This is a genomic window from Roseivirga sp. E12 (genome assembly GCF_017592825.1).
Taxonomy (GTDB): Bacteria; Bacteroidota; Bacteroidia; order Cytophagales; family Cyclobacteriaceae; genus Roseivirga.
Window position 1 is genome coordinate 114527 of record NZ_JAGFMD010000008.1, and the last position, 115343, is coordinate 229869.

The following is a 115343-nucleotide window of genomic DNA, read 5'->3' on the forward strand; positions in this document are numbered from 1 at the left end:
ATTCTGTTAGGGGATATTTTGTGAGTGCCGAGTTTCTAGAGGTATTCACTTTTCCACTCCTTTACGGAAACCCCGAGACGGCATTGGACGAGCCCCACTCTATAGTGATTACTGAGACAACGGCTATGCGCATCTTCAATCGAAAAGACGTAGTGGGCGAAATATTGGAGCGCAATCATGAGTCTTTTCAGATAACAGGGGTACTCAAAGACATTCCTAACAATTCCCATCTCAAATTTCAGGCATTGGGCTCTTTAGCTACCTACCAAACTTCTGAGCGCGGTAGGCGATCGATTTCTGACTGGACAAACATGTGGAGCAGCTATGTGTACCTACTTCTGCCAGAAGGCACTACTTCTGAAACAGCTCAAGTATGGCTAGATCAGCTTTCTGTTGACGAGAACAATAAGGGTCCACGATTCAATATCGAAATGAAAATGGAATCTCTAGCATCCATTTTTCCGGGAGACGGTAAATACAACCAAATCAACACCGTGATGCCTAAGGAAAACGTAAGATCAATGATCATTTTAACGCTGATTGTTGTTTTCTCTGCTTGCTTCAATTATGCTAACCTGTCTATGGCCCGGTCGTTAAAACGCGCCAAAGAGGTAGGGGTAAGAAAAGTTGTGGGCGCACGAAAAGGACAGATTTTCACTCAGTTTATAGCAGAAGCCATCTTAATTTCAATCTTATCACTGGGCATTGCTTACCTCCTTTTCAGGTTGATAAGACCGGAGTTTTTAGAATTGAACTTTTATATCTCACGTACTGTGGCGCTAGACCTCACTACCAACATTTATCTGCAATTCTTCACCTTTGCTGTAGCCATAGGTATTTTATCAGGAATGGTTCCTGCCTTTTTGATGACTCAGTTCAAACCAGTTAGTATTTTAAAAGGCGCAGTAAATCTGGGAGGCAATCGTAAATTTGGCATCAGAAAGATCCTTATAGGCATTCAGTTCACCCTCTCAATGGGCTTTGCCATTTTGGTTACCCTAGCCTATAAGCAATATAATTTTGCCCTGAATTTTGACTTGGGCTACACCACCGAAAACATATTGAATGTTGCATTGCAGGACAACGACCCTAAATTGATGAAGAACGCTCTTGAGAGTGTGCCAGAGGTCTTAGGAGCCTCGCTTTCATCCATGATCCCAAGTACGGGATCACTCAATTCAGACATAGCAAGCCGACTTAATCATGGCGATTCAATTAATACCTACAGTATCATGGTTGATGAAAACTATCTTGATAACATGAGCCATAAACTACTGGCAGGAGAAAACTTCAATACCGACCTGGTGAATGATCAAATGATTGTCAACGAGCAGTTTGTTGAAAAAATGGGTTACTCATCCAATGATGAAGTCTTAGGGGAACGCATTTTCTATTATAATGATACTTTCAGGATTGTTGGCGTAGTAAAAGACTTCCACTATGGCACCGTGTACAACGAAATTGAGCCTTTCTCATTTGTACAAAGGACCAACAACTTTAATAATGTGAATTTAAGAGTGGCTAGTAACGATATGGTGGCCACTATGAGCAAACTGAGTGAAGCTTGGGAGCGCATAGACACTGACCATGAATTCAATGCCACATTCTTTTCAGAATCCATAGAACGCACCTACAATACCTTGTCTTCTTCGATGAAAACTTACGGCATGCTGGCTATTGTAGCCATTTCTATTTCCATGCTAGGTCTTCTGGGTATGGCCGCCTACGCGGCAGAGGCTCGCACCAAAGAGCTCACTATAAGAAAAGTACTGGGCGCAACAGTTTACAACCTGCTAATCCTTCTGTCAAAAAACTTTTTTGTCATCATTGTCATAGCAGCAGGCGTTGCCATACCACTCAGTATGCAGTTGTTCAAGACCAAGGTGGTACAAGACGTGGAATACGGGATAGAAGTCGGGTTCTGGGAATTGGCGAGTGGGGCCTTGTTGGTATCCTTCATTGCCCTTATTACCATAGGCACTCAAGCAAGAAAAGCAGCAAAAGCCAACCCAGCAAACAGTTTGAGAAACGACTAAAAACCGAATCATGGTCCGAAAATTCATTACCAAGCTAGACTCCTACGCGCTAATGATAATCGCTTTGCTAGCAGTCGTTGTTTCAATATGGCAAGTCAATCATCAACGCCACCATGACAGAATATCAATGATGCCTTATGTGAGTTGGGAAGTTGAACCTATAGGAGATACTATAAGCGTAAAGATTTGGAACAAGGGTGCCGGACCAGCACTAATTACAAACTATAGCTTCAGTGTCAACGACAGCACCTTTGGTGCATGGCAAAAAGCCTTTGCATTTGCCGATCCCACTATTAAAAGTCTTGGAGGCACCACTTTTGGTTCCTACACTTTAGCCGCCAATGAAAAGCTGACTTTAGTCTCCTATGTACAAGGTTTAAGAAGGGATGGCAACTTAAGAATAGACATTCAGTTTGAATCCGTTTATGGTGATAAGAAGGAAGACTACCTCATATCCAGCCTTTAACAGAAACGCAGTCTTATAATCTAATTTTTACCTCGTCTCCATTTAAGAACAAATATTTCTATATTTGTCTCCATATAAGAACTAGGTTAGATGAAAGGAACTCATTTAGGAGAATTTCAGGAGGTTGTACTACTAGTAATACTTTCTCTCGATAGTAACGCCTATGGTGTCACAATTAAGCAAGAGATCATGAATAAGGTGAATCGAGATATAAGCAGAGGGGCTTTACACACAGCCCTTAGCCGCTTAGAGGAAAAGGGATTTATTACATCAGAACAAGGCGAAGCACATGAAGACCGAGGTGGAAGACGCAAAAGATACTATACAGTAACCAATACTGGTTTGACTGCACTTCATGAGGCAAGATCGCTCAGAGACGAACTTTGGTCACAAATCCCAAAAATAAAACTCTATCCAGGTTATGGGAAGTAACAAAAACTCTCCCAACAACTTCTTCTCTAAGGTTCTAGAGTTTATCTGTAAGGAAGAACTCTATGAAGAATTGCAAGGCGACCTAGATGAAGAATTCAAGATCAACGTTGAAAAATTCGGTATCCAACATGCCAAAAGAATTTACCGAAAGGAGGTCTTCAAAATGATGAGACCTTCTGTTTTAAAAAGGCTCTCAATCAATCATACCATGCGCACTCCCCTACTATTCCATTTCTTCAAAATCAGTTTTCGAAACCTGAAAAGAAACTTTTCATATGCATTACTTAACGTCATAGGGTTTGCCGCGGCTCTTGCCGTTTGTCTATTTTGTATCAATGCCATTTACTCCAATCAGCAACTGGACAAGAAGTTTTCAGATGGTGACAGAATCTACAGAGTAAACCTAGAATCTAAGACTTTGGAAGGTACTAGTCTGAGCGCAACAAGCCAGATAGCACTTTATCAAAAAATTCAAGAAGCACTTCCTGAGGCTGAGAACATTGCTCTGATTCAAAATCAGGTCATGTACACTGCCGCTTATTTAAAAGGAGCACGAAGGAATCTCCTCGGTCAAGGTATCAATAGAGACTTTTTTAAAATATTCGACTATGAAATGGTTTTGGGTAGCGCTGAAAGTCTTTTCGACAATCCGAAGCATATCATTATCACGAAGAAAGTGATGGACAAATACTATCAGGAAGAAACCGTCATAGGTTCTAGTCTTGGCAATTATATCATTAGTGGCGTAATAGAAGACCCTGCTAAAGTCTCCCATCTAGATTTTGAATTTCTGCACAGCAAATATGAAGACCACACTGGCTCGCCATTTTATACAAGCTGGAAAGTCCACACTATGCAAATCTTATATATCAAAGTCCTACCAAACATAGAAGCGACCTATGTTCAAGAAAAACTATCGCAGCTTTCAAAAGAGATCAACGAAGAATTAAACAATGAAGATGAGGGAATTGAATACAACTACCTACTCGAACCTTTAGACAAAGTAGCACAGTCCAATGCAAGTCTAAATAAAGGTGCACTTCTAAGCAGTGATGCTCAAAATATGCTTATCGCTCTAATGATTGTGATTCTTATCATAGCCAATTTTAACTATACCAACCTCGCAATGGCCAGTGCGATATCCAGAGCCAAGGAAGTAGGCATTCGCAAAGTCTTAGGCACTGGGAAATACTCTTTGGTATACCAACTGCTGATAGAAACTACTATACTCTCGTTACTGGGCTTTGGTCTTGCTTTACTGATTTTCAAGTTACTCGTTCCGAGCGTGGCTTCTTTTACAGATTTTAACTTCCAAGAACATCTAGCATTCGATCAAGTCTTGCTCTTCTTTTCATTTTCACTCTTGACTGGAATTATTTCTGGGGTTGTACCAGGGCTATTTTTCTCCAGAATCTCAATCATGAGCCTTTTCAGAAAATCGACTGGGAGAAACAAATTATCCATTGACTTTCTAAAGAAAGGCTTAATGACAACACAAGTTACAGTTAGTCTCTTGGTTTTTACGCTAGGCATACTGGTACTATCTCAATCCAGCCTGATCTTGAACCAAACAACTCCATTTAGTGGTGAGCAATTGGTAGCCTTGGACTTACCTCCCTCCGATAGCTTGAGTATTGTATTTCGAACTGAAGTTGAGAGATTAACCGGGATTGAGTCAGTAGCAGGGACTAGAGCCATACCCTTCATTGGCTCTTTCGGATACTATGGTGTAAGGAAACAACACATAGACGATCCGACTCATCGGCATTCAGCAGTAATTCTTCAAGCAGACAGTGGATTCCTTTCTACATTCAGCCAGTCCATAGAATGGTTGGCAGATAAGAAAATGATAAAAGACCGCCCATACTTTTTGGTAAATAGAGCTTTTGCAACAAGTATGAGCGACTCTATCAGGAGATTTAATGAAACTACATTTTCCCTAGGTCTTGATTATTATCCAGTGATGGGTATGATCAGTGATTTGAATCTCACCGACCCGGTTGAGGCAGCCAAACCTGCTGCTATCATGATCACCCATGAATATCCATTAGGCACATTAATCTTGCGACTTAACAAAGCATCATTTGCCAGAACTCTGGGAGAAATAGGTGAATTATATAAAACACGCTATCCCAATATTGACTTTCAACCAGTATTTGTAGACGATGTATTGGCCAATCGAATGAGGCAGTTTAAAGGTATTGTTCGCGCTTTGATATTTGTCTTTGCCGCTATAGTGGCCATTACACTTATGGGACAAATCGGCATGGCCATGTACCAAGCCAAGACCCGAGAGAAGGAAATTGGGGTCAGAAAAGTGCTTGGAGCAAGTTTACGGCAGGTTGTACAACTAATTCTAAAATCTACACTGCTACAACTTATCATTGCTGCATTGATTGCATGTCCTGTGGCATATTTGTTATTCTCAGAACTACCTCTGGACTTTGCAGTTCCACTGTCTGTTAGCACATACCATTTCGCTGGGGCATTTTTACTGTTTTCTCTCATCATATTTACACTGGTTTCTAGTCAAACGTGGAAAACAGCCAGCCAAAACCCTGTAGATTCCTTGCAAAACGAGTAAAAAACTTGATACAATCAAGAACTTGGATAATTTCAACCATCAAGTCTTCAAACTAGAACAAGTTTTTCTATATTAGTCTTCAAAATAGAACTAGCACACTATGAAAGGGACTCATTTAGGTGAATTTCAGGAACTCGCCCTCCTAACCATTCTTGTTTTGGGTGACGATGCTTACGGTGTCAGCATCAAGAGAGAAATCAACAAAAACATTAAGCGGAGTATTAGTCGCGGTGCCTTACATACGGCACTTACAAGGTTAGAAGAGAAGGGTTTCTTGAAATCTAGACAGGGAGAAGCCAACGAAGAACGCGGTGGCAGACCCAAACGCTATTATGAAGTAACCAATAAAGGGAAACAGACGCTCCATGAAACGCGCGAAATGAGAGATAATCTCTGGAACAAAATCCCAAGCATAAGGCTAGAACTCAATTATGCCTCATAAGAATGACGCACCTCCGAAGTTTTTTAGCAGACTCTTCAAATGGTTCTGCAAGGAGGAATATTTTTTAGAACTACAGGGAGATCTTCAAGAGGAGTTCTCTGAAAACCTGAGCGAACATGGATACCCCATTGCCGCTCGATTATATAAAAAAGAAGTCTTGAAAATGATCAGGCCTTCAGTACTCAAAAAAGTCAAACTCAGCAACAACCAAAATTTTTCAGCTATGTTCAGAATTAACGCTAAACTCGCTCTCCGAAACCTATTCAAGCACAAACTTTACACTTTTATTAATGTGGGAGGGCTTGCCATAAGTCTTGCTGTCTGCATGCTTATTTTACTCTACGTTCAAAGCGAAACAAGTTATGATAATTACCATCCCAATAAAGACAGGCTTTATCGTGTAGCACTGGATAGGTTCTATCCAGATCACACTTCTCACTACGCTGTTACTCCATATTCCATGGCCGAACAGGCAGCCATCGACTTTCCAGAAGTGGAGGCATTCTGTCGAATCTTTCCTGGCTTTGGCATCAATGTGACTTACGAGAATGAAACTTTCTTAGAGAACGACCTGAGGGCAGCTGACAAGAATTTTTTCGACCTTTTTGGCATCAAATTATTAAGCGGAAGCAAATCAGAACTGTTTAATGTCCAAAACGCAGTTATACTTTCCGAAAGCACTGCCTTAAAATATTTTGGTCAGGATGAAGCAGTTGGAAAAATTCTAAAATCAGACTTAGGAGATTTAATTGTAACGGGTATTGCCGAAGACACTCCCGAGAACACTCACTTCGAGTTCGACCTCTTAATCAACCTAGAATTACTCACCTTTCTTCAGGCCAACTTTGTAAACTTCTCGGTGCATAATTATCTCTTGCTCAAAGAAGGTGTGGACCCAGAATTAATCAATAAGAAATATGTAGATCTAGTAGAGCAATATGCTGCTGGGCAAATCGAAAGAAATCAAAAAATCTCATTCGAAGAGTTTAAAGCCAGTGGTAATGGGTACAATTACTTCCTACAACCTGTAACAGACATTCACTTGAAATCTCAGTTAGAAGCAGAGTTTGAAGCCAATGGCAATATCACTTATATCTATATCTTCTTATCGATAGCGGTGTTCATTGTTGCCTTAGCCGCTGTCAACTTTATCAATTTGGCCACAGCTAGGTCTACAGAAAGGGCGAAAGAAGTTGGTATTCGAAAGGTTTTAGGGTCAGAGAAAAAGCAACTTATTAGCCAGTTCTTGATAGAATCAATCTTCGTGAGTCTTGCCGGAATGTTAATCGCAGTCGGCTTAGTCTTCCTGATTACTCCAGCTTTTAATGGCTTTACAGATAAGTCGATTCTGCTCAGTAATTTTACTACTGCCACCAACATTGGCATCCTGACCATCTTCAGTCTTGTACTGGGAGGCATAGCTGGCATTTACCCTGCTTTTGTATTGTCATCCTTCCAACCAGTTGTTGTACTCAAGGGTAAAATGATCCACAGCAAAAACGGTGCGTGGATTCGAAATGGACTCGTGGTTTTTCAATTTTTCATTTCCATAGTGCTGATATGCAGCACGCTGATTGTAGGTCAACAAATGCGCTATATGCAAGATAGAAACCTTGGTTTTGAAAAGGACAATGTCTTAGTCATCGAAAGAGCCTTTAGCGTACCAGATATGGAGACCTTTAAAACAGAAGTTGGTAAAATCCCTGGTGTCAATGGCATGGGAGCAGCCAGTGCCATGCCCGGGACCGGAAATTATTTTGGTGCTTCTTTCAGGCTTCAGGGTGTAAATGAATCAATAGCCCTGAACTGTGTCGTTTTCGCTGATGACTTCCAGGAGACAATGCAAATGGATGTATTAGCCGGTCGCTCCTTTTCAAAAGAATTTCAAGACACACTTTCTCTAATGTTAAACGAGTCAGCCGTCCGTGCCCTTGGAATTCAAGGCGACCCTGTTGGACAAAGTGTTGTAAATGTACAAGGTGGCAACAACCCTGGTGGTGATGTGGTCTATCAGGTAGCCGGTGTCGTTAAAGACTATAACTATAAATCACTTCATACTGAAATCACACCGATGGCTATTTTTAGTGCCGAAAGTGCCTTTGGAGGAAATGTGGGCAACCTTGCACTCAAGATCGATCCAAATCAAGCTGCAAGCATAGTAGAGTCTATACGCGAAATCTGGAGGGAGCAAGCACCGAATCAAACTTATGTCTATAGCTTTCTCGATGATTCACTCCTTGAACTTTATGAAGCTGAAAAGAAGTCCGGAGATCTTTTCTTAGTGTTTACAGGTATAGCTATTTGGATTGCTTGCATAGGCCTTTTTGGATTAGCAACCTTCATTATCGGCAGCAGGATCAAAGAAATTGGGGTTAGAAAAGTGTTGGGTGCCACTTCAGCAAGAGTGGTCTTTCTCCTCATGAGCGACTTTAACAAGCTAATCTTTATTGCTGTGTTACTGGCCATCCCAGCTGCCATTTGGGTAATGGGTCAATGGCTCGAAGGCTTTGCCTATCGTATCAACATGATCGACACTTGGATCTCCTTTGTCATTGGGGGAGTTGTGTCTCTTGCCGTAGCTTGGCTGACGGTAAGCTATCACTCGATTAAAGCAGCGATGTCTAACCCAGTAAAGAATCTGAGAACGGAGTAGGTGTTGGTCAACAGTTGAATTACCACGAAAATTCCGTCAGGCGCTAGTCCTACAAAATTGTCTTCTGATGTCTAAAAACAACGATGAGCTGATCGCTTATTTCGATCAGCTCATCGTTCTAATTCTGATTGAGGGTTTCACAATCCGGAAACGACCTAATTAACTGTTTATTGATTCCTATTTCCTGGACCCAGGTCTATATGTCTCTTGCGCCCGAGCTTCCACGTCCTCTTTGTAGTATGCTACATCTTTGAACTGCTTATCCGCATATCGCTGCGCCTGATCTACGAAGTGAGGTGAGTTAGGATCATTGCTTTGACCACCGGCCAACATACTCTTTGCTTTTACTTTATCACCGAACTCAACCATGGCCACAAAGCTATTACCTCTATAACCATAGATCTTTTTGCTACCATTAAAGCTTCTAGCACCATAAGCCGCCAAAGCTCCCCAACGGCTAGTGGTCATTCCTACAGGAATGCTTGGCGCATTATCGTCATATTGTAAGTCCATATCGCCTGAAAGTCTCTGGAAGCGATTATAGTCTCCCCAAGGAGTCTCCCATGTACCAAAGTCTTCGGTAATTGCAGCCACAGCCTCTTCAAAAATAGAGATGCGCTCAGCATAAGGCGATCCTGTTCCAAAATAGTCGAATCGTTCGTTCCCTCTTAAGCCTTCTGGATTCTTCCCTTTTCGGTTGTAAATAGTACCATAGAAATGTGCCAAACTCATGGCCACCGACTCTTTCGAAGTCTTCAAATCCCAATTCTTCAATGCCTGATAAGGACCTCTCAAGGATCTCATTTTAGCTGGACTACTTTCGATAGCCTTTAATAATCCAGGGATCACCTTTTCGAAGGCTGGCAGGTAAGGATCATGAGCCAATTCAATTAAGCCATCAATGGTCAGGTCTTTGGCTTTGCTCAACATTTGTACAGCATGTACTCCTCTAAAGTTCTCTGCGTCTGGTGCCATATAGAAAGGATAATCTTCCCTCTTTGGACTGAATTCTGCAGCAGCTGTGAATGGCGTTGAGTTACAGTTCTGAATCCAACCATTACCCGGATTCACAATGGTAATGATTTCGTCAAGTTCATGCATCCCTTGCCAATCCGTTGCAGGATTACTCCCATCGACTGGTCTTTGATAGTCAAACTGTGGGTCACGTTTTGGCACAAAGTCTCCGTGGTAATAGGCAATGGTACCATCTGCATCTGCATAGACTGTATTGTTAGATGAGTTTCTTCTGATTTTCATCATCTCCCAAAACTCCTCATGATTCGAGGTCTTCGATCGGGTGAACGATTGAATAAGGGCATCAACAGGTTCCCAATTTAACTTAGTGGCTACCCATTTATCATCAATCTTACCAGTGATTGGTCCGTGATGTGTTCTGTAAGTTGGAAAGGTTCTTTCTTTGATTTCTGTACCATCTTTATACTTCAAGGTCACCTCGTCTACTTCTACATCTCTCCATTCTTCACCATACTTATACTGAAGTTTCCCATCACGTTCTTCCACAGTCTCTAAGAAATCGTCCATGAAGTCAACTCGTGTGGAAGTATGCATCCAACCATTCTTCTCATTAAAACCTTGGTATATGAAAAACTGCCCCCATGTTGCGGCACCATAAGCATTCAATCCCTCTTCACTCACAACTTGAGACTCACCCCTGAAATAGAATGAGGTGTGCGGGTTGATAAGTAACATAGCATTACCAGATGCGGTATGCTCACCCGAAATAGCAAAACCATTCGATCCGCTAGGCTCCTCCTCAAAAGACTCTTGCGGGGTGATGTCTGCAAATGCCATTGACTTGCCCTCACCGTAAAAGGAACGGATTCTTCGTGTTGATACACTCTCAATATCACCGCCTATCGATCCTTCGAAAAAGAACATAGGGAACCAAGGTTCGAAACGTGTTAAAACCTTCGGTTGAACTTCAGGGTGAGTATGCAAGTAGTAATTGATGCCATCGGCATAAGCCTGACATAGTTCTTTGAGCCAATCAGGAGCCGAAGCATAAGCTTCTTTCGCCTCATCTATGGTCATATATAGCCGAGCTCTTAAGTCGCTGTACAAAGCGGCCTCTCCTTCGGCTTCAGCCAATCGACCGATCGCCCAATAATAGTTTCTTTCTACTCGTGGAAAATCATCTTCGCACTGGGCATAGAGCATCCCAAAAACTGCATCTGCATCCGTTTTTCCATAGATATGAGGAACACCATAGTCATCTCGGATAATAGTTACTTGCTCAGCTTGTGCGGCCCAACGGTCGGCCTCACTGGTAGTACTTGGTTGACAAGCATATAGAAATAGTAATAGAAAGGAGAGGTAAAGATTCTTCATCAGTTTTAAGGTTTGCATCTAAATTGACACAAGAAAACTGAAGGATCAAAGGCTTTTTTTTAAATGGAAGTTTGGCTACTTGGCCAAAAGATAATTGGTCAGGTCAATGAGTTCTTGTAAACTTCGCACACTGCCCATCTCAATTTTATACATACCATTGACTACTAAAGTAGGCACATTGGTGACTTTCTTCTCTTCCCAGAGTTTTGCCATTTCTTTGGCGCGGTATTCCACTTCCTCCCCATTGAAAAGCCGGTCAAACTCAACCTCATTCACATCGTTTGCCAAAAAGATCTTTTTAATCTCTTCAGGAGTGTCCATTTTCATCCCTTTGGCATGAATAGCAGCAAAAAACTGCCTAGTGAGTTCCTTCTCCATATCCAATTCACCCATAGTGACAAAAGCCTTCACAATATCAAATTGAGCCTTTTCATTGTCTCTAGGAAGGTAATCGACATGAGATTTTCTGAATATAGCTTCAGAGCCTAAAGACGCTTCAAGGGTATCCACTAAGGCTTCAAATTGGAAACAATGTCCACAAAACAGAGAAAAGAACTCCGTCACCTGAATTCTCATTGACTTTTCCTGAGAAACCACCTCATAGTGCTTCCCTTCCTGGAATGTCTTCTGGGCTTGAAGTGACACGGCTGTTAATGTCAAGACTAAACAGATGGTAAGAATTCTCATGGCTTCTTTTTTCGCTAAAGTAATAGAAAAGGGTTTCTTCCGAAACCCTTATCAATTCAAATGCCAAAACGAAAATAAAAATCTTCTTAACTGCCTCCAACGGCAGTTGGCTCAGCTAGGGATATGCCTTTATTGATACCCAATTTCCCTTTTTCATAAAGGAGCCTCTGTCTTGGGTCATTCCTATTAAGCTTTCGATACTCCTCAGCGGTCAGACCTACGCGTTCACCATAGATTCTGTAGTAGGCAGCATTGATTTCATCCATTACTTTGATGAACATATCGTAACCACTACCTCTATCCGTCTTCACTGATACCACAGCTTTGCTTGGACCTTCTGATGAATCATCACGGCTCAAGTTTCTGGTAATGTAATTCTTCATAGTAGCAGGCAGTGTCTGAAAGGTTTCACGATCACTCATGTTAGACTTCCCTCGCTTCTTGTCATCAGGCTCTCCAAAATTCAAAACAAAATCATAGACGATTTTATCAATGTCATCAAGGTTAGGCACTGGTTCTTCTTCAATTTGAACCTTATCGGCAGAGTTGACCTGAATTTTCAATACGTTTCTTTCATTCAAAGGCACATCTATGTTATCCTCCTTTGGCGGAGGAAGTATCATTGTCAGCCCCTTATTGGTGGCAATTTGCGTGGTAACCAGAAAGAAAATCAGTAATAAAAAGGCGATATCAGCCATTGAACCGGCATTTACCTCCTGGCTTTGTCGTTTTTTGTTATAGCCCATAGTTAACTAAGTTTAAAATCTTAGTTAAATAACTATTTTATTAGTTTATAAGCAACTATGTGATTAGTTATTCTTTTATGAGCCCCTAAAAATTCGCTTAATTACTATCTCCGATAATGGCCGCCACTCCTATTCTAACACCAAAGTCTTTAGCTTTCCACCCTTGAAAGGACTGGATAAACTCAAGCCTGAATATCCTGAGGATATTGTCGATGGTGTATCCGACTTCAGCATAGTCTTCGGACTGAGACGTTCTCAAATAATTCAGGAATAGGTTTTCTTTAATTCCGCTAAAGCGAAGCATCGGCAAATGAGTAAATGCCAGCTTCCTAAATCTAAAGTGGTTGAATGCTGAGAAGTATTCATCCTTAGTACTGAAGCCATAGTAGTCTAACATTCTGAAACCACCCGTCACCTTTAGGGGAACAAACAAGAGCCTATTGCCACTAAAGTGCTTGTAGTCTGCGAATGCTACCGCATCGTTCGTCAAGAACTTTCCCGCCTCAATCTCAATATCTACCAAAGCTCGCACGCCCAAACTGATCTGACTAGTCAAACCTAGCTCTATATGATCATAGTCGACATTACTACCCAAAAGACCATTGATACCCTTTCTATAAGTCAGCTTAAATTCAGGTGAAGTATCACTAATAGGAATCAAACGACCATTATACCTTCTAAATTTTAGCCAAGGCCTGACGGCATAATACAGATATGCCTTTGAAGCTACTGACTGAGAGAAAACCGGCTCAGCGCCTAATTCTGAGTTCACCGGTCTATTAGGTCTAAAAAGGGTTTCTGATCTATCGCCAAAACTATAGTTGGTATTGTTGAAGAGTTCATTTCTATCCGCCCATTCAAACCCTGCGCCTAAGGTATGTTTGTATCTAATCCTTCTAGCCCAAGTGGCTTTCACAAAAGTCTTTTCATAGAGTTTCATGAAATTTCTTCTCCCCACCAATGTCACATAGCTGTTAATGAGCGGATTTACTATGTCTGGGTTAAATTGACTGATATAGTGACCACCTGAAACTCTGAATGTATTGCGCTGCTCACGCTGACCAACACCAAAAACAGTCTCAACTTTTCCATAAACCTGCTCACTTGCAAAGCCGTAACGAAGAAACGGTGTGATTCTTAATCGCGTGGTGGTGTCCTGTCTCCAGAAAAACTGTCCTTTTGCCTCTACCTGCCAACCTTCGACAGTATTAAATCCTGTACCCACTAATAATCCGTCATGTTGAAACCTAAGGCGTTCCCCAAGCTTATAATAACCTCCACCGAGGAGGTCGGTCAGCTTAAACCGCTCACCATTTTGTAATCTTAGTGTGTCAGACTCAGCCTTCGCTTTATCAGCAAAGTAGGTACTGTCTTCTCTTACGTAGCTCTCTATTTCTTTCGTTGTCAAAGGGACTGGCCTTAGTTTGGCCCAGTACAGAGAATCCTTTTTTGCGGCAGTAGTGTCAACTTTAAAACTGTAGTCAGAAATAACATCCGGCTCTTCTTCTTCCTCCTTTTCTTGCTTCTCATATTCCCGCATCAGTTTTCTGAACTGCTTACGCGAGACTTCCTTGTCTTCTTGGAAAACCTCTTTTACACCTATATCCAGATCTCCTGATTTAATAGCAGCAATCTCTTCTGGAGCTGGCGCAATCTTTTCGTCTATCAAAACCACGGACTGGTCCAGGTCATCATTTGGAGTGACCTTATAATTGCTCACAGAAGCCAGGTAAGAGTAAGTCCCAGCCAGGCCGAAAATAGAACCTCCAAACTCGAATTTCTGTGTTACCGGCATCCATGTCTCCCCTACTATTGGAGCAAAGATCTGCTCAATACCAACTTTAAAACCCATCAGGCTAGTTGTTAGATCAAGAGAGTGGATATTCCAAAAGTCTTCTCTAATATATATCTCACCTTCAAAGACGTCATCTCCTTTTGACCTTGGTGTTACCTTGATCTTATTGATCTCATAGCCTCGTTCTATAAAGCTTCCCTGATACTCAAACTTATAATATGAGAATGCTCTTGGGCTAAGCGGTGATATGGCATTCACCACTTCGGGCAAATAGAAACTACTATTGATATATGAATTAGGATTGGCATTGTCCATATCCTGCCCAGAAGCTCTAACGGAAATCACCTTTTCTGAAAAGGTATTCGGCCGCTCAAAATAAATCTCACTCACCGACTCAGAAGTGAATACTTGACTAGTGTCTATGCCTTCTTTTTCAAGGGTTCGTCTTAATATCCATGGTACCTTGGTAATCTGCCCGGTTCCTTTCATATACACTTCGGCAGAATAGCTGTCATTCTGAAGCAGGTGATACTTCGCTTTGGCAATAGCCTTTCGCATAATGGTGTAAGAAGGGTCTTCGGCCTTCCCAATTACCTCCACAGACTGAAGTTCAATCACTTGTGGCACCATCACAATATTTAAGGTTGTGAAGCCATTGGACACCTCTATTTGCTTGATTTGGGTGGTATAACCCATGAACTGAAAGGCTACGTTATATCTTCCCGATTTCAGTGGCAACTCGTAGTTACCCTCTAGGTTAGATGACGTTCCCGTCCCCATTTCCTTCACATATATGGAAGCAAAGGGCATTGGGTTGCCTTCATTGTCTTTAATAGTTCCTTTAATTCCTTGTGCCAAGAGACCAAGTGGCATCAAAAAGGTGAGCGTAAATAAAGTTATACGTTGCATTGGTTGAGGTTTTCGACTTCAGAACAATTTACGCGCCAAAAGACACTATGCTCCAAAACATATTTGACAGTTGATAGACGACCTAAAGGCTTAAAATGTCCGCTACTGTCTTAAATTTTTTCAAAGTTCATTGTTTTAGTCCCTTAACAAAGGAAAAATAGTTAAGGATTCTTAAATACAGAGAACGCTCAGCTACTGGTAAAATTTCTTGATTTTGATGTAATCCACCACAGGCTGGGGCAATAGATATTGAACAGAGTGCTCATTGCGAATGGAGTTCCTAATAAATGTTGCGGATATATCTAGCATTGGGGATTCTACATATCGAATATTCTCATGCTCAATTTTGATCTTTGATCTATCCACTTGCGGACGTGGGTAAACATAAAGTCCAAAGCTCTGTAGAATTGCCTTATGATTCTTCCATTTATGAAAATGTAGAAGATTATCCTCTCCAATGATCAACTTGAACTCATGCTGAGGATTCTTATCAGCCAAATAACCTAAAGTATCAGCAGTATAACTTGGTCTGGGCATATTGAATTCAACATCGTTCGCCCTGAATTTATAATTATCGGCAATAGCCAACTCAACCATTTTCAGCCTATCAAACTCATGGAGTAAGGTACTGCTACTTTTGAATGGATTCAGTGGGCTGACCACAAACCATATCTCATCAAGGTCGGTTTGATCAGCCATAACATCTGCTATTACCAGATGGCCAATGTGGATAGGATTAAACGAACCAAAAAATAGTCCTACTCGCAATGCTTAAGAGTTTATAAAATCGTTAACGAGCTTCTCAGCTTTAGCAAAAGAAACTTCCATTTCCTGATTAAGCAAAGTCACATCGAATTTGTTTTCAAAGGTCATTTCGAATTTCGCTCTATATAAGCGTTGAGAAAGACTTTCTCGAGATTCGGTTCCTCGGCCTGTCAATCGATTTTCCAGTTCTTCCATACTCGGAACTTTAACAAAAATCGCCAGGGCATCATCTCCGAAATACTCCTTGAGTTTAAGTGCGCCTTTCACCTCCACATCGAAAACAACATGACGACCTTCATCCCAAATTCTTTGGACTTCTGACTTCAGTGTACCATAGTAATTTCCTGTATACACTTCTTCCCATTCTATAAAGGCATCTTCTTCAATCTTCTGCCTAAACTCATCTCGAAGCAAAAAATAATAGTCCTTACCATTCTCTTCCGTACGCCCCCTTTTATCTCGAGTGGAAGCAGAAATCGAAAACCCCAGCTTAGGGTTGTTAGCCAATAAATGTTTTACAATAGTTGTTTTTCCCGAACCAGAGGGTGCGGTAAAGATGAATGCCTTGCCTTGACCCATTATCTAAAGGTTGACACTTTTCCTGATCATTTGCGCCAGGTCATTGGGGATTTCTTTGTCATACGTAGCCAGCTTCTTTTGAATTTCTTCTCGCATGCACTTCTCTTTTTCGTAAGTAAAATTAGACTTTACACAAGTGCTAATCTTCTGCTGAAAAATAGCCAGAGACTCTTCGTCTGCTTCATTGTCAAGTACCAATTGCACAATTTCAGAGAATTGCTCTTCATTGACCAAATTTCCTTTATCGCAATAGCAATTTTTAAACGTGTCCTTAAACCAATCTGAAAACTCCGACATCTTAATCTTCTTTATTATATCCCATTTCCTTAGCGTATCCTGCCAGTTTTTCTTTTAGCATATTACGCGCTCTGTGTAATCTAGATCGAACTGTACCGATAGGAATATCCAAAATCTTAGACATCTCCTCATAAGTAAAGCCTTCTAGATCACTTAATATAATCACTGTTCTGAAATCAACTGGTATGCCATTCAACGCACCAGAAATCTCGTCACCAATCATATGTTGAACAGTCTCAACTCGCAGATCAGTAGTGATATTTTCACCAGCATCATCCGAATTGTAGAATTGCTCAACCTCGTTGTAGTCAACTTTGGCTGGTTGCTTACTCTTCTTTCTAAACTCGTTGATGAAACTGTTTTTCAGGATTCGGAACAACCACGCTTTTGCATTAGTTCCGCGCTGAAAAGAATTGATAAATCTAAATGCCTTTAAATAAGTGTCTTGCACTAGGTCTTTGGCATCGTCTTCGTCAAAAGTAAGCCTGTAACCAAAATTGTACATTGAATCCACGTGTGGCATGAATTCACTGTCAAAAATCTCAGTCTTCTCCTTCTCAGAATAATTCTGTCTTTGAACTTCCTGTTCGTCTTGTAATACATCTTCCGACATGGGCTAAAATTAATAAATTAAAAGAGCTAGTTCCTACTTTTCAATGTGATGTTTACCCAGATCAGCACCATTAAAAACTCTTTTCTCATATAATCCTAAAATGAGAACTTGTTTATAAAGATGTGTTTGGTGTTTTTTGTGAAATCAAGGACTTGGAAAAACTCAGTATTCTCTTTCTTACTTATCAGGGCGATGTCGCTGGATCAACCAATTCTATTGCCTATTTGGCTAAAGGTCTTGCCGATCGTGGCCACAGTATTCATGTAGGTATTAGAAAAGAAAGTTTGCTTTGGCAACTGCTCGAAGGGTCTAAAGTCAACCGTATCCCTATGACTTTCAAAGGAAAGTTTGATCTCACCAACTGGGGGCAAATTAGAGATGCTGTAAAGACACATAAGATTCAACTCATTAACTCACAGTCAAGCCACGATCGCTATACAAGCATTTTTGCTAATATTCGATATGGTCTTGGTGTCAAAATTGTTCATACCAGAAGGCAAATGCCTTTGAGTGTAGGAGGCCCGCTGCAGCGCTTTTTATATAATAAGAAGACTAATGGAATAGTAGCGGTCAGCCAACAAGTGAAAGAAGGCTTGGCAGGTTTGGGCTTTCATGCTGACCATATTAAGGTAATTCACAATGGCACGCCTACTTCAAAGTACGGTCACATCAATACTGAGAATGTTGAGAAGTTGAGGCAGAAGTTCTCTATTAAGCCCGATGAATTCGTTCTTGGGTGTGTTTCACGTATGAAAAACCAAGTGCAAATTTTTCAGGCACTGGCCAAAATAAACGAACCCATAAAGGCCATCTTTTGTGGTATCACTCCGACTGAAGAAATCAAAGAACTGATCGAACGCTTCTCGACAAACCATGAAATCTATTTTGAGGGGCAGGTAGAGGCCCCCGCCATCCTTGACTATTACAAGCTTTTTGATGCCAAGATATTGGCATCTACAATGGAAGGACTATCGCAATCTTTGCTAGAAGCAATGGCCCTTGGCGTTCCCGTAATAGCAACAGCCTATGCTGGTAATTTAGACCTTATTGAGAATGGAGAAAACGGCCTTCTTTTCCCTGACAATGACATCGATCAAATTGCTCAGAACATACTCAAAATGAAGGAAAGCAAAGGTTTGAGAGAAAAGCTAATCACCAATGGAAAGAAGACTGCTCTCGAAACTTTCAATATTGAAAACACCATTTCAAATTATGAGCAATACTTCTCTGATTTGATAAAAGAAATTTAGATTCATCTCTTAACTTGCACATTCAAGTCGAGCCGAATTTTGTGCTGAATGGAATACCTCTCTTCCCTTAATGAACCGCAGTATGAAGGTGTTGTAAACACTGAAGGCCCCTCTATGATTATTGCGGGTGCTGGCTCTGGAAAAACAAGGGTCCTGACCTACCGCATTGCCTACTTGATCAAAGAAAAAGGAGTTGATCCTTTCAATATTCTGTCGCTTACTTTTACCAATAAGGCAGCCAAAGAAATGCGGCATAGAATTGAGCAAGTAGTAGGCAATGATGCCCGCAACTTGTGGATGGGAACCTTCCACTCTGTGTTTGCAAGAATCCTAAGGTCTGAGGCCGATAGGCTTGGCTACCCGAGCAACTTCACTATTTATGATGCTGATGATTCTAAGTCACTGATCAAAACCATCGTAAAGGAGTTTGGATTGGACGACAAGGTTTACAAGCCGAATGTCGTTTTCAATAGAATATCGGGTGCTAAGAACCGATTGGTCTCCTGGCAGGATTATCTGGCTAATCCACTCTATGAAGCGGACGATACTGCAGCCCAGAAGCCAGAAATGGGTCGTATTTACAAGACTTACTGTCTGAGATGTTTCAAAGCCAATGCAATGGACTTTGACGATCTTCTCTTCAATACCAATGTACTATTTAGAGATCACCTTGATGTTTTGAACAAGTACCAGCACAGATTCAAATATGTGCTAGTAGATGAGTTTCAAGATACCAATGTCTCACAATATCTGATTACAAAGAAGCTATCATCGGTTAGCCAGAATATAGCGGTTGTTGGAGATGACGCACAATCGATCTATGCATTCCGTGGTGCCAATATTGAGAACATTCTCAACTTTGAAAAAGACTTCCCAGACCTCAAGGTCATAAAGCTTGAACAAAACTATCGTTCGACACAGAATATTGTAAATGCTGCCAACTCAGTAATCGCCCGAAACAAAGGTCAGCTTAAGAAAACGGTTTGGACTTCTAATGATCAGGGCAATAGAATTGAATTGATCAAATCTGTTTCAGACAACGAAGAAGGCCGATTTGTTTCCTCAGCAATATTTGAGCAAAAAAGTCAGAACAGCTATAAAAATAAAGACTTTGCCATCCTCTACAGAACAAACAGCCAGTCTAGAGCTATTGAAGAGGCACTGAGAAAAGCAGGAATTCACTACAAGATTTTTGGTGGCTTGTCTTTCTATCAACGAAAGGAAATCAAAGACTTAATGGGCTACCTCCGCTATGCCATGAACACTGAGGATGAGCAATCATTCAGAAGGATCATCAACCTGCCAAAACGCGGAATTGGTACCACATCAGTAGAAAAAATTGTTGTGGCTGCTTTCGAACATGATATCCCTCTTTGGGAAGTCTTGACCAATATTGACTCTTTCCTTCCGGGTAGGGCCGCCAACGCGGTGAGGGATTTTGTAACCCTTATTAAGAGTTTTAAAATATATGTGGAGAGCAAAGATGCTTATGAAGCAGCAAACCATATAGCCAAAAATTCGGGCCTGCTTAAAGAGCTCTATGAAGACAAGACAGTAGAGGGTCTCAATCGCTATGAAAATGTTCAGGAGCTCTTGAACGCGATCAAAGAGTTTGTAGACACACCTGAAGTAGAAGACAAGAGTTTAAGTGCCTTCCTTCAAGACATTGCACTCCTAACTGATCAGGACAAAGATGATGCTGGCAATGACGATTACGTCTCACTGATGACCATTCACTCATCCAAGGGTCTTGAGTTTAAAAATGTGTTTGTTGTTGGGCTGGAAGAGGACCTTTTTCCTTCTCAAATGATGCTAAGCAGTCGTGACGATCTGGAAGAAGAAAGACGTCTTTTCTATGTAGCTATTACAAGGGCGAAAGAAAACTTATACTTCTCTTATGCATTATCACGTTATCGTTACGGAAGACTGATCAATTCAGAGGCAAGTCGCTTTATCGAAGAGGTAGACCCAAGTTTTATTTTTGTGAACACCCGATATGGAAGTCGCGAACCCAAACTAGGAAGAAGTGATGGACCACCGAGTTTCAATTCGAACTTTGCCAGAAATTTGATGGCGAGTAAGAAGGCGGCTCCAAAAAAGCCTATGAAATATCACCAACCCTCGGCCAATTTTCAGCCGAGTGATACTTCTGGATTACAAGAAGGCATGAAGGTTGAGCATCCAAAATTCGGCTTTGGTAAAGTTTCAAAAATGGATGTAGAGGGAGCTAACAAGAAAGCCAAAGTGATCTTCGAAGATTTTGGTGAAAAAACACTGCTCCTGACCTTTGCTAAGCTGCGAATAGTCGAATAGAAGGGCTCGAATAGCCCTCTTTTGATATAATTATTGTTAATTTGACCTATACTTAAGAATTAATGGGATTAGAATATAATACAGAAAGAACTGATGTAAGGCTAAAAGAATATGGCCGCAACATTCAGAAACTGGTAGATCATATCAGAACTATCGAGGATGAAGAAAAAAGGAGTGCCTATGCACAGACTTTGACTGATCTTATGAGACAAATCAACCCTAACCTAAAAGTTGGTCAAGACAATGATCAGAAGGTATGGGATGACCTATATATCGTTTCAAATTTCGACCTTGAAATTGAAGCCCCTTTTCCAATGCCTGAAAAATCGGCAATTGGTAAAAAGCCTCAGCGCATGGAGTATAAGAACTCCAAAATCAAATACATGCATTACGGCCGTAGTGTCGAGCATATGATTGAGCAGACCATTAAAATGGAAGACCCTGAGACAAAGAAATCAGCAGTTATCCATATAGGTCGACTTATGAAAGGCTTTTATAACACTTGGAATAAGGACAATATCGATGATGAGATTATTCTCAAGCAAATCAAACAACTCTCTAATAACGAGCTTGATATTGATATAGCAGAGGTAAAAGAATTCGGTCTGTTTGATAACAATATTCGCGAAAAGAGACCTCAAAACAGGAACAACAGAGACCGCGATAAGAGAAATAATAATAACAACAGAAGAAGAAACAATAACAATAGACGCAGAAACTAAATGTCCTCATTCGTCATTGAAGGTGGCACCAGGCTTTCGGGAGAAATTACTCCCCAAGGTGCCAAAAATGAAGCGCTCCAAATTCTTTGCGCTGTCTTACTGACTTCTGAACCCATTACTATCAACAAAGTCCCAGACATTCGGGATGTCAATAAACTCATTGAGCTATTGGCAGATATGGGGGTGGAAGTTACACACCTAGGTGGCGAGAGCTATAAGTTTTGCGCAAAGGATGTCAATATTGACTACCTCGAAACTCAAGAATTTAGGACTAAAGCTTCTTCCTTAAGAGGATCCATTATGATTCTTGGACCTTTATTGGCCAGGTTTGGCAAAGGAAAAATCTCAAAACCGGGAGGAGATAAAATAGGCCGTAGAAGGCTTGACACCCACTTTTTGGGCTTTCAAAAATTAGGTGCTCGCTTTCTTTATGAAGCAGAGACTGGTATGTATCATATCGATGCATCAGACCTTAAGGGCACCTATATGCTTCTTGATGAGGCTTCAGTGACCGGAACTGCCAATATTTTGATGGCGGCCGTACTTGCCAAAGGCAAGACGACCATTTACAATGCAGCATGTGAGCCATACCTTCAACAACTTTCAAAGATGTTGAACAGAATGGGTGCTAAAATTACGGGTGTAGGATCTAATTTGCTTCATATTGAAGGAGTTGAGGGACTTGCAGGTACTGAGCACACGATGCTTCCGGATATGATTGAAATTGGCTCATTCATTGGAATGGCGGCAATGACTCAATCTGAAATCACCATTAAGGATTGTCAAATTAAGGAATTGGGCCTTATCCCTGAAACCTTTAGGAGACTCGGTGTACAAATGGAGTTCAGAGGGGATGACATTTACATTCCAGCACAAGAGCACTATGAGATAGAGACGTTCATTGACGGATCTATTATGACTATTGCTGATTCAATTTGGCCAGGCTTAACACCTGACCTTTTGAGTATAGTACTCGTCATGGCAACTCAAGCCAAAGGAACTGTCCTTGTTCACCAGAAGATGTTCGAAAGCAGGCTTTTCTTCGTGGATAAGCTAATTGATATGGGAGCTCAAATTATTCTTTGTGATCCGCACAGGGCTACCGTAATTGGACTTGACAGAGTTCAAAAACTGAAGGGCATCCGCATGACATCCCCAGATATCAGAGCTGGGCAAGCCTTGCTAATCGCAGCATTGTCTGCAGAAGGAACAAGTGTTATTGACAACGTTGAGCAGATAGACAGAGGGTATCAAAACATTGACGGTAGACTGAATGCTCTAGGTGCTAAAATCGAGCGAATAGAATAAACAAACCTCCAACATGCGACTGAATAGGCTATTGAAAAGTCGGAATCTCAAAGTATACACCATGGAACTGGTGATCGTCATACTTGGGATATCAATCGCCTACCAACTCAACATTATCAATGAAAATCGCATTAATAATAAGCTCGAACTCAACATTCTTAAAAACCTCGACAAAGAAATTCAAATCAATATTGCCGAGTTCAAGAGCCTAGAAGCCTACAGAAAAAGGATCACAAAGGATTCAGATCATTTTCTTTACCTGATAAAAAACAACTCGGTTTCTCTAGATACTGCTAACAAATATGTATTTCGTCTGGTACAAACCTCTACTCCAGATTTACAACAACAGGCTACTACCTCATATTTAAGCAGCAATTATGGAAGCTCAAATATTGAACTGAAAAACGAACTCCTAGCCCTGCAAACCTATTTTCAAGAGCTCCTGGACTTATCAGAAGGATACAAGGATAGGAAGCAACAAGACTATATGGGGCACCTCAGAACCAGTGTTGATTTTCTGGAAAGAAAAGTAATTGACTTAGGCAGCATACGTTCAATTGAATTCAAAAACATAGTCTGGAATATGGCAACCGATGAGTACGAGTTAAACCGTTTGTATGATCAGGCTTCGGCACAACTTGTAAAAGTGGATAGCCTTATCACAAACATCATCTCCGAACACAATTGAAGCACTGGGGTTCTTCATATTTTGTAAAAACCGAAAGCTTAAGCATCTTTGAGAATAGCTCAGGTGTCTTTATGTTAACTGAGCAGACCCAATGGTGAAATTCGGCACTTCCAGAAGACTTAAACGCAATGATATCTACACCTATCTCATGGAGATATTCATTGTGATTTTTGGTATTACTGCTGCCTATCAACTCAATGTTTACTACGAAGATCAAAAAGACCTAAAGCTCGAGGAAGCAGCCATTGAAAGACTAGCTGACGAAAACTCCAACAACAAAGATGTTTTCGAGAGTTTGATTGGAAGTAGAAAAAAGCTTGAGGAGGATACCAGACAATTGGCTCGGTTTCTTTTTGCAGGTGAGAACTTAGAGGTAGACAGTATCTCGCATTATCTGTTTGACATAAATCGAACCCATAAACCCATCACCCAAATGGAAGCCCTAAACTTCTATTTGAACTCCAATTACACAAACAAAAACTCCGACCTTAAGAGTGAGCTAATCAAAATCAAAGCCTACTATTTAGAGCTTAGGGATGTAGTAGACTACTATGTCCGTATGAAGGAAAAGTACTACAGTGACTTCCTCGTTTCTGATGTTGACTTCGGAGAAGAAAAAATCATCTCACTCGATAAGATTCAGAGTGTTGAATTCAAGAACTTGGTTGTTAATCTACTATCCAACGAACTTGAACTCAACTCCCTGTTTGACCGAGTATATGGCCAATCCCTAATATTGGAAGAGATTATAGAAGAGAAACTCGACTAACTCGCAAAACCTACCCCAACCGTACTATTAGTAAACTCATCAATCAAAATGAATGCGCCATTGGCCCTATTTTCTTCATATCTATCAATCAATACAGCTTTTGAAGATTTCAGAGTAACCTGACCTACGTCATTCAGGCCTAGCTCCGTGGCCGTCTCATCCTTGATTAAATTAGAAGTCTCCACTCTAAAGTTGATTCCCGCCACTTTCACCCTGGTCTCATTAACTCCGTGTTGAAGCTTATATGTCTTTCCATTGACCAGAGGCGCATTATCCATCCAGCAGATATTAGAAACCAAGTCCTTCGACCCTCTGAGTTCTTCGTCTTTCACAAGCATATCACCTCGACTAATATCAATATCATGATCTAATCTAATGGTCACAGACTCTGTAGCCTCGGCATGTTCAAGCGAATCTTCAAACTGATCGATCGACTGAATTCTGGCAGTCATACCAGATGGTAAGGCTCGAATGGTATCACCTTTGGAGAAGGTTCCACTAGCCACCTTGCCTGCATAGCCTCTGTAATCGTGAAAGTCATCAGACTTCGGACGAATAACCAGTTGCACTGGAAATCGCGCGGGCTTATTCTTTGTATCTGGATGAACCTCAATATTTTCCAATACCTCCAAGAGATTATCTCCTTTATACCAACCCATTTGCCTGGCATCATTTGCAATGTTCTCGCCATGCAAAGAACTGACAGGGATAAAATCAATCGAAAGATTTTTAAAAGTGTCGTTGCCTAGTAAGTTCTTGAAATCCTGAACCACCTCATTGAACCTATCTTCATCATAATCGACCAAGTCCATTTTGTTAACACACACAATTACTTTTGGAACCTTCAAAAGATGAGAGATATAAAGGTGTCTATGTGTTTGTTCTGCAAGGCCATTTCGTGCATCGACAAGAACTATTGATACGTCCGCATTTGAAGCACCAGTCACCATATTGCGGGTGTACTCTACATGACCTGGAGTATCTGCAATGATAAACTTACGCTTTGGAGTAGAGAAATATATGTGGGCGACATCTATCGTAATCCCCTGTTCTCTCTCCGCTACCAAGCCATCGGTTAGTAATGACAGATCAGTATAGCCAAGTCCCTTTCTCCGGCTACTTTCCTCAATTGCCAAGAGCTTATCCGTAGTAATAGAATTAGTCTCATAGAGGAGTCTCCCTATCAAAGTACTTTTCCCATCATCAACGCTTCCAGCTGTAGCGATCCTTAAAACTTCTTTATTCTTAGAAATAGCCATTATTCTTTCTTTTTTCCATTGCAGCTTCTGAGCGTTTATCATCAATTCTTGCGCCACGCTCAGAAATTGTCGCGCTCAAAATCTCTTCAATTACCCTGTCAATATGATCAGCTTCAGATTCGACTGCCGCAGTACAAGTCATGTCGCCAACGGTTCTAAACCGCACGATCTTTTTACTAACAGCCTCGTCTTCAGCTTTATTGATAAAGGGAGAATCCGGCCAAATCATACCATCACGTTCAAAAATCTCACGCTCATGGGCATAGTAGATTGAAGGAATCTCGAGCCCCTCCTCTCTGATATAATTCCAAACATCAATTTCCGTCCAGTTAGAGATAGGAAAGACTCTTACATTCTCCCCAACATTGATTCTTCCGTTGAGCATATCAAAAAGCTCTGGTCGTTGTTTCTTAGAATCCCACTGTCCGAAGTCGTCCCTGACCGAGAAAATTCTCTCCTTGGCTCTAGCTTTTTCCTCATCCCTTCTTGCCCCGCCAAGACACGCATCAAATTTTAACTCTTCGATAGCATCAAGTAAAGTCACGGTTTGTAGGGCATTCCTGCTAGCGTACTTTCCAGACTCCTCCTGAACTTTCTTCTGATCAATTGCATCTTGTACGTAGCGTACAATCAGTTCCAGCCCCAACTCATTGGCTAAATGATCTCTAAAGGCAATGGTCTCAGGAAAATTATGCCCTGTATCTACATGTAGTAATGGAAATGGAATCTTGCCCGGATAAAAAGCCTTCTGTGCCAGCCTCACCAAGGTTATGGAGTCTTTACCTCCCGAAAATAGGATAGCGGGGCGCTCAAACTGAGCGGCCACCTCTCTCATTATATAAATTGCCTCGTCTTCCAATTCTCTTGGAAACTGACCATCGAATATCTTCATGCTGTTGCTTTTATTTTGATTTGATGTAAACCACATTCTTTTTTGGAGGTCTCCCACCACCATCTGCCTGCTCTGGCATCTTCATTAGATTCAATTGCCCTTGTGCATGGAGCACACCCAATACTCACGAAACCTTGATCATGCAGCTTGTTATAAGGCACATTATTCGTCTTTAGGTAATCGATCATTTCGTCAAAAGACCAATTCAGTATAGGGTTGAATTTTATCACTTGATTGCCCTCATCCCATTCTAGATTATCGAATGACTGTCTGTTGTCAGATTGCCCAGCACGGAGACCCGTTACCCAAACTTTAGCACCCTGCAAGGCACGCTGGAGGGGTACTACCTTGCGGAGGTAACAGCACTCTTTCCTATTCTCAATTGATTCGTAAAAGCTGTGCATACCTTTCTTAGTAGTCAGTTCCTCTACCTGCTCGGAGTTCGGATAGTAGACTTTGATTTCTTTCTTATACCTAGATCTTGTTTGATCGATCAAATCGCAGGTCTCTTTAAATAACCTACCAGTGTCCAGCGTAAAAATCTCGATGTCCAAATTATTCTTGAAAATGGCATCAGTAATCACCTGATCTTCCTGACCAAAGGCAGAAGAGAATACTACTTGGCCGGGAAAGGTCTCGGCTAAAAAACTTAAAGCCTCATGCAGAGGCTTATCATCAATCCGATCATTTAATACATCTAAATCCATTGCTACTTCCTCAGTTTTACATTCGCCCAAGCCCGCTCATGCAGGTAATACAAGATCATTTTGGAAACCACTTCTACTGACCCGATAGACAAAGCCATGGCCACTTCACCCGTAACAAAGTAAGCGATGAGTATGGTATCAATCGTACCTACAATGCGCCAACTAATCGTTTTGGCTATACTTTTGAGATTGCTGTCACTCTTGTTAGTGGTGTTATCAATCCTTCTGTTAATGGTCGTATCTAATAGCATATTACTTTAGGTCAGTAGACTTACATTTGCAAATCTATGTATTCCCTACCTATTTTGTAGACTAATAACGCAAAAAAAATCTAACGGTTCCTCAAAATGTCTTTTAGGGTCTTATTTTCTAAAACCTTCAGGGTATTATCTCGGACGTCAGCCATCACTCGGTTCAAACCGCAAATCTCTTCCTGACAGTTTTCACACTTCTCGTAATAGTTAAGACTAACACAAGGCAATAGGGCAATCGGGCCGTCCAGAACACGAATCACTTTTGCCAGAGGTATCTCATCGGCAGATTTAATCAAGTAGTAGCCACCACCCTTTCCTTTCTTGCTACCAAGCACTCCCGACTTCTTAAGCTCTAACAGAATATTCTCCAAAAATTTAAGAGAAATCTGCCTCTCTTGGGATATTTCAGAAATCAAAATAGGGCCCTTGCTATGATTTTCCGCAAGGTAGGTCAAGGCATGAAAAGCGTATTGGGTCTTTTTAGATAACATGTTTAATGGACTGCTGGTGAAGTTAGAAAAATTTTGTCAAGCAGTTCTTATTTCTCCGCATTTCATACGTCTTCAGCATAGGCCATCCTGGCCTCATTAACCTCTTTCGCGTATGATCGAGATACTGGAATTGGATCTTCCATATGAAAAAGCTTCACCTTGTACCCTTGGGTATTTCCATCCAAGTGTATCACCTTATCTACGTTAATAATATACTTTCTGTGGCACCTTATTATCTCAGGAAATTCACTCAAGGCGGCTTCTAAATTGGATATTCTATTTCTCAAAAGAACCTTCTCCAGTCGTCCATTTCGTTCATAGAATATTTCTGAGTAGTTGCCTGCCGAAGAAATAAGCAATATGCTACTCCGCGGTATTGTGAGCTTATCCTTTTTATTCTCCGAAATGAAATTAGCCGCCCCTTCTCTAGACTGGCCTACTTTGACGGATACTTCCAGCATCTGAGATTTTAAGGATTGACTCTGCTTGTATAGAATCACTCCTATGGCCGGCATTAAGCCAATGGCAATAGTGTATGCCGCTACGACTAAATATGAAATCAAGTCCATCTGTGGTGCTTCGTAGAACATCAAAGCATATACCCAGTTAACAAAAGCAATGCATAGGAGCATCCAGATAACCCAAACCAGCTCCTTGCCCACTGTCCATCCATCATTTTGTAAGAGCTTAGGGAAGACTTTAGGTAACAGGACCATATTAAATAGAGAAGTCATGAGGGTGATTGCACCGAAACCAATAGAGATCAGTCCTGGTTGATCAATCGAAGAGTTGTCAATACCGAAGGGTTGGAAAACATAGCAGAAGACACCGATGAAGAGGGAGATCACAAATACAAGCCAAAGCGCCTGTCTAGTGGAAGAATAAAACGGATATGGTTTCCTTAAAAAATTAAGCACTCGTCCCGAAAGCTTGGATGGTAATTCTAGTCTAAAATTTACGAAAACATATTTGGATTTAAACCGGGGTAAAGCACCTCAGCCTTTAGTAACACTGAAGTCAAGGGTGGCAACGCAATGAAACCAAAGCATCACCCAACCCTTGAGGATTACCTTTCTGATTTTCACCTATTGCCTTCTTTCGTTAAAGAATGAGCAAATAGGTCAATACCCCGACTGACTACAAGAGGTACAACTGACACAAACTGACTGAATTCAGAAGGTTCCTTGTTACTGACCTAAGTCGACCCTAAGAAAATGGAATTGGTAGCCATAGCTACTCAAAAATCATATAGAGTGACGAATGACTATCTATTTGGTACGAATGAGGGCATAAAAAAGGAGCCGAAGCTCCTTTTAATTTTATCAATATTGATGCTATGCTTAGTAGTTGTTCAACATTACTGGCATCACCAACATAAGGATATCTTCGCTCTCGTCTTTCTCACCTGGTACGATAAGTCCTGCTCTGTTCGGAGCAGACATCTGAAGCGTGATAGACTTCGAATGCAAGTTGCCTAACATTTCGACCAAGAACTTAGCATTGAATCCAATTTCTAGATCTTCTCCCTCGTGCTCGCAAGCCAAAGTCTCCTTCGCCTCATTCGAGAAGTCTAAGTCTTCTGCAGAAATAGTCAGCTCGCTTCCAGTAATTTTTAATCGAATCTGGTGAGTCGTCTTGTTAGCATAAATAGAAATCCTTTTCAGTGACCCTAAAAATTCGTTTCTATCGATCGTCATTTCGATCGGGTTCTCGCTAGGAATCACGTTTTCATAATCTGGGAATCGCTCATCGATCAAGCGGCAGATCATTTTAATATTATTGAAATTGAAATACGCGTTTGACGCATTGTATTCCAAAATCACATTTGAGTTCTCTGAAGGCAAAGTTGACTTCAAGAGGTTTAATGCTTTACGAGGTATGATGATCGACATGCCTGAATCAGTCGCTACATCAACTCTTCTATATCTCACCAACCTGTGACCATCCGTGGCTACAAAAGTGGTATTCGTATCGTCAAGCTTCACGAAAACTCCTGTCATCGCAGGTCTCAACTCATCATTACTCGTAGCAAAAATCGAATTGTTGATTGCGCTGCTCAAAACGTCCGTAGACATATCCACAGAATAAGCATCAGTCACATCTGGCACTTTAGGGAAATCGGTAGCGTTTTCTCCAGCCAATTTATAACGACCGTTGTCCGAATTAATCTCAACACTATAGGTATCACCATCTATGCTGAAAGTCACTGGCTGCTCTGGCAAATTCTTCAAAGTATCCATCAAGATTCTCGCAGGAACTGCAATGCTACCATTCTCCTTTGCCTCCACATCAATTTCCGTGATCATTGATGTCTGTAGATCAGAAGCAGTAATGGTCAAAAGACCATCGTTAATTTCGAATAAAAAGTTTTCTAAAATTGGTACCACAGGGTTTGTGGTAATTACTCCATTAATGTTAGAAAGTCGCTTGAGAAGCTCGGCTGAAGAAACAATAAACTTCATAAATGGTCGATTTTTGAGATGGTTTTATTAAGCGGATAAAATTAACAATAAAATCTATACATAGAACTTTATCGTCCCTTTTTGACGCGGTATTATAGCGTTTCGGCAATGGCGACTGTCCTACCCTTCCACCATTCTCAAACCACTTTTCAGATAAACATTGAACCATTTGAATATTATTACCCTACTAATTTGGTAGATTTTATATCCTTTTCATTTACTTTGCGTTCAATCCATCGCATTGAGCGGGCTAAAAGAACATAAAAATGTCAATAAACGTATCGAACAAGGTCAGTGAGGCTGCCAAAAAAGACATCCTAGAACTCCAGCACAGAATTGACAAATTCAATAATGGAGAAATTGAAGAAGACAAGTTCAAACTATTCCGCCTGACCCGTGGAGTCTATGGGCAGCGTCAACCTGGAGTTCAAATGATTAGGATCAAGTTGCCTTATGGCAAGGTTACTTCTCAACAGTTGATCAAGATTGCAGACAGTTCCGACAAGTACGCCACAGGAAACCTCCACCTTACGACTAGGCAAGACATTCAATTGCATTATGTGAAGTTGGCAGACTCCCCTGCATTGTGGTCCGAACTTGAGGAAGAGGGTGTTACCCTCAGAGAGGCTTGTGGCAATACTGTTCGGAACGTCACTGCTTCACCAGACGCGGGAATCAACCCTAATGAACCTTTTGATATTAGTCCTTATGCGCATGCCTTAACACATTACTTCCTGAGAAACCCAATTTGTCAGGACATGGGTCGGAAGGTTAAAATCGCATTCGCTTCCGATGAGAGAGATACGGCCATGACCTATTTTCATGATGCCGGTTTCATACCAAAACTGAAACACCAGGGTAATGAAGTGATCAGGGGCTTTAAAGTAGTAATTGGTGGTGGCCTTGGTGCACAAGCTATCCCTGCTCAAACCGCTTACGAATTTCTCGAAGCTGATCAAATTATTCCTTTTACAGAGGCACTTATTCGAGTATTTGATCGCTATGGCGAGCGTGCTAATAGAAGTAAAGCCAGAATGAAGTTCTTGCTCAAGAAAATGGGCTTTGAGGAATTCATCGCCTTAGTAGAAGCAGAGCGAGCATCTCTGACCAATCAGCTTTTCAAAGTAGAAGATGATCTGGTTTCATCTACTGCTCCTGAAGAAAGGTCTCTGCCAAAATTCGAAATTGAAGACTGGACCTCTTTTGAGGACTGGAAACGTACCAACGTATTTGAACAGAAGCAAGAAGGATTCTTTGGTATTTGGATAAGGGTTCCTTTGGGCGACATACATTCAAGTACTGCCAGAGCATTAGCTGAATTGGTTGAAGACTATGCGGCTGATGACATCAGAGTCACAGCTAATCAGGGACTTCTACTTAGACATGTTCGGCCGGAATACCTGCCTTACATTTACACAGCACTATCCGACTTAGAACTTAATAAACCTGGCTTCGATTCGACCCATGATATTACTGCCTGCCCAGGTAGCGATACCTGTAACCTAGCGGTCACCAATAGCACGGCCTTAACAACCAAGCTTGAAGAGATGCTGAAAACTGACTTCAAGCATCTGATTGATGAATCACATATTAAGGTCAAAATTAGTGGCTGCATGAACGCCTGCGGGCAGCACATGGCGGCAAACATTGGTTTCCATGGTAGTTCAATAAAAAATGGCGCACTTGTTATTCCTGCCATGCAGGTGGTGATTGGAGGTGGTTTATCTCCCAAAGGACAGGGCTTTATTGCTGAAAAAGTAATCAAGGTTCCTACCAAGAGAATTCCGACTGCTCTGGCCACAATCCTGAGAGAATATGAAAGCAAATCTGAAGAAGGAGAATACTTCAATGACTTCTATCAACGGTTAGGAAAAATGCACTTTTACCACTTATTGAAGCCCCTTGCCGATATTCCTTCGTTGGCAAACGAAGACTACATGGACTGGGGCAAAACGGAAGACTTTGTGCCAGAAATCGGGGTCGGTGAATGTGCTAGCGTAATGCTCGATGTAATTGGAACTATTATCGAAGAATCTCAGGAACGACTCGACTGGGCAAATGAAGGCCTTTCACAAGATGCCTATGCAGATGCCATTTACAACAGCTATAGCAGTATGGTTATTGGTGCCAAAGCACTACTACTCAGCGAAGATGTTAAGTGCAATACACAAATAGGGATTCTCGAAAGCTTTGAGGAAAAATTCGGAGATCATCAGTTCTTCAGTTTAGATGATGGTTTCAAAGCATTTGTGCTGAGAATGAAACTGCAACAACCGAGTATCGAATTCGCACAAAGCTATTTTAAGGATGCCTCGGCTTTCTTAGAGCGTGTAAGAGTCTTCAGAGGCATTCAGCTCAAGGCAGCTGGAAATAATGAAAAACTGATCATCACTGACTTTTATAAAGCTTAAGATGAAAACCCTACCAAAACTAACCCTTGTCGGTGCAGGACCGGGCGACCCGGATTTAATCAGTGTGAAAGGTATCAAAGCCATAGCAGACGCAGATGTGATCCTCTATGACGACTTGGCTACGAAGGAACTATTGACCTACGCTAAGGCGAAAACTGAAAAGATTTATGTCGGAAAACGTGTCGGAAAGCATAGCCATACGCAGGAGACTATCAATCAACTCATCGTACACTTTGCCCAAGAAAAAGGTCATGTTGTTCGCTTAAAAGGCGGTGACCCATTTATTTTCGGTAGAGGTTATGAGGAAATTGAGTACGTAAACAGCCATAATATTGAGACTGCCATTGTCCCGGGTATTAGTAGTGCCCATGCTGTACCTGCCTTGCAAGGGATACCTCTGACAAGCCGAGGAGTAAGCCAAAGCTATTGGGTAGTCACCGCTACTTCAAAAGATGGCTCTTTGACAAATGACATCAGTCTTGCAGCACAATCGACAGCCACGGTCGTCATTTTAATGGGCACACGAAAACTCAGGGAAATCTGTGATACCTTCTCTGCCCATGGGCAACAAGAGTCACCTGTTGCTATTATTCAAAACGGCACCATGCCTGATGAGAAAATCATTATAGGAACAGTAAGTTCAATTTATGGTCAGGCTCAAGCAGAAAAAATTTCTTCTCCTGCTGTGATCATCATTGGTGAAACAGTAAGTCTATCACATGCCAACTGGAGAAAGGAATTAAACCTCAACCAATACTGCTGATAACATGGCAAACGAGCTATACCCAATCTTTTTAAAGGTGCATCAATTCGATATGCTCATTGTGGGAGGTGGTGAAGTGGGGTTTGAAAAGTTGACATTCCTCTTGAGGAGTAGTCCAAATGCTCGCGTTACTCTCATCGGGAAAGAAATCAAGGACGAGATAAAGTCACTCGCCAAAGATTATAATTATGTCAGCCTTTTTGAACGAGCATTTTTCAATGAGGACCTCACTGGTATGCAAATGGTAATACTAGCTACTGAAGACCATGAAACGAATCTAGAAATCAGAAATGAAGCCAAGGCAAGGGATATTCTGGTGAATGTAGCCGATACACCAGCACTCTGTGATTTCTATCTCGGAAGCATTGTCACCAAAGGTGATCTCAAGATTGCCATATCAACCAATGGCAAATCTCCGACCATTGCCAAACGGTTGAAAGAAACCTTGAGCGATGTCCTACCCAACGAGATTGATAGTCTATTGCAGAACATGAAGGATATTCGCGATCGGCTTAAAGGGAACTTTGGCTTTAAGGTGAAAAAACTGAACCACATCACCCAATCCTTAGTTTCTCAAAGACAAAATGATAACCCTTGTCCTGAAGGTTGCCCTTTAGCACAAAAGGACTAATATTGACAACATGAAAGAAGTTACCGTTAAAGAACTTGAAGCTTTAAAATCATCTGGCACCGATTTTCAATTGATTGATGTGAGAGAGCCCAACGAATTCGAGATTGCCGAAATCGGTGGTGAATTAATTCCTATGAATTCAGTCCCTCAAAATGTGGACAAGTTCTCCAAAGATGAGCAGGTGGTGGTTCACTGTAGAAGTGGCAAACGTAGTGGCGATGTGATCAGCTGGCTAGAAGCAAATCACGGCTTCGAAAATCTCTATAACTTAAAAGGTGGCATTCTTGCTTGGGCAGATGAAATTGATCCAAGCGTACAGAAATACTAGTTGCCAAAATTGCTGTATTTCCTCTTTCTCAGTAAGCCTCTCATGAGACCAAACAGAACGATTACCAAAATCGGTCCAACGAGGTTCAACACTTGCCAATAAGTCTTTTCAGCTCGGACTTTTACTTTGTTCAATGGGCGAATTAGCACCTCTTTGGCACGGGCAGTAATCAAACCATTTTCATTGGTGAGGTAAGTCAAAGCATTAAAAAGAAATTCCTTATTGGCATAACGGACCTTCTCCCCTTCTTCTCGAAAAGGATTAAAACCCAACTCCATTGGTGAGCCGTTTCTCAGATCTATTTCATTTCTGATTAGATCTCCATCGGAAACAACAATGATTTTACCGCCTTCGCTCGTTCCCTTAAATTCGGGCTTTTCACTGGCTGACAACACCCTATTCTTATACAGTGAGGTGAAATTACCTTCTAACAAATAGGCTATGGCTTCTTTACCATGGTTAAACAGGGCGGGATCAGGCTGATTGGCGTAATCATTGAAAGAAACTGGAGCGGGGGCTGCCAACACCCTCGTAAATTCCGAAGTATACATCAAAGGAGTCTTCTTCACTCCTTCGGCCTTAACGGTATCTATTGTACCAAAAGTTCGGGCATATACGGCATCAAGATTCTTTGTAATCGGATGATTCGTAAAGTCATTCACCGATGCATAGAATGGCCAAGGGAAATTTATGATATTCTCATCATCATCGACCACCACCGGATATCTACCAAAATTCTGAATGTCTTGAACATAATTCTTATTCAACCGAACGCCATAGCGAAAAAGCATATCATCTAAGCCAGTTTCAATTGGTAATCCAACGGTACCTGCCCCCCCTGCCAAAGCCATATCCGCATTCAAAGCATCTACCAGAAAGATGGCATTACCCCCATGCATAATGTATTGATCGAGCTTAAACTTATCATCTCTAGAGTACGCTGTTAGTGGTTTTGAGACGATCAGAGCATCGAAACCTTCTACTTTTTCTTGCGCTGCCAAATCCACATATTCAAGATCGAAGTACTGGATCATTTCGGCATTAAACCCTGCTATATTTACAGAATCTAGTTCTTGATGACCTCTTACCAGGCCTATTTTCTTTCGATCCACTTTTGCCAATCTTTGAATTCCTATGGCCAAGTTGAATTCTAGATTCTCTATGGACTCGTTGATCGCCTCATCAGGTGTAAGTCCAATTTTCTGACCATCCGAGATTAAAATCGCTCCTGCCTGGCCATTATAGCTTATGATCACATAAGGGAAAATGAATCGCCTCACCTGATTACCATTTTCATTGAAAATCGCCTGAGTTGGTGATAGTCTTAACCGGGTAGTCAGGTAGTCAAAATTCTCTTGCCGACCTTGATCATTTTCGGCATCATTAAAATCCGTGAAAAAGTAGTTCAGTTCACTGCCCGACCTATTCTCGAATTCCTTTAATGTCTGAACCAATGATTTTTGAAGTCTCAGGTATTGCGGAGGAAGGTCTCCAGCCAGAAGTATTTCTATGGATAAAGGTTGATCAAGTTTACACAGTAAATCGCCTGTAGCAGGTTTTAAAGTAAAACGTTTATCAGCTGTCAAGTCAATTCGCAAATAGGCGTTAGCCGCAGCGATATTGAAAACAAGAATAGTAACCAACCCCATCGCAAAGCCTCTTAATATCCGGTTTCTAATAGGTTTAAAAGAGAAGAGTCGCGTTGCCATCTTCAGGTGTGTCAACAAAAGTACAATGGCCGCTACACTTACGAAATAAGCCACATTACGCGTATCAATCAGCCCACGACTCATGGCCTCAAAGTGGTAGCTTAGACTCAGTTCCTCAATTAAGGTCGAAACTCGCCCGGAGAATAATCCCGCCAGTGACTCTACCCCTGCGAACATAAAAAAACAGAAGAATACTGCGATGATAAAGGCAATAATTTGGTTTTCGCTCAACGATGAGGCCAGTATTCCGATGGCCGCAAAAACTCCTCCCAGTAGGATGAGCCCAAGGTAGGAACCGGCAATACCGGGTACGTCTAGATTGCCAACAGGATTGCCCAATTCCGAAATCGAATAGCAGTAAATCAGCGTTGGTAGTATTGAAAAGACTACCAACGTGAATGCTGCTAGGAACTTTCCCATGATAATCTGGAAATCCGTCAAAGGTCTGGTCAGCAACAGTTCAATGGTGCCTGTCTTATTTTCCTCCGCCAACATGCGCATGGTAATGGCAGGAATCAGAAACATAAAGACGAATGGCCCCATGGTAAACAGGGTTTCCATATCGGCATAACCATATGTTAAAACACTGGTCTCCGGAAAGACCCATGTAAGCAGGCCTATCCCTGTTAAAAAAACTCCTATGACCACATAAGCGATCAAGGAATTCAGAAACTGTCTGATCTCCTTTTTATAAATCGCCCACATCGGATGTTTGGGTTAAGTTTCTAAAAACCTGTTCAAGGTCTTTTTTTTGCTGCTGCATACTTAGTATCACCCAGTCGTTCTTTTTAGCCAAATCAAAAATCTTTGGTCTTAAGTCATCTTTGGAAGTATGCGTGATCTCGTAGATATTTTCTCCAACGGATTGTACGGATCCAAAGGCTTCGAACTCCATAGCATCAACCGGTGCCTGCAACTCGACTCTCAAAACTTGTTGACTTTCCGTGAGGTTTTCAACTGTGTCATTGGCAACGATATTGCCCTTATCGATAATGATCACCCGGTTGCACAGCGCCTTTACTTCTTGCATAATATGCGTTGAAAGTATTACTGTTTTATCTCGACTAATCTCCTTGATAAGGTTTCGTATTTCAACCAATTGATTTGGATCCAAGCCTGTCGTTGGTTCATCCAAGATCAGCACACTAGGATCGTGTATCAGCGCCTGTGCCAAACCAACTCGCTGGCGATAACCTTTACTGAGTGTCCCAATTTTCTTGTTTTGCTCGACAGTCAATCCACAAAGGGCGACCATTTCACTAATTCTTTGCTTGAGTGCCTGACCCTTTAATCCGTGTAAATCTCCAATAAAAGCGAGGTACTCATGGACATACATATCCAAGTAAAGTGGGTTTTGCTCCGGCAGATAACCTATTTGCTTACGGGCATTTATCGGTTCTTTTGTGACATCTAGGCCAGCCACTTCAACAATACCGCTAGATGGTGGGATAAATCCAGTGGCAATCTTCATGGTGGTGGATTTACCAGCGCCATTCGGGCCCAGAAAGCCCAGAATATCGCCAGGACTCACTTCAAAGGAGATATCATTCACCGCCTTTTGACTTCCGTAAACCTTAGTGAGTTGGTTGACTTTAATGGACATTGAAAAATTAACGTATTGCCGACTTATTTATTGGGCCTGCCCTTAGGCATTAGTGGCCTCACCTCTACATCTACCACATGGTAATTAGGATGTGTTTCAAGGCTTTGCAATATAGTCAAAGCAATGTCTTCTGGACGCATCATATTCTCGTTTGCATTCGCAAATTCAATGCTGTCAAAGAAGTTTGTATTTGTAGAGCCAGGATAAATGGTTGATACCTTGATACCATGTTGTCTCAACTCCTTGAAAATTGACTGACCAATACCTCTTACGGCATGCTTTGTACCAACGTAACCCGACATAGTTTCAACACCGTTAGTACCTGCGATTGAAGCAATATTGATGATATGACCTTCTTGGCCCTCGATCATATCTGGCACAACCATTTTCGTACAATAGAAAAGTCCGTGCACGTTGACATCAAACATCTCCTTCCACTCTTCAACAGGCATTTCATGAATTAGACCCTGATAGCCAAAACCAGCATTATTGATCAATACTGATGCCTTGCCTAACTTCTCTTTTGTCAAACGGAAAGAACCCTGGACATTCTCCCAATCGGCAACATCGGTTCCAAAGAAGTGATAGTTTTCGTGATCAATTTGAGGGTTGGTTCTCCCCCAACCTGCCACAACCATACCCGCATCTAGCAACACTTTTACCGTTTCAAATCCGATCCCCTTACTGACGCCTGTAACTATGGCGAGCTTTCCTTTTAGTTCCATACTCAAAGAAAACATTTAGAAAAGAAATGAGTTCGTCATCTAAAGTAAATTATCAGATTTTTTTCCTTCAGTTACAAAATATGACTTCTCCACCCCCCCGCCCCCGCCTGCGGGGGAAACCATTACTGTCCTCCCTTGAGGGAGGTGCCTTTAGGCGGAGGGTGATCACCACTATTGGACATAAATAATTTATTGCTGAGCAATAAGTTCTTTAATAATAATTGTCATCCCCTTTTCAGCCTTAAAAGCGGCCTGGAGGATTTTGCTTATCTCTGCTTTCTCAAGATTATCCGGATCACAGAGATCAGTAATAGCCGAAATCGCAAATACTGGAAGGTCCATATGCCTTGCTACAATCACTTCGGGAATAGTAGACATACCCACGGCATCACCACCAATTCGGCCAATAAAGCGATATTCGGCTCTTGTTTCCAAGTTTGGTCCGCTAACCCCTGCATAAACTCCCTCATGACAGGAAATACCATTCGCTTGAGCAATGGCCAATGCCTCATCGATCATCTTACGCTCGTATGGCTCACTCATATCTGGAAAACGTCCTCCAAAATCATCTAGATTAGCACCGGTTAAGGGATTTTCTTTGGTCAAATCGATATGATCTTCAATGATCATCAGGTCGGCTACTCTGTAGTTCAGATTAACTCCTCCTGCCGCATTAGAAACAAATAGCTTTTGGATACCCAGCTTTTTCATCACTCTCACTGGAAAGGTCACCGCCCTCATGTCATAACCTTCATAATAATGAAAGCGGCCTTGCATAGCTATCACTTTCCTACCAGACAACTTTCCGAAAATGAGCTTTCCGCTATGACTCTCCACGGTTGATACTGGAAAGTTGGGTATATCTGCATACTCCAATTCTTTTTCGATTTCAATATCATTCACCAAGGCTCCTAGTCCGGTGCCCAAGATGATTCCAAACTCAGGTTCATAGTTGAATTGTGAGTTGATAAAGTCGACTGTTTGATAAACTCTTTCCGTGTAAGTCATAGTAAGCTTGTCAATAAATACCCCTTCAGGCAGGCCAATTTTGGCTTGTAAAGATGCAAAGTTTTTAAATCTTCTGAACCTTTCACAATCCAATTTGCTTTATATGTCGTGACATTTATCGATCAGTTGAAAATTCGATAAATGCACCTAATTTCGCAGTCAAATTAAAGTCATGATTACTATTGTCGTAGGAACAAATCGCAAAAATTCTATTAGCAGAATAATTGCTGATTACTATCGGACTATTCTTGAGTCAAAAGGTGCTGAAAGTCAAATTGTGGATCTTGTAGACCTACCTGAAGACTTCATCAGTAGCGCACTTTATGAGAATAATGGTAAGAATGAAGCTTTTAATAAGATTAGAGAACGGGTTCAGTCCGCGGATAAATTGGTTTTCATTGTGCCCGAATACAATGGTTCTTTCCCCGGAGTACTAAAGACGTTTATCGATGGCCTAAAATACCCTGAAGGAGTTAAGGACAAAAAGGCTGCCTTAATAGGCATTTCTTCTGGAGTTCAAGGTGGTGTTTTCGCCATGTCTCACCTGACTGATATCTTCAATTATCTAGGCATGCATGTGCTTGCCCTTAAGCCGAAACTAGCAGCTATTGAACAGAATTTGTCTGAAGGCAAAATCACCAATGACTTCTACAACCAACTCTTGGAAAGTCAGGCTGAAAAATTGCTTGAGTTTTAATCTAAGCAAATCTAAAATCCGATTGATTTCTCGTAAGTAAGCCAATAGACAAAAGGGCTTCCTAGGTCTACTATAGCCTTTAGGTATTTCAATTCCAGCATCCATCTTCCTCGGAGACCGTATCTGATGGCATGTTATTCTAGCAGCAAGACATCACATGTATATGTGATATCATCCCTCAATCAATACTATCCATCGATAATCTGTTTCCAATATGTCATATGGCGTTTAAAAATACACACATCAACCAAAATGAAAATCTTCTACCTATTGATCACATGCTTCATTTTGACCTCTCTTGCTACTTCTTGCAATAGACATCAAGCAGTCAATCAATTAGCAGACTTTCAATTCCATATCTCAAGTAAGGACAACATGGGCTTAATACAATTACCAGATACAATTGGGAATGAGGAAGTGATTGACATCAAGGTGACCAACAAACCAAAGGGTAGCTACGAAATATTTATGGGGGATTTTCAAAACTCCTTCGATATGAACCATGTGGTATATGAAGCTCCTTCGGATACTACAACGGATGACGAAATACAGTTTGAGTTGAAGACAGCAAGTGGAAATTATCAATACGTAACAGGTCGACTGTCAAATTTAAAAGATGGCCAATGTGAAGGAAGCGATCCTTCTGAACACTATAACTTCGCCATTCAAAACTTTAGATTAAAACTTAAGCCTGGAGACGAGTTTAGAATTCAATTGGATGGCCTTAACGATACATCAGATGCTTCAGGCAGTCTCTTACCAAATTGTGATATTATTCAGAATTACGGCTTCCGATCTAGCATCTTAATTGGTCTTGGGAAGAAAAAACTCTTTCCTCAGTCTCACTGTTGCTCCTATTCTTACGGTACCTTTAATCCACTAGTAGAAAAAGACAGGCTTGGCTTTACACATGACAGAGTAGACGGCCCATTGCTTATTACAGGTACTCTGCCAGCGGATGCTCCCCTAGGCCGACATAGGCTTGTCTATGGTGTATTGGTCCATAAACTAGATGATGGCAGCTTTCTATCTAACTTCAGACTCTACCCTCAATCTTCTTGGGAGTGGTCAGAGTTATTAACTATCCACAAGTATGGTGTAATCACCATAGACATAGAGTCTAATTAACCTTTTCACAAGATTTCTTTTTGGTCAAAGCAGCGTTTTCCTCTCGACACGCTACAATTAGTCAACGACCAAAACATTAAAACTATGAAAAGTAACACTGTACTCCTCATTATAGGCGCACTCACAATATTGTCATCCGCTTGTGACAATATTTCCAATGAAATAGCTGAAGAACAAGTAGTTGATTCATTTGAGTTTCCGATTTCCAGCCATGACAATATGGGGATGATTGAATTGCCCGAAATTGTTTTTGGTGAGAAGGTTACTAATATCGAAGTGATTAATACACCTCAAGGTCAATACGAGATTCTTACTCAGACCTTTACTACCCTTCTAGAACGAGGGGAGAATTTCCATTACATCATATATACAGCACCAGATGCCAATACCACCGAAGATGAACTGCTCATTGAGATGACAACAACTTCTGGAACAAAAACAAGGGTCTTGGCAAGGGTTTCAGATGTGAAAGACGGCCTTTGTACCAACAATGACGGTGGATACAACTTTGGTCTTCGAAACTTCACGTTCAATGTTCGGGCCGGTCAAACCATAGAGATACCCGACATTGAAAACCGATACCTAATCGATGGAATCAGAACCCCAATCCCATGCCTGTATGAAAATTCGGATTACGCAGGACCAGTATATGGTCAAATTAAGCTTCATCCAATTGGCGAAAACCTTATCCAAGTTCCAAATGGCAGGTGCTGTACTTTTCTCGGTTCTGACGATGATGTATTCATAACACGAAAAAGTGATGATGGCATGGGGCCATTTGACCCTACAGTCGATAAGGTCGGACACTGGAATTGGATTTTTAAGATACCTCTGGGAAAGACCGGTACTTTCCGGTTTATCAACAGAGTGGGACGCTACAAAACGGATGTGAATGGAAAACTCACTAATAGTGAAATAGGCAGTGGTACTTTTCCCAACTACACTGGTGACTGGGAATCCATGTTCTTATGGCACAGCTATAATATCATAACATTCCATGTAACGGAATAAAGTTTCTGTAATGCTTTCGCATTGGAGGTTACCTCAGGGCAGCCTCCTTCTTTGGCTTAAATCATTCCATGCTGTCGGACAAGGCACTAATCAGAAAATGCAAAAAGGACCACCCTAATGCACAAAAACAACTTTATGAGATGTTTAGCGGGCTTGTAATGCATATCGCAAAAAGGTATACCGGGACTTATCAAGAAGCAGAAGATGTATTTCAAGAGGCTTTTGTAGACATATACACAAGCTTGAAAAAGACAAAGAGCATAGATTCTCTTAAAAATTGGATCTACACAATTACGTTAAGGAGAGCCATTTCATTTTATCGGAGTAAAAAAAGGGAGGCTCAAATGGAAGAAGAACTGGGAAGTCAATTAAAATTGTCTCAGGATGATTTTAACATTTTCGACAAGCTTGAATATGAACAACTAATGGAGTTCATTCAAAAACTGCCTGATGGTTATCGCATCATATTCAACCTTTATCTAGTAGAAGGATTCAGTCATAAGGAGATTGCTACTTCCTTAGATATCTCTGAGAGCACTTCAAGATCGCAATTGACCAGATGTAAAAAACTGGTTATTGAATATTTAAAACAGCTGAGAACTACAAGTTATGAAAAGACCTTCTGACATAGATCTTCTTCGGAAAGTGGTTCAAACCAAACTTAAAGACGGTTATGAACAACCACCTATCGATGGTTATGAGCGTATTAGTCAACGCCTGTCAAAACAAACTGCAGTAGCAAAACCAGGTTATAAGACCCTAGGACTCACAGTCCTTGTCGTTGCCGGACTGACAGCTATACTCTATTTAATAAGTGACTCTAATAATTTAGCAAGTGCAAACCAAACTCAGATTAACAAGCAACCAAGGGTAGACAAATCCCAAGCTAAAACTCAAAAGGACACAATAGCCTCAGAGGTTATTATGACCGATCAATCGGATACTCTCGATATTGGAAGTGCTCAGAATGATTTATTGTCTGACAACATCTTGACAAAGAATAACGAAAATGATTCAGTGAGACAGAACGGAAGTCAAAGTACTGACAGGGTCATAAATGCAGTTCTCAGTAGACCTGGAGAAGAGACAAATAACCAAGCCATTAATGCTCGTACCGTTCCTGTTTCAGAGGGAGTATTTTCAACACCAACAAAGAGGGTCGGTTCGAAAGAAACCATTATTGCTTTATCTAAAACTCAAAACACAAGTTTGAATAATAAGGTCTCAAGTCCACAATCACTTAAGCAAAGCGAATCAAACAATCCCAACACTCAGGTAAACAAAAAGCTTATAGACAAAGTAGCGAACAAATCTACAACTGAAGAAGGCATAGCCATTTTGGATTCAACCCTGCAAAGCCCTTCATTTGGCCGTGTCAGCGGGCCCAAAGACTCAAGTGACAGTAAAGTCTTTTTCAAAAAAGCTATTGCATCCTATAAACCAGATAGTAATCAAATATCACAACTATCATTACTGACGGACGTCCCTGAGAACCTACTGGAAATTGAACAACTTACTTATTATACAAGAAGTCGAACCAGTTATTTCTATGAGATTCAACTGACCACGCTTGCCTTTGAACTTAGAGATATTGATCCAGAGAATTTTGTTGCCCATAATCAAAACGGTGAATGGTCAGCTAACAACTTGGGAATAAAACTCGGGTTTGGCCTCAACCATCTCTTGACTAAAAACTTTTCCTTCAAGGGCGGTACTCGAATTTCCTATTTCTCTAGAGTCAACAGCTTTGATGTAGCTAAACGAATCGTAGGTGGAGACATTAGATTAAATGACCAATCTGCTCCCACCTACTATGTAACGGAGAGTCGAACCGATATTATAAATCACTACGGACTTGGCTTAAACCTTGGGATCGAGATTAAGCTTAATTCAACTCGCTACATAGGTTTCAATATTGACTACAGTAAGTCATTTGCTTCTGGTACTTTCGATACCTCTTTGCTCTCGCTAAATGGCTATTTCAACCTTACTAGTTTCACGCTACAACGGTCATTAGTCATAGTCGAACTTCACATAAGTCAGGGCATCAGTTCATGGCAAAATGACCTATTAGGATATAAAGCCCGAATGATTGGTTTTAACCTAAGACATAACCTTTGGAGAAAGAAATGATCAGAAATGATACTATTCAAAAGTGAATAATTAAGTCTACTATAAAAGCAGCGCATGAAGGTAAACTTCTACCTTCTTTAAGCTATTTCACTGATCAATCTTTCTTCTCCAGCTTATCTAGTCTTTTTAAAAGATCGTTTATCAGCTCATTCTGCTTCTCGATTCGTTTTTCCTGGTCGATCGTATAGAGCGTCAACTCTTCGACTTTCTTTAGCAGCACAGCATCCATTGCACCAAGGTCTAAGCCAGCGGTTTCAATTTCTTTAGCGGATGGCACTTCAGGTAGGTGTTGATTGGCTTTAATGAAGGATGCAACCTCTGCTAATGGCCTTAGTTTAAAGCTTGAAGCAAAAACATAGTCTGGCCAATTTGCAAACCCTTGAACCTTCACACCCTCAGCCAAAATCTTACCTTTTACAGCAAACTCATAGCCGGAATTATTGTACTCAACACCTACACTCACTTTACCGGACTTATAGAAAATATTAGAGTTGGTATCAGATGACCATAAACCAGATGATGGCAGTCCACTACCTTGCCCACCAGTAGTCACACCGTAAACCATTAATTCAGCTATTTCAGAAGCACTCAGCGCTTTATTGTATATAACAATATCATCAAAAACAGCATGTGAAAAGTAGCTGCCGCTGAAAGATCTTGCTATTAATAAATCTCGTTGAGCATCATTCACTGCACCGGTACCTATGTTTGTGGTGTTTTGCAACACCCCATCCATATATAAGCTCAAGTCCGAGCCTTCTCTCACCGCCATCAAATGAGTCCACTGACCAATAACTATGTCATTATTAAAGCTCTTTACAGAGTAATTGTTGTTATCAGCCATAGCAACAGTAAATTGAGGCTGATCTGAATTTGCTCCGCCTCCACCCCCAATACCAAAAGACCATTCATTGGTACCAGCGTAAGCACCTGAATTCCATTTTGAAATAGCAGCAGTATTATCCCAATTAGAAGTTGATGATAGCTTCTTTACCCAAAATCCAATTGCAAAATCAGCATTTCCAAATTCAAGCGCATTAGCATTAGTACTGGCATAATCAATCTCCAATGCTTGGACCGTCCCATTAAACTCTAGCGCATTGTTTGCCACTGCATTTCTATCTGGAGCATGGGTAGGCCCATAGTGCACAATGACTTGATGCGAGAGGGAACTTTGGTCCAAAATACTGCCATCCAGAGGTAGATAAGCAACCAGACCCTGTGTTAGGTCGTGCGTCTGTGAAATAGCTAGAAAGCCACTTAGTAAGAAAAAGAGCGTTACTGACAGTTTTTTCATATTTCTATAATATTTAATTATTTCTCGATTATCTAGAATAATTAAATTAGTAAATAATTAATTTCTGCACTAGTCTTTTACTCAATACTTAGCCTTGGACACAAAAAAACAGCCCATGGCAGTAGGCTGTCTTAATTCACATGTCTCTTTCAACCCGTAGGCTAAAAAAGAAATTAATCTACATTGTCATGTAGAAACTTGTTATCTCCCATAATCTCATCGTCATCGTTGAGATTAAATCTGGAGACAGATCTTTCAGAAGACGGAAGGTTATCTGTCAACCTCACCTGTTTTCTTTGATATGCTGGTATTTCTAACTTTTCTTTGAATTCACCTTGATCGATTTGCTGACCACTGGTTCCTCTAAGTCTTTCCTCACGAATACGCGCCTGCTCCTGCAACTTCACACGCTTCAATTCTAAGAAGTTCTTATTGCGTTCTTCTTGAAAATCGTTGTCCAAAGCCTGATTTCTTTCCTCGATTTCAGACTCCTGAGGGGTTGCAGGTGGAAACTCTTCTATCTCGTACTTCTCTGCCAAGCGACTTAAGAAAGAGTATCCCGAGGTCATTTCTTCAGGCTCATCTTGTGGTTCTGCTTTTACTTCAGGCTGAGTCTCCTCACTCGTAACGTCATCCGTTGCGTCAAAAAGGAGTGTCTGCGATTCGTGTTTAGGTGAAAGGGAGTCATCGTGACTTGATTCAATCTCTTGATTACTCTCAAGATCGATTACCTTTTTCCTTACAACTGATTCTGCTTTGAGCTCTGGAGTCTCAAAACCTGTAGCAATAACTGTGACGCTGATGCTTTGGCCATGTTCTTGATCAATGCCATGCCCGAAAATAACCTCGGCATCATCACCAGCTTTTTCTTGAATGTATTCTGTAATTTCTGTTAACTCATCCATTTGAAGCTCCGCTTCTTCGCCAGAGACTATGGATAATAGAATTTTCTTGGCTCCATGAATATCTTTGCTATTCAATAATGGAGAAGAAATAGCCATTTCTGCGGCACGCAGTGCTCTGCCTTCCCCTTCTGCCAGGGCAGAACCCATAACCGCTGCTCCTGCTCCCTTCATGACCGTCTGGACGTCCATGAAATCGACATTTACATAGCCAGGAACTGTAATTATTTCTGCGATTCCTTTTGCGGCCGTGGTCAACACATTATCTGCTTCGCCAAATGCACTGCTAATTGGCAAATTGCCATGGATCTCACGTAGCTTATCATTTAAAATGACAAGTACCGTATCGCAATTCTCTTTCAATTCAGCAATACCCTGATTGGCTGCTGCTGTCTTCTTTTTCCCTTCAAAACTGAATGGGGCTGTTACGATACCAACCGTCAATAGGTCCATATCTCTGGCAATTTTAGCAATGACAGGTGCAGCTCCCGTTCCGGTACCACCACCCATACCTGCTGTAATAAATACCATTTTGGTATCATCGCCCAGCATTTCTCTTATCTGATCTTTGCTTTCTATTGCCGCGTTTTTTCCTGTGTCAGGATTTGCTCCTGCACCAAGTCCTTCGGTAAGGCCAATACCAATCTGTAATCTGTTTGGGATTGGGCTACTTTTTAATGCCTGTGCATCCGTGTTGCACACTACGAATTCCACATCTTTAATACCTTGATTAAACATGTGGTTTACTGCGTTGCTTCCACCACCACCAACACCAATTACCTTAATAATTGACTTGTGATGAGAAGGAAGTTCAAACATGTATGAATCTGCCATGATCTTTTTTGTTTAGTTGAAAGAGGCAAGCCTCAAGGTTTAAATCTCTTTCTAGTTTCTACTTCTTCTTTGGTTTTGAATCAGGTAAGACGCCATGCCTTCTTTCACCTTAATCCTTCAACCTTTTTGATTATTAATACTCGTTTTTATCATGAAAATCGTCCATGAGTAGTCCTTTGGTCCGATCAATCAGCTTACTGAAGAATTCAGAACCCTTCTTATCGCCTTTTGTCATGCGTTTACCAGTGCCGCTCACTTGATTTTCCATGTACCTGTTTTCTCTTTCATCGATCGCTCTGAAACCTGATAGTACAAGACCTACTGTGGTCGCATACATTGGGCTCTTGATTGCTTCGATTTTCGATTTTCCTAAATGCTCGTTTGGATAACCAATCCGAGCATCCATACCAGTCATATACTCAAACAACTGTTTGATATAACCCAATTGAGAGCCACCACCAGTAATTACAATACCTCCTGCCAGCTTACTCCCATAACCAGAGGTTATGATTTCGGCATGTACTAACTCTATAATCTCTTCCATTCTAGCTTCAATAATGTGAGCTAGGTTACGGATAGAGATCTCCTTTGGAGGCCTATTTCTTAGCCCAGGGATCGATACAATCTCATTAGGGTTAGCTTCTTCAGCTATTGCTTTACCAAACTTAGTTTTTAACAGTTCCGCTTGGTTTTGCATCACTTTCAGGCCTTCCTTGATATCGCTGGTAATGATATTACCACCGAAAGGAATCACTGCCGTGTGCCTGATAATGCTGTCATGGAATAGTGCCACATCAGTAGTACCACCTCCAATATCTACCAGACAAACGCCCGCTTCTTTCTCCTCGTCAGAGAGTACCGACATGCTTGATGCCAATGGCTCAAGAATCAAATCGTCAATCTCAAGGTTGGCACGCTTTACGCATTTGTTAATATTACGGATCGCGTTTGTCTGTGCTGTGATCACATGAAAATCGGCTTCGAGTTTTACGCCCGACATACCAACGGGATCTTTGATACCATCTTCATAATCCACGATGTAATCTTGTGGCATTACATGAATGATTTCGCAGCCAGGAGGCATTACGATTTTATGAATATCATTGGTAAGTCGATTTATATCTTCGACCGTAATCTCATCATCGACTCTATCTCGGGTAATACTCCCATGGTGGATCGAGCTCTTGATGTGCTGACCGGCAATTCCTACATTGACCACATTGATTTCGATTCCTGATTGCTCACTGGCTTCAGCAATCGCCTTCTCAATGGCCATTACGGTTTTGTCGATGTTGGTTACAATTCCCCGGATAACACCGTCAGAAACGGCCTTACCCATCCCGAGTACCTCAAGTTTTCCGTACTCGTTTTTGGTACCTACAATGGCGCAAATTTTCGTTGTTCCAATGTCGAGTCCTACTACAATTTTATCGTGTTGCATGGCATTAATTAGTCACAGATTATCTGGTCTTTAAAAGCAACATTTACCTTCGTCTGGTAGGCATCCCATCCTTTAGTCGGTAGTATTTGCTTAAAAAATATTTCTAGTTTTTTAAATTTCTTATCAATGTCTTCGATCTGGCCAAACTCCATTCTGAGCTTGCCTACTTGCGGATACATCACCACATATCCTTTGCTATCAATGTCTACCTGACCCACTTGCATGGTCCAGAATTTGTTTGAATTGATATAGTTGATGAGTTCATAAACTTTTAGGTCATACTCTCCCTCATGAACATTGCTCAGCTTCATCATTTCATTTACATAGGCTCCAGTAACCACCGGTACTCTGGCCGTATACTTGCGTGAAACAGGTAGCAAGTCACCATCTTCTCCTACATAAGCATTATTGCCTCTTGTCCCCATCAACCTGGCGATCGGCTTATTCTGTCTTGCTTTTACAACCAGATGGCCTTTTAGATCGCGGTACACCTCTGCATCTTTCACGAAGCTGTGTGACTCGATTCGCTTTTCAATTTCTTTTAGGCTTACTCTACCGAACTGGTCTCCAAGGATTGAATCACCTTCATTTTGCATGATAAGCGACATCACATCCTCCTCATCCACAAAGAAGTTTTCGAAGGCGTTCTCGATCTCTACATCGATATCATCTATTCGATAACCGAGCTCTCTTTTCTCCACAAAGCTGATCATCAGAAAGAGCACTACACAGCCTCCGATGGTTCCAATAACTCTTAAAAATGTTTCTTTGGCTTTCATGACAGTGCGTTTTTAATGGGTTCAACTAATTTGTCAATATCACCTGCGCCAATAGTCAATAGGACTTCTGGCTTCCACTCATGTATCTGATCAATCAGATTTTCCTTAATTACTTTTACTTTTTTGTGTGTTTTAATATCATCCAATAACATATCGGATGTAACTCCTTCAATTGGCAACTCTCTCGCTGGATATATATCCAATAGGATCACTTCATCGGCCAGTGAAAGGCTTTTAGAAAACCCTTCGGCAAAGTCTCTTGTCCTTGTGAACAAATGAGGCTGGAAAATTGCCGTAATCTTCTTGTTTGGATAAAGGTCTCTAGCCGATCTCAATAGTGATTCGATTTCAACAGGGTGATGTGCGTAGTCATCTATAAAGGTCAAGTCATCATTCTTGATGATGTATTCGAACCTGCGTTTCACCCCTGTATAAGACCTCACGCCTTTTTTAAGACTTTCGTCATCAGCTCCCAGTGATCGGCATACTGCAATGGCTGCAAGCATATTTTCCACATTGTGATAACCTGGAACATTCAACTGAATGCCATCGATGTCTCTTGACCCATTTCTATAATCAAAAACAAAAGAAGAGCCTTCAATTCTGAGGTTTTCAGAGCGTACACCACCTTCGGTCAAACTGTATCCGGTATAACTTAAAATGGTCTCCCCTACTAATTCTTTGGACAGCTCAGTTTTCACGAAAAGATGCCCATCCTTTTTGACTTGTTTGATGAAATCTCTGAAAGAATCTTTCAACGCATCCTTATCACCATAAATGTCAAGATGATCAGCATCTGCAGCGGTTACAACTGCCACATCTGGATGAAGTGTTAAGAATGATCTATCGAACTCATCGGCTTCTATCACAGCAATGCTCTCAGGCTTGTCATTGAGAATCATATTGGTTTCATAGTTGGTTGAAATACCCCCTAAGAAGCCTGTACAATCAATTCCAGCCGTTTTCAGTAAGTGAACAATCATAGAAGATGTCGTGGTTTTGCCATGCGTTCCTGCAACCGCAACGCTCTTCATGTTTTCTGTGATAACACCTAATACTTCAGATCTTTTGAGTACTTGATAACCTTTGTTTCTTAACCAGTTTAGTCCGATATGATCCTTAGGAATAGCTGGTGTATAAACCACTAGCACTCCCTCGTTTGATAATTTCACTGACATGCCAATGGCTTCGACCGAATCTTCGAAGTGAATAGGCAGACCCTCAGCAATCAGTTGATCCGTCAGCGCTGTTCTAGTTTTATCATATCCAGATACAGCTTTGCCATTGTGCTTAAACCAACGGGCTAAAGCACTCATTCCGATCCCTCCGATCCCTACAAAATAGACGCTATGTATTCTATCTAGGTTCACGCTATCAGTTTGACAATTTCTTCCACTATATCTTCCGCGGCATTGGGCCTAGCCATTGCCTTAATGTTCTTACTTAGAATATCTTTTTGAGCCTCATCTTTAATGAGTTCCATGGCTCTCTCAATTAATTGGTCACGGGCATCACTATCCTTTACCAGCACAGCGGCATCATTGTCTACCATGGCCTGCGCATTCTTAGACTGGTGATCTTCGGCAACATTTGGAGAGGGCACGAAAATCGTAGGTTTGCCTGCTATACTCAATTCTGAGACTGAAAGGGCTCCAGCCCTGCTTACTACAACATCTGCAGCAGCATAAGCCAAATCCATCTCCTTGAGAAACTCGAAGAGGTGAACAAGACCTTGATGTTCTACATTGGCGAGTTTCTGAGTCATTTCTTCAAAGTAGAATCGACCACACTGCCAGATCACCTGAACACCTGATTCAATAAGCTGAGGTAAGCTCTCAACCACGCTATCATTGAGCGTACGAGCCCCAAGACTGCCACCGAGGATCATCAAAACAGGTTTGTCTTCATTCAATCCGAAATGTGAAAGTCCCAAGCTTCTTTTGCCTGATAAATCAGTGATATCTTTTCTAACAGGATTTCCTGTCATGACTAATTTCTCTGCAGGAAAGAACTTCTCCATATTGGGATATGCCACGCAGATTTTCTGCACCCCTTTGGCTAATATCTTGTTAGTGAGACCAGCATAAGAATTCTGCTCTTGTATCACCGCAGGGACTTTCTTGCGAGATGCTACTCTGAGCAAAGGCCCTGAAGCGTAACCACCAACACCAACCACCGCATCTGGCTTGAAACCTCGAATGATTTTGGCACTCTTATTCAAGCTATCGATCACTTTAAACGGAAATGAGAGGTTATCCAAAGTGAGCTTTCTTTGTAGGCCGCTGATCCAAAGTCCTTTAATAGTGTATCCGGCTTCTGGAACTTTTTGCATCTCCATTTTGCCTTTGGCACCAACAAATAGAATCTCTGTGTCTTCAAATTTTGCTTTGAAGGCATTAGCAATGGCAATGGCCGGATAAATATGTCCGCCAGTTCCGCCTCCGCTGATAATGATTCTATATGGTTCTTTACGCGCTGTCACTATATAGCTCTTGCTGTATTTCTTAATTCTCCGTTAATAGCTGATAAATCTTCTTGTTCACCACGACTGACACTCAAAATGATACCAAGCGCAAGCCCTGTGAATAAAAGGGATGTTCCTCCCATACTAATAAGTGGTAATGTTTGACCCGTTACTGGTCCTAACCCCACTACTACTCCAATATTTACTAATGCTTGTATTACTATAGCGAAGCTCAAGCCTGCCGATAGTAATCCTCCAAATGCTCGATCGCTGTTCGCCACAACCCGCATACCCCGGTAGAGTAACACGAGGTATAAAAAGAGCACAAACACTCCACCTATAATTCCATATTCTTCGATGATAATCGCGAATACAAAATCTGAGAATGCTTCTGGCAACCTATTACGTTGAACGCTTTTACCAGGGCCTTTACCTAAGACTCCGCCTGTCGCTATAGCGATATAAGATTGCTCTACTTGATAAGGCGTATCACCATTAACGAAATTGGTCATACGACTCATTCCTGTCCCGCCTCTTTGTCCGAATTGGATGGCCAAGACCCCAGCAAAGAAGCCCACCACAACCAGCATTGCTAAGTATTTCATTGGTACACGACCGATGAAAAGTAAAAGCATGCAGGTCATAAAAAGCAGGACTGCAGTTGAGATATTGGTCATGGCGATAAGGCCACAAATACCTCCGCACCATGCGAGCATTGGAATCAAGGATTCTTTTATGTCCGTAATTTTCTGCTGGCGTTTTGCGAGCATAGTTGCCAATGCAGCTATCAGAGCAAGTTTGGCTAAATCTGATGGTTGAAATTGAAGGCCTATAAAAGGAAGGTCGATCCACCTGTTAGCCTCGTTAATCCTAGAACCATATTGCCATGCATATAACAATAGAGGTGCTGAAACGATCAACGCGTATTTAGTAAGCTTAGAATAATATCTGTAGTCAATCTTATGAGCAATCCACATCACAAATAGTGAAAGGACCACCATTAGTGTATGACGGATTAGGTACTTTTCAGTATTGCCATCTGCAAAGCGGTATGCCAGTGAGCCTGCCGCACTGTAGACCACCAATATTCCAATCAAGGAGAGGCAAATCACGACCAGCCAAATGACGGGATCGCCCTGGATGTGTTTATCTGTCCATTCTTTGATTCGATGTATCATAGTGCTAGCACCGCTTTTTTAAATTTTTCTCCTCTGTCCTCATAGTTCTTGAATAGGTCGAAACTTGAGCAGGCTGGAGAAAGCAACACGATATCTCCTGGCAATGCCAATTCTTTCGCCCATCTCACTGCTTTGATCAAATCGTCAGTGGCTTTCACCACTGGGACAATGTTTTCAAATGAGGTTATGAGTTTCGAATTATCTTTTCCTAAACAGATTAAGGCCTTCACCTTTTCCTGTACCAAAGCCTCTACAAGGCTGTAATCATTTCCTTTATCAATACCTCCAGCAATCCATACAATTGGTGTATCGAATGCATCGAGGGCATATTTCACAGAATCTAGATTGGTTGCTTTTGAGTCATTGATATACTCTACCTCTTCGAGGTTTCGAACTGGCTCAAGTCGATGGTCTGCATTTCTGAAGGTTTTTAAACCTTTCAAAAGACTTGCCTCGTCAACACCTGCGATCAAGGCAGCATTTCCAGCGGCCATTGCATTAAGGGCATTATGTAGTCCCTTGATTGAGATATCTGCTCTGGGGGCAGATACCTCAATATCTAAAGGGACATAAAACAACCTATCATTTTGTATATGTGTTATCTCGGCAGCGTCTCCGCCAAGCGAAAAGGGATGTACATTTAGGCCACGAGTGGCTTTAACAATGTCGTCCCCGTAAAGGGAATCATTCTGCCAATAGACAGCATGACGTCCCAGGTGTATAAGGTGAAATATGCGCATCTTCGATGCGATATATTTTTGAAAGTCATTGTCATATCTATCCAGGTGATCTGGAGTGATATTCAATAAGACTCCTATTTCTAGTTTTAATTCATAGGTATCATCAAGCTGGAAACTGCTTAATTCGAGCACATACCAATCATGGCTTTCGGTCAGAACTTGTCGAGCAAAACTTTTACCCACATTGCCTGCCACGCCCACGTTGAACCCTGCCTCTTTCAATAAGTGATAAGTCAGAAGGGTCGTTGTGGTTTTACCATTGGTACCTGTGATTCCGATTAGCTTGGCATCTGTAAACTTTCCAGCAAACTCTATTTCCGAAATGATCAGGTTTCCATTGGCCCTTAAGGCCTTGATCAATGGAGCGCTTTCTGAAATTCCAGGGCTCTTGATCACCAAATCACTTTTCAGAACTCTCTCCTCAGAGTGTCTGCCTTCTTCGAATTCAATCCCCGCATCCTTAAGTTCAGCTCTATGCTCATTTGCAATAGAACCGTAGTCTGAAACGAACACATCATACCCCTTAGCTTTCCCTAAAAGGGCAGCTCCTACACCGCTTTCACCGGCTCCGAGTATGACTAATTTTCTATTCATTTCAATCCTTATCTTCTATCTCAATTTGAGTGTTGCTAGGGCTATAATGGCCAACAGAATTCCTATGATCCAAAATCGTGTTACAATCTTGGCTTCAGGGATTTCCATCTTTTGATAGTGGTGATGTAAAGGCGACATCTTGAAGATTCGTCTTCCTTCACCGTATTTCTTTTTTGTGTACTTGAAATAGCTCACCTGCATTACCACAGAGAGATTTTCTATCACGAAGATTCCACACAACACAGGAATCAAAAGTTCTTTTCTAAGCACTAGAGCTAGTACTGCGATCACTCCCCCAAGAGATAGGCTGCCCGTATCGCCCATAAAGACTTGGGCCGGGTAAGAGTTGTACCATAGAAACCCTACACATGCTCCCACAAATGCGGTACAGAAGATCACCAACTCGCCTGAGTTTGGAATGAACATTACATTCAAATAATCCGAGAAAATCGCGTTACCTGATATATAAGCCAGAATGGCCAGGGCTAGTCCAATAATGGCTGAAGTTCCAGCAGCAAGGCCATCTATACCATCAGTAATGTTAGCTCCGTTGGAGATTGCCGTCACAAAGAAGATTACGATCAGTATGTAGATAGCTGCCGTTATCAGGTCATTCTCTGTTGGATTAAGTTTGCTATAATCAAGCTCATTATCCTTTACAAAAGGAATTGTAGTGGTCGTTGACTTAGCATCTGTATAAGTTGGGGTAACCTCTTCAGTTTGAGCGTCAGTCCCAGTAACTTCATCGAATTCTCTTACTACCACAGCATCGCTGAAATAGAGCGTAGAACCGACTATCAATCCGACTAGGATTTGACCAACTACTTTGAACTTTCCAGCGAGACCTGCCTTATTCTTTCTAAAGACCTTGATGTAATCATCTAGAAAGCCAATAGCTCCCAAAATGATTGTGGTACCCAAAAGGAGTATCACATAGATGTTTTCTAGCCGAGCAAATAAGAGGGTCGGTACTACAATCGCTGCAATGATGATAAGACCTCCCATTGTTGGGGTGCCTTTTTTCTCCATTTGACCAGTTAATCCCAGGTCGCGAATAGACTCTCCAACTTGTTTCTTTTGAAGCATGTTGATCAATCTTCGACCAAAAACAATGGTAATCAGCAGCGAAATGAGCGTAGCCATACCCGCCCTAAAGGAGATATACTGGAAAACACCAGCTCCAATCAGGTCAAACTCTCTATCCAAATAGTCGAACAAGTAGTATAACATCAGTTCTGCTTGTGGATTAGGTTTAACATTTCACTCAAAATCTCACGGTCGTCAAAATCTGATCTCTCTCCTTTGACTTCCTGATAAGTCTCATGCCCTTTACCAGCCACAAGAATGATGTCTTTTGGTTCTGCCAAAGCAGCAGCAGTCTTAATCGCTTCTTTGCGGTCTTCGATGATCAAAGTCTTTTTGTAATTGGATGGTGAAACACCTTCCTGCATGTCCTTAATAATGGCCATGGGTTCTTCAAATCGTGGATTGTCAGAAGTCAAAACCACCTTATCGCTTAGGTCGCAAGCAATTTTGGCCATTACCGGACGCTTGGCTGTATCTCTGTTTCCTCCACAGCCTACAACGGTGATTACCTTCTCATTCCCGGTACGAAATGCTTTGATAGTCAAAAGAACATTTTCCAAGGCATCTGGAGTATGCGCATAATCTACTAAGGCAGTGATTCCTGTTTCAGTAATCACCTGTTCGAACCTTCCCGGAGCAGGATCAAGGCTTGACAACTCTTGTAGAACATCTGACTCATCCTCGCCCAATAAGACTGCGGTACCGAGAACCGCTAAGAGGTTATAGGCATTGAAATCACCTATTAGTTTGAACCAGACGTTTTGTCCATTGATATCTAGCTCAAGTCCTTCCAGCGTGTTGGATAGAATTCGTGCTTTATAGTCTGCGAGACTCTTTAAGGCGTATTTGTGCTTCGATGCCTTTGTATTTTGAAGCATCACCATGCCTCGTTTATCGTCAGCATTTATTAATGAAAACGCGCTTGAGGAGAGGCCATCAAACAATAGTTTCTTTGCCTTGATGTATTCATCGAAGGTTTTGTGATAGTCTAAATGCTCATGACTGAGATTAGTGAAAACCGCACCTTCATATTTTAGACCAGCGATTCTTCGTTGCACAATGGCGTGCGAGCTTGACTCCATGAAACAATGCGTACAACCTTTAGCTACCATATTCGCCAACATCTTATTGAGTGTGATGGCGTCAGGCGTAGTATGTGTTGCAGGAATTACCTCATCATTAATTTTATTCTCAACAGTAGAAAGTAGCCCAGTATTATAGCCCAGCGCTCTGAATAGTTGATAGAGCAAGGTTGCACAGGTAGTCTTACCGTTAGTTCCGGTAATGCCTACGAGCTTTAGTTTTTCTGATGGGTTTCCGTAAAAATTGGAAGCCATTACTCCAAGGGCTTCAGCAGAGTCAGCCACTTGAATTAGAGCGATATCATCAATGGTTGTTTCTGGCAGTTGCTCACAAACAATTGCCACGGCTCCTTGATCGATCGCCTTGTCAATAAAGTCATGACCATTAACCTGGGTTCCAGAAACAGCGATAAAGACACTCCCTACATCTACCTTTCGAGAGTCAAAGGCAAGCTGAGTCACCTCGGTTTCCATATTACCGGCAACCGACTGTAACGATACTTTATATAATATGTCCTTTAACTGTGGCATTAACCTAGTTCCAATCTTATCTGTGCTCCTTCGCTTATTCGTCTACCGGCCGTAACAGACTGCTTACGCACCCTACCCGTGCCGGTAATCGAAACTTTTAACCCTAAATTCTCCAAGATGTAAACCGCATCTCTTAATGTCATTCCTTGCACATTGGGCACAAGGTTTTCGTTATCATGGTTCTCTTTCCAAATGATGGCATTATTACTCACACTCGACCTAACCCATTCTGTTTGGACATCTTCTCCAATATGATTTGAGATTCCAAGTTGATTGCACAACTCGTTGAGTTCGTCAAACTTTCCTGCTCTGATAAATGGGAACTTACCTTCACTAGCGAGAAGATTAGATTCGAATGAATCATGGATGTCAAGGTTCTGAGCGTAGATCATATCTGCGATCTCCTTAAAGACAGGAGCAGACACATCACCACCAAATCGATTCCAGCCATCAGGACTATCGATGATTACAATACAACTGTAGAGCGGGTTTTCGGCAGGGAAATAACCCGCAAAAGAGGCATAATACTTCTGCTTAGTATATCTACCGTTAATAAGCTTTTGAGCCGTACCCGTTTTTCCAGCAATCTTATAAATGTCATTTTTAATATTCTTCGCTGTGCCTCTTTCCACTACACCTTCTAACATCTGCCTTAACTTGGCCAAGGTTTCTTTAGAAGCAATTCTTTTATTCAACACCTTCGACTCAAACACCTCTACTGGCCGATCAGCTCGGTTGATGCTTTTAACCAAAATGGGCTGAATCATTTTACCGTCATTGGCGACAGCATTATATAAGGTTAGTGTTTGCAGTGGAGTTAACTGCGTTTCATAACCAACAGATATCCAAGGTAAAGTCACATCTGACCAAGAAGGATCGTCAGTGTCTTTTATATAAGGAACTCCCTCACCCATTAATTGAAAGCCCAATGGTTTTCCAAAGCCAGTTCCCTTAATGATATCTATAAACTCTTGTGGGTTATCACCAAAATTTTCTTCAACCAAGCGCGCAGTGCCTACATTCGAAGACTTGATAAACACATCTTCCACGCTAAGCATACCATAACCACCTCTATGAGCATTGGCATCCGTCATTACGCGATCACTGAATTCAAAAGTACCTTCACCGGTATCAATAGAATCTGTTAGTTCAACTTTACCTGCCTCGAGTAAGGCGAGCATTGATGCTAGTTTGAAAGTAGAACCTGGATCATTGTTCTCTGCTACGGCAAAATTGTGATTCTCTGCATAAGTACCCTTTGAAGTTCTCTTAAGGTTGGAAATGGCTTTGATCTCGCCAGTTTTCACCTCCATAAGCACAACGGTTCCATAAGCAGCATTGTACTTTGAAACTGTTTTTAAAAGCGCATTTTGGGCTACATCTTGAAGATTAATATCAATGGTTGTATGCACATCATAGCCATTGATTGGCTTGATATCAGATGGGGCATTGACAGGCATCCAATTGTTTCCAGCAACCTTCTGAAACAACCCTTCGCCATTTTGACCAGCGAGGTAATTATTGAAACTTCTCTCAACGCCTACCCCAACATTGTCTTCGTTTAAGTAGCCAATTGTTCTTTCTGCTAATTTTCTGAATGGATTGTGTCTTCTATCTTCTTTATTGAAAATGACACCACCTCTCATTTGACCCAAATTGAAAATAGGCCAAGTCTCGAGCTCCTGCTTTTCTTGGTAATTGAGAAGTCTGTTATTTAGGACTAGATATCTTCTTTTAGTCTGCCGGGCCTCCGAGATCTTCTTCTGATAGTAGTCTGAAGAATGATCTCGGAAAAATGCCGACAATAGGTGTGAAAGGGAGTCTAATTTAGACGTAAATATCTCATCGTCAACAAGTGACGGGTCAAATGCTAGTTTATAGAAAGGCAGTGATGTAGCCAGCAGATCGTTTCCGCTTGCGTAAATACTTCCTCTCGTTGCTTTTATCTTTCGGTAGTCAAGACTAAATGTCTCGGCCTTTTCTCTCCAAACATCTCCTTCGATTATCTGGATATCCACCAAACGGTAGACTACGGCCAATACGAATAGTACAGCTACCAAAAAAGCGATCCGGACCCTGAGTAATATGGATTTCTTAATATTCATTGTCTTCTACAATGATTTTAGCCGGTGGCTCCATACTCTCCTCTAAACCAAGTGCTTTTACCTTCTTGGCTACTTCTGACTGCTTACTACTGTACATGTAGTTAGCCTCCAGCGTGGTCACGTCTGCTCTAAGGTCTTCGACTTCGTCTTCCAACTTATCGATGTGCCTCACGGTTCGCTCTGCATAGTGATTGTTCCAAACATAGAACACACCTAACAGTACCGTGAAAGCCACCTTTGGCAAGTGCTTAACAGGAAGTCCTGAATTTAAAGACTGGCCTAGCTTTGCAGACAAGAAGCCGAAGAACCCTCTGCCCTTGGGCTTATCGTTTTCTCTGACTCTAAATCTGTTTTCAGCCATCTTTATATTCGCTCAGCTATCCGGAGCTTAGCACTCCTAGATCTACTGTTAGCTTTTAATTCCTGTTGATTCGGTTGTATTAGTTTTCTATTCACAGCCCGCAAGGGCTTTATTTCGTTTCCGAAAAAATCTTTCTCCACATCGCCAAAAATCTTTCCTTTGTTAATGAAGTTTTTAACCATCCGATCTTCAAGTGAGTGATAACTCATTACCACCAACCTGCCATCAGGCTTGAGCATTTCGGCCGACTGTGTTAAGAAGTCTTCCAAAGCACCCATTTCATCATTAACCTCTATTCTCAATGCCTGAAATACCTGAGCGTAGTATTTATTCTCTCTACCTCTTGGCGCATATTTTTCTAGCAAAGCAATCAAGTCGAAGGTGGTTTTGAATGGCTCCGAAAATCGTTCTGAAACAATTGCCGCAGCCAGCGTTTTGGCATTTTTCACCTCACCGTAAATTCCCAGAATACGATGAAGCTCTCTCTCTTCGTAAGTATTGACTATCATTGCTGCAGTCAACTCACCTCCTCTATCCATCCTCATGTCGAGCTCTGCATCTCCGCGAATTGAAAACCCGCGAGATACTTCATCGATCTGATGTGACGAAATGCCTAAATCAGCCAAAATACCGTCAACTTTATTGACACCATACAACTTTAAATACCGTCTCAGGTGTCGAAAATTGGCTTGTATAAATGTGAAAGAACGATTATCAATTTTTGAGGCATTTGCCTTAGCATCATCATCTTGGTCAAAGCTTAAAAGCCTGCCCACATCTGATATATGCTTCAGCATTTCAATCGAATGACCTCCGCCTCCAAAGGTCACATCTACATAAATTCCGTCAGGTTTGATTGCCAGCCCTTCGATGCATTCCTGCAACATTACCGGCACGTGATATTCAGCCATTCTCTTTAGTCATCAGCCAAGTATTTTTCGGCCAACTTCGAATACTCTGAAGCATCATTGATGAGGTTTTCTTCGTACAGGTCTGGATTCCAGATTTCAACTCTATTTCCCAACCCCACAAGCACAACTTCTTTTGTCAAATCAGCATATTCCAGCATACGTTTCTGAATATTGATTCTTCCAGCACTATCTAACTCAACTTCTGCATTCCCTCTAAAAAAACTGCGCTGAAACTTTCGATACTCTTCATTGAATTCACTCAACGACCGAACACGATTGATAATCTTTTTATACTCGATCATAGGATATAAAATCAAGCAGGCCTCGAAACCTCGTCTTAAGACGAGCTCTTGATTAGCCACATCAGGTAATGCCGCCTTCACCTTTGCAGGTAAAGCCAACCTTCCTTTTGCATCTAGCTTGCAGTCATATTCTCCAGTAAAAAAAGACATTACACACCTGAACTAATACAAAGATATAAAAACTCTCCACATTGCCCCACTCTTTTCCACTTTTTCACACTTTTTCTTAAAAATGACGATTTTCAATCTAAAAGACAAGTATTCTGGATTATTAGCCAAGATGCGTACATGGATCTATAAGAAACATAAATCACTGAAATACAGATATTTAATTTTTACTCGGTTGACAAAATTGGGCGTCAGGTAGAAAAATGTTTGAAAGTGGAGTGAAGTGTCATGACAAATAGAAAATCCATCCTTTTACAGACTTACAGTGTCTAACTAGTGGCTGAAAACAAGAATATCAGACCAAATGGGTCACTAAATCCGTTTAATGATTAGTTTCGCACCAAGCCTATAATTATGAAAAAAGTATTCCTATTCACTCTAATCTCTGCTTGCCTTTTCACGGGTTGTGATGCTACAGATGATGTATCGACCGAAGTTGGTGCAGTTGCTATGTACATAGTAGATTATTCCAGCAACGAACTTCAGTTCGGAGCAACGTTGAATGTTGCCAAAGTGTCCTCTACTTTGACATCACTGCCCGTTTCGGCAAGCATCACTCAACCAACAAATGACCTCAATGGTGCTGTGAGCCTCGTACTTAACACTACGGGAGACCAACTTTTCGATGGAGAGTTATCAGAACAAGGTACTTCACGAATTTTTACCCCTGTCTTACTATCCCCTAATGACTTTTTCGAACTCGAGAGCCCTGTTGGTTACCCTAGTCAGCTGAGTGTTCTTGACATTGAAGGGCCATACAATTTATCTTTTGAAACCCTATGGCAGGCAATTGACCACTTAAGCCTTACACAAATCTTTCTAAATCAGGGAGGATTGTTTGGGCGATACCTCTATCAGCCTTCGCCTAATGTCAGTGAACAGTGGAAATGGGTAATCATTATGTATGTACCCTAATCAGATTCTGGGACAGAGATAGAACAAATAATCAGTATTGAGTAAGGTGACTTGGCTAACTGGTTGTCTTAATATTAGAAATCGGTACGAACATACGTTTGTTCCTTTTCATACAACTAAACTACAAACTAGTCTGAAGCGCTCGCTGTAATCCAGTGAGCGTTCTTTTTTTAAAGCAGTCTATCTTATTTTGATCGTTCGATGGTAAACTTCACCAACTGCCCCAAGGAGGTCTTGTAATCAGAATCTGGGAATTCATTAAGTATTTGGGTTGACTTATTATAATAGTCATGCATTACAGTTTCGGCATATTCAATACCTCCCGAAGTCTTCACATAATCTATTACTTCCTGAATCTTTTTCTGGTTTTGACTATTGCTCTTCACTATACGCTTGATTCTCCTTTTTTCAGAACCACTAGATTGCTGTAGCGCATAAATTAGAGGCAAGGTCATTTTCTTCTCCTTAATGTCGATACCCAATGGCTTACCAATTTCATGCGAGCCATAATCAAACAAGTCATCTTTGATTTGGAAAGCCATGCCTACGTGAAGACCAAACTCCTTCATTCTCATAACCGTCTCTTTATCTCTATCGGCTGAAGCCGCCCCCACGGCACAGCAAGAGGCTATCAATGATGCAGTCTTCTGCCTGATAACTTCGTAATAAAGATCCTCTGTGATATCAAGACTTCTGGCTTTGGCCATTTGCAGTAACTCACCCTCACTCATCTCACGCACCGCTTCAGATACAATCTTAAGTAGGTCATAATCTTCATGGTCTACTGAAAGAAGTAATCCTCGTGACAAGAGATAGTCGCCAACCAAGACAGCTATCTTATTCTTCCAAAGTGCATTAATGGAGAAAAATCCCCTCCTAAAATTTGAATCATCGACAACATCGTCATGAACTAAACTAGCGGTATGCAGAAGTTCAATTAGCGATGCTCCTCGGTAGGTCCTTTCTGATATGTTACCACAAAGACCAGAAGATAAAAAAACGAACATCGGGCGCATTTGCTTTCCTTTGCGCTTCACGATGTAGCTCATTATCTTATCAATCAGAAATACTTTGCTTTTCATTAACGACCTGAATTTCTGCTCAAATTCGATCATTTCAGAAGCTACTGGGGCTTGTATTTCTTTCAGTTTCAGTGCCATTCGGACTAGATGCTACAATATTAACAGGTAATGACCCAACACCAAAAACATAAGTGTAAAATCGATTCAACGACTAGCTTCGAATAATAAACCTTGCATCATTCAGCCTTTTGGTGAAAACCTTAGAAGCAGTTCTAAGGATATGTAGGCATGTCTACCAATATTGCTTACTTCTGGACTCGACCAATTATAGGTGAGTTTAAACGTTGCCTTATTTGAACTTGAGGCAAAGCCAAGCCTAAGGTGCCTTACCCAAGGTTGTGAAGTTTCGGTATGTACGGCATCATCGTTCCAGATAGAGCCGTCAATCGTAATGTTATGCGCTACATATTGGAGACCATAACCCAAGAAAATGTAATTGTGGCGTGGGGTCTGATCACTCCCTTGTCCAATAAGTGCGTTGGTAAAGGCCGAATTTCGAAGACTTTGCAGTTTTCCAATTCTAAGGTCAAGCCGTTGCAGCGCATGAGTGAATCCAGTTCCTAAGGAAAGCTCCGTACTTGAAATCACATCTATGCTACCTGGGTTCAGAATGAATTGCCTATTAAGGGCTCCTTTGAGATTAACTATAAATTCGCTTGGTATCTGATACTCCCAACCTCTAGGTGCGGGAAATCCTACGGCATTGTGGTACCACTCCTGAAAGCCTTGCCCACCAGAAGCACTTCCTGTCACTCCAATTTCTAGTCCTAGTAACCTTCTGGTCGACTTTGTTTTGTATTCCGAATAGCTGAACTCACTCGACAACAAGCCTGCATAAGGGCGATGATAATCATTGAAGTCGAAGAGTAGAAGATCTTGAGGAGTAAAAATTCTATGTGCAGCCCCTACTGAGAGAATTCTTTTAGTGGAATCTATGGTCGAGATTCTCTCAGGGCTCCATCGATAATGGAATATCAATCCATTTGAATAGTACCTATCACTATCATTCAAAAGATAAAAGTCGTTATCATTCGTAATAGAAAATTCTCTATTCATGATAACATCTTGGGAGAGCAACTGAGTAGATAAGAAAAGCGAAAGAAAAAGAAGAAAACCCTTCAAATACATATATTCACGACTTGGGGCAAAAATGATTAAAATTTACTTCAATTACGATCCTCACTTTAGAAATGAGTCAAAAAACGAAACTGGAAGCGCTTTTAACTAAGCGAAAGGAACAAGGGAGTTTAAGAACCTTGGGAAGAGGTGCCCTTGGCATGGTCGATTTTTCTTCCAATGACTACTTGGGTCTGGCCCGATCTGAAGACTTAAAAAACCTTGTGATTGATCGTTATACAAAAAATAAGTATTCGAACGGATCTACTGGTTCAAGGCTCCTTACGGGTAATAATGAGCTGACGACTAATTGTGAAAAAGAACTTGCCAGGCTCTTCGGGTTTGAGCAGACCACCCTTTTTAATTCAGGCTACACAGCCAACCTCGCACTTTTTTCAGCATTGCCGCAGCGAGGAGATACCATTATTTACGATGAATATGCTCACGTTTGCATTAAAGATGGCTGTCGGCTCAGCATGGCCCACAGGCGATCATTCAAACATAACGATCTCAAGGACTTAGAAAGGAAACTTGGAGATGCCGAAGGCGAAATATTCATTGCCTGTGAATCTGTCTATTCAATGGATGGCGACATTGCACCGCTTGAAGGCATTATCAAGCTCGCCAACGACCATAAGGCAAAAGTCATAGTTGACGAAGCACATAGCACCGGAGTTTTTGGTAAACATGGGTCAGGCTTAATCTCAGAAATGGGACTCCAAAACAAGGTGTTTGCAGTTATCTACACCTTTGGAAAGGCCATGGGTATACATGGAGCCTGCATTGCTGGAGATCAAGGGTTAAAAGATTTTATCACCAACTTCAGCAGACCATTTATTTACACAACTGCGCCCAGTCCATTTGAAGTGATTTCGGTACAATCGGCCTTCGAGCAGCTCAGAATTCAACCAAGCCTATCTCTGAATCTTCAAAGTAAAATTGAACTATTCAATTCCCTACTACCAGAATTCGCCAGTCCATCAGCAATAAAGTCAGTCCATATTGGCGGCAATGAAAAGACAAAGTCAGTGGCAAAAAAACTACAAAACGAGGGCTTCGACATACGCCCTATTCTTAGTCCAACAGTCAAAGAAGGTTCGGAAAGACTAAGGATTTGTCTTCACACCTTTAATACGGAAAAAGAAATTAGCTTAATTTGTGACCTCTTGAAGAATACATAGGGTTAATCGTTTTTTAAATCCATTATCTTTGAGATTCTATTTGGATGGAATCAATCTCACCAGACTACGTAAAGAAAAAATACGAACCCATTGTGCGAGGCGGCATCAATGAGTGGCCTGTTGTTGCACTTAGCAAAAATCGAGATGAATTCATTGAGGAGGTCGCTGCCGAAAGCATAAAACGGATTAAAGAACAAGCCCCTACTCGAGATGCCCTCATTGAAGAGCTAGAAACCACCGTTTTCAGAGAAAACCTTAGGATCAAAAGAAACCCATGGGCCGTTGATCCAGAAGATGATGAGAATTTTCTTAAACGGGTAAAAGAACAACTACTAGAGGTATCCCAGAGTGATGACAATGAAGAAATAGATCTCAAGATAGATGAGATTCTCGAAGAGATTGTCTCTCGTTATGCCAGTGAAATTGCTGGAAACTTCAAAAAGTCTCGCTATCGTATGGCCAGATCGATAGTAACCTTTGGCTTTGCTCGACTCCTGAATGCGTCACGTGCCAGAGGTTTTTGGTCTATCTTCAGTACACAATATACACTTCAGGACAAAATCAATATCACTGGTGAAGTAGATCAACTTAGAACCTTAGCAAAAAAGGGAACCATTGTCATGGTCCCTACACACTTTAGTAATCTTGATTCCATATTAATTGGCTGGGTAATCAACGCCCTTGGCTTACCGGCCTTCATCTATGGTGCTGGCCTCAATCTATTCAACATTAAAGTTATTTCTTACTTCCTGAATAGCCTGGGGGCTTACAAAGTCGATAGAAGGAAAAAGAACATGCTATATCTAGAGACTCTGAAGTCTTATTCCAGTTTAGCCATGCAAAGAGGCTGCCATAGTCTCTTTTTTCCAGGGGGCACCCGTTCTAGATCGGGTAAAATTGAGAAGCGCCTTAAACTTGGATTACTCAGCACTGCTATTGAAGCGCAACGCGTCAATTACCAAAAAGGCAAACATGACTCTCTCGAGAAAATCTTTGTAGTACCAGTTACTCTTAATTATAACTTTGTTTTAGAGGCACCGAGTTTAATTCGTCAATACCTCAAGCTTCAGGGACAGGAGCGCTACTATGTGGAAAATGATGAGTATTCCACGTCTTATAAGATTTCTGCCTTCCTAGTGAAGTTCTTTACCAAAGGATCGGACATTTCAGTCTCAATAGGAAGGGCCATGGATGTGCTCGGCAATTATGTGGATGACCAGGGAGAAAGTTATGACAAGAATAATCGCGTCATCGACACTCAGGAATACTTCACCTTAGACGGCAAAGTCATTTCACAAAATGAACAGCGTGAGGACGAATATACGCGCATGTTAAGTGAGCGTATTGTTGAAGAATTCCATCGCATTAATAAAGTTTTTGCTAGCCACCTTGTGGCCTTCACAGCATTTGTCATTATCAAAAAGAAATTTCAGAAACTGGACCTTTATAACCTATTGAGGTTGCCAGAAGAAGACCTGATAATCTCATATGATGAGTTTAGAAACTCATTTGAAGAGGTTTTGAGAAAGGTCCATAGTCTGTATAATGAAGGTAAACTAAATGTATCTCCGTATTTGACCGGAGACCCTGATCAAATCATAAAACACGGGTTAAAAAACGTAGGAATGTATCATTCCAAGCGCCCATTGGTCAGGAATCGTAATGGTGACATTACTACGCAAGACTTAAATTTGCTATTCTATTATCATAACAGGCTTGACGGCTATGAACTCGAAAAGTATGTCTGATAAGATAGTTGGTGTTTTAGGGGCAGGTAGCTTTGGTACTGCCGTGGCAAATATTCTAGCCAAGAACAGCAAGGTTTTGCTATATGCGCGGAACCCGGCCACCGCTGATGAAATTCAAAGCTCAAGATTATCTGCTGGACAGCAAATTTCAAGTGACATCACCGTCACTCATGATCTAAAACAAGTGGCAGAAGCCTGCAATGTTATATTTCCAATTGTCCCTTCTGCCAACTTTAGAGAACTAATCCTTCAGTTGGCCCCTCATTTACGACCTTATCACATGATGATCCACGGCACCAAGGGCTTGGATCTTCAAATCCCAGAGGTCAAAGGCCCAAATTTCGTACTTGGTAAAGAGCATGTCTCAACAATGAGCGAAATCATTCGTAAGGAGACTGTCGTTGTACGTGTCGGTTGTATGGCAGGTCCTAATCTTGCTTCAGAACTATCAACAGGACACCCTGCTGCAACTGTGATTGCATCACCTTTTACCGAGGTGATACAGGAAGGTAAAGCGCTCTTGAGATCTGAAAACTTTCAAGTTTATGGGAATGCCGACCTAAGAGGTGTTGAGCTATGCGGCATTCTAAAGAATATTATCGCCATCGCTTCAGGTATCCTGTCAGGCCTAGGCATGGGTGAAAATTCACGAGGACTCTTAGTTAGCAGAGGTTTGGTAGAAATGATCTACCTAGGTCAGGCGCTAGGTGGTGAAATATCTTCTTTTATCGGCCTAGCCGGAATTGGAGACCTAGTAGCAACTACTACCAGTACAAATAGTAGAAATTTTACGCTGGGTTATAAAATCGCTCAGGGCAAAACATTGGATCAAGCACTCGAGGAAATGGATGAGGTTGCTGAAGGCCTGAACACCATAAAAATCATCAAACAGCTTGCCGATAGCCAAGGAATAAAACCACTGATTACGGAAACACTTTACAAAATTCTATTTGGAGACATGACGCCTGAAAATGGTGTGAATTTTCTAATGCGTCACCAAGCCAATATTGATATTGATTTCTTATAAGCGCTCCATCGCTTCGAGTCGCTGCAACAGGGTTGGATGTGAATAGTTAACCTTCACATATAAAGGGTGTGGCGTTAAATTGCTGAGAGAGGAGACTGAAAGTCTTTTCAAGGCTTCCATTAATGGCTTAGCTTCATACGTATTTGCCGCAAAGGCGTCAGCCTCATACTCGTTCTTTCTGCTTAGCATATTCATTAAAAGTCCCGTCAATCTGGAAATTGGTGTATACAATAATCCAAAGGCTATAAAGTTGATGTGAATTGAAAGCTCTTCAGCACCTAAGGCCATGGACAGGTCACTATTGAATATAAGAAGAGACATAATATAGAAGGTAATGCCCATTTGAAATATGCTCAATGCCAACCCAGTGATGATGTGCTTCTTCTTGAAATGTCCTACCTCATGCGCTAAGACGGCTACCAGTTCTTCTTTTGAATGATCATTGATCAAGGTGTCATAAAGCACAATCTTTTTCTTCTTACCCAAACCAGAAAAGAAAGCATTCGCTTTGCTCGATCTTTTAGAGCCATCAATGACGAAAATATTATCCAATGGAAAGGCTACCTTTTTCGCATATGCATTGATACTGTCTTTCAGTTCACCGTCCTCCAAAGGAGTCAGTTTATTGAAAAGCGGAAGAATCAGTGAGGTATAAAAGAGATTCATAAAGAGGATGAATGCAGTAATCAATACGAGGGCGTATATCCAAAAATCTTGTCCTAGTTCGGTCACTATCCACATCAGCGCATAACCCAAAACACCTCCAAGAATAATGGCTAGCAGATAACCTTTCAGTTTGTCAGTGACAAAAATCTTTAAGGTCATCTTATTGAATCCAAATCGTTCTTCAATCACAAAAGTGGAGTAATAAGAGAAGGGCAAGTTAATAAGGTCAGAAAGTACGAACAGCACGCCAAAAAAGGCCAACGACTTCAAAATAGGATCAGTGATATAAGGAGTCAATATGGCATCTAAATATCCAAAACCTCCGAAATACAATATACCTAAAGTGATCAGCGTGCTAAAGGCTGAAGTCCAAAACCCAAAACGAGAACGAACTTTTTGATAGGCCTGCGACCTAGCATATTCATCTTCCTTATAAATACCTTTGAGCTTTTCGGGAATCTCAGCTTTGCTATGCTTCTGGTTAATAAAATCAAGGACTTGATCGAAGATATAATCAAGGACTACGATACCAATTATCAGGTACAGTAATTGGTCTGGAGACATGATTCTAATTTTTAGGGCAAGGTATTCTCCACCTACTTCTAGGTGTAATTTGTGGCTTACTGAAGTCTAAGACATACGACAAAGAGAATTCATGCGCTCCGCCTGCGTCAATAGACAGATCAGAGAGCGTATAGTCAAAACTATAACCAATATTGAAGTTATTGGTTGTCACACCTAGCGTAAAGATCAAGGCTTCATTGTTAGGGAAGTTTTCAAACTTATTGAAAGGTACACCTCTGTATTGAATGCCAAAGTTGATGGGCTCTAAGTGTATAAAAGCTCCAATATCGAGTTGTGTAAATGGCCCTTGCGACTTGTATTGGAAAACTGGTGTTATGCTTCTTTCGGCATAGGTATAAGTAAGGTCTTTTCTCAGTGGGCCTCTACCAAGGGATATCTTATACCCCCCATGAACAGTGAATCTTTGTGGTAAAGGGCTATCTCCGTTATCAATTAAAGACTGATTGGGCTCAGTAATATGCTGGATTGATGCCCCTAAGAATAGGTTTCTGGAATAAAACATACCCCCTACACTTATATCACCAAAACTTACCTGTAAGTCCTGACCAATGATGGATGGGTCAGTAATTGTTGGATCGATATCACCACTAACTGGGTCTATTTGGTTAGCGAAAACCAAGTCTTGAAAGCCTGCACTCCTATTAAACAAACTGTACTGAATACCCGGTCTAAACATCAGGTTTTCTCCAAGCTGTAGTTGATAAGCATAGCTAAACCCAATGCTTGTTGACCTTAAACCCTCTGTTCCTTCTCGGTCAGTGGTTAAAATGAGTCCTATTCCACTGTTATACTTTTCTATAAAGTGGTCGGCATAAAAAGAGAAGGTTTCAAAAGAAGCATCTAGGTTAGGCCACTGACTTCTGTAGTTCACTCCAAATCTTGTGAATTGTGAGGCTCCTGTGAAGGCTGGGTTAATGTACAAAGGAGCAGCATAGAACTGAGAAAATTGAGGGTCTTGCGCTTTTAGCTCCATAGAAGCACAAAGAGCGAAAAGACCGATCAGCAGTGTACAAATTCTCTTCATCTATTCTTTAAAACAATTAAACCCCTAACGACCCTTGCACTATAATATTTCCTTCGCAAAAATTGAAGAATCTATTTATTATGACAACGTTTCCTCAAAGAAGTTTTCCGTTATCTTAGGGCTTCTTATATAAGGCGTTGAATATAATAAAAACTGAGCCAAACGCGTAATAAGGGTATCTATTTACCTTGGTGTTTACCAGAAAGAAAGAATTATCGTGCACAGAAAGCTAAAGGTTGTACTACTACTCATTGGTATTCTTGTCTCCGTTAGTGCTAGGAGTCAAGATTTTACCCGTAATAACTGGTATTTTTCTGGTAACGATCAAGCCCTGATCTTCGGTAAAGGACAAACAGCAAGGGCGACCTTAAGCCCTGGAAAAGTCCCTCAGAACAACATCGGAGAAAAAGTAACCGCGACAGATCCTACTTCAGGTGATCTCATTTTCTACTCTGATGGTATCAATATCTATGATGCTACAAACCAAGTAATGCAAAATGGTAGCGGCATCTTAACGGATCTAAATGGCATTCAGGCAATGAGTACGAGCCCTGTTCCTGGTGCAGGGAATGAGAACCTATTTTACTTGTTCCATAAAAATGCCGCGGGTGAGATTAGGTACACGGTGGTAGACAGAAGTGTCCAAGGCAACAGAGCTACAGGGCCTCCTGCTGGTGAGGTCATTAATATCGGTCGGAATATTGCATCTGGCATTACCTCTAGAGGTAATGGAATGATAACTATTGGATCGCGTGATATGACCCAGTTTTGGTTGATCTCTCAGAATTCAAGCAATGGAGATATTGAGATACACAGTATTCCCGAGCCAAATGGCACATTCACAATGGTGGATAACTTAACATTGGCAAATCCGATTGAAGCACTTCATTTTTCACACCATCAATTAAGTGGCCAAATTGCTATCGTCCCCTCCAACAATTCAAATATTCAGATAATCAGATTCACTGAAACCGGTCAGTCCCTCGACTTCGAAAGAACCTTACTCAATACCTTCATCCCCGGCAATACCTTTGGAGGTTCGGCAGGTTGGTCTGCGACAGGACATTACCTCTACTTTAGTAGAAATACAGCAACGAATGGTAATGTCTATCGGTTTGATATGCACGACATCAGAGATGATGCCCCTTTGGATACAGTATTCAATACGCCTATTGAAGAAAGCCTCAGTTTATTACTAGCACCAGATAGTACCATATACCACATCTACAGAGATACTCCAGGCGGTAGTCGTTTCATGGCTAAAGTAAATGAACCGGACAGCGCAATTGCTTTGATCGATTATGAGAGTGCTCTCTTTAATGGCACTGATGTCAATTCTGACTACTTCAGTCAGTTTATTCCAGAGGCTCTCATTATGCCGACAGTGAGTATAGTTCTTCAGGATGGAGATTTATGCATGAACAACCCTGTTCAGTTCTTCCCCCTGATCGAGCCCTCCACAGCCATACCTACATCTTATTTTTGGGATTTCCAGTCCTTTGGATTGACTTCTGGTGAGCATGCTCCAATCATGAGTTTTGAAGAGGCAGGACTACTATCAGCCACTTTGTCGGTGACTATTAATGGCCAAACTATTCGATCCAATACGGTAATGAGGCAAATTATGGAGAATGACCTCCAAGTCTCCTTACCTGATACCACAATTTGTGAAGGCGAGACCTTAGAATTGGATGCTGAACCTGAGCAAGGTGGACAAGGTCAACAAGGAGGTGCCAGTGGCGGACCATTTGAATACCTCTGGAGTACAGGAGAAACAAGTTCAACCATTAATGTTTCGGAAGCTGGTGACTACTGGGTAGTTATTACGCCTACTACCGGCTGTCCTATCTATGCCGAAGCCCAAGTGGATGTATATGCCGATGAAAGCACCACAGCCAATATCTGGTATTTCGGAGATGGTGCAGGAATTGATTTCAATGAAGAGGATGGCCTGGACCCTCCCCCCAGAAGTATTACAACAGCGCATGCGATGAATGCCCCTGCCGGTACCTCTACAATATCAGATGCCAATGGCGATGTTTTGTTCTACTCTAATGGTTCCAGAACCTGGAATCGTGAAAATGACGTAATGCCCAATGGTACAGAGTTAGGCGGAGATAGTACCTCTGCCCAAGCAGTTATTATCGTTCCTTTTATTGATGACGAAACGATGTACTACCTCTTTACTACCCAACAGGTTTATGGTGATAATACATTCGAGGTAAAGTACAGTGTAGTAGACATGAAAGAAGACAACGGTCGAGGAGATGTTGTCATGAAGGATATTGTCCTATTTACCAGAAGTACAGAAAAGATTGTTGCTTTAGAAGGTGGAGGTGGTCATTGGCTATTGGCTCATGAATATGGAAATAATACGTTCCGAACATACCCCATTACTGCAGCGGGAATTGGGCCTCCAATTATATCGTCTGCGGGTGCTGTCCACTCTTTCAACGACCCACTGAGCGGTCAAGCGGGCATGAAGTTTTCTGAAGACGGGGAACGTGTTGCTGTGACATTGATAGAGGGTACTGAAGACTATGTAGAACTCTTCGATTTTGATCCTATTCTAGGGGAAATCGTTGATTTCGAGTATCGGATTGACCTGAACGAAGGCGGTGGCGGAAACGACCAGGTTTATGATGCCCATTTTTCTCAAGCGGGTGTCAAACTGTTTGTCACGATGAACAATCGAAATACTGGCACACCTGGAGGCAGAGTGCTGGAATACAGGGTCGACAGTCTTTCTACTCCTGCTACAAGATTGGCTTCTAAAACAGATATCTCAGATGGTTTAAATATGAATGTCAATTTCGGGCAAATGCAAACAGGTCCCGATGGACAAATCTATATGGCAGTAGAAACACCAGGTAATCCGTCTGGTTCTGCATTTGTAAGTTCTATTTCAGCAGTAGACGACACCCTGTTTGTTTCTCCACTAAATCCTCAAGCGGTCCTTTTGACTACGGGAAATTCCAGACTTGGCTTGCCCAACTTTGTTCAGAATAGCGCCAATCCGCAGATGGATCCATCTATGTCTGCACCAGATTTAACTTGTGTGGATGAACGAATTGTAATGACAAGTTCAGGCACTTCGGATATTGATGAGTTCCTATGGTCCATTACCAACCAAGCCGATAATAGTACCGTGTTTAGTGCAGCTGGAATGGACACGGCTTATACATTCCCACAGGGACAATCAGGACTTTTCAATATCTCCGTAAATATTTTCAATCGATGTGGTTTTGACACGACCATTGTTCAAGAGATACAGGTACTCGACATACCCGCTCCGCCAACAGTACCTCAAGCACTTTCTGTTTGTGAGGGAGATACTGCACCCCTAGATGCCATCATGGGACAGCCTGATGACCCCAACCTGATTTTCGAATGGACTAATAGCCAGGGAGCAGTGGTCAGTACGACCAGGAATTTTCTAGTGACGCAACCCGAAATCTATACCGTCACCATTACCAATATTGCAGGCTGTAGTAGTTCCGCAGAGATATTTGCTGGGCCGCCTTTTGAAATTGCCCTTCCTGACGATGCGATCATATGTCAGGATGAAGAACTGATTTTAGATTCAAACGTCACAGCCAACAACTATATCTGGTCGGTTATTAACCCTGACGGGAGTATTACAGGACCTCTTGCCAATGATAGGCGGGCCACGGTTGATTCCAGCGTACCGGGACTTTACACCTATGTAGTTTCAATAGAAGACCCCATAACACTCGGCTGTTTTGTCAATGACTCTACCAGAGTTACTGTCAACCCATTGGCACAAGCTACCTTAGGCACTGTGGTCAACGCTACCTGCGGTAGTAGCGATGGTAGTTTCGAATTTACCATCACCACTTCTGGTAATTACTCTTATGTTGTAACTGGAAACGCCTCAGGCAATGTGGCTCAAGGCAGCAATTTTACGGGCCCTGGCACAGAAACAATCACCGGTCTAGCTCCTGATGTATACTCAGTATTGATCACCGATAATAGTAGTGGGTGTACTAATACACTGGGAGGAATAGAAGTCCAGAATGATGGTGCCGGTTTCACAATCGGCAATGTGGCCGTCACAAACGCGGACTGTGTGAATGCAACAGGTGATATAACAGTAACCTTGAGTGCTGATGTATATCCGATTACCTACACCTTGACCAACACGACTGACGGTACGAGCGTCACCGGTGGTGCTGCCGCTGCAATTCCTACGACAACATTTGACTTTCAGATTACTGGCCTAGCTGGCGGAACTTATGACTTGGCAGTAGTAGCAGGAGGATGCACCCAACTCCAAGCCGGAATTGTGGTCGATACCCCAACACCTGTCGACCTGACTACCGATCCTTTTGTTGAAATTTGTGGTACTTCTGCACCTCTCACCGCCACCTCTACAACTGGGGGTGCTACCTTCTCATGGACTGGACCTAACGGTTTCACAGCTACAGGTGGCAATGTAAATGCACCTGAAAGCGGAACTTATACAGTTACAGCAAGTGCAGCAGGAAGCTGCGATGTGACGGAGGTAGTGATTGTTGACTTGACCATTCAGCCGATCATTCAAATTAATGAAGTGGGTGATGTTTGTACAGGGCAAATCACTCTCGAAGCCGAAGTCACCAACCCAGAAGCGGGCACAACTTATGTTTACAATTGGGACAACGGTGCGAACACTAGAACCATCACTGTGGATGCAAGTGGCACATACAACGTAACTGTTAGACCTTCGGACAATTTAACCTGTACGGAAACAGCGAGCATTGTTGTCACTATCCCAGAAGAAATTCAAGCGACAGTATCTTCATCACCAGCTTGTGACGATGGTTCAACCATTACTTTGACTGTTGATGTACTCTCGGGTAACCCGAACTCTTTTACATGGACGAGGGATGGGCAAGCCATTTCTCAAAGTGGACCTACCATCAACATAACAGATCCGGATGGTCAAGGGAGTTATACTGTTCGTATATCAGATGGTATATGCTTTATTGAGCGGAGTATTGAAATAAGAAGACAGACTGTACCTCCGGGACTGTTACCTGACACTGGATTATATTGCCCGACACGAGCAACGCAAGATATATTATTGGCAGGTAGAGGCTTCGAAACCTATGAGTGGACTCGCGATGGGGTGCCATTCCCTAATGCAGGCCAGACATTAACAATACCTGGGCCAGGTGTCTTCGAGGTGACCATGACTACCGCTACTGGCTGTGTTCAGGTTGACGAGGTAAGAGTGATTGAAAGTTGCGATCCTCGCGTGGTAGCTCCCAATGCCTTTGCTCCAAGTAGCAACCCACCTAATAATGTATTCTCAGTAGTACCAAATGACTTTGTAGACAATTTTGAGATCTTCATCTACTCGAGATGGGGTGAACTGATTTTCCAAAGCACTACGCTGGAATTTCAGTGGAATGGGGTTTTCAATGGAGAGCTTGTGCCTTTAGGCACTTATCCTTACGTCATGCGATTCACCTCACGTTTCGAGCCTGAGCGAGGCACCTTCGAGCAATCAGGGGCGATAACGGTCGTTCGCTAAAGAAGTTTAACCAAAACAAAAGGCAAGTTCATAAGAACTTGCCTTTTGTTTTTTAAGATTACTGGACGCTCTAATCCTCTAATGCTGCAACGCCAGGCAGTACTTTGCCTTCCATGTATTCGAGAAGAGCTCCTCCTCCAGTTGATACATAAGAGACATCATTACCATAACCTAGCTGGTTAACAGCCGCTGCAGAATCACCTCCGCCAATTAAAGAGAAACCTCCATTATTGGTAGCCTCTACAATAGCTTCCGCAACCGCCTTGGTACCATTGGCGAAATTCTCCATTTCGAAAACCCCCATTGGCCCATTCCAAAGTATGGTTTTTGATTCCTTTACCACTCTTGAGAAAACCTCCGCAGCCTGTGGTCCAATATCGAGACCCATCCAGCCCTCTTCTATTGCATTGTTCATGCTAATAGCCGTATTGGCTTCATTGCTAAAGTTATCAGCAACAACAGAATCAATCGGCAATTCGAGGTTCACACCCAATTCCTTCGCCTTTTTAATCAAGGTCAAAGCGAGATCAAGTTTATCCTCTTCTACCAGTGAGTTTCCAATACTTCCTCCCATGGCTTTGAAGAAAGTATATGACATTCCACCACCAATAATGAGGTTGTCAACTCTTTCGAGCAACTGCTCAATAATCAATATTTTATCCGAGATTTTAGCCCCTCCCATAATGGCAGTTAATGGCCTTTCTCCTGACTCAAGGACTTTTTGAGCATTCTCAATTTCGGCTTGCATTACATAGCCACATCCTTTGTCTTCGAAAAACTGCGCAATGATAGATGTAGAAGCGTGTGCTCTATGCGCTGTTCCAAAGGCATCATTGATATAGATATCACCGTGATCTGCAAGCGACTTGGCAAAGTCCGCATCACCTTTGGTCTCTTCTTTGTAGAACCTTAGATTTTCCAAAAGGAGGACTTCACCACCTTTTAAGTTGGAGGAAACTTCCTTGCCTGCTGATCCTATACAATCATCCGCAAACTTCACTTCAGTACCGAATACTTCCGATAAGTGTGACACTAGGTGCTGCAATGAAAACTTATGCTCAGGGCCTTCTTTTGGTCTACCCAAATGTGACATCAATACAACAGCGCCTCCGTCAGAAAGTATTCTCTTAATAGTAGGTGTAGCCGCCTTAATTCTAGTAAAGTCGGTAATTTCAAAGCTATCATTCAAGGGAACGTTAAAGTCTACTCTGATTAGTGCCCTTTTTCCTTTGAAATCGAAATCGTTGATGTTCTTCATTATTTATTCTTTTGCGGTTGCGCGTTTGATTCTATCGTTAATGGCTCTTCCCAAGCCAATATTAGGTACAAATTTGGTTACTATAGTTGTAATGTCTGGTCTTTGATCAAGGGTTCTTAAACCGGTAAAAAGGCGGCTGGCCGCTTCGTTCATATCACCAGTTTCTGACAGTACAAATTGGTTTTCAAGACTTATCCCATCAAAGTACTCATCAAACACTAATGCTCCCATTCCCTTAGTACCCTTTCTAAACTCAGGGTTCAAGTCATCCGAAATAACAATTTCTGTCTTTGGAGCATAGTGACTTTTTAGCATGCCGGGTGCATCGGGTTTAGAACTCGAATGAATATTGACTTCTACCTCTCCTATCACCTCCTCGATGTCTTCGACCGACAGTCCTCCCAACCTTAAGACTTTTGGCATCTCTGATTCGAAGCTAACGATAGTCGATTCTATCCCTACAGAACAGGGGCCCCCATCAAGGATGTAGTCCACCTCATGACCAAGCTGTTGATCCACATGGCTTGCAGTGGTCGGACTGACGTAGCCGAATGGATTAGCACTTGGTGCTGCCAAAGGAAAATCGAGCGACTTTAACAACTGATGAGTCAAGCCATGCGCGGGCACTCGAATCGCAACTGTATCTAATCCAGAGGTCACAATATCTGGAATAGACGACTTTCTTTTTAACAGAATGGTTAAAGGTCCTGGCCAAAAGCGAGACGCCAGCGCTTCGGCTTCTTTTGGGACTTCTAGTACAAATTCTTTCGCCTGATCTAAGCTGGAAACATGAACAATCAGTGGATCGAATGATGGACGCTTTTTAGCATTGAATATATTGGTCACCACAGCACTGTCTAAGGCATTTCCTGCAAGACCATAAACCGTCTCTGTAGGGATTGCCACTAAGCCCCCTGATTCGAGGACCTCCTTCGCGTGGTTAATATCATGACCAATTTCAGCCATTATTGAACACAGTTCTGCCCGATGGCCTCGCTGGCTCCTTCAAAACTGAAAGTCTGGGCACTGAAGAGATATTCACAACCCTGTGCCTTATTATCTTGTGCTAATTCGGCCAGACCTAACCAATAAAAGGCCTCTCCATATTCGGGCTGCATTTCAATGGCCTTCTTTAAGTCATAGATCGCGTCTTCAGGGTTATTAATTCTCAATTCTGCTTTTCCTTTGTTAAGGTAGAGCAAGGCATTGTTTGGTTCAATCTGAAGTGCGAATTGAAAATCGAACAGGGCTCTATCGAACTCTTGATACTTGAAAAGAATAGCTCCCCTGTTGATATAAGCGTCAGTAACGTCAGGTTGAATGTTGATCACATAATCATAGTCAAGCATCGCCTCATTGTCCTTACCTAGCAGTCGGAAGGCATTGCCCCTGTTAAAGAACGCCCTATAATTTGTGGTATCCGCATTAATCGCATTTCCAAAAGTAGCGATAGCCTCATCTAGTTGACCCAGCCTAAGTAGTGCCACACCTTTTGCGTTCAAGGCTGAATAATTTCCTGGGTTCTTGTCCAACAACTGGTTAAAAGTCTTGATGGCCTGAGCATAGTTATTCTCATCCATAAAAGACCTGCCTTGGGTGAGCAGTTCTTCCTCTGAAGGAGAACATCCCAAAACAAGCATTGTTAAAATCACTAAGAATTGAAGGCTTAATTTTTTTTGCATCGATCTGCGTTAAGCGTGCAAAGATAAAGCAAGCTTACTAGACCTGAAAGGGTTATTGTCTTGTTAGAATAACCCGTCTTACAGTATTTTCTCTTAAGTGAGTGATCCTGATAAGATATATACCATCTGGAACAGGATTACCCAAAGTATTTGTGCCATCCCAAAAGAACTCATTCTCCCCAATAAAGCCCAAACCACTCGAAATTGTACGAATTTGATTACCTGATGAATCATAAATCCTTATCAGTACAAAGTTAGTTTCCGGAAGGTTTACCCTTACCGTAACGAGGTCGCTGAAAGGATTGGGAAAGACAGTGCTAATTTCGAAATTATCCGAACCGCTGATCGGTTCCGGTGGCTCAACATTTCCAATTTGCGAAGTAAACATTCCTCTACCATGGGTAGCTGCAACGATTTTCCCATCTACTCTGCGGTAATCAATCATGTTGACCACTGCATTACCAATACCTTCAGCAGACTCTATCAACCAATTGGTCGACTGTCCATTCATTATGCCTGTGCTGTACAAACCTGTACTTGTTGCAGCCATATATAACTTAGATCCATCGTCAAGTGGAACGATTGTTACCCACCTTACAGAAGGACCATTTCCTTCTCCAGAAGGATTCTCTTCTAAAGTTCCTGATACATCCTCAAAGCTTTGACCACCATTGGTCGACCTAAAAACACTCGGTATACCGTAGTTTGAGAATGAGACTAATAACTCATCAGCATTAAGAGGATCAACTGCAATGGACCTGATGTATCCATCTACAGGAAACAGAGTTCCTGTAATGTCTTCTACCTCATACACCTCAGTGCTCGCATCAGTGACCTTAAACAATCGACCAGTCGATGTGCCATAATAGACGATATTCTTTGGTGTAGTTGATACTTGTACTGCTGTGATGGTTCCATCAGAAAGCTCGGTTTTATCCAATCGTGACCAGTTGGTAGTGGTAGTACTTTGCGATCCTGTCAATATCTGAGACAGGTTCCTATTTCTCCAAAGGAAATCACCTCCTGCCAAATACATGCGATTGGCATTATTAGGGTCTAAGGTATAGGGATTAATAAACTGATAAGGCTGTGATGGATCAGTACCTCCACCTGTTGGATCCACTCGTGCAAATGAAGTTATATCGAAATTCTGGTCCAGACCAAGTCTGAAAATTCTGGAATTCTGAAATGACATATAGTAGAATACGCCAATAGGTGTTGTGGCAGCAAATGCACCATCACCTCCCAAAACTCTAGTGCCATTATCCGCTCCATTGACAGCGGTATTCGTTGTCAATATACTTCCATTGTCCTGAGTACCTCCGATCACAAAATCGTCTGGTGGATACTGACTAAAAATACCCGTATAAAACTGCGTTGTTACAAACCCATTGTTCAAGGAGGCATAAGAAACTTCGTTCGCCCGGCTGTCTTCAGTGACGAAAATACCTCCATCGTTAAATGAAAACATCCGATCGGGATTAGAAGGAGAAAAGATAACTCCATGCTGATCGGGATGATGATTAGGATAGATTCTGGCGCCATTCTCTGCAGGATCGTAGCCGCCTATCCAGGTAATATTATTACTTGTTGAAAAGGCATCGGTCGATCGATAAATATTTGTTCCTCCCAAGAAAACTACATTTGGATCTGTTGGATGAACAGATACAAACATATCGTAAGACCCTTGAGAGTCATACGCCTCAATATTGTTGCTACCATCAGGAACATTGGTCGACAAGTTGATCAATTGACTTGTCGACATGGTGTACCTAAAGAGCCCATAATCAGATCCTTGATCTATGATGAAATAAAGGATGTCAGGATTAGAAGGCGATGAACCAATTTCAATCCTTCTCGAATTTGTATTCGCAAAGTTGCGGAGCAAGGTCCAGTTTTGACCATCTGTAGAAGAGTACACTCCGGCTTGAGGAGACCCGACTGTTGCCACATTCGTAACACTACTCAATGAGGCAATCAGCACATTATTCGCTGTACGATGGACGTCAGTATAGAAAACAGCCGTCACGTCATTCAGATCTCCATTGGCAGGGAAATTCAACAAATCATTTCCTAGTACAGTCGTCCAATTCTGTCCACCGTCTACCGATCGTACGATGCCTCCATAAACGGCCGCGATGACCTCATCATCCGTTCCGTTAGGATTTGTCGTAATGTCCCAGACATATTGAAAAGGTGAATTGAATAATCCTGGGGAGTTTGATTGTGTAGAAGTCAGTGGCCTCCATGAGATACCATTATCTGTCGATTTGAAGATACCATTACCTCTGAATGGCGCTCCTGGTGCTCGGGTAGAATTACCCACTAGCTCACCTGTTCCATAGTACCAAATATCTTCCTGCCCAGCTTTAATGTTTTGGGTTATGGCCGTCACACTTTGAATATCATCGGCTAGAGAGGTTCTTGTCCAGTTTTGTCCTTGATCTATCGACCGCCACGAGCCTCCCGACACTCCTCCAGCAATCATAAGATTCTCGTCCCGAACGTCCATTACTACAGCCCTACTACGTCCCCCAAAATTGTTAGGCCCTACTTGGCTCCAGTTCAGCGCTTGAATAGCACTACCACTGTTACTGCCGCTTCTTTGAAGACGCTGATCATTCAATAATTGAGTCCGATAGTTTTTCGCTGCAAAACTCAGCTCTTTGGCTCTTATTCCTTCCGGTATTTGGCCTGTAGTGGGGTTTGCTAATAGTTGACGTTCATACTCACTGCGAGATTGCCTGTCTTCTCTACCTTCGATTTCAGACTTATCATTTTCGATGATTTGAGCAATAGCAACCTCTTCATGTGCGGGAATGAAACTCCAAGTTATTGCAAAAAGGACATAGAAGAGAACTGTAATCAGTAAGTAGTTCTGCAGCTTTAGGTTACTCATAAGTCTAAATATAACGAACGAATGTGCTAAGGTATCATCCTCCCAATCACATTTTTCTCCTTATTGTTTCACATTTTTCAATCATTCTCAAAATAGAGTCGTTGCCATTGCATAAAGTCGGTATTTCCTTAAAAGACTTCCAAGCGACATCCTTCGATTCATGATTCTTTTGAATGGTTTCTTCCATATCTCCCACAAACAAAAACCTTACGTCATAATGATCATGTTCAGGAACCTCTTTTCTTTCAGGAATCGTGTGAATATCAATGTCAAAAATCTTTTCAGAATAGAATCTGGTCTTCTTTAAACCAGACTCTTCACTCAATTCTGTTTCTGCAACAATGCGCAGGTTTTCTTCACCATCGGCATGCCCTCCTAACTGAAGCCATCTGTCGAGTTTGGCATGATGTGTCAAAAGCGCATATTCAAAACCTGCATCAACGACCCATGTCGAAGCTGTAAAGTGGGCATGTAAGAGACTCCTTTCAAAACAGTTTTTATACTTAAGCAAGTCAATCATTTGCTTGCGAAAAAGCATCTCTGCTTCGTAAGAACTCTGATAATCTTCCAAATTTTGTGTTAGCAGTCGCCTTTCTTCAGACTCCATCCGAAATCACAACATTAGCTTTGTTCACCTTGCCCTTCGACAATTCACTAATGATCTCTCCGCCCTCCGAATTGTCCATGTCACCTTTACGCACAATTACATAGTAGGACTTTGTATCCAAGTTTTTGAAGGTCACTCTACCCTTACTATCGGTAAGCTTATAAGGCTGCACGGGGTTCACTTCTTTGTTGTAGTCTGCCTCGCTCGCATAGAGGGTTACTCTTGCGTCTTTGACCACATTTCCCAGATCATCGAGCACTGTGATCTTAAGCTTAGTTGAAAAAACTTGTGCTGAAGCTTCTTGCGTTTGGGCCAAGGCCAAGCAAGAAATAAAGGCTAATAGGATTAATCTTTTCATATTTCTATGGGTTTGAACAGCTGTTCTATTAATTCTGAAAATGGTTTCGCTTTTGTATATAATCTATCCTGATAGACGTTAGCCATTAGTTTTATGTAACTGGGTTTTCGGTCTATCTCGTTTTTCTCAATTAAAATATTCCCAAACTTCTGATCACTTAGCCCGGCTAAAACTTCTGCCTGCGGCTTCAGGTACCACTTCTCGATGGTCTCTTCATAGGTTTCCTTATCCAACACTCTTCGATCACCTTGCGATAGCTTATAGCCTTGCTCAAGACCTCTCTCTTTCAGAAAGTCAAAGACATGATTAAAGCTTTCCTTGCTAAACTGATCATTGAAACTGATGGCAAAGCCATTGGAGTATTGAGAGTCTAACAAGTGAACTTCTACAGCTGAAACTATGCCTTGTTTCTTCATAAAATAGCCGCGCTCAATATCTGCCATTAGACTACCTGCCTGTTCGGTTCCTTTCCACTTTTCGTAGGCCTTAACTTCTTGGTTTGACCTTTTGAGTACTTCATGAATAAAAGCCGTTTTTGGGCTTTGCTTATTAAAAAGCTTATCTACTATACTATCGAAGAAACTCATGATGTAAATGTATGAATTATCATCAGTCTAAAAGGGCTATTTATGGGTTCTTGAGATATTTAAATGGCCATAATCATCATAATGAAGCTCTCCATGGTCGATCAGTTCGGCAAGTAGGTCAAGAAACATTGACTTGTCTTTTGGCTTTAGAGTCTCCACCAATTTTTCCTCATTTAACTGATGTGAAGCACTCAACAGTTGAAGTATTTGTGACCTATAATGTTTTCTTTCCTTTTCATCATCTTGGTGCTTAGCCTTCTCAATACAGTTGTCGCAAATACCACAATGGTCATAATCAGTTTCACCAAAATACGATAGCAAAAGCTGAGTTCTGCATTGCTTGCGCTCATGCACATAGGCTATGACAGCTTCCATCTTCGCAAGTTTAAGCCGTCTCTTGGCTTCAAGGGCTTGTTGATCGATGGGCAATTGGTCAATCTGCTGCTTTGGTAGCAAATAAGTAAGCTGTGGTTGATCCTTATGCCTCTGATAATCGATTATCTCACGTTCCGACAGTGCATTTAACAGATCGCGCACCTGATCGGTAGAAGTACCTAGCAAAGCGGCAACATTGGTCTCTTGAATTTGAATACTCTGATGATAGAGCTCGCCCCCATATAGGCGTAAAAGTCCTTTGATGACAGCGTCAAAACCTGAGTTCGAAACTTGAAACTCATACATCTTTCGCTGATCTAGTAAAAAGATCACTTTCGAAGGACTGTAAAAGGCCTCGGTCAGGTGGATAAGTCCATGTTCTTGTAGGGCCTTTATTGCATTAAACACTTCTAATGGATGCCGATCAAATCGTTGCGAGAATGCCTGGAAATCGAAATCGAAGCTTGTTTCCGGATGACTACCATTGGCTAACTGAAAGTGGTTGCCTAGCATTTGATAGACATCTTTGATCAGAGGCATTCCCGGCAGTGACTGCTCCGTCTTTTTTCTTAAATCATCAATATCCTTTTGGTTGCTAATGATCAATGCGAAAGCCTTACGCTCATCACGACCTGCTCTGCCCGCCTCTTGATAATAAGACTCTAGGTTATCAGGCAGATCCATATGGGCTACCAAACGTACATCAGGCTTATCGATGCCCATACCAAAAGCATTGGTGGAAACGACTACTCTCGTACGGTTATGTATCCAGTCCTCCTGTCTCTGACTTCGCTCTTGGTGGGTAAGACCAGCATGGTAGAAGTCAGCCGAAATCCCCTGTTTACCAAGCATCAACGCTATTTCTTTCGCATGCCTTCGGGTAGATACATACACGACAGACGAGCCCCCCACTCTATTGAGGGCTTCTAAAAGCTTTCGCTCTTTGTGTTCTTCAAATCGCACCGAATAGGACAAGTTTGCCCTAGCAAAACTCTTTGTGAAGACTTTCGGCTTCTTGAAGGCAAGCTTGTCTTGAATATCCTTTCTAACCTTTGGCGTAGCCGTAGCAGTTAAAGCAATAACAGGCGTGTCAGGCAAGAGCTCACGGACCTTTTCAATTTCTAAATAGGCAGGCCGAAAGTCATAGCCCCATTGAGAGATACAGTGTGCTTCATCGACAGCGATTAATGAAACACCGCGAGTTTCATGTACCCTTTTGATCCTCGCCTGAAATATCTCTGTTTTGAGTCTTTCAGGTGAACAATAGAGAAATTTCAATTCGGAGTTTATGGCATTGTCTAGTGCGTAATCAATCTCTCTTTTGGACTGTCCGGCATGCAGGGCAATGGCGCTTATTCCTCTTTCTTTGAGTTGATAGACCTGATCTTTCATCAAAGCGACCAGAGGAGAGATCACAAGGCATAAGCCCGGTTGTGCCATGGCTGGTACTTGAAAGCAGATGGACTTGCCCCCTCCTGTCGGAAGGAGTGCCAGGGTATCATGACCATCAAGCACCGACTGAATGATCTCTTCCTGCAAAGTTCTGAAGGTGTTAAAACCCCAGTAATGCTTAAGAATATCAATCTGTTGGTCCATGAAACAATAAAACGTCTAGTTACTTCTGCTTGTTAAGGAAGTCTGCTATTCCTTTTTGACAATCTTCTGTCGCTCTGGCTTTAGCATTTTGCTCAGCTGCATAGTCCAGTCCCTCCTCTAAGCTCATGGCTTGAACCTGGGCGATCATTTGCTTGGTTGCCTTCATGGATTGACCTGAGTTTTTCTCAGCAAGTTTTTGGGCAAAGGCAGAAACTTTATCATCCAATTCATCTGATGGAACAACGTCATTGACCATCCCCATTGCTTTCGCCTGTGGCGCATCTATCAAGTCACCAGAAAGTAAAAGCTCCTTAGATTTTCCCTCCCCGATCTTTCTCAATAGAAAGACCATTACGATGGCCGGAATAAAACCAATTCTCACTTCCGTATAACCAAACTTCGCATGAGCAGCTGCAAAAGAGAAATCGCAGACCGCGGCCAATCCACTTCCACCAGCAATGGCGTGCCCTTGAATGCGGGCGATCACTACTTTAGGGTGAGTGTAGATTTGATAGAAAAGTTCTTTCAGGTGGTTCGAATCGGCCAGATTTTCCTCATAGGTGTTTTGCTGAAGCTCTTGTAAATAAGCCAAGTCGGCACCTGCACAAAAAGCATCACCTGCTGCGGCAAGTACAATGACCTTCGCTTTATCATCACTGGCAGCAAAAGCAAAAGCCTCCTTGAGTTCGGTGACTACTTGTGCATTTAGAGCATTCCGCTTTTCTGGTCTATTTAAGGTTATGGTAGCAACCTGATCAGCTACCATGTATCTCACAAATTCCTGCTTTTCCATTGTCTGTTATTAATCGACTCCTGATACGTTGGTTTTTCCCTATTGCCTGAAGCTAATAATCACTAAATTAAAAGAAACAATAGACACTATAACACATGATCTTAAACCACGAAGAGATAAAGAGCCATCAAGATGCGGATGGACAAAAAATTATTATTTCGGATCTAAAAGAAAATCATCTTACTCAAGGTAGTTACAACTTAAGTATTGGTAAAATATTCGATAATAAGGGTATTGAGTACAACGAAATATCTCTAGAGCCACAGGGAATAGTCTCGATTGTTTCGGATGAATACCTTGAAATGCCAAAGGATATTATGTGCTATACAACCATTAAGAATGGAATGTCCAGAAAAGGCTTATTGGCGATTAACATTGGAATAATTGATTCTGGGTACAAAGGAAAAATATCAAGTCATCTCATCAATTTCGGTCGTGTTGCTGTTAAAATAAAAAAAGGAGAGCCGTTTCTCAGGTTGACATTTCACAAATTGAACATGCCGAAAGTCTCAAAGGACACTAATGTATTTCAGTTTGCTGAAAAAGTTTATGAGATTCAAAGAAGGGATGAGGCAATAGCCTACCTTGGTGATAAATTTCTCAATATTGACGATGCACTCACCAAATTGACTGATAAGGCAACAGACAATTTGAAAAATGGGATGTCCTTTTGGTTCAATAAGATTAGTGTGATTGCTGCCGCCATCTCGATTGGTGCCTTTTTAATGTTTAACTATGTAGCCCCAGCATTCATTTATAGCTATAAAGAGAGGAACATAGAAAAGTTGAACAGAAAGATAGATTCTCTTGAAAATAAATTGACCAATATATCTAATATTGAGCCAACTTTAATGGTCAATGACTCTTCCGATGCAAGGAGAGTTAAAGAAGAAGAAATGCCAAGAAAAGATTCAACTAAACAAAAATAGCAGTAGATGTCAATTAAATTGGATTGGGATTCCTTATTTCAAAGAGCTTGGGAAGCACGTGAGAATGCAAGCATTCTAGGAAACACAAAAGTTGGCTCCGCACTGATAACAAAACAAGGAAACATTTTTGGTGGCTGTAATATAGAACAAACTTATAGAAACAAAGATATTCATGCTGAAGTGAATGCGATATCTACCATGGTTGGAGCTGGAGAGAAAGAGTTTCTAGCAATTGCCATTGTAGCACAAAGAGAATTTTTTACACCTTGTGGCACATGCTTGGACTGGATTTTTCAGTTTGGTGGGCCCGATACAATTGTCGGGATTCAAAATTCTATACAAGGTGAAACTAAGTTTTATAAAGCATCAGAGTTAATGCCACACTACCCTTATTAATTGGCGTGTTTAAGCATTTCATTGGCTAACTCCCTTATAACATTGACTGCAACGCTGTTTCCAAATTGACGATACAATTGCGCATCAGAGACTTCTTCGGGCAAAATAAAGTCTTCTGGAAAGCCTTGAAGCCTAGCACACTCTCTCGGGGTCAACCTACGTGGATTAAGCCCGTCTTGCTGTATTAATATCTCACTACCATCTTTATAGTATCTGGCACTAAGTGTATTAGCATAGGGTGAATCATGATTAAACAGGCTGTAGCCGAAACCCTTTCCTTTTAACTTATTCTCCCTTTTTCTTCTTCTATGACCTTCCCACAATTTGTCTGAAATTGTATAACGGTCATCAACTACATCGGATAAAATATCACCTAATCTAGTCGTGTTGTTCTCGTCAGGAGTAGGAAATTGGAATTCAACATTATGATTTAAAAAACCCACTATATACACTCTTTCCCTATTCTGTGGTAAGCCAAAATCTCGAGCTCTCAATACTTTCCAGTAAACTTTGTAGCCAATGTCCTCCAAAGTTTCCAAGATAATTGAGAATGTCCGTCCAAACCTATCACGTTTGTCCTGCTTGTCATGCCCAACTAGTTGTTTAACATTTTCTAACAAAAACATTTGAGGCAACTTACTCCGTAAGACCCTCTCAATATCAAAGAAAAGAGTCCCTCTAGTATCATTAAAACCCTGTTTCTTACCTGCCTGACTGAACGGTTGACAAGGAAACCCTGCTAAAAGGATATCATGATCAGGTATTAACTGAGTCTCTACTTGGGTAATATCTCCAAAAATAACCTCATCGGGGTAATTAGCATTATAAGTTTTCACAGCATATTTATCCCATTCTGATGTAAAAACACATCTAGTTTCGAAATTAAAGCCCTCTGAAGCTTGTTCAAAGCCCCTTCTTATCCCACCAATTCCTGCAAAAAGATCTACAACATTCATTTACTAGTCCAATAATTTAAGGTATGAGGTATTTCGTCCTTGAACAGAGTGTCAAAGTCAATGACGTTATCGTAATTCTCGTATTTTGTTTTAATCCAATGGTAAGTCACAACCGTAATATTCTGAGATTTCATTTGTATCAAAACGCCTTCTGTAAGCCCCTCATCCAATGTCAAAAGGTAAATGTGAGGAATATTTGTCCTGTTCAACTCTTCTACAACCTCTTGCCACCTTTCTCTCAAAGTAGTCTTCATTGTAATTATAAGACACTTGCTTCTATTTTGCTCATAGGCTTGCCGGCTCGGAATTACACCATCAACCATCTTTCCCACTCCATTTTCAGAGTAAAATTTCGTACCTAAGACTGCTTGATTTTCGTAAGGGTAATTATAAACCCTTGTTATAAAGAAGTCTATTAGCGCTTCAAAAGTCGAACCCGCCCTTGACCTTCTTGAGTTCGTAGTGCTCAAACTTAGTTGATAAATATAAGGCATAATACGCCCTGCAAAGTCACCTACAACCAGACTAAGTTTGGCAAACAATTCACTTTGATTAAATCGATTCTCTTCAAGTTCTGACAAGAGGTTGTTTTCTATAACTTTTTCAAGAATAGTTCTAGGTATATCCCTGTGCATAACTAAATGGGAAATAACCTCTTTATGAAAATTCACCTCATCCTTTAAGTAAATATTCCAACAATTCTCACGTAGGGTGCTTATAGAACTGGATATATCGTCTTTAAATCGAGACGAGTCTCCCAGTTCATCTCCAGTGACCTTAAACACGTAGTAAGACGGTTTCCTTACAATGTTATTTCTAAACCCTTGAATTGTAGCCTTCCACCATTTCAATTCATCTTCGGGCAGGTCGAAAATTAGTGTAATGTCACTCATATGATTTCTACTTTGGAAAGTTTTTCTCGAGGTCTACAACTATATACTCTTTCGACCATTTATTGAGCAATAAACCAAATTCATTTTACAATACATAAACCTGAATCAACTCAAAACCTTCTTCATTAGAAAGTGCTCAATACTGGCCTCTACAAACTTCTCACCTACTTTTTGGAATCCGTAGCGTGAGTATAGCGGCATGGCATCTAGCTGAGCATGTAGATAGAGCAAAGTACCTGACTCGAAAGTAGTTTCAATTTGACCGAGGGCCGTTTGGACTAAGCGCTTGCCCACTCCTTTACCACGATGTTCTTTCAATACCGCAAAGCGTTCCAGCTTTACACCCTTGTCAGTTGTACGATAGCGGCTAGTGCCTACAGGTTCTCCCGAGATATAGGCAATAAAGTGAATGGATTCATCATCAAAGCCATCAAATTCCTCCTCTGGAGGACAGGCCTGCTCGTCAATAAATACTACTTCTCTAACCTTGAATGCCTGCTGCAGTTCCTGGTCAGTCTCTATCTTTTTTACTCTTATCACTTTTCGATTGTTCTTTGTCGTATGCGTTTATAATGTCTTTAACCAGCTTATGCCTAACCACGTCTTTAGTGGTTAGTTCAACGGTTGCAATCCCCTTTACGTTACTCAATAGCCTCACAGACTCTGATAACCCAGATTTTTGATGATGCGGTAAATCGACCTGTGAGCGGTCTCCCGTAACGATAACTTTAGAGTTCGGCCCCATTCTGGTCAGGAACATCTTCATCTGCATGGCGGTGGTGTTCTGCGCTTCATCCAGCAATACAAAGGCATTGTTCAGTGTTCTACCCCGCATATAAGCCAGCGGTGCAATTTCGATGATATTATGTTCTTGATAGTTCTTAAGCTTTTCCATGGGGATCATATCTCCCAAGGCATCATAGATCGGTCGTAAATAGGGATCAATTTTCTCCTGAAGGTCACCCGGAAGAAAACCGAGGTTTTCACCCGCTTCTACTGCCGGGCGGGTAATGATGATCTTTTGTACCTCTTTATTCTTCAAGGCACGAACGGCCATGGCCACAGAAATATAGGTTTTTCCCGAACCGGCTGGTCCTATCGCGAAGACCAGATCATTGTCTTTGACAGCTTTTACCAAGGCTCGCTGATTGGCAGTCTTCGGCTTAATACCAGCGCCTCTCGTGCCATAGACAAGGGTATCATCACGATCATCAGAGGCCATATATTCTGATTCGCGCTTAATATAAGCCTCCACATTATCACGCGTAATCTTACCGTATTTATGATAGTGTTGGATAAGGGCATGTATCACATCGTTGATCTGAATGATCTCGGATGCGTTCCCCTTTATCAAGATTTCATTTCCTCTCGAGACGATTTTGCTCTTCGGAAATGCAGAGGCTACTTCTTTTATATTTCGATTTCCTACACCAAGGAAATCTACCATAGCCATGTTTTCAAGTGTGATTAGCTTTTCTACCAATAGTAAGAAGCGATTTTAGTGATTGCCTAGGCTTAAAATTTCAATAATTTTGTTGGCGTCTAAATTATAGAATAAACGCCAATAGTCGTTCATGACCCTTATCACTTTTACATCAGATTTTGGCTTAAGTGACCATTACGTGGCGTTTACGAAGGCGGGCATTCTAAAAGAGTACCCTGAAGCCCAAATTGTGGACATTAGTCATCAGGTCAAACCATTTGATTTGGCGCATATGTCTCACATCCTCCACGGCACTTTCCGTGAGTTTCCAGCCGGCACGGTTCATTTGATTGGGAATGAAAGCACTCAGAAGCCTCCTTCATACATAATTGCAGCCATCGAAGAACATTTATTCGTAGGTGCCAATAATGGCGTGATGAGCCTGGTTAGCGAAAAGGCTCCAACCGAAGTCTATGAAATTAGTCTGGAGTCAGGCGAAGGCTTTTCCAAACTTTCTGCAATTGTTGCCAAATTAGCCAAGGGAGATTCGGCTGGATCATTTGGTGGGCCTTGCGAAAACTTTGTTCAATATATGCCGCGTAAGGCACGAGCTACCAAGAAGGAAATCGCTGGGCATGTTATTCATGTGGATCACTACGGTAACTTGATTACCAATATCGAAAAAACGGACTTCGACATTCTAAGCCGTAACCGATCTTACCGGATTACCTTTGGGCGAGATGCGGTGACGGAAGTCAATGCTCAAATTTCTGAGGTCGAAGCAGGAGAGGTATTCTTTACCTTCAGTTCCAACGGCCGATTGATGCTCGGCATCAATCAGGGGCATGGAGCACAACTATTAGGGCTTGAATATGACAGCCCTGTCATCATACACTTTGAAGACTGATGCTGATTAGAATCGTAAGGATGACATTCAGACCCGAGGAAAGAGATGCTTTTCTTTCACTATTTGATGAGAAGAAGGAGAATATCAGACATTTCGCGGGCTGCAGTCACCTAGAACTTCTAGAGGATTATAGCGACTCCAATGTATTTTCTACTTACAGTTATTGGGAAGACGAAGAGGCACTGAACGCTTATAGAAACTCAGATTTATTTGCCGAAGTATGGACCAATACCAAGAGCAAGTTTGCGGCAAAACCGGTTGCTTTTTCACTCAAGAAATTCGTTCAAGTCGATTGATATTTTCGTAGGTCGGCTTGTTGGATAATCAAAAATCTTTACTCATTTTTGCACACCCAATTCAAGAATGCCTAGGTGGCGGTCCCGAACCTTCAGGAGGTAGACCGCTACTCAGGCACAAGCACCAGCCCAGGTGGCGGCCCCGAAGCTTCGGGGGGTAGCCGTTGCTTAGGACAAATACCAGCCCAGGTGGCGGAATTGGTAGACGCGTTGGTCTCAAACACCAATGCCTTCGGGCGTGCCGGTTCGACTCCGGCCCTGGGTACATAAGCGATAGAAGCTCCTCCACAAGAGGAGCTTTTGTCGTTTATAGATCAGCCGGAGGAGAAGTCTATCCCGATGAAGCGCAGCGGATATCGGGAACTCCGGCCCTGGGTACTAGAAACAAAAGGCTCCTCATAGAGGGGCCTTTTTTGTTTGCCAGGTTGTTGGTGAGAACACCAACAACAGTACAGATGACTACTCCTATCCTTTAAACAATCAAATCTCAACAAAAAACACAATACTGCCTGCGATAATTTAACGGTCGTGTCATAAGCACTATTGAAATAACCGCTCTTAAACGCCATTTTACTATATTGTTTTCAAGCTTAGTTAGCCTCAAATGACCGTTTATGAATTTTCGAAAAAAAAAGCTTCTGTATCATCCCGAGGATCCAAAGAAAATCATAAGATCCAATAGTGGCCACATAAAATTTGAAATTAGAGAACAGGGTAACTGTTGGATTTTAAAATGTCTAGGCGATTTAATTGGAGAGAATGATGGTCCAATACTAATGGAAGAATTAAATTCTAGAGGGATTTTATACGATTTTGGAATAGTGGATATAGAACAGGTTAGGTATGTTAATTCCGCAGGACTTGGTGTTCTTATTACATTATTGACAAAGTTTAGGAATAATGGAGGAGAATTGATTTTGTTATCACCTTCTGAACACATGACTAGACTTTTGGAAATAACTAAACTAAAGGCAGTTTTTTCAATAGAGGAAAGCCTTAATTCTGCCAAAGATAAGTATGACCTAAGAATTGGTGATGATAATGAGGCTATGATGGGCTTAACCCTGATCGATGGAAAACTTAGTTGCGTATCATTATCGAAGCAAGATGGACAATTTAAAGTGGTCGAAGCTACAAGCGAGAAAATATTTGATATCCTAAGGACTTATCGATCTTATTCGTCATCAGTGAAGGAAAAAATAGAAGAGTTTGAATATCTGATTAATAAAAAGAATGTGCGGGAACAAGAACTGCACTTTTTCTTTGAAAAGAATCCAGACTTCTTACTTTTCAATGATAACTATCACAAGCTGAGGTCAAAGATTGTATTGGAAAGTACTGAGGGTAATTTAATCCCAGATTTCGTTCTCGAACCATATGATGATTATTACTCAGACCTTGTTGAACTAAAACTCCCTACAAAGAAAATATTCTCTGGAACGAATAAAAACAGAATAAAATACTCACAAAATGTTGCGGAGGGAATTGCACAACTCAGAACATATTCAAATTATTTTCAAGATTCGAACAACAGAAACATTGTAAAGAGCAAATATGATATTGAGATTTACAAACCCACAATGTATCTCATCATCGGAAGAACAACTGATCTTGATCCTGCAATAAAAAAGGATGTTAATTACGAGTTGCCAGATAATTATGAAGTTATTTCTTATGATCAAATTCTTAACCGCTATGAAAGAAAACACAAATAGGTGCAACTCCGGAGGATCCTAACATACACTGAGCTTTAGCCACTTGCAAAAGGCTCTTGGGATAATTGAAAGGTTAAGCAGACAGAGCTTAGTTAGACTGTTAACCCTATCTTATAATCGCCAGCCTACCCAAGCCATAACAATGACTGTGATTAACCCAACCATAATGGCATAACTATTATAGGCTTGGAGGTCATTTCACTACATTGCTGTTATTCACCAGCTGTACACCATTAAAATGAAGAACGAACTACTAAGACACATTATCTCGACTATAAAGTATCGATTTGAAAAGTCGGTAAAAGGAAGCCATGAGACTTTCGGTGATTTTAGTTTAAGCAAGGGTAGCAGAAGCGCCAAAGAGATAGTTCATCATATGAACGATGTCATCTATTCAACAAGGTTCTTTATTGAACATGAGTCAATGCCGCAAAAGGGAATAGAGAAATTGAATTTTGAAAACGAAGTCGAGCGATTTAAAACTGAATTAAGCAGAATCGACCAGTTATTGAATTCAAATGACTTAGATGTTAACTATTCGAAAAGACTCTTTCAAGGACCTTTTTCGGACGTTCTAACACATATCGGACAAATTGCAATGTTGCAGAGATTGGCTGATAACCCGATAGCCGCAGAAGATTTTTCAAGAAGCGCAATTAAGACAGGTATCAATGATTGAAAAGTAAAAAACAGGGTACAACAGGGTATAGCGCAAATGGGGTGATATTCAACTTCTATATTCTAGATAGCGGCAAGCTGACTGCAACTAATAGATGGATAATCGCATCTTTCAAACAATCACTAACCCAGTCATTATGCGATTGACGATCTTACCGATTCTAATACTCTTCCAAGCCAATTTAATTGTTGCACAAACATCACTTGCGGAAATTGACCTTGAAAAGGGGAAATACAATGTAGGGTTCAAGCACTATACAACTTCTGATAGCACAAGAACTTACAGTAGAGCCTATGACTATACAAACAAGGAAGTCGATAGACCTATTCCTGTTAGTATGTGGTATCCATCTGAACAAAATTTAGATGACCTAGAACCGTTCCAGGTTTTAGATTACCTCGAAATTCTCAAAGAAGAAGAGGAATGGGAACATTTGCCCAATGAACAAATCTTAAACTGGTTTTACTACGCTAACACTCCAGCGAATCAAAAACATCTTGTCGAAAAAACTACGGCACACCATAACTCGGAATTCTCAAAAGGAAGGTTTCCTGTAGTTATTTACGCACCAAGCTATCAAGCATCATCAATTGAAAACTTTTCTCTTTGCGAGTATTTGGCAAGTCATGGTTTTGTCGTCATATCAAGTCCAAGTCGAGGAACTAAAACTCGCTGGTTCAGCATTAACAATGCAATGGAAATGGAAACTCAAGCGAGAGATGTAGAGTTTTTGATGAAAGAAGCACGTAAAATTCCGATTGCAGATAATGACAAGATTGCAATTATGGGGTTTAGTTTTGGTGGCTTATCGAATATCATCGTCCAAAATCGCAATGACAAAGTGAAAGCCATTGTTAGTCTTGATGGGACAGAAAGGTACCAATATGGAATATTAAATCAGTCACCTTCTTTTGATGCACAAAATATAGATGTTCCATACATGCATATGGCACAAAAAGACATTCCCGAAACTGTCTTGATAGAAGATAAGATAGATGCCGAACTTAACACGAGATTCCAATTATTTGACAGCATCACAAATAGTAGGACACATCAATTAAAATTTCACAATCTGACGCATAGTTATTTCAGTACTTTAGGTGTGCTCTTCGCAGATAGAGACAAGAGACAGGACAAGAGCGATATTGAAATAATGAAGTCGTATAAGCTGGTTACGCTTTACACCTTAAATTTTTTGAACTCAGCGCTAAATCAACTTGACAAGGCATCTACATTTATTGAAAATGATCCGTCCTCTAATGGAATAGCAAATGACTTGATTACCCAAAAAATTAAACAGTCCTCAATAGAGGACATTTTTACTTTTCGAGATTTTAATGATTTGGCGTCAGGTCAGAACTATGAAAACTTATCGCAATTCTATGATTCAATAATCAAAAAACATCCTTCGTTTAAAATAGCTGAAGGCAACTTAAACACGCTTGGGCTACAACTGGTTTTCAACCCCAATACCGCATCACAAGGAGTAAACGTGTTTCTATTAGCAACAAGACTTTATCCGAATTCTGCAAATCTTTACGACAGTTTGGCCGAGGGATACCTGTTCAATGGTATCGAAGAAAAGGCGATTGAAAGTTTTGAAAAATCCTTAGAGTTGAATCCGCAAAATCAAAACGCTATTAGTCGTTTGAGACAATTAAGGAAATAAAGCCAGCTGCTAACGTTGGCTATAAGCAATTGGGGTCTATTTTGCTATCTTACATTAACATGCTAGTTGTGTTCAATTGAAAATGCGATTTAATAAACCACCATATCCGACAGTATATTTTAGTGAAGAGATTTGGGTTAAGTGTCCAAAGTGTTCTGAGCCGGCAATGGTAAAGACTGAGCTACCAAAATATACGATTCCTTTTCCTTGGGGGCATAAATCGGTCTGCAACTGCAATCACTGCGGGTTTCAAGAAACGGATCATAATAGTTGGTCAGGATATCTTCAAGGGTTTGTAAACCGAGCCTGTGGTAAGTGCGGAAGTAGAATTTCACATACCACAGAGCCTACAAGAGATCCGTATGAAACATCAAATGTTGCCTGTGAAGTATGTAAGGATGTCAGAGCATATGAGATTCAATGGTATCGATACCGAAATGACAAGCCTACTGATCCCTACTTTGGGTTTGACCTTTGGTTTCAAACAAGTATAAAAGACAATGTCCTTTGGCTGTACAATATTGACCATTTAGATTATCTAAACGAATATGTCAATGCCAAACTCAGAGAAGGTGATAGCAGACATAAATATTCGATGATAACAAATTTACCTCAGTGGGTGAAGTCAAGTAAAAACCGTGATGTGATCGTTAAAAAATTAAGCAAACTCAAACGGGAGTTTGAAAAGACAACTGTACACAACACTGGATATCGCAAATAGGGCGCTATTTTGCTACATCGCTTTTATACACAAGTTATAACCCATGCAAACAAGACCTTATGAACAGAAGTTTAATAATCATTTTGGTGACCTGCTTGTTCAGTTGCTCAAGTCAGTCTCCTAATTTTTTTATCGGTAAATGGCAAATCTTAAGTGTTGTCGAAAATGACCAACATATTGTTTTGAAAAATAACTGGATGCACCTAAAGGAGGATGGTAGTTTCGATAGCTATGATGGGGATTCTGATAAAAGTGAGACTGGGAATTGGGAGTACGAACCCAAAGAAAAGCTATTGAATATTATTGGTAATGCAGGTGATGAAGATAATAGTAAATGGATCTTATTAATGAGAAATGATACTCTAATATTTACCTCAAGTGAGAATAATTTAGAGCTAAAAGCTATAAAAATGAAATAATTCAAAACAAGGCGTGGCGTTAATATTACCTAATAATCACCAGCTTACCGAAGCCATTATCAAAGGCCTTGTCTTTGGAGGTAGATCGTCTAGTCAGACTGTTGCCACTACTATGCTGGATTTGCACGCGATAGAGATAGGTACCATTGGCCAGAAGGTCGCCAAATTCATCACGACCATCCCAAGCATACTCTGAAATATTATTACCTATACGCAGTGGTCCTAGTTCGTTTTGCGTGATCTCTCGCACTAGCTTACCGGATACCGTAAAGATCTGAATCTTGATCTGGTCAGGTATCTCACTTCCCGTCAATGTAAAGACAAAGCGCGTGCTCGTTGAGAATGGATTAGGATAGGGATAGAAGTGCGTGACAGTCGATTCATTCACCACTTCGAAGTTGATCTCGTAAGGCCCAATCCCTGCTTGATTCCCTGAGGCATCAGTGGCATTCACTTGGAATAGGTAGGTCCCATCTGAGAATTCATTTGGCTGATATTGCACTTTAAAGTTTTCGTTTTCCGAAGCTGGCGTAAACGTTACTCTTGGGTCGGAGAAGTTAATGCGCTGCGGTTCGCACCCACTTTCGCAAATCTCAGTAAGAGTCATTTCCACACCTAGGGTATCTGTTTTGAAAATAAAGTTGTTGTTATCGCGAAGCTCCACCTCGATAAGTGGTGTTGGAGAAATGACATCACCATCAACTATATACACGCCATCAAAAGTGACATCCATAGCTGGGCTGACCTCGTCTCGAATCACATTAAAGAATGACTCTAGTCGAATTACATTGTTGCTCGTAAATTGCTCTATCTCATCTCCAAGGTTAATTACTACCTCTAAGTCATTTAGACCAATGCGCCCTGCTGTTGCAATTGGCAAATCGAAAGCCACTGTCTGACCTGCAGCTACGGGAGGAATTTGTGCCGTCTCTGTGCTTTCCTGATTAGTATTTTGATTGGTGAGCTTATAACGGATGTTCAGGTTACCCTGAAAGTCGTAATCAGAAATATTAGTGAATTGGAAAGCTGCATTGAAAGGCTCTCCCTCCTCCAATTCAATATCTTGATTGCGATCGTTCTGCAGCGTTATAATTCCTTCAGGAACACCTTGATAACTGACCGACCATTGATCCAACTGAGCTGGAGTAGCCGAAACTCTATCAACCATATTGACATAAAGCCTTACAAAAGGATATTGATTAGGGTCAATACTACTTAAGTCTACTTCATCCACACTATTGACGGTAAACAAAGTCACCTCTGTTCCATCCACTTGTCGACCTCTTACTTCAAACTCTACTTCGTCTTCAGCCGGGTCTGTAATAATATTTTTTACCAACCTGCCCCACTGACTTACTGGCCCAATCACTGGTGAAAAGACAGTACCGCTATCGGTGCTTGCGTTGATGGTTGTTGAAAAATTAATTTCTGTTGTAGAGGCATCTGGTTCGGCACCAGCAGGTACTCCTTGAATAAAGTCTGCGCTCCCTTCAGCTGCTCCTTTAGTACCAAAAATAATCAAAGGATCACTGTTGGAAGAAATAGTATTTAGGTCAAAAATAGAGACACCAACTCTAGCAAAATCAGCTTTGGTTTCATTGTCCCAATTACTAAATAACGCAGATCCAATGGTGAAGAAGAGCACTCTATCTCCATCATCCATTCCATTGATGTATTGACGGAGAAGTCTCTGATCACCTGTTGTATTGACATCGTTGAACATGGATGGAGTGAACCTATTGATAAACTGAGGTGTGACACCGCAGTTTAAGGGATCTTGCGTTTCAAACTCCTGCCCTGGTGTCTGTAAGATCAAGTAAGGTCTTCCACTATCCTTGTTAAAAGCTATTGCGTTAAGGGAATTCGTAGCACAAAAGCGATTGGGCTCATTGCTAAACAATGAGAAACCATCGATCTCTATAGTAACATCCAATGGCCTTCCTCCTGAAGGGTGGTTATCACCAAATGTAGCTACGTCTATTGTAGTTGAGGTTCCTGCAAAAATCCATGAGTCTGCATCCTCACGTTTACTGAGAGATGATAGACTAAGTTCCTCAAATTGATCAAACTCTGTCTGTGCCCAGCCTTCTGTTCCGTTTTCAATAAATGTAAATGTGGAATTGGTCCAAGGCTGAGGATCATCTGCTAATTCTTCCTCAAAAATACTTCGCCAATAATAGCGTATAGTATCATTGACAGTGGCCGGAAGTAATTCAACATCCCAGGTTGCCACTCCTTTTCCAGTTAAGGTTGTCGTTTGCAGGTAGGGACTGTCAAAGGTGTTCACAGTATCGAGCTGAACTCTGAATGTTTTGTCATTCACCTTCAGGTCTGACGACTGAAGGACTAAACTAATATCTGTCTCATTGATAGTTGAGAAATTCGCTGGAGCAGTATTGAAAGTCCCGGATGCTGTAAAGAAGAAAACACTCTCTGCCGTATTGTTCAACTCGCTTCCCTCGTCTACCTCATTCTGTAGATCTAAGAAAACCTCAAACTTGTTCTCTCCAAACACATCGAGCCCTTGATTACTTATCTCATAATAAACGGTATCTCTATTTCTAATTGCCGGCACTTCGATTTCCGGCAACTCTAAGACCCTACCATCTGATAATGTCCTTCTCACCGTTACAGTTACCGGGTCGGTCGTTGTTCTACCCGCATTGTTAATAACAACCCCAAGATTGAAGAACTGAGTCGTTGATGTGATAGGTCTGCCATCAATTGATTCTCTAAAAATATCTTCTTCACGAACAATGTAGTCCACTTTATCATGAGCAAAAACTTGTAATGCCGGATCTCCCTGAAGCACTGTTTGTTCAACAGCGGCAAAATCAGCATCATCTGGTAGAAAGCCATTAAGCTGTCTCAAAATAGTCTGTTGTTGAATTTCACCTATAGACTGCGTCATATACAAGGTGTCAGCCATTATCTTATAGAAGTTCTCAGTATATTCTTCCAAGACATTTGGAATCCCTACATCGCTATGCGCCAGGAAGTTGACAGCTCCTTTATCCTGAGCACCTATCCAGTTTTCACCAAAAGATGAAAAGAAGAATATTTCTCCACCCCTACATCCGTTCACTATGAAAACCGGATAGCGTCCTTTGTTATCATAGCCTGAATTTGGATCAGTTACATTTCCGATATCGATATCCGTGAACCTTGCTGAAGAGTGTCCAAAAAAAGTAACGAAGCCGGTTCCTTTATTAATCTGCTCTGAGATATTAAAATTTTGAACCGCATTGTTATTGCTTTTTGAAAGGTTAGTTACTGCCGCACCCAAGTAGTCGTCTTCAACAACGTCTTTGAACTTATCTATAAAAAACCTGAAACGGTTAAGTTCGTCTGTGTTCAGCCCTCCACTGAGTTGAATAAAGTTCTTGGTCCATGGTGAGTCTTTCAAAGTCGCTTCTTTCTCCTTGGCCTTGTCCAAATAGTAAGCAACATTCGCTGGTTCCGTAACTGAGAGTCTACCCACTGGGAAAGTCGGAAAATGTGCCCTTCCATCGAGTGCTTCGACATACATAATATCAGAACCAGGAGCGCCCATGGTTGGGACTAGTTCTCTTCTGGATGTCGCCAATGGATCTTGCAAACGTTGAGATCTAATATCTACCCTACTCGATTTTCCAATGATAAAGAGGTATTCCGGAACGCCTTGAGCGTATGCCGATACCATGAACCTTCTAATGGCCAGGGGAGTGAACTCACCATAACCAAACTCATCATACAAATCGGGAGCATCTGCATATAGTACATTGTAAGAACCGCCTTCGACTGACTCTCTGTAGTCTACATAAGCCTGAACGGGATCGTCATAAAAACCGTCAACAGCCTGTTTCAAATATGGATGTGATATGATATAATAGTTGAATGCCGAAAGGTCTTGAAACTTAAAAGTCACAGGTTCGATGGTCGGCTGGATAATGTCACCTGTTCTTTTCAAGAATAGCTCCTTACCATTAGCATCATTCCCGAAGCCAGCAATAAATGAATTTCCAGAAACTTGCCCTGCGATCCTTTTGGGTCTTTGATAATCAGTTAGGTCATAAAGTCCGACATCACCATTGATATTGGCAATCTCTACTCGCTGATTTCCAGCCGATGGGTTTATGTGGATTCTTTTATCCTCTGACTGCGCATCAATTCTTTGAGGGTACTTAAGACTTATATATCCCACAGCCATCCGATCGTCTACCACCTCATCGAAACCAACGGTTTCTACGCGAACAATCACACGACCATTTGCCACATCAGTCCACTCAATCTGAGTATTTACAGTGCCAAAATTATTGTAGTTGATGTGAACATCTTTACGAATCAATCTAAGGTTATCTGTATCCGGACCTACATAGACCGAAGCATTATGTAGCACGTTGTTGAAGCCAATGATTTGAACCGTAAGCTGTGGTTTCCCTTGAGATTCGTCTTGTAATGATATACCATTAAGCGGTATGTCCAAAAAGTTAAGGTCACGGGATAGGCCAAAGTCATTACGCATAATCTCTCGACTCATAAACATCTGGCCGCGGTCATAAAGTGATCGCTTCACTTCCCCGGAAGGGTTTCCAATAGGATAGTATTGTCCGAAGCTGAACTTGTTGGTTTGTATATCTAGAATCTCTTCAGTATGCAGATTGATAGGCGTCAAGGAAGTCGGATCAATATTGACTGACTCCATTCTCAAGCCCGGATCGTTAGCCTGTGTCAGGAAAAAGGAAGTGGTGTCAGAGAAAAGGTTGTAGTACTTATGAATTTGATCAGCCGCTCGATAGAACAATTCAGTGTCTTGCGTACCGTCATTTCTTCTACCATAGAATTCGATGTAGTCATTGCCATCCAATACACCATCTCCTCCATCTTCGACATGGATTGCCACTTCAGTTCCACGGTGATAAAGCTGAAGGTTTGACAAATTTAAGGTTGTCAGATCAATCCCAGCAGCTTGCAAGGCAGCCGGTGTCAGGCGATGAATATCATCCGAACCCGTCTTAATCTTGAAATAACTCTGATTATAACTAATCCATTCGTTGCCCTGACGCTGGGCAAAGCCAGAGACAACAACAGTCATTAAGAAGAGGAATAATGCCAGCCTAATTCTCATCTTTCGCTTCCTTCTTTTTTATCCTTCTCTTGTTACGCGCATATATTCCTGGTAGTGCCTCTAGGGAATATCTAATTGAAAAAACGTGTGAGTAGGGAGACTCAGCTACATTCCCAATATCTGTCAGTGCATAGTCAATGGTAAAATCTTCCAACTTCACACCCATACCCATGTTGGGTTGAAAGCTCCAGAATGTGGTTTCAGAGCTCGCATCTCCAGTAGAAAAGTCTTTTACCCTTTGAAAATTTCCGAAGCCCATTCGAAGAAAGAATTTGTTTTCGTAGCCAAACTCAAAGCCCATCTGAGGATCGAGAGAAGAGAGCTTGCTCGAAACCAATACGTTTCTACGACCATCAAATGTGAATACCAGGTCGGCCGAAGCCAACATTGTAACCTTATCCGTCAGCGTAAAAGTGCGCGATGCGCCAAAGATTAATTTCGGTAGTGTGAGCTCCAGTGTATTGCTTGGGAGTGAGTTATTGGTCTGAGAAAAAGAAGACCTTAAAGCTTCCTTGTCAATTGACCATGCATTGAAGGTGGTAGTGATATCGCGTAGCATTAAGCCAAAATCCCAATCATTGATTCGGTATTTGGCCGATAAATCAAGACCAAAACCCCAGGCAGTAGCAAAGGGGCCGATTTTCCTTCTTACCACTTTGAAGCTAGTCCCAAAAGTAAGCCCACCACCATCTATAAAGTCTTCACCACCAATAAAGCTTACCCCTCTGGCGTAAGACAGAATGAAAGCCACGTCCGATGAACTAAAAAACTGAATCCTACTATAGTCAATCCTTCCCTGATCGTCAAATAGCAATCGGGTATCAGGAATATCATCAATACCCAGACGGATAATGGCCAAGCCCAAGTGGCTATCAGTATCAATTGCCATAGCCGCCCCTATATAATCGTAGTTGGCCACGCCAGCAAAATAAGCGGCATGTTGAAAAGCAAACTGGTAGCGATGTTCAATGTCGGTAAGCGCAGCAGGATTCCAATAGGCGGCAGTTACATCATCAACTACGGATGTCATGGCATTTGACATGCCCAATGCACGTGCGCCTACTCCAATAGAAAGAAATTCGTTGCTGTACTTTGGCGTAGTTTGTGCCAAAGTATGAAGGGGATAAAATAAGATGGGGATGAGTAGTGCCCCCCAGAAAACTCTGAATATTGATCTCAAAACTGCTTTTATCAGCACTAATACACTTCAAAAATAAATATACCTACTCTATCAAACGAATTTTATTGGACAACTTATTGAATCAGTGAATTTTTAATCAAAAACCGTCTTCTTGGTGTCATTAGCATAGTTTTCTCTCTCGACAAACGGCCCAAATATACTGCAAGGTAATATTTTTTGTATAGTACTATGCAACACATAGTACCTTTTTACGTATGTTTGCATTACAACGGTCAACATCTTAAAAGAAAAACAAGATGAATTTAGAAAACACTCAGGTGCAAATGCGGAAGGGAATCCTCGAATTCTGCATTCTGAACATTATTTCCAGAGGTGAAGTGTATGCATCGGATATGCTAGAAGAACTGACCTCCGCCAAAATTATGGTGGTGGAAGGCACACTCTATCCATTGCTCACGAGGTTACGCAAAGCCGGCTTGGTCGACTATAAGTGGGTAGAATCCAACTCGGGACCACCGAGAAAATACTACACCATTACAGATTCCGGACAAGAGTTTTTAACAAGTCTCGGCAGCACTTGGCAAGAACTCGTCACCTCAACTTCTCAAATCATCTCAAATACTAAGTAAGCGGTCATGAAAAAGAACATAAGCATAAACATAAGCGGCATCATCTTCCACATAGAAGAAGACGGTTATGATAGATTCAAAAAATACCTTGATTCCATCAACAAGTACTTCGCCTCTTATGAAGACAGTGAAGAAATTATAGCTGACATAGAAAGTCGGATTGCAGAACTCTTTTTAGAGAAGCTTGATGACGGTAAGCAAGTCATATCCAATGACGATGTGAATGCCTTGATCAGTACCATGGGTCAAATCTCTGACTTTGAAGCCATGGAAGAAGAAGCTGACTTTGCTCAAGCCAGTAATGACAAGACCAATGCTAAGGCTGAGTCAAAAAAGAAAACATCAGATAAGAAAAAAGCACAAAGACCTGAAGATGGTCCTAGAAAATTTGAAAGAGATACAAGCAATCAACTCATTGGTGGTGTTGCTGCTGGTTTAGCACACTATTTCAATATTGATTCCATTTGGGTTCGAGTATTGTTCATTATCCTATTCCCTACAAGCCTATCGCTCTTTGTATATGTAATTCTATGGGTTGTAATTCCAGGAAACGACAACCTTGTGATTAACGAGAATGTAAAAAAACTCTATCGAGACCCGGATGATAGGGTCCTGGGAGGAGTAGCATCCGGTTTGGCAAACTACTTCAGAACTGATGCCATAGTTTTCCGGATTATATTCATTCTTTTAACCTTCGGGGGCGTAGGAGTCTTAGCATACATTATCCTTTGGATCATCGCTCCAAAGGCTAATTCGCTTACGGACAAAATGCAGATGAAAGGTCAGAAAGTGACGCTTTCTAACATTGATTCAAACATTAAGAAAACCAAAGAAGAAAGTCTTAACCCTAAGGGTGAGAACACATTCACTACCGTATTGCTCTTTCCATTCAGGTTGGTGGGCAGAGTATTCAGTGCGTTGGGCAAGGCACTTGCTCCTCTTATGCTTTTCATCGTAGCGGCAATCAGGATATTCACTGGAGGTATTGTACTAATAGTCGGCCTCTCTGTAATGTTCTCATTATTGGTCACCGCTGGGGTACTAATGGGCTTATACAATGGAGATTGGTTCTTCCATGGCGATGATTTCACCTACTTCCCATATGAGGTGTTCACAAATACCTTCCCAGAATTAGGCGTCCTTTTTGTACTCACGGCCATATTCATTCCATTCCTCTATGTCTTTATTGCGGGCATTACGATCATAGCTAAGAGACGTGTAATGAGCAGTTCTGTAGGATGGAGTATTCTTGGCATTTGGATGATAGCAGTGGTAGGTTCTTTCGCACTTGTTCCTAATGTGATTAGAGATTTCAGGGATGAAGGCTACTATGAGGAATCCGAAGTCTTGAACATCGAAGCAGATACCCTATTGTTAGACATTAATGTAATCACAAATAGAGGTTTTGATTCCAGAAGATATAGAACTAATACGCAGTACGAATGGGAATCAGAATTCACCGACCTGGACTTGATCGCAAGTCGAGATGGGGAATTCAGTATCAAAAAGAGATTCCATGCTAGAGGTCGCAATCCTAGAGATGCGGAAATGAACGCTCAGGATGTTAGTTATGAATATACTGTTGAGGGCTCTAAAATCACTTTTGATTCTGAACTTACCTTTAATGACAGAGCTGAGTTTAGATTTCAAGAAGCAGACGTAACACTATACATTCCGAAAAACGTTCCTTTCAAGCTAGAGAGAGATATGAGCTTAGTTCTCCATCACTTTAGCTACCGATACTCGTGGTTTCAAATCTACAGGAACACCTGGATGTTTGATGACAATGGTCGACTGAACTGCTTGACGTGTGAAGAAACAGGGTCAAGAGCAAGGTCAAATGCAAACAGCAACAATTACAGTCGTTCTTTGAATGTCGAAGATTTTTCAACCATTGAAATCTGGGACAACATGGATGTGACCTTTACACTTGACGAGAAATACTCGGTGAGTATCGAAGGCCCACAGTCGAAAATAGATCGAGTTCTTGGTAGTGTCACAAGTGATAAACTCGTTATAGATGAAGACGGTTCGGGTGGAAATTGGTCAAATGTCAAGATTTACATAAGTGCCCCGGCTGTGGACAGAATCACACTGAAGAATGGTGCCAAGTTGACCATGGAGGCCAAAGACATGGATTTCCTTGAAGTCAGAACTGATGAAGACTCTAGATTCTCGATTGATGGCTCAATAGATAAGCTGGACTTAAAAATTATGGGTAATTCCAGAGTGGATATGTCTGCAACAGTCGACAAACTTGAGGCACTCGTAGTCAAAAAAGCCAGGCTTTACGCCTATGAAGCAATTGTTAGAGAAGCAGATATTGAAACCGGCTCAGAAGCTCGTGTGAGAGTAAACGTGAGCGATTACCTGAAAATCCAAGCCCTGGGCTTTTCATCTATCCGCTACAAAGGCAATCCCGAAGTGGATATAGTTGAAGAAGGAAACTCAGCAACAATTAGTAAATACTAACCCAAAGGTCATGATTAAAAGGAGGCAAGGTTGTCCTTGTCTCCTTTCTTATTTAAAACACATTAAACCATCATTAATATTACTTTTACATAGGGATGCAGCCCTTTGAGAAAAAAAATCTCTCTTAGGGTGCAACCCATTTTATCATTCATACATCTACCCTGTGTAGTCAACCAAAAAATGCTTCAAATCAAACGGTCAAAAACTGAAGAGAAGCTTCTCGAAGGTTGCCGTAAAGGCGACAGAAAAGCGCAACGGGACCTGTACGAAAAGTACTCGTCCATGATGTTCGCTGTATGCCGTAGGTATATCAGCGACAGCTCTGAGGCAGAAGACGTTTTGGTTTGCGGATTTACAAAAGTGTTTACCAAGATCGACCAGTTTAAATCAGAAGGAAGTTTTGAAGGCTGGATTCGAAGAATAATGGTTAATGAAGCACTCTCATACATCCGCAAGAATAAGAGCATGTATTTGGAGGTTGAGATTGAAAAAGCAGATAGAGAGCCTGATTACCGTCAGGTTCAAGATCAGCTAGAGGTGGAAGATCTACAGAAATTGATAGATCGACTACCCTCAGGTTACAAGACCGTTTTCAATCTATATGCCATTGAAGGCTTTTCGCATAAGGAAATAGCAGAGCAATTGGGAGTAAGTGAAAACACTTCGAAATCTCAATTGAGCAGAGCAAGAGGACATTTACAAAAACTCTTGATCGAAGCTGAGGATTATTTGAATGATAAAAAAGTAAGATATGAAGGGTAATAAAATCGATGACTTGTTCCGCAAAGGACTCTCATCTAATAAAATAAGCGCTCCTTCAACCGCTTGGGAGAAGATTGAGACACAGCTCCCTACAAAATCTAAGAAAGGCATATACTTCTGGATCAGCATTGCTGCATCTATTCTATTAGTCTTTGCCTTTGGCTGGATTATGCTTGCCAATTCTGGCAGCGAAATGCTCCCAACAGACGGCCTTAGTCAGAACGTAAAACCAGAAACAGAAAAATTAGAGCCAGCACAAAAATCTCCTGAACCTGTTCAATCACCGATAATCGCTCCTGAAGTAAAAGAACCACAACAGTTAGTAGCAGAGAATACTCAAGAATCTAAGCCTGAGAAAGAGGATGAAGTAATATCCGCACCTTCAAGAGAAGCTGTCAACCATGTTGTCTCGTCAAACGAACAACCTGCTGAAGACATTCAAGACATAGTTGTTAGAGAGCCTTTGAATATCGAAATGATCAGCATTTCTCAAAGATTTGCTCCTAAATTCTACATCACCGAAAGAATGGCACAAAGGAACCTTATGATCGACCTTTCGATCGATTTAGATTCATTTATTAACAGCAATACAGTAGTTGCTGACATACCAGAGAAAAAGAAACGCTTCAGTCTTCTTAGTGGCTTGGTTACAGTAGCTAAGGGCGTTAACAGCGGAAAGATTGGCCTCTCTGAAATGAGAAAATCCAAAAACGACTTCTTCAATAATGACCTGAAATATGGCAGCGATGAAGGAGAAGAGGAAGACTTGGATGAGGATCTCGATAAAGAGGAAGACGATATCAATAAAAAGTAATCAATAACTCAAAATCTATAAAAATGAAAACTATCTCTAAACTCACCATGGTGCTAATGTTGGTCGCATTCAGCCTGAGTGAAGTTAATGCACAAGATCAGGTGATTAATACATCCCTGGAAAGACTCTCTGTTTTGACAGAGGTCACGGACTGGAAAACAGAGGACCTATACAAAGAGGAGTATAAAAACAGAGATACGGATATCTCAATCACTCGAAGAAGCCGAAGGGGCAGACGAATCAATGGCTTCTGGGATAGAGAATGGGGAATCGACAAATATTACCCGAGAAGAGGAACGGAAAACTTTGTCAATGTATACTTGGGACTTAATAACTACCTACAAGATGGTGACTTGCCCAATAGCAACTCATTACTAAGCCTTCAGCCGCTTACATCATGGTATGCTGGACTAAATTTTGACAATGTCACCCATGTATTCGGTCCACTTTACCTAGACTGGGGAGCAGGAGTAAGTATTCAAGACTTCAGCTTTGAGAATACACGTGTGAGACTGCAAAAAGGAGCAAATGACATCACACTTACCGAAGACGCTAACATCTCCGGTAGAAAGAGCAAACTTAGCATGAGTCATATCAACCTCCACTTTGTACCGACCATTTCTTTCGGGCGATACAGATCATTTAGAATAGGATTAGGGGGATATGCAGGTTACAGAATTGGAGCACATGCCAAGTATAAATACGATGATGCCGAAGGTGATAAGCAAAAAGAGAAAATCAAGGATAACTGGTTTATCAACCCATTCAGATATGGTGTAAGAGCCACCGTAGGTTGGGATTTCTTTGATCTCTTTTTCAACTATGATCTTACAGAATTATTCGAAGATGACGTGAACGCCCCTAGGCTAAACCCTGTCACTTTCGGAGTAATCTTTTAAACAACATTTCAATAACTCAAAATGGCAAGACCCATTGGTTGATATCTCATACTTAGGTAGGAGCATATCAACCAATGAAGGTCAAGTCTTGCCAACAAAAAATTCAGACATATGAAACACATATACAGAATATTACTCATTTGCATCATAGCGAGCTTTTCAGCTCAAACGGTGGATGCCCAATGGCGCTGGGGTAGATATAATGACTTTGAACGACTAGATACCATCGTTAGCATTCCAAAGTATGAGAGCAACAGCCTATACATTTCAGACAATGACTTCTATTTGAGGTTTGGATTCCTGGGCATCGATCTAGAAATAGAAGACGACTGGGATAGAGATTGGAGAAGTAGAAGAAGGAGATCAAGAAATGTAGAATACTATGAGCAACATGATCACGGTACACTTAAGGGACTCAATTTTGAGTATGGTCTAGCCAACCTTTTAAATGATGGAGAATTCCCATCATCGAGCGATCTCTATCAGGTAAAACCTATTGGCTCAACCTTTGTTGGTCTGAGCTGGAACCACGTTTCGTATGTCTCAGGCCCTCTATATCTAGACTGGGGTGCAGGACTCACCTGGTACAACTATAAGTTTGAAAATGCTGCTACGAGGTTAGACCCAAATGGTGGACAGCTTAATTTTGTTGAAGATCTTACGATCAATAGTGCTATCAAGAGTAAACTAAAAGTTACTTATCTAAGTTTTACAGCTGTCCCTATGTTTGACTTTGGCCGTGGCAAAAGGCTCGTTAGAGTTTATGAGGAAGACGATGTAAGAATCGCAGTGAGCTCGAAGAAAGGCTTTAGGATAGGTGTTGGACCATATGTCGGCCTTCGCTTGAGTAACAAAGCGAAATACATCTTTAAAGATGATGGTGGTAGAGACAAAGTAAAGGACAAGGGTGGTTTCTTTCTGAATGACTTTAGGTATGGTCTTAGACTGCAATTGGGAATAGACGGGTTCGATATGTTTGTGAATTATGACATGAACGAACTCTTCGAAGATGGCAGAGGTCCTCAACTCAACCCAGTGAGTATTGGTGTCATATTCTGATAAACAGATACACTCCAAAAAAGGCTTCAACAGTTTATTGTTGAAGCCTTTTTTATTTGGACGTACCTAATTTGGATAAAACGACTTTCACAAATCTGCTAGACCCAATCTGTAAAAATCGAGAACTTCTTCTGAAGGCCCTTTCCCGTAATACTTGAGATACAAACCATCCTCGTTAACAAAATAATAGTTTTCAGAAATCCTTGTTTTGATTGGAAACTCAGTGAGCCCGATCAACTCTAAATCTTCATTGAGAATAAGAATGGCCAATGTCCTTTTGGAGGCCAATTCGACCATATCTTGCATATCCTTAATTTCGCGATCTGTATCAAAGTAAACTCCGATTCTATAGAATACATTTCTCCATTTATCGTAAATGAGTTTATGATAGTATCCGTTGTTCTGTTGCCTGAGTGCATTGATCTCTCTACTGTCAGACCGCGTTCCAGCATCTCGTATCTTCTTGGTACCAACGTATTTTTTATTCAGTAATTCTCCCTGCAAATTGTATTCATAGACATATGGAGACTTGGTGAAATTCATATAAATTTTACCCTTTGCAAATACGCTACTTCTATCAGAGTCATTTGTCGACCAGGTCGTACCATGAAATTCTTCAGGAAATCGAACCATCTTCTCAAACCTTTTCTTCCTCAAGTCAAATCTCCCAATCAAATAAGATTTCTTAAATGTAGATTTATCCCTAAGCGAATAGTACTCGGTTAGATCAAAGTAGACCTGATCATTTATGCGTAGTAATTCAGGGTTTTTATTCAGCCCATTATAATTCTCAAGCCCACTGGGAGAAAAATTGTGTGAACTCAAAACTTGTGCACTTCGGTCTAATTCTATTATCTGATTCCCTACTATTGGAAAATAAAACATTGTACTATCTCCAACAATTTTGAATCCTCCCTTACTATAGACTTGATTGGGGCCATCTCTATTTAATCGATGTCTTGACCATGTTTCATTTTTGAAATCGTAGCGATTCAAGTGCATTATCGGTTCTTCCATTTCTGTCAAAAAGCTAAACCCGTTGTCATCATATGACCAGAAAACCGCAACTTCATAATCCGGATCTCTGATATCTGATGGCAGGCTAATCCTTAGAGAATCGATCACCTCCATTTTTTTTGAAAAAACAAAATCCTTCTCTACTTCGGCATTCTTAACAGAACATCCAGAAAAGCAGAAAAGGATCAAGGGGAATACATTGACTCCACTAAATACATTATACCTAATAGCAAGCACTAAGCAGGGTATTAATTATAATTAATTAATTTTCAATATAATTATTACATCTAAATAAAACTAATTGACATACAGAATCTCGTTCAAACACCAATTGGTTGAATATGTCTAAGAGATAAATAAAGAATTAAGATCCGAAGGCGTACCTAGTTCTTGGACTTCAACATCCAATCCTTTTCCTCGCCTTTGAGGCTAAAAAATTTGACAAAGTAACGTTCACTAGGTCGATTAGAAGTGATAAGCAATAAGAATACGGTAAATACTAAGGCATACACCATATCACCTTTCTCATATAGACCATAAGCGCCAATACCCGCACCCATGGCCCACATTAGATTCCTGTAAATAATCGGCTTGCGCACGGCCGACATCTTTGCATCCAACTCCTGAGTTTTGTCTAAGGCCCTTAGAATATCTCTTTTCCAGGTAGCAGTAGTTCTCATTAGAATGTAGCCAATTCCAATAGCCATCACACTATGAAACATTACATCGGTATTCTCAAAAAAAGTAGCTCTAAGCCCTCCTACCTTCTCCTTTTCTAAAAAAACCCAGCCAAAAGCCACCAAGGGTAGGACAAGAAAAAGATACACGATTGATTCTAAAGATTTTATAAACTTCGTTTTGTCGAAATCGGAGTCGCTCAGTTTCATATATTTAGTCAATATTGGTCAAAACAATAATTTGCTAACGAACGTTAGTATGCTTACCTTTGAATGAATGGAAATTCTAGTCAAAAAGAATCGTAAGCAGCAGATCGAGGAAAAGGCTACAACCCTTTTTAGAGAAAGAGGTTATGCGGCAACTTCCATGAGAGATCTTGCTCAAGTACTCGGTATAGAAGCTGCTAGTCTCTATTCTCACATCAAATCTAAAGAAGAAATTCTTCAAAAAATATGTTTTCGCATGGCGGATGAATTTTTTGAGGCTTGGAAAGGTGTTGAGTCGGAGCAAAACAGCGCTGCAGCCAAAATGAATAAGGCAGCCATCGCACATGTAAAGGTGATAACTAGAAATACTGATGCATCTGCCGTATTCTTTAACGAATGGCGTCATCTAAGTGAGCCCTATCTCGGTGATTTCTTGGCCATGCGCGATGACTATGAAGGCAGATTTATCCAAATCATAAAAGATGGTATTGCTTCTGGCGAGTTCGAAGTAGTGGACGAAAAATTTACAATGCTGACCATTCTGTCCTCTTTAAACTGGACACATAATTGGTACAAACCAGAGGGTTCTCTTACACCGGAAGAAGTGGGTGTTAAACTCTCGAACTTAGTTTTAAACGGCTTAAAAAAATAAGATATGTACGGAGGTGGAAACGTATTTGAAACAATGAAAGCCACGGCTTTGGCCGAGGAAGATCCGATCAAATTAGCGGAATTTGAAGCTCGAATTGATCGAGGCGAAAAAATTGAACCTACCGATTGGATGCCACAGCTTTATAGAAAGCAGCTAATCCGTATGATTGAGCAGCATGGTCACTCTGAAATTATCGGTGCGCTACCTGAAGGTACTTGGATCACAAGGGCACCAGGCTTCAAAAGAAAATTGGCCTTGATGGCCAAAGTGCAAGATGAAGTAGGTCATGCACAATTGCTTTACTCTGCTGCCGAAACACTCGGCAAACCCAGAGAGCAAATGATTGAAGACTTGATTTCTGGTAAGTCAAAGTATTCCAACATTTTCAACTACCCTGCCTTCACATGGGCAGACTCATGCTTTATTTCTTGGCTGGTAGATGCAGGAGCTATTGTTAACCAATTGGCCAATTCTAAAGGAAGCTACGGACCATATTGCCGTGCACTAGAGCGTATCTGTGCTGAAGAGTCTTTCCATTTAAAGTATGGGCACCACTGCGTGATCCACTTGGCAACGGGTACCAAGACACAGCGTGAAATGATGCAAGCTGCTGTCAATAGATGGTGGGCACCTATGATGCACTTCTTTGGTCCTTCGGACAAGATTTCTGTCCACTCAGAAATCTTAATGCGTTGGAAAGTTAAGATGGCTTCTAATGACGAGTGTCGTCAGCAGTTCTTAGATATGTATGTGCCTAAAATTTGGGAGCTAGGATTGACTATTCCTGATGAAAACCTGAAAAAGAATGAGGCTACAGGCACTTGGGAGTTTACTGAGCCTGATTGGGAAGAGTTTAAGAGAGTAATCAATGGGGATGGGCCTTGCAATAAGGAACGTCTCGCAGTAAGAAGAATGGCTGAAGAAAGAGGCCGTTGGGTGAGACAAGCACTCTTAGCACCACAAGCCAAATACGTTACCCCACTAGCATAAGCACCATGTTAAAATCACTCGACCCAAGAGTAAACAGATTGGCATTGCCAGAAGAGTTCGAAGCTCCAATGGCTAGCAAAGAGCAATTGGACCAGTTTGAAACCTATCAGGCGTTTGTTCAAACGAAGGAAGGTAAGCCCTTCGAACATGCAGGAATCGTTCATGCACCTAACGAGGAAATGGCCTTTCTTTTTGCCAAAGAACAGTTCAGTAGACGAGGTATGTTCTGCAATGCGCTTTGCGTGGTAAAGACAGAACTAATTCAGGTAACTGAATTCACCGACAACGGACAAGATGTTTATGACACTTTGGAAGGCAACTACTCTGGTGAGACTTCTGAGTCGTTTGAAGTATTTCATCTTTTAAAGCGTGGAAAACAGCATAAGTACATTGGTAATGTACAAGCCAAAGATTTTGAAGATGGTCTGTTAGCGGCCAAGGAGACTTACTCTAGAGATAAACCAGTACTCAACGTTTGGATTACCAAATCAGAAAATATTTTAATGTCTGACGAAGAAGATGTAGACATTTGGAATACGTTGAAGGAAAAAAAATACCGCGATGCCATTGATTATAGGGCAGCGGATAAAATAAAAGCGTTTAAAGAAGAACAAGCTCAAGGATGAATCAAGAAGCAATCAAAGACCTATTGTACAAGATGGCCGATGATCAGTTGATCCTTGGTCACAGAAATTCTGAATGGACAGGTTTTGGTCCTCTACTAGAAGAAGACATTGCCTTTTCTTCTATGGCACAGGACAAAGTTGGCCAAAGCTGGCAGCTTTATAAAATCCTGAACGAACTGGGTGAATCTGATCCCGACATAGTGGCATTCATGAGAAACGCAGACCAGTTTCATAATTCGCAATTCGTTGAATTACCTAATGGCGAATATGATTTCAGTCTTATCAGGCACTTTCTATTCGATACAGCCGAATTAATTCGTTTCCAAATGCTCTCTGAATCGAGCTTTGAGCCTTTGGCCAACCTGGCCAAGAAAATCAAAGGCGAGACCAAGTACCACAGCATGCATGCCAAAATTTGGATTAAGCAGCTAGGTTCAGCTACAGAGGAGAGTATTTCTAGACTTCAGGGTTCCTTAGATGAGGCCATGCCGTATGCCTTTGGCCTCTTCGAAGTTTCAAAATTTGAGCAAGAACTGATCGATACTGGAATCTTTGCAGGAGAAGAAGCACTTAAAGCGCTTTGGAAGAATGCCACTACAGAGGTCATATCTGAGACTCGTTTGACATTGCCAGATATGGAAAGCATAACTCCTGTTTTTGGCGGTAGATATGGAAGTCACACCGAGCATCTTCAGCCATTGTTGGACGAAATGTCAGAAGTATTTAAAGTAGACCCTACAGCAGACTGGTAATTGAATAACAGGTGAAAGGTCTTACTAACGATATTGTCAAAGAGTGGCTCGATGAGGTTAAGGACCCTGAAATACCTGTTCTTTCCTTAAATGATCTAGGCGTTATTA

100 protein-coding genes and 1 tRNA gene (2 of these 101 running past the window's edge) are annotated in these 115343 nt (G+C 41.4%); 47 read left to right on the forward strand and 54 right to left on the reverse strand.

The window, feature by feature from the left end:
* The 6 genes from J4E76_RS16750 to J4E76_RS16775 form a co-directional block, all read left to right on the forward strand.
* Window positions 1–2036: the 3' portion of an ABC transporter permease gene (locus J4E76_RS16750; protein WP_208505935.1), read on the forward strand. It extends 337 nt beyond the left edge of the window; the window shows 2036 of its 2373 coding nt (coding positions 338–2373); its start codon lies off the left edge, out of view; it ends in the stop codon at window positions 2034–2036.
* 10 nt (window positions 2037–2046) lie between these two features.
* Window positions 2047–2502: a hypothetical protein gene (locus J4E76_RS16755; protein WP_208505936.1), complete on the forward strand. Its 456-nt coding sequence runs from the start codon at window positions 2047–2049 to the stop codon at window positions 2500–2502.
* A 90-nt stretch (window positions 2503–2592) separates the two neighbouring features.
* A complete protein-coding gene (locus J4E76_RS16760; protein WP_208505937.1) occupies window positions 2593–2934 on the forward strand; it encodes a PadR family transcriptional regulator in 342 nt (113 codons plus the stop codon).
* Window positions 2924–5518 carry an FtsX-like permease family protein gene (locus J4E76_RS16765; RefSeq protein ID WP_208505938.1) on the forward strand — a complete coding sequence of 865 codons (2595 nt, stop codon included), beginning with the start codon at window positions 2924–2926 and terminating at the stop codon, window positions 5516–5518. The genes J4E76_RS16760 and J4E76_RS16765 overlap by 11 nt, the downstream gene beginning before the upstream one ends.
* A gap of 100 nt (window positions 5519–5618) precedes the next feature.
* Window positions 5619–5960: a PadR family transcriptional regulator gene (locus J4E76_RS16770; RefSeq protein ID WP_208505939.1), complete on the forward strand. Its 342-nt coding sequence runs from the start codon at window positions 5619–5621 to the stop codon at window positions 5958–5960.
* A complete protein-coding gene (locus tag J4E76_RS16775) occupies window positions 5950–8613 on the forward strand; it encodes an ABC transporter permease (protein WP_208505940.1) in 2664 nt (887 codons plus the stop codon). Before J4E76_RS16770 ends, J4E76_RS16775 begins: the two co-directional genes overlap by 11 nt.
* A gap of 177 nt (window positions 8614–8790) precedes the next feature.
* Here the strand turns inward: J4E76_RS16775 and J4E76_RS16780 are convergent, their stop codons facing one another.
* From J4E76_RS16780 to J4E76_RS16815, 8 genes are all read right to left on the reverse strand, one after another.
* Window positions 8791–10962 (reverse strand): acylase, encoded by a 2172-nt coding sequence (locus J4E76_RS16780; protein WP_208505941.1) that lies wholly within the window; start codon window positions 10960–10962, stop codon window positions 8791–8793.
* 75 nt (window positions 10963–11037) lie between these two features.
* Window positions 11038–11649 (reverse strand): thiol:disulfide interchange protein DsbA/DsbL, encoded by a 612-nt coding sequence (locus tag J4E76_RS16785; RefSeq protein WP_208505942.1) that lies wholly within the window; start codon window positions 11647–11649, stop codon window positions 11038–11040.
* An 86-nt stretch (window positions 11650–11735) separates the two neighbouring features.
* Window positions 11736–12395 (reverse strand): biopolymer transporter ExbD, encoded by a 660-nt coding sequence (locus tag J4E76_RS16790; protein WP_208505943.1) that lies wholly within the window; start codon window positions 12393–12395, stop codon window positions 11736–11738.
* Window positions 12396–12492: 97 nt separating this feature from the next.
* Entirely contained in the window at window positions 12493–15099 is a 2607-nt protein-coding gene (locus J4E76_RS16795) for a DUF5686 and carboxypeptidase regulatory-like domain-containing protein (RefSeq protein WP_208505944.1), read from the reverse strand.
* Between the two features lie 192 nt (window positions 15100–15291).
* On the reverse strand, window positions 15292–15867 hold the full coding sequence (gene nadD / locus J4E76_RS16800; protein WP_208505945.1) for a nicotinate (nicotinamide) nucleotide adenylyltransferase: 576 nt from the start codon (window positions 15865–15867) through the stop codon (window positions 15292–15294).
* A gap of 3 nt (window positions 15868–15870) precedes the next feature.
* On the reverse strand, window positions 15871–16443 hold the full coding sequence (gene gmk, locus J4E76_RS16805) for a guanylate kinase (protein ID WP_208505946.1): 573 nt from the start codon (window positions 16441–16443) through the stop codon (window positions 15871–15873).
* Between the two features lie 3 nt (window positions 16444–16446).
* Window positions 16447–16740, reverse strand: coding sequence for a hypothetical protein (locus J4E76_RS16810; RefSeq protein WP_208505947.1), 294 nt, complete (start codon window positions 16738–16740; stop codon window positions 16447–16449).
* A gap of 1 nt (window position 16741) precedes the next feature.
* Window positions 16742–17353 (reverse strand): sigma-70 family RNA polymerase sigma factor, encoded by a 612-nt coding sequence (locus tag J4E76_RS16815; RefSeq protein ID WP_208505948.1) that lies wholly within the window; start codon window positions 17351–17353, stop codon window positions 16742–16744.
* A gap of 152 nt (window positions 17354–17505) precedes the next feature.
* On the opposite strand from J4E76_RS16815, the gene J4E76_RS16820 reads away from it, so the two are divergent.
* From J4E76_RS16820 to J4E76_RS16845, 6 genes are all read left to right on the forward strand, one after another.
* Entirely contained in the window at window positions 17506–18603 is a 1098-nt protein-coding gene (locus J4E76_RS16820) for a glycosyltransferase family 4 protein (RefSeq protein ID WP_208505949.1), read from the forward strand.
* A gap of 48 nt (window positions 18604–18651) precedes the next feature.
* Window positions 18652–20916, forward strand: a complete 2265-nt coding sequence (locus J4E76_RS16825) for an ATP-dependent helicase (protein WP_208505950.1) — start codon at window positions 18652–18654, stop codon at window positions 20914–20916.
* Between the two features lie 62 nt (window positions 20917–20978).
* Window positions 20979–21638, forward strand: a complete 660-nt coding sequence (locus J4E76_RS16830; RefSeq protein WP_208505951.1) for a DUF4290 domain-containing protein — start codon at window positions 20979–20981, stop codon at window positions 21636–21638.
* Window positions 21639–22946: a UDP-N-acetylglucosamine 1-carboxyvinyltransferase gene (gene murA, locus J4E76_RS16835; protein WP_208505952.1), complete on the forward strand. Its 1308-nt coding sequence runs from the start codon at window positions 21639–21641 to the stop codon at window positions 22944–22946.
* Between the two features lie 13 nt (window positions 22947–22959).
* A complete protein-coding gene (locus J4E76_RS16840) occupies window positions 22960–23634 on the forward strand; it encodes a hypothetical protein (RefSeq protein WP_208505953.1) in 675 nt (224 codons plus the stop codon).
* A gap of 91 nt (window positions 23635–23725) precedes the next feature.
* Entirely contained in the window at window positions 23726–24403 is a 678-nt protein-coding gene (locus J4E76_RS16845; protein WP_208505954.1) for a hypothetical protein, read from the forward strand.
* Here J4E76_RS16845 and J4E76_RS16850 read toward each other — a convergent pair.
* From J4E76_RS16850 to dnaN, 7 genes are all read right to left on the reverse strand, one after another.
* Entirely contained in the window at window positions 24400–25662 is a 1263-nt protein-coding gene (locus J4E76_RS16850; RefSeq protein WP_208505955.1) for a sulfate adenylyltransferase subunit 1, read from the reverse strand. The two genes, J4E76_RS16845 and J4E76_RS16850, sit on opposite strands and share 4 nt — an antisense overlap.
* Window positions 25649–26554: a sulfate adenylyltransferase subunit CysD gene (cysD, locus tag J4E76_RS16855; RefSeq protein WP_208505956.1), complete on the reverse strand. Its 906-nt coding sequence runs from the start codon at window positions 26552–26554 to the stop codon at window positions 25649–25651. Before cysD ends, J4E76_RS16850 begins: the two co-directional genes overlap by 14 nt.
* Window positions 26551–27261 (reverse strand): phosphoadenylyl-sulfate reductase, encoded by a 711-nt coding sequence (locus J4E76_RS16860; protein ID WP_208505957.1) that lies wholly within the window; start codon window positions 27259–27261, stop codon window positions 26551–26553. Before J4E76_RS16860 ends, cysD begins: the two co-directional genes overlap by 4 nt.
* Before the next feature lie 2 nt (window positions 27262–27263).
* On the reverse strand, window positions 27264–27512 hold the full coding sequence (locus J4E76_RS16865; protein WP_208505958.1) for a DUF2061 domain-containing protein: 249 nt from the start codon (window positions 27510–27512) through the stop codon (window positions 27264–27266).
* A gap of 80 nt (window positions 27513–27592) precedes the next feature.
* Complete coding sequence (locus J4E76_RS16870) at window positions 27593–28006, reverse strand: Rrf2 family transcriptional regulator (RefSeq protein ID WP_208505959.1); 414 nt, start codon at window positions 28004–28006, stop codon at window positions 27593–27595.
* Window positions 28007–28068: 62 nt separating this feature from the next.
* The gene (locus J4E76_RS21225) at window positions 28069–28923 is read right to left on the reverse strand and encodes a LytTR family DNA-binding domain-containing protein (protein ID WP_208505960.1); all 855 of its coding nucleotides are present in this window, start codon (window positions 28921–28923) and stop codon (window positions 28069–28071) included.
* A gap of 423 nt (window positions 28924–29346) precedes the next feature.
* On the reverse strand, window positions 29347–30468 hold the full coding sequence (dnaN, locus tag J4E76_RS16880; protein WP_069843953.1) for a DNA polymerase III subunit beta: 1122 nt from the start codon (window positions 30466–30468) through the stop codon (window positions 29347–29349).
* Between the two features lie 266 nt (window positions 30469–30734).
* On the opposite strand from dnaN, the gene J4E76_RS16885 reads away from it, so the two are divergent.
* The 4 genes from J4E76_RS16885 to J4E76_RS16900 are packed head-to-tail and all read left to right on the forward strand — an operon-like array spanning window position 30735 to window position 34601.
* Window positions 30735–32879, forward strand: coding sequence for a nitrite/sulfite reductase (locus J4E76_RS16885; RefSeq protein ID WP_208505961.1), 2145 nt, complete (start codon window positions 30735–30737; stop codon window positions 32877–32879).
* Window position 32880: 1 nt separating this feature from the next.
* Complete coding sequence (cobA, locus tag J4E76_RS16890) at window positions 32881–33642, forward strand: uroporphyrinogen-III C-methyltransferase (RefSeq protein ID WP_208505962.1); 762 nt, start codon at window positions 32881–32883, stop codon at window positions 33640–33642.
* Window positions 33643–33646: 4 nt separating this feature from the next.
* Complete coding sequence (locus J4E76_RS16895) at window positions 33647–34273, forward strand: bifunctional precorrin-2 dehydrogenase/sirohydrochlorin ferrochelatase (RefSeq protein WP_208505963.1); 627 nt, start codon at window positions 33647–33649, stop codon at window positions 34271–34273.
* 10 nt (window positions 34274–34283) lie between these two features.
* Window positions 34284–34601, forward strand: coding sequence for a rhodanese-like domain-containing protein (locus tag J4E76_RS16900; RefSeq protein WP_208505964.1), 318 nt, complete (start codon window positions 34284–34286; stop codon window positions 34599–34601).
* On the opposite strand, the gene gldG is transcribed toward J4E76_RS16900, so the two are convergent.
* The 4 genes from gldG to J4E76_RS16920 form a co-directional block, all read right to left on the reverse strand.
* The gene (gene gldG / locus J4E76_RS16905; RefSeq protein WP_208505965.1) at window positions 34598–37015 is read right to left on the reverse strand and encodes a gliding motility-associated ABC transporter substrate-binding protein GldG; all 2418 of its coding nucleotides are present in this window, start codon (window positions 37013–37015) and stop codon (window positions 34598–34600) included. The two genes, J4E76_RS16900 and gldG, sit on opposite strands and share 4 nt — an antisense overlap.
* Window positions 36999–37913: a gliding motility-associated ABC transporter ATP-binding subunit GldA gene (gene gldA / locus J4E76_RS16910; RefSeq protein WP_208505966.1), complete on the reverse strand. Its 915-nt coding sequence runs from the start codon at window positions 37911–37913 to the stop codon at window positions 36999–37001. Before gldA ends, gldG begins: the two co-directional genes overlap by 17 nt.
* A gap of 23 nt (window positions 37914–37936) precedes the next feature.
* Window positions 37937–38638: an SDR family oxidoreductase gene (locus J4E76_RS16915; RefSeq protein ID WP_208506053.1), complete on the reverse strand. Its 702-nt coding sequence runs from the start codon at window positions 38636–38638 to the stop codon at window positions 37937–37939.
* Window positions 38639–38827: 189 nt separating this feature from the next.
* Window positions 38828–39646: a purine-nucleoside phosphorylase gene (locus J4E76_RS16920; RefSeq protein ID WP_208505967.1), complete on the reverse strand. Its 819-nt coding sequence runs from the start codon at window positions 39644–39646 to the stop codon at window positions 38828–38830.
* Window positions 39647–39818: 172 nt separating this feature from the next.
* Between J4E76_RS16920 and J4E76_RS16925 the strand changes: the two genes are divergently transcribed.
* The 5 genes from J4E76_RS16925 (at window position 39819) to J4E76_RS16945 (ending at window position 44615) form a co-directional block, all read left to right on the forward strand.
* Window positions 39819–40343 carry an NADPH-dependent FMN reductase gene (locus tag J4E76_RS16925; RefSeq protein ID WP_208505968.1) on the forward strand — a complete coding sequence of 175 codons (525 nt, stop codon included), beginning with the start codon at window positions 39819–39821 and terminating at the stop codon, window positions 40341–40343.
* Between the two features lie 252 nt (window positions 40344–40595).
* Window positions 40596–41471, forward strand: coding sequence for a hypothetical protein (locus J4E76_RS16930; protein WP_208505969.1), 876 nt, complete (start codon window positions 40596–40598; stop codon window positions 41469–41471).
* An 84-nt stretch (window positions 41472–41555) separates the two neighbouring features.
* Window positions 41556–42482, forward strand: coding sequence for a hypothetical protein (locus J4E76_RS16935; RefSeq protein ID WP_208505970.1), 927 nt, complete (start codon window positions 41556–41558; stop codon window positions 42480–42482).
* Window positions 42483–42550: 68 nt separating this feature from the next.
* The gene (locus J4E76_RS16940) at window positions 42551–43108 is read left to right on the forward strand and encodes an RNA polymerase sigma factor (protein ID WP_208505971.1); all 558 of its coding nucleotides are present in this window, start codon (window positions 42551–42553) and stop codon (window positions 43106–43108) included.
* Window positions 43092–44615 (forward strand): hypothetical protein, encoded by a 1524-nt coding sequence (locus J4E76_RS16945; RefSeq protein WP_208505972.1) that lies wholly within the window; start codon window positions 43092–43094, stop codon window positions 44613–44615. Before J4E76_RS16940 ends, J4E76_RS16945 begins: the two co-directional genes overlap by 17 nt.
* 94 nt (window positions 44616–44709) lie before the next feature.
* Here the strand turns inward: J4E76_RS16945 and J4E76_RS16950 are convergent, their stop codons facing one another.
* The 14 genes from J4E76_RS16950 to mraZ all read right to left on the reverse strand — a co-directional run bounded on the left by J4E76_RS16950 (window position 44710) and on the right by mraZ (window position 61372).
* Window positions 44710–45912 carry a LamG domain-containing protein gene (locus J4E76_RS16950; RefSeq protein WP_208505973.1) on the reverse strand — a complete coding sequence of 401 codons (1203 nt, stop codon included), beginning with the start codon at window positions 45910–45912 and terminating at the stop codon, window positions 44710–44712.
* Between the two features lie 173 nt (window positions 45913–46085).
* Window positions 46086–47648, reverse strand: coding sequence for a cell division protein FtsZ (gene ftsZ, locus J4E76_RS16955; RefSeq protein WP_208505974.1), 1563 nt, complete (start codon window positions 47646–47648; stop codon window positions 46086–46088).
* A gap of 133 nt (window positions 47649–47781) precedes the next feature.
* Window positions 47782–49089 (reverse strand): cell division protein FtsA, encoded by a 1308-nt coding sequence (ftsA, locus tag J4E76_RS16960; protein ID WP_208505975.1) that lies wholly within the window; start codon window positions 49087–49089, stop codon window positions 47782–47784.
* A gap of 8 nt (window positions 49090–49097) precedes the next feature.
* Window positions 49098–49868, reverse strand: a complete 771-nt coding sequence (locus tag J4E76_RS16965; protein ID WP_208505976.1) for a cell division protein FtsQ/DivIB — start codon at window positions 49866–49868, stop codon at window positions 49098–49100.
* A complete protein-coding gene (murC, locus tag J4E76_RS16970) occupies window positions 49865–51238 on the reverse strand; it encodes a UDP-N-acetylmuramate--L-alanine ligase (RefSeq protein WP_208505977.1) in 1374 nt (457 codons plus the stop codon). Before murC ends, J4E76_RS16965 begins: the two co-directional genes overlap by 4 nt.
* On the reverse strand, window positions 51235–52350 hold the full coding sequence (gene murG, locus J4E76_RS16975; protein WP_370592818.1) for an undecaprenyldiphospho-muramoylpentapeptide beta-N-acetylglucosaminyltransferase: 1116 nt from the start codon (window positions 52348–52350) through the stop codon (window positions 51235–51237). The genes murC and murG overlap by 4 nt, the downstream gene beginning before the upstream one ends.
* Window positions 52350–53507, reverse strand: coding sequence for an FtsW/RodA/SpoVE family cell cycle protein (locus J4E76_RS16980; RefSeq protein WP_208506055.1), 1158 nt, complete (start codon window positions 53505–53507; stop codon window positions 52350–52352). The genes murG and J4E76_RS16980 overlap by 1 nt, the downstream gene beginning before the upstream one ends.
* Complete coding sequence (murD, locus tag J4E76_RS16985) at window positions 53507–54844, reverse strand: UDP-N-acetylmuramoyl-L-alanine--D-glutamate ligase (RefSeq protein ID WP_208505978.1); 1338 nt, start codon at window positions 54842–54844, stop codon at window positions 53507–53509. The genes J4E76_RS16980 and murD overlap by 1 nt, the downstream gene beginning before the upstream one ends.
* Window positions 54845–54859: 15 nt before the next feature.
* Window positions 54860–56074 carry a phospho-N-acetylmuramoyl-pentapeptide-transferase gene (mraY, locus tag J4E76_RS16990; protein ID WP_208505979.1) on the reverse strand — a complete coding sequence of 405 codons (1215 nt, stop codon included), beginning with the start codon at window positions 56072–56074 and terminating at the stop codon, window positions 54860–54862.
* A complete protein-coding gene (locus J4E76_RS16995; RefSeq protein WP_208505980.1) occupies window positions 56074–57543 on the reverse strand; it encodes a UDP-N-acetylmuramoyl-L-alanyl-D-glutamate--2,6-diaminopimelate ligase in 1470 nt (489 codons plus the stop codon). The genes mraY and J4E76_RS16995 overlap by 1 nt, the downstream gene beginning before the upstream one ends.
* Window positions 57543–59648: a penicillin-binding protein gene (locus tag J4E76_RS17000; protein ID WP_208505981.1), complete on the reverse strand. Its 2106-nt coding sequence runs from the start codon at window positions 59646–59648 to the stop codon at window positions 57543–57545. Before J4E76_RS17000 ends, J4E76_RS16995 begins: the two co-directional genes overlap by 1 nt.
* Entirely contained in the window at window positions 59638–60009 is a 372-nt protein-coding gene (locus tag J4E76_RS17005; protein WP_208505982.1) for an FtsL-like putative cell division protein, read from the reverse strand. The genes J4E76_RS17000 and J4E76_RS17005 overlap by 11 nt, the downstream gene beginning before the upstream one ends.
* 2 nt (window positions 60010–60011) lie before the next feature.
* Window positions 60012–60920: a 16S rRNA (cytosine(1402)-N(4))-methyltransferase RsmH gene (rsmH, locus tag J4E76_RS17010; RefSeq protein WP_208505983.1), complete on the reverse strand. Its 909-nt coding sequence runs from the start codon at window positions 60918–60920 to the stop codon at window positions 60012–60014.
* 5 nt (window positions 60921–60925) lie between these two features.
* Entirely contained in the window at window positions 60926–61372 is a 447-nt protein-coding gene (gene mraZ, locus J4E76_RS17015) for a division/cell wall cluster transcriptional repressor MraZ (protein WP_208505984.1), read from the reverse strand.
* Between the two features lie 372 nt (window positions 61373–61744).
* On the opposite strand from mraZ, the gene J4E76_RS17020 reads away from it, so the two are divergent.
* The gene (locus J4E76_RS17020; protein WP_208505985.1) at window positions 61745–62305 is read left to right on the forward strand and encodes a hypothetical protein; all 561 of its coding nucleotides are present in this window, start codon (window positions 61745–61747) and stop codon (window positions 62303–62305) included.
* 185 nt (window positions 62306–62490) lie between these two features.
* Here J4E76_RS17020 and J4E76_RS17025 read toward each other — a convergent pair whose 3' ends face one another.
* Together J4E76_RS17025 and J4E76_RS17030 are read right to left on the reverse strand one after the other, a co-directional pair.
* Window positions 62491–63465, reverse strand: coding sequence for a polyprenyl synthetase family protein (locus tag J4E76_RS17025; protein WP_208505986.1), 975 nt, complete (start codon window positions 63463–63465; stop codon window positions 62491–62493).
* A 102-nt stretch (window positions 63466–63567) separates the two neighbouring features.
* On the reverse strand, window positions 63568–64515 hold the full coding sequence (locus tag J4E76_RS17030) for a lipid A-modifier LpxR family protein (protein WP_370592819.1): 948 nt from the start codon (window positions 64513–64515) through the stop codon (window positions 63568–63570).
* A gap of 62 nt (window positions 64516–64577) precedes the next feature.
* Between J4E76_RS17030 and J4E76_RS17035 the strand changes: the two genes are divergently transcribed.
* From J4E76_RS17035 to J4E76_RS17045, 3 genes are read left to right on the forward strand one after another with little or no spacing between them, the layout of a single operon-like run.
* Window positions 64578–65684 carry a pyridoxal phosphate-dependent aminotransferase family protein gene (locus J4E76_RS17035; RefSeq protein ID WP_208505988.1) on the forward strand — a complete coding sequence of 369 codons (1107 nt, stop codon included), beginning with the start codon at window positions 64578–64580 and terminating at the stop codon, window positions 65682–65684.
* A gap of 53 nt (window positions 65685–65737) precedes the next feature.
* Complete coding sequence (locus J4E76_RS17040; RefSeq protein WP_208506056.1) at window positions 65738–67432, forward strand: 1-acyl-sn-glycerol-3-phosphate acyltransferase; 1695 nt, start codon at window positions 65738–65740, stop codon at window positions 67430–67432.
* Window positions 67425–68459 carry an NAD(P)H-dependent glycerol-3-phosphate dehydrogenase gene (locus J4E76_RS17045; RefSeq protein ID WP_236017526.1) on the forward strand — a complete coding sequence of 345 codons (1035 nt, stop codon included), beginning with the start codon at window positions 67425–67427 and terminating at the stop codon, window positions 68457–68459. Before J4E76_RS17040 ends, J4E76_RS17045 begins: the two co-directional genes overlap by 8 nt.
* Here J4E76_RS17045 and J4E76_RS17050 read toward each other — a convergent pair.
* The gene (locus tag J4E76_RS17050; RefSeq protein WP_208505990.1) at window positions 68454–69689 is read right to left on the reverse strand and encodes a M48 family metallopeptidase; all 1236 of its coding nucleotides are present in this window, start codon (window positions 69687–69689) and stop codon (window positions 68454–68456) included. The genes J4E76_RS17045 and J4E76_RS17050 overlap by 6 nt on opposite strands.
* Window positions 69690–69693: 4 nt before the next feature.
* On the reverse strand, window positions 69694–70734 hold the full coding sequence (locus tag J4E76_RS17055) for a type IX secretion system membrane protein PorP/SprF (protein ID WP_208505991.1): 1041 nt from the start codon (window positions 70732–70734) through the stop codon (window positions 69694–69696).
* A 217-nt stretch (window positions 70735–70951) separates the two neighbouring features.
* On the opposite strand from J4E76_RS17055, the gene J4E76_RS17060 reads away from it, so the two are divergent.
* The gene (locus J4E76_RS17060) at window positions 70952–76273 is read left to right on the forward strand and encodes a gliding motility-associated C-terminal domain-containing protein (RefSeq protein WP_208505992.1); all 5322 of its coding nucleotides are present in this window, start codon (window positions 70952–70954) and stop codon (window positions 76271–76273) included.
* A gap of 70 nt (window positions 76274–76343) precedes the next feature.
* On the opposite strand, the gene pgk is transcribed toward J4E76_RS17060, so the two are convergent.
* From pgk to J4E76_RS17105, 9 genes are read right to left on the reverse strand one after another with little or no spacing between them, the layout of a single operon-like run.
* Window positions 76344–77531 (reverse strand): phosphoglycerate kinase, encoded by a 1188-nt coding sequence (pgk, locus tag J4E76_RS17065; RefSeq protein WP_208505993.1) that lies wholly within the window; start codon window positions 77529–77531, stop codon window positions 76344–76346.
* A gap of 3 nt (window positions 77532–77534) precedes the next feature.
* The gene (locus J4E76_RS17070) at window positions 77535–78497 is read right to left on the reverse strand and encodes an L-threonylcarbamoyladenylate synthase (protein WP_208505994.1); all 963 of its coding nucleotides are present in this window, start codon (window positions 78495–78497) and stop codon (window positions 77535–77537) included.
* Window positions 78497–79213 (reverse strand): tetratricopeptide repeat protein, encoded by a 717-nt coding sequence (locus J4E76_RS17075; RefSeq protein ID WP_208505995.1) that lies wholly within the window; start codon window positions 79211–79213, stop codon window positions 78497–78499. The genes J4E76_RS17070 and J4E76_RS17075 overlap by 1 nt, the downstream gene beginning before the upstream one ends.
* A gap of 52 nt (window positions 79214–79265) precedes the next feature.
* Window positions 79266–82112, reverse strand: a complete 2847-nt coding sequence (locus J4E76_RS17080; protein ID WP_208505996.1) for a FlgD immunoglobulin-like domain containing protein — start codon at window positions 82110–82112, stop codon at window positions 79266–79268.
* Between the two features lie 46 nt (window positions 82113–82158).
* Complete coding sequence (locus J4E76_RS17085) at window positions 82159–82683, reverse strand: NUDIX hydrolase (protein ID WP_236017527.1); 525 nt, start codon at window positions 82681–82683, stop codon at window positions 82159–82161.
* Window positions 82684–82708: 25 nt separating this feature from the next.
* A complete protein-coding gene (locus tag J4E76_RS17090; protein WP_208505998.1) occupies window positions 82709–83077 on the reverse strand; it encodes a carboxypeptidase-like regulatory domain-containing protein in 369 nt (122 codons plus the stop codon).
* Window positions 83074–83664 carry a hypothetical protein gene (locus tag J4E76_RS17095; RefSeq protein ID WP_208505999.1) on the reverse strand — a complete coding sequence of 197 codons (591 nt, stop codon included), beginning with the start codon at window positions 83662–83664 and terminating at the stop codon, window positions 83074–83076. The genes J4E76_RS17090 and J4E76_RS17095 overlap by 4 nt, the downstream gene beginning before the upstream one ends.
* 36 nt (window positions 83665–83700) lie before the next feature.
* A complete protein-coding gene (locus tag J4E76_RS17100; protein ID WP_208506000.1) occupies window positions 83701–85635 on the reverse strand; it encodes an ATP-dependent DNA helicase RecQ in 1935 nt (644 codons plus the stop codon).
* Window positions 85636–85654: 19 nt separating this feature from the next.
* The gene (locus J4E76_RS17105; RefSeq protein WP_208506001.1) at window positions 85655–86428 is read right to left on the reverse strand and encodes an enoyl-CoA hydratase/isomerase family protein; all 774 of its coding nucleotides are present in this window, start codon (window positions 86426–86428) and stop codon (window positions 85655–85657) included.
* A gap of 95 nt (window positions 86429–86523) precedes the next feature.
* On the opposite strand from J4E76_RS17105, the gene J4E76_RS17110 reads away from it, so the two are divergent.
* Together J4E76_RS17110 and J4E76_RS17115 are read left to right on the forward strand one after the other, a co-directional pair.
* Entirely contained in the window at window positions 86524–87357 is an 834-nt protein-coding gene (locus tag J4E76_RS17110; protein ID WP_208506002.1) for a hypothetical protein, read from the forward strand.
* Window positions 87358–87363: 6 nt separating this feature from the next.
* On the forward strand, window positions 87364–87753 hold the full coding sequence (locus tag J4E76_RS17115) for a cytidine deaminase (protein ID WP_208506003.1): 390 nt from the start codon (window positions 87364–87366) through the stop codon (window positions 87751–87753).
* Here J4E76_RS17115 and J4E76_RS17120 read toward each other — a convergent pair.
* From J4E76_RS17120 to J4E76_RS17135, 4 genes are all read right to left on the reverse strand, one after another.
* Window positions 87750–88709 (reverse strand): DNA cytosine methyltransferase, encoded by a 960-nt coding sequence (locus J4E76_RS17120; protein WP_208506004.1) that lies wholly within the window; start codon window positions 88707–88709, stop codon window positions 87750–87752. The two genes, J4E76_RS17115 and J4E76_RS17120, sit on opposite strands and share 4 nt — an antisense overlap.
* Complete coding sequence (locus J4E76_RS17125; RefSeq protein WP_208506005.1) at window positions 88706–89602, reverse strand: type II restriction endonuclease; 897 nt, start codon at window positions 89600–89602, stop codon at window positions 88706–88708. Before J4E76_RS17125 ends, J4E76_RS17120 begins: the two co-directional genes overlap by 4 nt.
* A gap of 105 nt (window positions 89603–89707) precedes the next feature.
* On the reverse strand, window positions 89708–90142 hold the full coding sequence (locus tag J4E76_RS17130; protein ID WP_208506006.1) for a GNAT family N-acetyltransferase: 435 nt from the start codon (window positions 90140–90142) through the stop codon (window positions 89708–89710).
* Window positions 90114–91085, reverse strand: a complete 972-nt coding sequence (locus tag J4E76_RS17135) for a PhoH family protein (RefSeq protein ID WP_208506007.1) — start codon at window positions 91083–91085, stop codon at window positions 90114–90116. Before J4E76_RS17135 ends, J4E76_RS17130 begins: the two co-directional genes overlap by 29 nt.
* A 91-nt stretch (window positions 91086–91176) precedes the next feature.
* Between J4E76_RS17135 and J4E76_RS17140 the strand changes: the two genes are divergently transcribed.
* The 8 genes from J4E76_RS17140 to J4E76_RS17175 all read left to right on the forward strand — a co-directional run bounded on the left by J4E76_RS17140 (window position 91177) and on the right by J4E76_RS17175 (window position 97431).
* The gene (locus J4E76_RS17140; protein WP_208506008.1) at window positions 91177–91932 is read left to right on the forward strand and encodes an S-adenosyl-l-methionine hydroxide adenosyltransferase family protein; all 756 of its coding nucleotides are present in this window, start codon (window positions 91177–91179) and stop codon (window positions 91930–91932) included.
* Window positions 91932–92228, forward strand: a complete 297-nt coding sequence (locus J4E76_RS17145) for a putative quinol monooxygenase (RefSeq protein WP_208506009.1) — start codon at window positions 91932–91934, stop codon at window positions 92226–92228. The genes J4E76_RS17140 and J4E76_RS17145 overlap by 1 nt, the downstream gene beginning before the upstream one ends.
* A gap of 183 nt (window positions 92229–92411) precedes the next feature.
* Window positions 92412–92493 (forward strand) — tRNA-Leu (locus J4E76_RS17150).
* 349 nt (window positions 92494–92842) lie between these two features.
* Window positions 92843–93943: a Shedu anti-phage system protein SduA domain-containing protein gene (locus J4E76_RS21230; RefSeq protein ID WP_208506010.1), complete on the forward strand. Its 1101-nt coding sequence runs from the start codon at window positions 92843–92845 to the stop codon at window positions 93941–93943.
* Window positions 93944–94181: 238 nt separating this feature from the next.
* The gene (locus tag J4E76_RS17160; RefSeq protein WP_208506011.1) at window positions 94182–94622 is read left to right on the forward strand and encodes a hypothetical protein; all 441 of its coding nucleotides are present in this window, start codon (window positions 94182–94184) and stop codon (window positions 94620–94622) included.
* Window positions 94623–94716: 94 nt separating this feature from the next.
* Window positions 94717–96291, forward strand: a complete 1575-nt coding sequence (locus J4E76_RS17165) for a dienelactone hydrolase family protein (RefSeq protein ID WP_236017528.1) — start codon at window positions 94717–94719, stop codon at window positions 96289–96291.
* Window positions 96292–96373: 82 nt separating this feature from the next.
* Entirely contained in the window at window positions 96374–97012 is a 639-nt protein-coding gene (locus J4E76_RS17170; RefSeq protein WP_208506012.1) for a hypothetical protein, read from the forward strand.
* A gap of 59 nt (window positions 97013–97071) precedes the next feature.
* Window positions 97072–97431 (forward strand): hypothetical protein, encoded by a 360-nt coding sequence (locus tag J4E76_RS17175; protein ID WP_208506013.1) that lies wholly within the window; start codon window positions 97072–97074, stop codon window positions 97429–97431.
* A 25-nt stretch (window positions 97432–97456) separates the two neighbouring features.
* Here the strand turns inward: J4E76_RS17175 and J4E76_RS17180 are convergent, their stop codons facing one another.
* Complete coding sequence (locus J4E76_RS17180) at window positions 97457–102538, reverse strand: C25 family cysteine peptidase (protein WP_208506014.1); 5082 nt, start codon at window positions 102536–102538, stop codon at window positions 97457–97459.
* Window positions 102528–103649 (reverse strand): PorV/PorQ family protein, encoded by a 1122-nt coding sequence (locus J4E76_RS17185; protein ID WP_236017529.1) that lies wholly within the window; start codon window positions 103647–103649, stop codon window positions 102528–102530. The genes J4E76_RS17180 and J4E76_RS17185 overlap by 11 nt, the downstream gene beginning before the upstream one ends.
* A 326-nt stretch (window positions 103650–103975) precedes the next feature.
* On the opposite strand from J4E76_RS17185, the gene J4E76_RS17190 reads away from it, so the two are divergent.
* The 6 genes from J4E76_RS17190 to J4E76_RS17215 all read left to right on the forward strand — a co-directional run bounded on the left by J4E76_RS17190 (window position 103976) and on the right by J4E76_RS17215 (window position 110314).
* Window positions 103976–104308, forward strand: a complete 333-nt coding sequence (locus J4E76_RS17190; RefSeq protein WP_208506015.1) for a PadR family transcriptional regulator — start codon at window positions 103976–103978, stop codon at window positions 104306–104308.
* Window positions 104309–104314: 6 nt separating this feature from the next.
* The gene (locus J4E76_RS17195) at window positions 104315–106780 is read left to right on the forward strand and encodes a PspC domain-containing protein (RefSeq protein WP_208506016.1); all 2466 of its coding nucleotides are present in this window, start codon (window positions 104315–104317) and stop codon (window positions 106778–106780) included.
* Window positions 106781–106960: 180 nt separating this feature from the next.
* Window positions 106961–107542, forward strand: a complete 582-nt coding sequence (locus J4E76_RS17200; protein WP_208506017.1) for an RNA polymerase sigma factor — start codon at window positions 106961–106963, stop codon at window positions 107540–107542.
* Entirely contained in the window at window positions 107532–108356 is an 825-nt protein-coding gene (locus tag J4E76_RS17205; RefSeq protein ID WP_208506018.1) for a hypothetical protein, read from the forward strand. The genes J4E76_RS17200 and J4E76_RS17205 overlap by 11 nt, the downstream gene beginning before the upstream one ends.
* 23 nt (window positions 108357–108379) lie before the next feature.
* Window positions 108380–109255 (forward strand): outer membrane beta-barrel protein, encoded by an 876-nt coding sequence (locus tag J4E76_RS17210; RefSeq protein WP_208506019.1) that lies wholly within the window; start codon window positions 108380–108382, stop codon window positions 109253–109255.
* Between the two features lie 111 nt (window positions 109256–109366).
* Window positions 109367–110314 carry a hypothetical protein gene (locus J4E76_RS17215; protein WP_208506020.1) on the forward strand — a complete coding sequence of 316 codons (948 nt, stop codon included), beginning with the start codon at window positions 109367–109369 and terminating at the stop codon, window positions 110312–110314.
* Window positions 110315–110401: 87 nt separating this feature from the next.
* On the opposite strand, the gene J4E76_RS17220 is transcribed toward J4E76_RS17215, so the two are convergent.
* A complete protein-coding gene (locus J4E76_RS17220; RefSeq protein ID WP_208506021.1) occupies window positions 110402–111568 on the reverse strand; it encodes a DUF4221 family protein in 1167 nt (388 codons plus the stop codon).
* 146 nt (window positions 111569–111714) lie between these two features.
* Window positions 111715–112218 (reverse strand): hypothetical protein, encoded by a 504-nt coding sequence (locus J4E76_RS17225; protein WP_208506022.1) that lies wholly within the window; start codon window positions 112216–112218, stop codon window positions 111715–111717.
* A gap of 67 nt (window positions 112219–112285) precedes the next feature.
* On the opposite strand from J4E76_RS17225, the gene J4E76_RS17230 reads away from it, so the two are divergent.
* The 5 genes in view from J4E76_RS17230 to paaD are tightly spaced (at most 11 nt apart) and all read left to right on the forward strand, a layout consistent with a single transcriptional unit that may run on beyond the window.
* Window positions 112286–112867 (forward strand): TetR/AcrR family transcriptional regulator, encoded by a 582-nt coding sequence (locus J4E76_RS17230; RefSeq protein ID WP_208506023.1) that lies wholly within the window; start codon window positions 112286–112288, stop codon window positions 112865–112867.
* 3 nt (window positions 112868–112870) lie between these two features.
* On the forward strand, window positions 112871–113857 hold the full coding sequence (paaA, locus tag J4E76_RS17235; protein ID WP_208506024.1) for a 1,2-phenylacetyl-CoA epoxidase subunit PaaA: 987 nt from the start codon (window positions 112871–112873) through the stop codon (window positions 113855–113857).
* A 5-nt stretch (window positions 113858–113862) separates the two neighbouring features.
* Window positions 113863–114483 (forward strand): phenylacetic acid degradation b, encoded by a 621-nt coding sequence (locus tag J4E76_RS17240; RefSeq protein WP_208506025.1) that lies wholly within the window; start codon window positions 113863–113865, stop codon window positions 114481–114483.
* On the forward strand, window positions 114480–115235 hold the full coding sequence (gene paaC / locus J4E76_RS17245; RefSeq protein WP_208506026.1) for a 1,2-phenylacetyl-CoA epoxidase subunit PaaC: 756 nt from the start codon (window positions 114480–114482) through the stop codon (window positions 115233–115235). The genes J4E76_RS17240 and paaC overlap by 4 nt, the downstream gene beginning before the upstream one ends.
* Before the next feature lie 11 nt (window positions 115236–115246).
* Window positions 115247–115343, forward strand: the beginning of a protein-coding gene (gene paaD, locus J4E76_RS17250) for a 1,2-phenylacetyl-CoA epoxidase subunit PaaD (RefSeq protein WP_208506027.1). 392 nt of this gene lie beyond the right edge of the window; only the first 97 of its 489 coding nucleotides appear in the window; its start codon is at window positions 115247–115249; its stop codon lies beyond the right edge, outside the window.

Coding starts and splice junctions, on each gene's coding strand:
- gldA (WP_208505966.1), bottom strand. CDS start 37,913: ATGTCCATTAAAGTCAACCAACTCACTAAGGTTTACGGAAGTCAAAAG.
- J4E76_RS16840 (WP_208505953.1), top strand. CDS start 22,960: ATGCGACTGAATAGGCTATTGAAAAGTCGGAATCTCAAAGTATACACC.
- J4E76_RS17205 (WP_208506018.1), top strand. CDS start 107,532: ATGAAGGGTAATAAAATCGATGACTTGTTCCGCAAAGGACTCTCATCT.
- J4E76_RS17110 (WP_208506002.1), top strand. CDS start 86,524: ATGATCTTAAACCACGAAGAGATAAAGAGCCATCAAGATGCGGATGGA.
- J4E76_RS16810 (WP_208505947.1), bottom strand. CDS start 16,740: ATGTCGGAGTTTTCAGATTGGTTTAAGGACACGTTTAAAAATTGCTAT.
- paaC (WP_208506026.1), top strand. CDS start 114,480: ATGAATCAAGAAGCAATCAAAGACCTATTGTACAAGATGGCCGATGAT.
- J4E76_RS16965 (WP_208505976.1), bottom strand. CDS start 49,868: ATGAAAGCCAAAGAAACATTTTTAAGAGTTATTGGAACCATCGGAGGC.
- murA (WP_208505952.1), top strand. CDS start 21,639: ATGTCCTCATTCGTCATTGAAGGTGGCACCAGGCTTTCGGGAGAAATT.
- J4E76_RS16940 (WP_208505971.1), top strand. CDS start 42,551: ATGCTGTCGGACAAGGCACTAATCAGAAAATGCAAAAAGGACCACCCT.
- J4E76_RS17005 (WP_208505982.1), bottom strand. CDS start 60,009: ATGGCTGAAAACAGATTTAGAGTCAGAGAAAACGATAAGCCCAAGGGC.
- J4E76_RS16790 (WP_208505943.1), bottom strand. CDS start 12,395: ATGGGCTATAACAAAAAACGACAAAGCCAGGAGGTAAATGCCGGTTCA.
- ftsA (WP_208505975.1), bottom strand. CDS start 49,089: ATGCAACACGATAAAATTGTAGTAGGACTCGACATTGGAACAACGAAA.
- J4E76_RS16760 (WP_208505937.1), top strand. CDS start 2,593: ATGAAAGGAACTCATTTAGGAGAATTTCAGGAGGTTGTACTACTAGTA.
- J4E76_RS16925 (WP_208505968.1), top strand. CDS start 39,819: ATGATTACTATTGTCGTAGGAACAAATCGCAAAAATTCTATTAGCAGA.
- J4E76_RS17050 (WP_208505990.1), bottom strand. CDS start 69,689: ATGTCTCCAGACCAATTACTGTACCTGATAATTGGTATCGTAGTCCTT.
- J4E76_RS17200 (WP_208506017.1), top strand. CDS start 106,961: ATGCTTCAAATCAAACGGTCAAAAACTGAAGAGAAGCTTCTCGAAGGT.
- J4E76_RS17020 (WP_208505985.1), top strand. CDS start 61,745: ATGAAAAAAGTATTCCTATTCACTCTAATCTCTGCTTGCCTTTTCACG.
- J4E76_RS16850 (WP_208505955.1), bottom strand. CDS start 25,662: ATGGCTATTTCTAAGAATAAAGAAGTTTTAAGGATCGCTACAGCTGGA.
- J4E76_RS17025 (WP_208505986.1), bottom strand. CDS start 63,465: ATGGCACTGAAACTGAAAGAAATACAAGCCCCAGTAGCTTCTGAAATG.
- J4E76_RS17125 (WP_208506005.1), bottom strand. CDS start 89,602: ATGAGTGACATTACACTAATTTTCGACCTGCCCGAAGATGAATTGAAA.
- mraY (WP_208505979.1), bottom strand. CDS start 56,074: ATGTTATACTACTTGTTCGACTATTTGGATAGAGAGTTTGACCTGATT.
- J4E76_RS17190 (WP_208506015.1), top strand. CDS start 103,976: ATGAATTTAGAAAACACTCAGGTGCAAATGCGGAAGGGAATCCTCGAA.
- J4E76_RS17140 (WP_208506008.1), top strand. CDS start 91,177: ATGACCCTTATCACTTTTACATCAGATTTTGGCTTAAGTGACCATTAC.
- J4E76_RS16900 (WP_208505964.1), top strand. CDS start 34,284: ATGAAAGAAGTTACCGTTAAAGAACTTGAAGCTTTAAAATCATCTGGC.
- J4E76_RS16920 (WP_208505967.1), bottom strand. CDS start 39,646: ATGACTTACACGGAAAGAGTTTATCAAACAGTCGACTTTATCAACTCA.
- J4E76_RS17100 (WP_208506000.1), bottom strand. CDS start 85,635: ATGGACCAACAGATTGATATTCTTAAGCATTACTGGGGTTTTAACACC.
- mraZ (WP_208505984.1), bottom strand. CDS start 61,372: ATGTCTTTTTTTACTGGAGAATATGACTGCAAGCTAGATGCAAAAGGA.
- J4E76_RS16915 (WP_208506053.1), bottom strand. CDS start 38,638: ATGGAACTAAAAGGAAAGCTCGCCATAGTTACAGGCGTCAGTAAGGGG.
- ftsZ (WP_208505974.1), bottom strand. CDS start 47,648: ATGGCAGATTCATACATGTTTGAACTTCCTTCTCATCACAAGTCAATT.
- J4E76_RS16795 (WP_208505944.1), bottom strand. CDS start 15,099: ATGCAACGTATAACTTTATTTACGCTCACCTTTTTGATGCCACTTGGT.
- pgk (WP_208505993.1), bottom strand. CDS start 77,531: ATGAAGAACATCAACGATTTCGATTTCAAAGGAAAAAGGGCACTAATC.
- J4E76_RS17215 (WP_208506020.1), top strand. CDS start 109,367: ATGAAACACATATACAGAATATTACTCATTTGCATCATAGCGAGCTTT.
- J4E76_RS17035 (WP_208505988.1), top strand. CDS start 64,578: ATGAGTCAAAAAACGAAACTGGAAGCGCTTTTAACTAAGCGAAAGGAA.
- J4E76_RS17160 (WP_208506011.1), top strand. CDS start 94,182: ATGAAGAACGAACTACTAAGACACATTATCTCGACTATAAAGTATCGA.
- J4E76_RS16930 (WP_208505969.1), top strand. CDS start 40,596: ATGAAAATCTTCTACCTATTGATCACATGCTTCATTTTGACCTCTCTT.
- J4E76_RS17090 (WP_208505998.1), bottom strand. CDS start 83,077: ATGAAAAGATTAATCCTATTAGCCTTTATTTCTTGCTTGGCCTTGGCC.
- J4E76_RS17115 (WP_208506003.1), top strand. CDS start 87,364: ATGTCAATTAAATTGGATTGGGATTCCTTATTTCAAAGAGCTTGGGAA.
- J4E76_RS17195 (WP_208506016.1), top strand. CDS start 104,315: ATGAAAAAGAACATAAGCATAAACATAAGCGGCATCATCTTCCACATA.
- cysD (WP_208505956.1), bottom strand. CDS start 26,554: ATGAAGATATTCGATGGTCAGTTTCCAAGAGAATTGGAAGACGAGGCA.
- paaA (WP_208506024.1), top strand. CDS start 112,871: ATGTACGGAGGTGGAAACGTATTTGAAACAATGAAAGCCACGGCTTTG.
- J4E76_RS16995 (WP_208505980.1), bottom strand. CDS start 57,543: ATGCCACAGTTAAAGGACATATTATATAAAGTATCGTTACAGTCGGTT.
- J4E76_RS17080 (WP_208505996.1), bottom strand. CDS start 82,112: ATGAGTAACCTAAAGCTGCAGAACTACTTACTGATTACAGTTCTCTTC.
- J4E76_RS16770 (WP_208505939.1), top strand. CDS start 5,619: ATGAAAGGGACTCATTTAGGTGAATTTCAGGAACTCGCCCTCCTAACC.
- J4E76_RS16885 (WP_208505961.1), top strand. CDS start 30,735: ATGTCAATAAACGTATCGAACAAGGTCAGTGAGGCTGCCAAAAAAGAC.
- J4E76_RS16775 (WP_208505940.1), top strand. CDS start 5,950: ATGCCTCATAAGAATGACGCACCTCCGAAGTTTTTTAGCAGACTCTTC.
- J4E76_RS17210 (WP_208506019.1), top strand. CDS start 108,380: ATGAAAACTATCTCTAAACTCACCATGGTGCTAATGTTGGTCGCATTC.
- J4E76_RS17170 (WP_208506012.1), top strand. CDS start 96,374: ATGCGATTTAATAAACCACCATATCCGACAGTATATTTTAGTGAAGAG.
- J4E76_RS17175 (WP_208506013.1), top strand. CDS start 97,072: ATGAACAGAAGTTTAATAATCATTTTGGTGACCTGCTTGTTCAGTTGC.
- J4E76_RS16895 (WP_208505963.1), top strand. CDS start 33,647: ATGGCAAACGAGCTATACCCAATCTTTTTAAAGGTGCATCAATTCGAT.
- J4E76_RS17105 (WP_208506001.1), bottom strand. CDS start 86,428: ATGGAAAAGCAGGAATTTGTGAGATACATGGTAGCTGATCAGGTTGCT.
- J4E76_RS17070 (WP_208505994.1), bottom strand. CDS start 78,497: ATGGCTGAAATTGGTCATGATATTAACCACGCGAAGGAGGTCCTCGAA.
- J4E76_RS16860 (WP_208505957.1), bottom strand. CDS start 27,261: ATGGATTTAGATGTATTAAATGATCGGATTGATGATAAGCCTCTGCAT.
- J4E76_RS16825 (WP_208505950.1), top strand. CDS start 18,652: ATGGAATACCTCTCTTCCCTTAATGAACCGCAGTATGAAGGTGTTGTA.
- J4E76_RS17165 (WP_236017528.1), top strand. CDS start 94,717: ATGGATAATCGCATCTTTCAAACAATCACTAACCCAGTCATTATGCGA.
- rsmH (WP_208505983.1), bottom strand. CDS start 60,920: ATGGCTGAATATCACGTGCCGGTAATGTTGCAGGAATGCATCGAAGGG.
- gldG (WP_208505965.1), bottom strand. CDS start 37,015: ATGTGGGCGATTTATAAAAAGGAGATCAGACAGTTTCTGAATTCCTTG.
- murD (WP_208505978.1), bottom strand. CDS start 54,844: ATGAATAGAAAATTAGTCATACTCGGAGCCGGTGAAAGCGGTGTAGGA.
- J4E76_RS17055 (WP_208505991.1), bottom strand. CDS start 70,734: ATGAAGAGAATTTGTACACTGCTGATCGGTCTTTTCGCTCTTTGTGCT.
- J4E76_RS16830 (WP_208505951.1), top strand. CDS start 20,979: ATGGGATTAGAATATAATACAGAAAGAACTGATGTAAGGCTAAAAGAA.
- J4E76_RS17000 (WP_208505981.1), bottom strand. CDS start 59,648: ATGAATATTAAGAAATCCATATTACTCAGGGTCCGGATCGCTTTTTTG.
- J4E76_RS16945 (WP_208505972.1), top strand. CDS start 43,092: ATGAAAAGACCTTCTGACATAGATCTTCTTCGGAAAGTGGTTCAAACC.
- J4E76_RS17225 (WP_208506022.1), bottom strand. CDS start 112,218: ATGAAACTGAGCGACTCCGATTTCGACAAAACGAAGTTTATAAAATCT.
- J4E76_RS16755 (WP_208505936.1), top strand. CDS start 2,047: ATGGTCCGAAAATTCATTACCAAGCTAGACTCCTACGCGCTAATGATA.
- dnaN (WP_069843953.1), bottom strand. CDS start 30,468: ATGAAGTTTATTGTTTCTTCAGCCGAGCTTCTCAAGCGACTTTCTAAC.
- gmk (WP_208505946.1), bottom strand. CDS start 16,443: ATGGGTCAAGGCAAGGCATTCATCTTTACCGCACCCTCTGGTTCGGGA.
- J4E76_RS17120 (WP_208506004.1), bottom strand. CDS start 88,709: ATGAATGTTGTAGATCTTTTTGCAGGAATTGGTGGGATAAGAAGGGGC.
- J4E76_RS17145 (WP_208506009.1), top strand. CDS start 91,932: ATGCTGATTAGAATCGTAAGGATGACATTCAGACCCGAGGAAAGAGAT.
- J4E76_RS17030 (WP_370592819.1), bottom strand. CDS start 64,515: ATGTATTTGAAGGGTTTTCTTCTTTTTCTTTCGCTTTTCTTATCTACT.
- J4E76_RS16950 (WP_208505973.1), bottom strand. CDS start 45,912: ATGAAAAAACTGTCAGTAACGCTCTTTTTCTTACTAAGTGGCTTTCTA.
- J4E76_RS16785 (WP_208505942.1), bottom strand. CDS start 11,649: ATGAGAATTCTTACCATCTGTTTAGTCTTGACATTAACAGCCGTGTCA.
- J4E76_RS17075 (WP_208505995.1), bottom strand. CDS start 79,213: ATGCAAAAAAAATTAAGCCTTCAATTCTTAGTGATTTTAACAATGCTT.
- J4E76_RS16845 (WP_208505954.1), top strand. CDS start 23,726: ATGGTGAAATTCGGCACTTCCAGAAGACTTAAACGCAATGATATCTAC.
- J4E76_RS17095 (WP_208505999.1), bottom strand. CDS start 83,664: ATGAGTTTCTTCGATAGTATAGTAGATAAGCTTTTTAATAAGCAAAGC.
- J4E76_RS17045 (WP_236017526.1), top strand. CDS start 67,425: ATGTCTGATAAGATAGTTGGTGTTTTAGGGGCAGGTAGCTTTGGTACT.
- J4E76_RS16865 (WP_208505958.1), bottom strand. CDS start 27,512: ATGCTATTAGATACGACCATTAACAGAAGGATTGATAACACCACTAAC.
- J4E76_RS16780 (WP_208505941.1), bottom strand. CDS start 10,962: ATGAAGAATCTTTACCTCTCCTTTCTATTACTATTTCTATATGCTTGT.
- J4E76_RS16935 (WP_208505970.1), top strand. CDS start 41,556: ATGAAAAGTAACACTGTACTCCTCATTATAGGCGCACTCACAATATTG.
- J4E76_RS17230 (WP_208506023.1), top strand. CDS start 112,286: ATGGAAATTCTAGTCAAAAAGAATCGTAAGCAGCAGATCGAGGAAAAG.
- J4E76_RS16870 (WP_208505959.1), bottom strand. CDS start 28,006: ATGTTATCTAAAAAGACCCAATACGCTTTTCATGCCTTGACCTACCTT.
- cobA (WP_208505962.1), top strand. CDS start 32,881: ATGAAAACCCTACCAAAACTAACCCTTGTCGGTGCAGGACCGGGCGAC.
- J4E76_RS21230 (WP_208506010.1), top strand. CDS start 92,843: ATGAATTTTCGAAAAAAAAAGCTTCTGTATCATCCCGAGGATCCAAAG.
- J4E76_RS17180 (WP_208506014.1), bottom strand. CDS start 102,538: ATGAGAATTAGGCTGGCATTATTCCTCTTCTTAATGACTGTTGTTGTC.
- J4E76_RS16815 (WP_208505948.1), bottom strand. CDS start 17,353: ATGTCGGAAGATGTATTACAAGACGAACAGGAAGTTCAAAGACAGAAT.
- J4E76_RS16765 (WP_208505938.1), top strand. CDS start 2,924: ATGGGAAGTAACAAAAACTCTCCCAACAACTTCTTCTCTAAGGTTCTA.
- J4E76_RS17240 (WP_208506025.1), top strand. CDS start 113,863: ATGTTAAAATCACTCGACCCAAGAGTAAACAGATTGGCATTGCCAGAA.